Genomic DNA, 115,343 nt, shown 5'->3' with positions numbered 1-115,343 from the left:
TTATAATTGGTTAACGGAAGCTAAAAAGTTTACCCCAAAACTTAAAATATACGCCCACACGGGTAGTAACCGAAACAAGGATGTGGCCAATTTTGCCAATTACGACATCGTGATTACCACATACGGCGTAACCCGTGTAGATGTAGAAGAACTGAAAAATTTCTATTTCAACTATGTGATACTGGATGAAAGCCAGAACATTAAAAATCCGGCTTCAAAGTCTTTCAAATCGGTGAGAAGTTTAAAATCCAAATATCGGCTAATTTTAAGTGGTACCCCGGTTGAAAATTCTGTTGGCGATTTATGGTCGCAGCTTACTTTCCTGAACCCGGGTTTATTAGGTACCCAGGCATTTTTCTATGACGAATATGTTCAGGCGATAGAAAAGAAAAAGGATGAGGAGAAAGCCCGTAAACTTCAATCTATTATTAAACCATTTGTGCTTCGCAGAACAAAAGAGCAGGTAGCTGCAGAGTTACCGCCGAAAACCGAACAGGTAATTTACTGCGACATGAGTGAGAATCAGGCAGCCTATTACGAAAAAACAAAATCGGCGTATCGAAATGATTTATTGCAAAGCATGGATGATGGCACTTTTGCTCAAAAACAAGTTCAGCTTTTGCAAGGTTTAACAGCGCTCCGCCAGTTGGCTAATCACCCGGTGATGATCGATAACGAGTACGAATCTGATTCCGGAAAGTTTGAAAACGTCATCCATACCCTTGATAATGTTTTAAAAGGCGGTCATAAGGTTTTGGTATTTTCGCAATTTGTAAAACACCTGGATATTTTCAAGAAACATTTTGAAGCCGAAAATATTCCTTTCGCTTACTTGGATGGTGCAACCAGAAACCGTGGCGAAATTGTTTCAGAATTTCAGCAGAATACCGATTTAAAAGTATTTTTAATATCCATTAAAGCTGGGGGCGTTGGTTTAAACTTAACCCAGGCTGATTACGTTTTTATTCTCGATCCGTGGTGGAACCCGGCGGTAGAACAACAGGCCATTGACAGGACCCATCGCATCGGGCAGGACAAAAAAGTTTTCATTTATAAGTTCATCGCAAAAGATACGGTTGAAGAAAAAATTCTTGCGTTACAAAACCGCAAAAAATCACTGGCGAGTTCGCTCATTACCACAGAAGAAAGTTTCTTTAAATCATTGAGTAAAGATGATATTCGCGATTTGCTGAAATAAATTTACTTTATCTGATACGGAGATAAACATTTTGAGATCCTTGTTTTGCATTCGCCCAATCAGGTGATAGCTTCATCGTATCAACTTCTATATTGATTTTTTGATTGAGGGCATCATCATTATCCGGAAATGTACGGATAGAATAAGTTTTCATTAAACTATTGGTGAAACTTATCTCATAAATACGAGGCCAAAAGACGCTTGGATATTTAATAAAGTAATTTCCAAACTTCAAAATGTGAACATTTTTGTCTTTGTTGACTTGATTATCTTCATCAACAGAGAGCCATCTTTTCCCTCCAACACTCATAAAAGTTCTCCGATGCTCAAATTTCCAGTTTCCAGCAATTTTTGCTCTAATGGAATCAACTGCTTTTGAATCATTAATGGCATAATCAACAAGTTTGTAGTAGCGCTGTGAAACAATGATGTATGCGGAAAATCCTAAAATCCCAATGAGTATCCATTGAAAAAAGAATTTTTTAAAAGGGAAATGAATCTCTAAATCGATTGCATTTTGCCTTTCCCTTCGAAAATGCATAGATAGGAGAATCAGATAAAAAATGAGGTAGTACATAAAAGATGTTTGTGTAAGATAGAAATATTTGCTTTAATCAAACTCTATTCAATTCAACTTGTTATTAGGTAGCATATAAAAATCTACCATCATGACAAATGAAAATTTAAATACAGCCCTTAACAATGTTAAAGAGGCTTGGAAATATCCCGAATTATTTCAAAACACTTCAAGATCTGAAAGAATCCTATCCGGAATAGTTGGAAGTTACTTATTGTTCAAAGGTATTACCAGTATTTTTTCGCACCCAGTAATTGGTGTTACCGGAGCAGCTGTTGGTGCCGGATTATTATATCGAGGTTTAACCGGTTATTGCCCAATGCGTGATTTGGCAGAGCAACAAAAGGAATTGGATTTAGAACCAGATGAGATCGTTATCAAAGAAACGATCATTTCAGGTGATTTGTAGTAATAAATTCAATACGAAATTTCCAATTCTTAATAAACTGGTTAACTTTAAAAAAGTTAAATACCAATTATGAACAAGTACGCATTACTTTTTATTCCAACATTATTTGGCATGTCAGCACTTGCACAGGAAAAGAAAACCGATCCGGCGAAAGAGGCAGCGAAAACTGAAATCTGGGAACCCGTTCCGAAAGTGGTAACTCCAGGAAATCTTCCTCAGGATGCGCCTTCGGATGCCATTATATTATTCAATGGACGAAATCTGGATGAATGGCATTCTGTTAAAGACCCTTCAAAACCTGCTGCATGGACAATTGACGATGGTTTTTTTACCGTAAAAAAAGGAACCGGAAATATTGAAACGAATAAAAAATTTACGAATTATCAACTACACATGGAGTGGAGAATTCCAACCAACATATCTGGCGAAAGCCAGGCTAGAGGCAACAGTGGTGTGTTTTTAGCTTCTACAGGTGGTGGCGATGATGGTTACGAGATCCAGATTATGGATACTTACAATAATAAAACCTATGTTAACGGACAAACCGGAAGTGTTTATAAGCAAAGTATTCCGTTAGCAAATGCAAATAAAAAACCAGGTGAGTGGCAGTATTATGATATTATCTGGAATGCTCCCCGTTTTAAAGCCGATGGATCAGTTGAGAAACCAGCTTCGGTTACAGTATTTTTAAATGGTATTTTGCTTCAAAACAATTACGTATTAAAAGGAGAGACCAGATGGATTGGTGCTCCTGAATATAAAAAACATGGTGCGGCTTCAATCAAACTACAAGATCATGGCGACCCAAGTCCACCGATTAGTTTCAGAAACATTTGGGTAAGAGAATTATAATTTAACACCTGCAAACTACACTTTGCAGGTTTTTTTATATAGGCTGTTCTTGCTGCAAAATTTCTAAATAAGCTTCATTGCTGATCATTTCTGCCCCCAAACTCATTAAATGGTCATTCGGCAACTGGCAATCAATTAAATCGATATTCAGTTTACTTAAATAAATCAATGCGGCTTTTGAGGCATTGCTTACATGGCTAAACATGCTTTCGCCGCAAAAGACTTTGTTCATCTTCAAACCATATAAACCGCCAACCAGCATTTTATCAATCCAAACTTCTATGCTATGGGCAAAGCCTAGCTCATGGAGATTGATATATGCCGCTTGCATCTCATTGGTAATCCATGTTCCATCCTGCCCTTTTCTTGGCGTGTTGGCACAATTTGCAATCACTTCCTCAAAAGCCTGATCAACAGTAATTATAAAAGTCTCTTCCGATAAAATCTTTTTCATGCTTTTGCTGATTTTTATCCCGGAAGGATAAATGACGCAGCGCTCAAGCGGGGCATACCATAAAATAGGGTCTCCTTCACTAAACCATGGAAATATCCCGTTGGAATAAGCGTTTAGCAATCTTTCTACACTTAAATCTCCGCCAATAGCAAGCAAACCATCAGCTTCTGCAAGGCGGGGATCAGGAAAAATAGGTTCATCTTCAGAGAGTTGGAAAAACATCCTCAAAAATAAGAAACAAAACAAACATTAAACCTAAGCGTTCTAATTAAGTCATACTGTTAAATTGTCCATTATGATTATGAGCGCTAAAGATAATTTTATCCAAGTAAAGCATCTTTACAACAGAGCCGGTTTCGGTATCTCGTATACCGATTTAAACAAACTGAGCAAAAAGAACATCGATAAAGTGGTGGACGCTCTGCTCCAGCATTCGAAAAAAGATGATCCCATCACGCTAGTGAATGATTCTGAATCCAAGAGGCAGATGCTGGTACAGTCAGGACTTTATGCAAAGAAGGATTTGACAGATGAAGAGAAGAAAATGCGTAGGGAGATTGTTCAAATGCAAAATGAAGTGAGCCGAGATTTGAACATTGCCTGGATCAGCAAGATGATTAATACCGAAACACCTTTGCGGGAGAAGATGACCTTATTTTGGCATGGCCATTTTGCCTGCCGGAACAACAATCCGATGTATGCGCAGCAGCTGAACAATATCCAGCGTCAGCACGGTCTAGGAAGCTTTAGAACACTTTTGATAGAAGTTTCCAAATCTCCGGCCATGTTACAATACCTCAATAATCAGCAAAATAAGAAGGGTAAGCCAAACGAAAATTTTGCCCGCGAGTTAATGGAGCTTTTCACTTTGGGAAGAGGCCATTACACAGAAAAAGATATCAAGGAATCAGCAAGATCTTTTACAGGCTGGAGCTACGACAAGGATGGAACGTTCCTATTCAGAAAAAACCAACACGATGATGGCACCAAAACGTTCTTCGGGAAAATTGGAAATTTTGAAGGTGAAAACATTATCGATATTATTCTCGATAAACCCGAAACAGCTGCTTTCATCAGCAGGAAAGTTTATAAATTTTTTGTAAATGATCAACCAAACGAAGCCCATGTAAAAGAGTTGGCTGAACATTTTTACCAATCGAAATACGATATCAGTGAGTTGATGAAGAAAATGTTTACTTCTGAATGGTTTTACAGTCCGGAGAATGTGGGTACAAAAATTAAATCTCCTGCAGAGTTTTTAATTGGTTTAAGCCGTGAGTTTTTTGTAACCTATAACAAACCATCTGTTCTTATTCAGCTGCAGAGTAGCCTGGGGCAATATTTATTTAATCCACCCAATGTGGCAGGTTGGCCAGGTGGTCAAAACTGGATTGACAGTTCTTCGCTCATGTTAAGAATGCGTATTCCTTCACTGGTGCTGAATGACGGAGAAATAGATTTTAGTGGCAAGGCCGATCCTGAAGACGAGGCCGTTATTGCTTTGAGTAGAACCGCCACCACTAACGCGAACAATGGTAAACCAAAATCTTACGTTAATGCCAATGCAGATTGGACGAAGTTTTTAGATACGCTTCCAAAAAGTTTGACACCACTTCAGCTGACGGAATTTTTATTGCAACCTAAGCTGACCGATAAAATTGTAAAAATGGTGAGCGATAATAAAGGATTAAGAAGTACGGCTGTAGAAATTACCAGCATGCCCGAATATCAACTTTGTTAAAATAACTTGATGGTAAATGGTCATAGCCGATTTAAATCACAAACTATTGGCCATATCACAGTAAAGAACTATTAAAATGGACAGAAGAAATTTTTTAAGAAATACTGGTTTTGTAGCCGCTGGATCGTTGTTCGTTCCGGCATTTATGAAACCGCTTGAAGCAATGGCTTTGGATGAACTTAGCCTATATAAAAATTTGGTAGTGGTACAGCTTTCTGGTGGTAATGATGGTTTAAATACAGTTGTGCCCTTTGGAAATGATATTTATTATCAGAAGCGAAAAAGCATTGCTATTAAACCGGAGGAAGTAATTAAGCTGAACGATATGCAGGGCTTAAACCCGAATATGCAGGCTTTACGCGAAATTTATGATCAGGGTTGGATGACGATTATAAATGATGTTGGCTACCCTAATCCCGATCGATCGCATTTTCGATCAATGGATATTTGGCAAACAGGGAGCGATAGCAATCAGTTTCTATCAACAGGGTGGATTGGAAGATATTTAGATAGCAATTGTCAGACTTGTAAATTTCCTTACACTGCTATTGAGGTTGATGATTCACTTTCGCTGGCCATGAAAGGGCAGACTAAAAAAGGAATCGCCTTAAAAGATCCGGCTGCACTTTACCGCAATACCAACGATCCGTTTTTCAAAGCTATGCTGCAAAGCGATAAAGAACATTTAGATGAAGATAATTTGGGTTATTTGTATAAAACGATGATCGAAACGCAATCTTCGGCCAGTTACATTCAAAATACGTCCAAAATTTATAAATCGCAGGCTACTTATCCTCAAAGTGGTTTTGCCAATCAGTTAAAAACAGTTTCGAAGTTTATTTCCTCAGGTTTAAAAACCAGGGTATACTATGTTTCTTTGAGTGGATTTGATACCCATGTAAATCAGCTCAATCAGCAAGGCAATTTGCTTAAACAATATAGCGAAGGCATGGCTGCTTTCTTAAAAGATTTGAAAACCAATAATAAACTGGAAGATACATTGGTGGTTACATTTTCAGAATTTGGACGCCGTGTAGAGCAAAATGCCAGTAACGGAACCGACCATGGCACGGCAAACAATATGTTTGTATTTGGTGGAAGGTTGAAAAAACAAGGCATATTTAACTCCGCTCCGAACTTAGGTGATTTAGATACCGGAGATTTGAAATATCAACTTGATTTTAGGCAGGTTTATGGAACAATTTTAGATAAATGGCTCGATGTAAATAATGCCGATATCTTAAATAAAAAATTTAACACCCTGGATTTTATTTAAATTCAAGTAAATCTAGTTAAAGTAAATAGGCAAAACGCCGGCAATAATCTATTGCCGGCGTTTTGCTTTTATGTAGCTATCTGTTAGTATGTACTCCTAAACTTTGAAACAAGTGCTGATTTATTTTCGTTTAAACACATATACTGGTCTACTGGAATCAGCTCCTGCCTGCTCAGAAAAAACCTGAAATAATTCAAAGTTGTAGCCCTTTAGGCTATTAACAAACTGAAGAGCTGAATCAAATTCCATTCTTTTTCCATCATCATCTTTTACATAACTGTCTTCGATGTAAGGTACTTTTTGACCATATTCCAGAGAGATGAAAACCTTATCGGAGAATGTTCGTTTGACGCTTTTAACTTGAATATAATCAGATTTGATTTCACTCAATCTTACGCCATTAACAGTTTGTGCTTTTGCATTACCCAACGCAAAACAGGCAGCTAGCGCTGCAGAGATTAGTAATTTTTTCATGATGTGTTTCTTTTGTGTGTGACGTTAAGTTAAAAAGAATTGAATAATGAAAAAAGGGAAATCAACTGCCTGTTTGTAACATTTATCACTAAAGCCGATCTTAATTTAAAAACAAGATGAATTTTTTAGGCAACATTATCTGGGTAATTTTCGGGGGTATTTTTATTTTCTTTGAATATATCATTGGTGGCTTAATTCTTTGCCTAACCATCGTGGGAATTCCTTTTGGAATTCAATGTTTTAAATTTGCGATTGTAGGTCTGGCTCCTTTTGGTGTTAAAATAACCGATACCTCTTCAAACACAGGTTGCCTTTCAACAATAATGAACATGATATGGCTGGTTTGCGGCGGTTTCTGGATTGCTTTAACGCACCTGCTTTTCGGACTTTTATTCTGCATCACAATTATAGGCATTCCATTCGGTCGCCAGCATTTTAAGCTGATGAACTTAGCCTTCACTCCTTTTGGAAAATCAATTTCTTAGTGTAATACGGAATGATATCTCAGTCAAGAACTATTGAATCAGACCGATTGACCTGGAGTGCTCAATGGCTTCCGAACTATCAGTAAACAAAAGTGCGCTCACATTTTTAGCCTTCACTTTCTGAAGTAAACTTTGAGTTTCTGCTGCCTTTTCAGGGCGAATATTTCTGATATAAACAGCAGCGATATTTTCAGGATATTTTTCTACTATTGAAGTGTAAATGGTTGGATCTTGTTGTGAGTTATCGCCAAAAAACACAAATTTCTGGTTCGGGAAGGCATCTAAAATTCGCATTACCCTGAGCAGCTTACCTTCGTGGCCAGTTTTTCCTGTCTTCACCAAATCACTCCACCGTTTCAAAGTGTTCAATAAAAAGGCACCATCAGGCAGTTTATTAAACCTGAACGTTTCAAGTAAATAATCGTAAAGATTCCACTCACTGCTACTCACATAAAAAAACGGATTAGGTTGATTTTGACTTGTATGCGATAAGGCCAATTGCTGGTAATGTTTTGCTGCATCAGGAAAGGTTTTCCGCGTACGTGGATTTTTAATAAACAACTCCCTTAACCTTCTGCCAATCGTTGCCGAATGCGAAATCATTACGGTATCATCAATATCAGAAATAAAGGCATATTGTGTAATATGTGGCACATAAACCTTTCCTTCGCTCGAACTTAATACATTGTCATTTTCATCAACGGCTTCAACTTTTACAAAATGCCAGCCAGCTTCCAAGTCTTGTAATGCCTTCCATTCAAATTTGAAAAAACCATCTTGCTCGGTTTTATTATCAATGGTTTGATCAAAAAATTGCAACCTCACCCTTACAGATGGATAGGGTTTAAGCACAAATAGCTTAAAAAGATGAATAATATTAACGAAAATATTGTTGCTATAAATCTGTGATGCCTTAGCCTTACGTTTGAAAACATGACCATAAACCACCAGGTTGTTTTTGTGCCCGTAGCCGTGATAAATTTTTACACTAACAGATTTATTCATTGCCATTAAAACAGAGTGAATTAAAAGTTGTTTGTGATGTAACGCATTTATAGCTAAAACATGAAATTACTATTCATCATCAATCCAGGTTCAGGTAGTCATGATATTAATTTGAAGGAAGTAATTTCTACATATTTTTCAGGCAAAGAAACCGCAATCGATTTATTTGAACTTCCTGACGACTGTTCTTTGGACAAGATCAAGGCAAAAATTGATCAATCAAAAGCCGATAGGGTAGTAGCCGTAGGTGGCGATGGTACGCTAAAACTCGTTGCTGAATGTTTGCTCCATACCGGTACGCCAATCGGAATTATCCCGGCAGGCTCTGCTAATGGAATGGCAAAAGAACTTGGGATACCAACAGAGATTGAGGATGCATTAAATTTATTGGAGAGCGGAAAGCTTCAAAAAATTCACGTAGTTAAGCTAAACGATGAAATATGTATTCATTTATCTGATTTAGGGTTTAATGCCTATTTAGTAAAGAAATTCGATACGCTACCTGAACGTGGAATGTGGGGTTATGCCAAAGCTACCTGGCATGCCTTGTGGAACCATAAAAGAATGGAAGTGGAGTTAAATATAAACGGTGAAATCATCCGGTCAAAAGCAGCAATGGTGGCTATCGCAAACGCAACCATGTATGGTTCGGGTTTAAAAATAAATCCAGATGGTAAATTGGATGATGAACTCTTCGAAATTATTTTGGTAAAGGATTATTCTTACCTTGAAATTTTGAAAATATGGCTCACCAGGCTGCCCTTCAATCCTAAAAAAATTGAAGTTTTTCAGATCTCAGAAGTGAAAATATCTTCTAAACATCAAGCGCATTTTCAGGTTGATGGAGAGTACATTGGTAAAGTAAATACTGTTGAGGCGAAGATTTTGCCAGCGGCGATTACTGTTGTAATCAGTTGAAAGTGATTAGTTGCAGGCTTACTTTTTAAGATTCGCTTGAATCCAATTTTTTATGTCATCAAACCGAAGTTTCCCAGTACTTGCTGAAACTACCATGTCATATTTTGATTCTTGACTAGCTACAATATCTAACCCATTTTCCAGTAAAATCAATCTCATTAAAGTATATGCTGTTCTTTTATTGCCATCAATAAATGGATGATTTATGACAATACTTTCCAAAATAGCAGAAGCTTTTTCAATTGAACTTGCATATAAATCTTTATCACCAAAAGTTGCAAAAGGTCTGGCTAGTGCGGATTCAAGTAATCCAATATCGCGAATCCCCTTACCTCCGCCAAATTTTTCAATTAAAATATTGTGAATGACTTCCGCTTCTTTAAGCGAAATCATTGAGCGAGTTTATGAAGTAAATCGTTATCTTCAGATAGAATTTTCTTTAAGTTTGAAGCTAAATTTGAACCTGTAGATTTTTCTGCCTGAACTTCTTTGATCAAATCCAAAATGTCAATAAGAAGCCTTTCAGGAACATGTTCCAAAGCCCTATTAATCTCTTGTTTAATTTCTATAACTGTCATAATTCAAAGATAATAGTTTTATGTTTATGGTCATAGTAAAAGGAATAAGTATAACTATTTCAATTCATTACGATGGATTTGTATAGTGAAATACAATCTAGAAAACTCAGCAATAAAGCAGACTTTAAACAACATATCAAACCACTTTTCTCCCAAATTTAAGACCTCGGGTAAGAAAGTAATGAAACCAATGGAAAATATCCATACAATTAATCTGAATGGAAACTGGATGTAATAAGCAATAAAGCCGAACTTTTTAAATAAGAACAAGCCGATTGCAGAAATGAAAAGCGAAACGAATAGCGGCAAGGTCAAAATCACTCTCACCTGAGAAAGCACCTGATCTGGAATTTCATTCAGATGCGTAATGATACCCCAAAACTGTTTGTAAAGCAGTAAAATACTAATAACATCAAGAAGGGCAAAAAGCTTGGCAGTAATTCTCATTTATTTGCAGTATTTGGCTAGATACTGATCTGCTAAACTACTACCCATATGTTTAACAAACAAAAAATCTTCGCAGGCACCTTGTTTATCGCCCTGCTTTATTTTCTTTAAACCGTTATTAATTCTTTCCTGAAGATATTCATCATCAATGCCCAGCTGATTTTTAATGGCAATAATCTGGGCTTCCTGGCCTGGCTTTGCTTTATCAATATTCTTATAAAAGTTAATTACTGAGTTCGTTAATCCTTCTTCAGCCTGATAACTGCGGATGGCATCCTGCATCTCTTTACTTGATTTACCTTCGCAGTTATAACCTGAGAGTTTAAAGTTTACCGGAACCACAACCGCGGTCGTGGTATCGTAACCGGTAGGTACTTTCCATTTGCCACTACTCATACGAACCAGTCTCAAAGCTTCTTCATCCAATTCACTTAAAATACTTTTGGTTACCCTTGATGAATACACTCGCCCTTCTTGATCAAGCTTGAAACTAATGTTCACTGTACCCTGAACACAATTATTTTTCGAAAAGGCAGGATATATCGTATTTTCTCTTAAGAATGAGGTAAAACCATCTTTGCCCGTTTTAAACTGTAACTGCGCCATCACAGCTGAACAGCAAAAAATTAAGATTATGGTGATTAACTTTCTCATTTCACTAATTTACTAAAAAATGCTGACCGTAATTGAAAACATCTAAAACCTGTTGCTATGTTCGTTTTTTGAAAGTAGCTTTGAGTATTACATTTGGATCAGGGCAGTTGTTTAAATATTTTGCTCTTTCACTAAACTTACATACGCCTTGGTAATCGCCTTTTAAGCCATACATGTTCTGGATTATTTGGAAATGTAAGTGTGGAGGCCAGCCGCCATTTTCTTTTTGCATGCCAAATTCAGCAAATTTTGCTCCTTTTGAAATGAACTGTCCCGGCTTAAGCCCTTCCAAAGAAGCTGCGCTTAAATGGCCATATAGTGCATTAAATGTAAATCCATCAATTTCATAAGCCAGGATTATGGTAGCACCGTAATCACCAAAATGATTATTATTTGCAAAACTGTGCACCTTGGCATCATAGAAATTATAAACAGGCGTTCCGCTTGGTCCCCAGATATCAACACCTAAATGTAGACGACGGGGTTCTTCCTCCATATCAAAATGCGTGCTTCTGGAATAAATGGTTCGGTGTTCATCATATCCGCCAATTCCATAACGAGCACCATTCGCCGCTAATTTCTCATTGATAAAGCCGGAAAATAAATCCGTATCATCTAAAATTTCATTGGTTAATTCTTCGTTTGCTGATGTAAAATCAAGTGCTAAAAGTTTATCTTTTCCTTCATCAAAATCAACTACTTTTCCAATCGCCGAAGCATTTAAGCTGATTATTTGTTCGAAAGTTTTCATGAATAAATTACCTGAAAATATAAACATAGTTGTAGATATAATGAGAGAGCGCTCCGCCAATTACGAATAAGTGCCAAAGCTCATGGCTGTGCATCCATCGGTACAGTTGCTTATCTTTTGCGTAATAATAGGTTCCGCCGATGTAGGATAAGCCGCCTAAAAGCAGCCAGAAAATTGCACCAATTGGTAGTGTGCCCATCATCTTTTGTAATAGGGGTACAATCAGGCATCCCATCAAGATGTAAATGGAAAGTGAGATAGCAGTACTTTTTAATTTGTTAAAGATTTTTAGCAAACAGCCCGTAATGGCTATGATCCACACAATGGCAAACAATCCCCAACTTAACCAGCCATCAAATACCAATAACGCTGTAGGGGTATAGGAGCCGGCGATCATAAGGTAAATGCAGCAGTGATCAAATTTCTGCCAAAAGCGAATTCCATAATCTGTTGCCGGGTAGCCATGATATATTGCACTTACTGCAAATAAAATGAAAGTTGCAATGCCGTAAATCCAGGCAGCAGTAAACTCAACTGGTAATGCACATTTCTTAAGCAAAAAATAACCCGCTGGTATTGCTACCAATGCGGGTATAAAATGCGTAAAAAAGTTTACGGGTTCTCTTAATTTCCTCACGGTTATTCTTCTTCGCCCTCTTCTTTTTGTCTCGGTTCTTTTGCTATCTTATCGAAAAGATGATCCATGCGTTCTACATATTCATTGGTATCATCTACGAAAAAAGTAAGTTCTGGCACCACCCTAACCTGATGGCGAATTCTCGCACCTAATTTATACCTGATCTCGCCAGCATGAGCGTTTACCGTATTAATTGAAAGTGTTGTATTGTTTGTATTGAAAAAACTCAAATATACTTTTGCCACCGCCAAATCTGGTGATACGCGTACGCGGGTAATGGTGACTAATGTATTTGGCAAAAATGCACCACCCTCACGTTGAAAAACCTGTGCTAACTCTTCTTGTAGTACTCCTGCAAATTTTTGCTGACGTTTACTTTCCATAAATTTTATTTTTCGTCATTGCGAGGCACGAAGCAATCTTACCTAAGGAGATTGCTTCGTGCCTCGCAATGACGGTTAATTTTACTAATATAACAAATTACTATCATAAGGGTATCTGGCAATATGTGCCGCCTTTACCTTATCGTATAGCAAAGTTTTAAACTCTTCTATATTTTCTTTTCCTGTTGCTGAAATAAATAAAACGGGAACTTTTCCGTGGCTCATCCAGCTTTTCTTAAACTCGTCGATGCTGAGTTTACCGTCGTCATCTTCATCGTCAACTTCCGGCGAAACATAAGCATCAATTTTGTTAAACACCAAAATCATGTCTTTATCAATGGCGCCGATATCTTTCAGTGTTTCATTAACGGTATTAATCTGGTCTTCAAAATTCGGGTGTGATACATCAACTACATGTATCAACAAATCTGCTTCGCGAACTTCATCCAATGTAGATTTGAAACACTCTACCAAATGATGTGGTAGTTTGCGGATGAAACCAACGGTATCTGATAATAAGAAAGGCAAATTCTCAATAACTACCTTTCGTACTGTTGTATCTAAGGTGGCAAAAAGTTTATTTTCGGCGAATACTTCCGATTTTGAAAGCATGTTCATGATGGTTGATTTACCAACATTGGTGTAACCAACCAAAGCTACCCGAATTAACTGACCGCGGTTTTTACGCTGCGTTTCATTTTGCCTGTCGATGTTTCTTAAACGCTCCTTAAGCAGCGAAATTTTATTTAAAATAATACGCCTGTCGCTCTCAATCTGTGTTTCACCAGGTCCACGCATACCAATACCACCTTTTTGGCGCTCCAGGTGAGTCCACATACCGGTTAAACGCGGCAATACATATTGTAATTGCGCCAGTTCTACCTGAGTTTTCGCCTGAGCGGTTTGTGCTCTGCTGGCAAAAATATCCAGGATCAGGTTACTACGATCTAGCACTTTTACGCCCAATTCACGATCTATATTGCGCAATTGCGAAGGCGATAACTCATCGTCGAAAACAACCGTATCAATCTCTTCCGATTTAACGTAAGCTTTAATTTCTTCTAATTTACCCGTACCTACAAAGGTTGCCCTTTCGGGTTTAAGCATTTTCTGAGTGAAAACCTTTTCCACTTTTCCTCCTGCAGTATCAACCAGAAAAGCCAATTCATCTAAATATTCTTTTGTTTGCTCATCCTTTTCGCCTGGAGTAACTACTCCAACCAAAACAGCTCGTTCCTGCTTAATCGCAGTATCATAAAATTTCTGTTTTCCCATGTAATATGTACAAACTTAGATAAATTGCCAGTAATTATAGTAGCAAGAAAGCAATTTTATCGAACTGGCAGTATGCTATAATTAATTATTTCGGTTAGAAAGTTGATTGCTTATTAAAATAACATTACACTCTTGATTTTTGTTTGTGGCTTGTATTGAACTCCATTAATAAATTATAGATTAGAGCTTTGTTTATAATCGGCATTCGACTATGGATTTTTTCAACACCCACAGTATCTTTTTCACCGTGTTAGGTTACCCAATGAGTTACCTGGAGTTTTTCGCCGTAGTAACGGGTGTTCTTTCTGTAATCCTCTCGGCTAAAGCGAGCATTTGGAGCTGGCCCGTAGGAATTGTAAATGTGTTTTTATCGGCTTTTTTCTATTACCAAATTCAACTTTATCCTGATATGTTTTTAATGGCTTTCTTTTTTGTAACCAATATTTTAGGTTGGTGGCGATGGGCAAACCCGAAGCCTGAAGAAGAAGACAAGAGAAAGGAATTGAAGGTGAGTTTCATGCCCAGAAAGCAATTTTATACCTGGCTCGCTGTTGGCATTGCCGGAACAATACTGATAGGTGCCTTAGCTAGCCAGTTGCACAACTGGTTTCCACTATTATTTAATTTGCCAAGTGCATACCCTTTTGTTGATTCATTCATTTTAGTAATGAGTGTAATTACCACGTTCTTGATGATACAAAAACGAATTGAATGCTGGATCATTTGGCTGATGATTGACATAGTAGCCACCTATTTGTATTTTTTAAAAGGAGCGATGTTTTTTGGTGTGGAATATATCGTTTTTACCATTATTGCCGCTTTTGCGTTGTGGAACTGGATTAAGGAATACAAAAGTTATGATAAAGCCGCATGATAAGAGGGCTCGTAATCGGAAAGTTTATGCCTATCCATAATGGGCATATTTCGCTTATTAATTTTGCCGCTTCACAGTGTGATGAACTTATTATTTCGATGAGTTTTACACTTAACGATCCCATTGAGGCCAAATTGCGTTTTAGCTGGATTGAGGAAATTTTTAAAGATGAACCCAAAATAAAACCTGCAATTATTTGTGATGATTTTGATGATGAAACGCTCATGCTTGAACCCCGAACAAAGATTTGGGCGAAACGCATGAAAGAAGTTTATCCTAAAATTGACGTCCTTATCAGCTCGGAAGAATATGGAGCGCCCTTTGCGTTAAATATGAAGGCCAGGCATATTTTATTTGATTTAAAGAGAAACAAAACCCCTGTTTCTGCCACGATGATCCGCAATCATCCTTTCAGATTTTGGGGATATATCCCCGATGTAGTTAAACCTCATTTTGTAAAGCGTATTTGCTTTTACGGTCCGGAAAGTACAGGGAAATCGACATTGGCTGAAAAGATGGCTTCCTATTATCAAACTGAATTTGTTCCGGAAGTAGCTAGAGAACTGATCACTTCAAATGATATTTCAGTTGATGACATTATTAAAATAGGAAAAGCACAAACTCAAAGGGTAAAGGATAAAACCAAAATTGCCAACAAAATCCTTTTTTGTGATACAGATGTGATCACCACTCAAATTTATTCAAAGCTATATTTAAATGTAATACCTGAAATTTTAAGCAGGCTCGAAAATGAAATTGTATATGATGTATATTTTTTGCTCGATATTGATGTAGCGTGGATTGCTGATGATCTTCGGGATTTCGGTGATAAAAGATTAGAAATGTTTCACCTTTTTAAAGCTGAACTGGAAAGACGTAAGATAAATTACATTTTGATTAACGGAGATTATAAAAACAGAGAAGAAAAGGTAAAAGCAATAGTCGATTTAATTCTGGAGGAATAATTACAGACGTTAGAACTAAATGATTTTAACACTAATCTACATCAAACTGATGGTCGCCAGGAATTGGTAATATCGAATGAAGTTGTACTAAATTGCCTTCCGTAAACCATTGAATAATCTGAGCCAAATCCCGGGTGGAGATTTCGCTTGAATGCCTTGCATCCCAAACCTTTTTCTCTTCACGTCCGGTTAGGAATTTTGTAAGCCAGCCCGTTTTCTCTAAACTATACCAAGAAAAAGTTACAATCAGGCTTAAGTTTTCGTTTAGTAATTTTCGCTCATCGATATAATTGGAGGAAATATTTAAGTTGCGCTTGTTTCCATGATCTGAAATATCTAAAAACCAATAGTCTTCATAAGGTATATATTCACTACTTCGGTATGCGTGGTAATAATTTTTCCACTCTTGCAACCAATCAATTTCTTTACAGTATCTAATTACTTCCAAACCGTTTCGGTTTTGCAATTCAGTTTTCTTCCCTAAAGAAGATAAAAATTCAATGTTAAACATCACTGAGTTAAATAAGCGTTAAATAAAATTAGTAGAAATCTTTGAATCTGAATGGAAATCAGCTAAAATCTTCAGGCAATACATCATAACTTTCAACCTTCAACTCATAACTTTCAATTTTTTCTCTTCAACTATTTGATAATAAAAGTATTCTATCTATCTTTGCAGTCCCAAATTTAATGGGAATAATAAATTGTTTAATAAATTAAATACAAGCAAGTGAATACGTTAAGTTACAAAACTGTCTCGGCCAATGCGAAAACTGTTAACAAACAGTGGATTGTTGTTGATGCGCAAGGCGAGATTTTGGGGCGCTTGTCATCGAAGATCGCTATGATCATCCGTGGTAAAAACAAGCCTGAGTACACCCCACACGTAGATTGCGGAGATAACGTAATTGTTATCAATGCAGACAAGGTTAAATTGACAGGAAACAAATTCAGCGAAAAGCAATATGTTTCTTATACTGGTTATCCAGGTGGTCAACGTTTTATTTCTCCTAAGGAGTTAATGGCGAAACACCCTCAACGTGTAATCGAGAAAGCGGTACGTGGTATGTTACCGAAAACTAAATTGGGTAAAAAACTTTACACCAATCTTTTTGTGTATGCAGGTGAAACTCACCCTCATGCAGCTCAATCTCCAAAAACCATTAAACTTTAAGAAATGTCAGTTACTAACACTTCAGGAAGAAGAAAAACAGCTGTTGCACGTATCTACTTAAAAGATGGTGCTGGCGCAATTACCGTTAACGGTAAAGATCACAAAGAATATTTCCCAACTTTACCTTTGCAATATATCGTAAACCAAAGTTTAGAAGTTTCTGAGCTTACAGGTCGTTATGATATCACTGTAAATGTTCAAGGTGGTGGAGTAAAAGGACAAGCAGAAGCTGTTCGTTTAGCTATTGCTAAAGCGATTGTTGAACTTGATGCGGAGAAAAAACCTGCATTACGTGCTAAAGGCCTAATGACGCGTGATATGCGTATGGTTGAGCGTAAGAAACCAGGACGTGCTAAAGCTCGTAAGAAATTCCAATTCAGTAAACGTTAATCACAGGAGGCAAGAACAATGGCAAGAACAACTTATCAAGACTTATTGGATGCAGGTGTACACTTTGGTCACCTTACCCGTAAATGGAATCCAAAAATGGCTCCTTACATTTTCATGGAGCGTAATGGAATTCACATTATAGATTTAAATAAAACTTTAACTAAAACTGAAGAAGCTGCGGCTGCGATTAAACAAATCGTAAAATCGGGACGTAAAGTATTATTTGTTTCAACAAAAAAACAAGCAAAAGGAATCGTAGCTGAGCAAGCTAAAAAAGTAAACATGCCTTTCGTAACCGAGCGTTGGTTAGGTGGTATGTTAACTAACTTTGCTACAGTTCGTAAGTCAATCAAAAAGATGTCTAACATCGATAAAATGACTAAAGACGGTACTTATGCTATCTTATCTAAAAAAGAGCGTTTAATGATTCAGCGTGAGCGTATTAAATTAGAATCACTATTAGGTGGTATTGCTGATTTAAACCGTTTACCTGCAGCTTTATTCTTAATTGATGTTAAGAAAGAGCATATCGCAGTAACTGAAGCGTTAAAATTAAACATCCCAACTTTTGCGATGGTTGATACAAACTCTGATCCTTCAAACATCGATTTCCCTATCCCGGCGAATGATGATGCTACAAAATCTATCTCTTTAATTACTGATGTAATTATCAAAGCGATTGAAGAAGGTTTAGATGAGCGTAAACGCGAAAAAGATGATGAGGCAGAAAAAGAAGCAGTAGCTGCTAAAGCTGCAGCTGATGCGCCAGAGGTTAAAGAACCAAGACGTAAAAAAGCTGCTGAAGCTGAAGTTGAAGCATCTTCATCAGAAGAAACTAAAACAGAAGAATAATTAAGTTATGAGTTATAGGTTATTGGTTGTAGGTAAAGCCCGCAACCTTTAACCTGTAACTTTTAATATTTTAAGGAACTTATAAATTTTTAAAGATGTCTACAGTACAAATTACTGCCGCAGATGTAAATAAACTACGCCAACAAACTGGCGCTGGTATGATGGATTGCAAAAAAGCTTTAGTTGAAGCTAATGGCGATTTCGAAGCTGCTGTTGATTTATTGCGTAAAAAAGGTCAAAAAGTATCTGCCGCTCGTTCTGGCAATGCTACTTCTGAAGGTTTGGTATCTATCGCTGTTTCAGCAGATGGTACAAATGGCAAATTAGTTGCCTTAGCTTGCGAAACTGAGCCAGTTTCTAAAGTTGAGGATTTCCGTAATTTAGCTCAGGCTGTTTTAGCTGCTGCAGTTGCTAACAATCCTGCTACTATCGAAGAATTATCAGCAATTGCTTTAGAAGATGGACGTACAGTTGCAGAAACCATCACTGAACTTACTGGTAAAATCGGAGAGAAAATCGTTATTCAGGAATATGCAAATGTTTCTGGTGAGAAAATCGTTTCTTATATCCACTCTAACGGTAAAATGGGTGTATTGGTAGTATTTGAAGGTGCTAATGGCGCAGATATTACTGAAGCTGGTAAAGATGTTGCAATGCAAATTGCTGCAATGAACCCGGTTGCTGTTGATAAAGACGGCGTTGATCCTGCTACTATCGAACGTGAAATCGAAATTGCTAAAGACGTTATCCGTCAAGAAGGCAAACCAGAAGAAATGGTTGAAAAAATCGCTGCTGGTAAATTGAACAAATTCTACAAAGACAGCACTTTATTAAACCAAGAGTTTGTTAAAGACGGTTCTATGGATGTTCGTAAATTCTTAGATAGTACTGCTAAAGGCTTAACTGTAACAGCTTTCAAACGTGTTCAATTAGGTGCATAAGCATTTATAAAATTATAGAAAACCGTTCTGAGTAAATCAGAGCGGTTTTTTTATGTTTATTATTTTCTAGAAGGCGAAAGGGATGTAATGCTTCGGAAACTGCAGCCCTGTACCAAGGGCACTTCTTCGGAGCTGTTGTTTCAATCTTTTTGGCTTCATTTTCCTTTCCGCTATCGTCATTGCGAGAAGAAATGAAGCGTCAATCTATTATGAATGTGCAACAAAAAGTATTTCCAGGCTATCGGATTTATAATTACAGTTTCTGCATAAACACCAAAACTTCGCTACCAACTTAGTAAATTAGGCCATATAAAAAATAAACCTATGTTAAATCTATCAAACACCAAATTTTACCAGAACGATTCGTTACAAGAAGGAAAAAGTATAAATATTCAGGATGGTAAAATTGTGTCAATTGAAAATTCGGAATCTAAAAATTCACCTGATGTGTTGGTTGTTCCGGGTTTTATTGATTTACAAATTTACGGTGCCGGTGGAAGATTATTTTCGGCAGAGCCAACTCCGGAATCTTTAGCTATCATGGAAAATGATTTGCTAAAAAAGGGAACAACGGGCTTCCTGGCCTGTATGGCAACCAATACACCAGAAGTTTTCAATGCCTGTATTGCAACGGCAAAACAATATCGCCAGCAGGCAAAAAACTTTTTGGGTTTACATTTAGAAGGTCCATTTTTAAGCCCCAAACGTTTGGGTGCTCATGTGCCTGAATTTGTACGGCGGGCAACATTAGATGAAATAAAAGCATTATTGGATTTCGGTGATGGTGTGATTAAAATGATGACCATTGCGCCCGAATGCAATGATGAGGAAGTGATTCAATATTTGCTTGATCATGGCGTTTTGGTCTCACTTGGCCATAGTAACGCTACTTTTGAACAGGCTACCTCAGCATACAATAGTGGCATCCAAACCACAACACATTTATTCAATGCCATGAGTCTGGTTCACCACCGTGAGCCGGGTATTCCAACGGCGGTTTTTAATCATGATCGGGCAATGGCAAGTATTATTGCAGATGGCCAGCATGTTGATTTTGAAGTGGTAAAATTCGCGAAGAAACTATTAAAAAAACGTTTATTCTTAATTACCGATGCGGTTACGGAATGCGCATCAGGACCTTATCAACACGTAAAAAATGGCGATAAATTTGTGATGCCTGATGGAACTTTATCAGGATCTTCTTTAACAATGTTACAGGCGGTAAAAAATTCCGTGATACATTGTGAGATTGAATTAAGCGAAGCGATCAATATGGCCACGAAATATCCCGCTAAGCTTATCGGCCTTGAGCATTTAACATCTGGTATTGCAGCCGGAAGTGAAGCCAATATTCTGATTTTGGACGAAGCATTAAATTTAAAGTCGACTATTTTTAAGGGCGAAAAAATATCAATCTAAATATTTACATCATTTGTTTAAAAGCATAGCCAGGTATTAAAAAAATGTTAATATTTTTGAAGTCATGAAATACAAACGCATCCTACTAAAGCTTAGCGGCGAATCGCTAATGGGCGATAAACAATATGGTATTGATAATGAACGCGTTAAGCAGTACGCTGAAGATATCAAAGCTGTTCACGATAAAGGTTTGGAAATTGCAATCGTAATTGGTGGTGGAAATATTTTCAGAGGCTTAAGTGCCGAGAAAAGCGGAATGGATAGGGCACAAGCAGATTACATGGGGATGTTGGCAACGGTAATCAACTCAATGGCGTTGCAAGATGCCCTGGAGAAAGTGGGTATCAAAACACGATTGTTATCAGCGATTAAAATGGAGCAGATCTGTGAACCATTCGTACGTAGAAGAGCTGTTCGTCATCTTGAAAAAGGTCGTGTAGTTATTTTTGGTGCCGGAACCGGAAATCCATATTTTACAACGGATTCTGCGGCCGCTTTAAGAGCAATTGAAATTAATGCTGATGCTGTGCTTAAAGGTACTCGTGTTGATGGAATTTATACTGCAGATCCAGAGAAAGATCCAACGGCGACGAAATATGCAGAAATTACTTTTAGGGAAGTGTATGCAAAGGGTTTAAATGTAATGGACATGACTGCATTTACCTTATGTGAAGAAAACAAGGTTCCGATTATCGTTTTTGACATGAACAAACATGGCAACTTTATGAAAATTGCCAATGGTGAAGAGATTGGAACACTGGTTCAGGGCTAATGAGATTGCTACTTTTGCTTTTATTTATTTCTACATCTCTAAAAGCACAAAAGATATTTACAATTTTAAATGAAACAAATACCCCCATTTCGGGGGTATCTGTTTTTACAGTCGATAATAAACCAACACTTTTGGCTATTTCTGATGAAAAAGGTATAGTTAACTTGGCTTTGAAAGCCCAAGCTAATTACCTGATCCATTGTATGGGTTACGCAGATACTTCAATCAACAGCGATAAGCTTGATAAGCTTTCCTTCATTCGGCTAAGGGAAATAAGCCATCCGTTAGATGAAATTAGTGCAAATGCGCAGTTATCAGATTTCGTAATTAAAAAACCTGTTTTAGACAAAGTTCATAGTATAATTAGTGATTTGCCTCAGAATTCGAACATTCAAAGGGTCATTTCAATTACTATTGATTCAGGTGGCTATCTAAAGCGCCTAAAACTATTTTGCAAAGTGCAAGTTAAGGATGTGGCGCCAGATTATCGTTTTCTTTTGTTTAGCGAGAAGAATGGCAAGCCCGATACACTAATCCTACCATTAAATTTAAAAGGTATTAGAAGTAAAAGAGAAATAGTTTTCGATTTAATGAAAACGAACTATTTTTTAGAAAAGGGCAATTACTTCATCGGATATGAAACCTACAACGGAAAAGCCGTCACAAAAAGCCAGATCCATTTACATAAGGACAAAAAGTACATCACCCTCCCGGTAGTGATATATGCCAGCGAAGAGAATAAGATAAGTTTTATTAGACAAAATTTATCCAAATGGACTGTACCCAAGATTGGAGTGCGTGTAGATGGTAAACTAGAGTGGGAAGACGATTTGAAGATAAATTTTGCTTACGAATTATACCTAATGCATTAATAACAGCATTAAATAAATTTATTTTATATTTTTGTAGAAATACACACATTATGAACGAACTCATACAATTGCAATTAATGGATGCTCAATCTTCGATGGATAAAGCAATCGATCATTGCGAATCAGAATTAACGAAAATTAGAGCCGGTAAAGCATCAGCAGGTATGCTCGATGGTATTTTTGTGGATTATTACGGCGCTTCTACGGCATTAGCTCAGGTAGCAAGTATCAACACCCCTGATGCCAGGACAATCGTGATCCAGCCTTGGGAAAAATCACTTTTAACAGCTATTGAAAAAGCAATTCAGGTTGCAAATATTGGTATCAATCCACAAAATGATGGAATTGTGATCCGTTTGGTGGTACCTCCACTAACTGAAGAACGTAGAAAAGATTTGGTTAAAAAGGTAAAAGAAGAAGCCGAACGTGGCAGAATTACGGTTCGTAACATCCGTAAAGATGCCAATACCAAAATTCAAAAATTAAAAGGCGAAGGTGTTTCTGATGATGAAATTAAAACCGGTGAGGCAGAAGTTCAAAAGTTAACCGATGCTTATATTGTAAAGGTTGATAAACATGCCGAAGCTAAGGAAAAAGATGTAATGACGGTTTAACACCATTAATAGCATACCAAAGAGGAATAGTGAAATACTTATTCCTCTTTTTTTTTATCCTAACTTTTCCGCACCGTAGATTCTCTGATATTTAAACCTGTAGAAAGCACCACTTGTTTAAAATGTTTACCGCTATCGTCCGCATTAAGTTTAGATAATAATATTTTCATCAAATTTTCAGCAATTTCCTGCACGGGCTGAGCAATAGCGGTGATAGCAGGTTTATAAAATTCAAGTAGTTCGAAATCATCAAAAGATACCAAAGCAAGTTTTGGCGCTGAACCGTTAAGTTCCATTTGTTTGAAAGTTCTTAGGCCATCCAAACAAATGTAATTCGCGGCAAAAATAACCGCGTCGAGTTGTTTTTCGCTCTCAAAAAAGCTCGTCATCTGCGCTATTGATCCGAGATCTGCATTACGGTACTTAATTTTTTTAACTTTTAAGGGCAGATTGTGTTCCTTTATTGCCCGCTCATATCCAATTTCTCGATCTGCCATCTGTTGCAATTCAGTATCAAGCGTGATAAATCCGATATTTGTATAGCCATTATTGATTAAATGCTGTGTGGCCTTGTAGGTACCTTCAATATTATCAATCACTACGTAATCGGTTTCCAGGTCGGGCACATAACGATCAAATAACACCACAGGAACGTTCGTTTGAATCAGATTTTTGATTTCCTGTTCCAATCCTTCGGGCAAAGCCATAATATAAGCGTCAACATGCCTGTCTCTAAAAATCTGGAGTAGCTCAACCGCTTTATTATGGTTATTATGCGTACTGCTAAATAAAATTTTATATCCGCTTTCTGATGCTTTCTGATCCAGAAAATGTGCAATGCTGGAAAAAAAAGGTTCGGAGATGTCATCCACTAAAAAGCCAATTACATTTGTTTTACCTGTGCGCAAACTTTTAGCGAGGGTATTGGGTTGATAACCCCATTTCTCAACAAGATCGAGTACTTTTTTGGTAAGTGCTTTACTGATATTTTTCTCTTTAGCCTTACCGTTAATTACGAATGATACCGTAGTGATAGATATATTCAATTCATTCGCGATATCTTTTATCTGGATTTTTTTCTTCATTAATAGCGCTACACATTCAACAAATGGAAATATAGGAATTATTTGAATAAAATTGATAAGAACCGGGTTCAGCAGTGATCTGAATTTTTTGAATTAGCCTTTAAAAGAAAAAGAGCAACCTATCCAGGATTGCTCGATTAACTAACTTATTATTCATAAAAAATGCTGTTGGGGAAGGAGTCGAACCTTCAAGGGGTAGTTAGCTACAGTTCAAAAAATTAATTGTGGTCAACCCAATAAACTGCGTTTGTCCCATTATTCCCCACCACCGAGACAAGGAGGCGTGTCTGCCAATTTCACCACCCAACATTATTACTCAAGTTATACGTTTTAAGTAATAAGTTAAATCTCGAAACTTATAACCTAAAACTTATCACTTACAACTTCAGTGCTGTAGGGGAAGGAATCGAACCTTCAAGGAGTGGTTAGCCATTGCTGGTTTTCCCATTATTCTCCGCCACCGAGACAAGGAGGTGTGTCTGCCTGTTTCACCACCCTACATTATGTTAAACAATTTGTTAAAGAACGTTCCCTTTTTGTTAATTGCTTGATACAAATGTAAAAGAACATTCAATACCTTGCAAATATTTTAAACATTTAATTTTATTTTTATAATATTGATAAATATTTGTAAATTCGCTTATCATAATTCAAAAATATGCTTAAAAAAGACAATTCCAATTTAGAAATTGACAACCTCGACATTGATATCTTAAAACAATTGATGCAGGATGCCACAAAGCCTTATACTGAAATTGCAAAGGATTTAATCGTATCTGGTGGTACAATCCATGTCAGGATGAAGAAATTGCAGGAAATGGGTATCATAAAGGGGTCTCACCTTATTATCGATCCGCAAAAGGCAGGGTATGACATCTGTGCATTTTTAGGTATTTACCTGGAAAAAGGTATTCAATATAAGGATGCTGTGGCTCAATTGAGTAAAATCAGAGAGGTAGTTGAACTTCATTACACCACCGGATCTTACAGTATGTTCGCTAAGATTATCTGCAGAGATACCAATCATTTGCGACATGTGCTAAACGAAGAAATTCAGGCTGTAAACGGAATTCAACGTACGGAGACTTTAATTTCGCTTGAAGAAAGTATTAAAAGGCAGATTGAACTGGGGTAAGAGTGGGAAGTTAAAAGTTGAAAGTTCAAAGTTGAAAGTGCAGAGTGGAAAGACTAAAGTGGAAAGTTAACAGCAGAAGTACCGAAACTTCAAAATTTAGGCAATTGAACTTTTAATATTTGTACAATAGTTTTTGATTAGAACCGGTTGCAGTGAGCACGAAGCCACAGCTTTTTCTGCTGTGAGCGCAGTAAAACGGAAAGCGGGTGCAAACATTAATAGGTGCGGAGAAACCTGCTCTACAAAATTATTTCAGCAATTGATAAGCAATTAAGGCTGCAACGTAAGCCATTGCCGTCATGTAGCTAAGCTGAATAATTGGCCATTTCCAGCCTTTTGTTTCGCGGTAAACGATGGCTACCGTACTCATACATTGCATGGCGAAGGCATAAAAAAGCATGAGCGAAATCCCGGTTGCAAATGTATAAACGGGCAGGCCTGTTTTGCTGTTTACAGAAGCTTCCATACGCTCGCGTATGGTCGAGGTATCCTCATCGCCACCGTCTACGCTATAAATGGTAGCCATGGTGCCCACAAATGCTTCACGGGCAGCGAATGAAGTTATTAAGCCAATGCCAATTTTCCAATCGTAACCCAAGGGACGGATGGCTGGCTCAATCCAATGCCCTAAAATGCCAACATAGGAGTTTTCGAGCTTTTCTGTGGCGATAAGCGTTTCGATGTGCTCCGTATTTTTGGTCGTATCAGCTAAGGCTGAGGCGTATTTTTTCTCGATATTTTCAAAACGATCGCCAGGGCCAAAGGTAGCCATTACCCAAAGAATGATGGAAATGGCGATGATCACCTTACCGGCTTCGATGATGAAGGTTTTCGATTTCTCGTACATGGTGTAGAAAACGTTTTTCCACCTTGGCATGCGATAAATCGGTAACTCCATAATGAAGTACGAACGTTCTTTGGTTTTAATGATGAATTTCATTACCCAGGCCACGAGGACAGCAGCAACAATTCCAACCAGATACATCACCATTAATGCTAAACCCTGCATATTGAAGATGCCGAAAAGGTTTTCGGACGGTATAATCAGCGAAATAATCAGGATATAAACAGGAAGCCGTGCCGAACAACTGATTAATGGCGTGACCATGATGGTAATCATCCTATCTTTCCAATTTTCGATATTTCTCGCTGCCATAATTGAAGGTACAGCACAGGCCAAACTTCCGATCATAGGCACTACCGATTTACCATTTAACCCCACTTTGCTCATGATTTTATCCATCATGAAGGTAACCCTGGCCATGTAGCCGGTATCTTCTAAAATAGAAATGAAGGCGAATAATATGGCGATTTGAGGAATGAAGACGAAGATTCCACCGAGACCAGCGATAACGCCATCTAAAAGCAAATCGGTAAGCATTCCTGCCGGAAGATGTTCATGTCCCATTTCCGTTATAAAGCCAAACCCTCCCTCAATCCAATCCATTGGATACGATGACCAGGCGAAAATAGCATTAAAGATGATGAAAAGGATGAGCAGGAAAATTGCGAAGCCCCAAACTTTATGGGTTAATACCGCATCCAGTTTATCGCTAAAAGAGAATTTCTGTGCCTTGCCGCTATCAGTTACTACATCAGCTAGAAGTTTACTTAAGTGCTGGTAACGAACTACAGTTTCCGCTGCCTGAACTTTAGCGGATTCAAACTTGTGCGATTGCTCAATCTGCTCAATTTCTTCCTGCTCCTGATCAGAAAAGAAATTTAAGTACTCATGCTGGTGCAAAACCTGCAAAGCATAATAATCGTTATCTGAATTTAGTTTGGATTTGATGGCATTGATTGCTTCTGGTGCTAGGCTATTTACATCAACATCCTGAAACTGTGTTGCTATTTTGGTGGTATTTGCAATAGCCTGTTTTAAGCGATCAATACCAATGTTATTTCTTGCAGAAATGGAAACAACCTGAATGCCTAGTTTTTGAGCGAGCTTATCTAAATTCACTTCAATGCCTTGCTTTTCAGCCAAATCAATCATATTCAAGGCCAATATCATCGGAATACCCAAATCTGCAACCTGCGAATACAAAAGCATGTTTCTTTTCAGATTTGAAGCATCGGCAATGAGTACAATCACATCCGGATGTGCGCTGTTTTTTTGATCGGCCAATACCTGGAAAACAATACTTTCATCGCTACTTTTCGGGTACAAACTATAAGTGCCCGGAAGGTCAATGATTTCGGCCTGTTTGCCGTCAATCATTTTCATGAAACCTGTTTTCTTATCTACAGTGATACCAGGAAAGTTCCCTATCTTTTGGTTTAACCCGGTTAAACGGTTAAAAAGTGTAGATTTTCCTGTATTGGGATTACCAACTAACGCAACTTTAATATCCAAACCTGCTTATTTATTGAATGATAATAACATCAGCCTCACTTTTACGCAAGCAAAGCTGATAACCAGCAACACGAATAGCCATCGGATCACCCAGTGGTGCAAAACGTTCAACTTCCACCACTTCACCTGGTAAGCAACCCATCTCCATCAGTTTCACTGAAAGATCAAGATCTGTAAAAGATATGATTGTGCCCTTTTCTCCCACCTTGAGATTGGAAAGTTTCATATGTGTATTTTGTTTCGATGTAAGCTGGCTACCACAATGTTCAATTTCAAAAAAAGGGATGCCAATTGATGAAAATTAAAACCTTGTGGATTCCTATAATTTAGGCGCAAGTTACCCTTTCTTTAGATTTATTCCAAATAACAAGCGTTAACATTCCTGATGGAAACAAGCTTTTACTATACGATGATTTAATTTCTTTGACGGCCACCGCCAAAGCCACCACCATTGCCTCCTCTCCGTCTTTCGCCGTCTTCATTGCCTCTTATTCTGTTTTTGCCACTCATTCTGTTTAGCGAGTAGGTAAAAGAAAACATGAAGTAACGTTGGAGGACGTTATAACTTACATCCTGGATGGTATTGTTATTTGCCGTTCGGCTAATGCCTTGATTTTCATTCAGCAAATCGTTTACAGCGGCTTTAAGTGTTCCTCTGTTTTTAAAGAACTGTTTGCTGAGGTAAGAGTTGATCAGCGTAAAATGAGTATCGAAAGCTTCTCCGCGGCCGGTATTTTGGTTATAATCTGCATCTACCGACCAACGGATATCGCCAGGAAAAAGATAACTTACACTGATGTTAGGGCTGAAAGTATAAAATCGGGTATTGGAGTTGGGCTGAACAGAATAAGTTGCCCGATTAATTGAACCATTTACACCGGCCGTTAAATCTAGTTTATCGAGGTTCGAAACCAGGCGATAGCCATTGGTGACTGACCAGCTGTTGGTGATGTTTCTTAGTGAATTGGTGAAATTCACATCGCGATCATAATTTCCAGAAACATTGATATGAAAATTAAGTTTATTATCCGCCATTAATGGTAGGCTCAATGATGATGATATGCTTCCTGCATAAACGCCGTTTACATTCACCGGGGTAATGGCTAGTTTTCCTTGATCTGGCCCACTTTGGATTAAGCTGCTGCTATTGGCTATTTTATTTGAAGTTTGGGTAAGGTTTAAATTCACAAACAGTGATCTGTTTTTGCCAACCGTAAAAGTATTGTAGGCCACCCTTAGGGTATTATCAAATTCAGGTTTTAAGTCAGGATTTCCCATTGGGATACTTTGCGTATTGGTATTATTCGGAATGGGCTGCAATTGCTGAATGCTTGGCTGATTTGTTCTGCCCCGATAATTAAAAACCAATCTTTTACTGTTGCTAAAATTATACCTGAACATGGCCGATGGCGTATAATTAAATACATTTTGCTTTAAAATGAATCCCCGGCTAATATTGTTATTGGTTCTGTCGGTATTTTGAACAGCCATGCCGGCGTTCCAATTGTATTTCTTTGCTGATTTATTGATGCTGAACCCTGCAGTGTTAGTGAGAATGGTGTTTTCATACGAATTACTAAAGGTTTGATCGAGCAAATCATACTGCAATGTTGCCGGATTAAAGTTATAGGTAAAACGATCAGAAGTATTGTGGTTATACCCATTCTGGTAATTTAACTCGAAACTAAGTGTGTTACTCAAAGGCTCAGTATAAACCAATCGGGTATTGTGATTAATCGATTCACTTTCCTGGTCGTTTAACTGGTTGGTGAGTTTTTGCGTGGTGATATTACCTTCAATTCTGGTTTCAGGGTTATTGTTATAATTTTCGGCGTCGTTGTTATTGATGTTTGTATTTAAGTTCAGTGATAAGGTACGACCGCGGCGCATGAATTTTTTGCGGAGTAAAATGTTATTGCTGAGGGATGGAGAAGTGCCGTGGTTAGTTAATGATTGGGAACCGTTGATGCGGTAGGTGTTGTAATCTCTGGTATACTCACTAAAATTGTTGCCCTCATTATTGGTATAACTCAGATTAGGCTGAATGCGTAATGAAGTTAAGGAATCTATCTTGGTATCGACCATAAAACCTAAGCGATGATTTAACCGCTCTGAATTGTTGGTTTGGTTGTTATTAAAAATGGTCGTTACATCGCCTAAAAAATTTTGCGTAACACTGTTTCGGAGGATTAAGTTCTCAGATTGATTAACGAAGTAGTTTACGCTAAACTCGGTTTGATCGGCATAGGTATCGTTGAAATTAAATCCGGCAGCCTTAGTATCTGTGATTCCTCCACGGCCCCCATTGCCGCCACCGTTACCTCCGCCTAAACCGCCGCCGAAATTTTGTTTGTTTACGTTATTAAATTGTGCAATAACGCTTAATTTTCTATCCTGGTTAAAATGATTGATGTTTGCATTTACATCATAACGATCATCTGAGCCATAACCTGCGGTCGTATTACCGAAATATCCGTTTTTCTTATCTTTTCTGGTAGTGATGTTGATGATTTTTGTTCTTGTTCCATCATCAATCCCTGTAAATTGTGCCTGGTCGGAGAGTTCATCAATGATCTGAATTTTATCAATCATATCTGCCGGCAGGTTTTTTGTTGCCAGCAATGGATCATTACCAAAAAACTCTTTTCCATCAACCCGAACTTTAGTAATGGTTTCACCCTGGGCTTTCACGGTTCCGGCTTTATCAACTTCTACGCCCGGAAGCTTTTTTAATAAATCTTCCACCACTGCATTTTCCACCACTTTGAATGAACTGGCATTGAATTCCAAAGTGTCTTTTTTTACCACGATGGGTGGAATTTCTGCTTTGATCTCAACAGTTTGAAGATCAATTGAACCACCTTCCAAAATAATGTCGCCAATGTTCGCGATAGGCTGATCGGTGCTGATGATGAAATCTTTAGCTGTGTTTTTTAAACCAAGGAAGGCAGCGTAAAGCCGATAATTACCAGGCTTTAACCCTTTCAGAATAAACTTACCATCTTCTGCAGTACTTACGGCGCCAACCATACTTGAATCCGCTAAATTCTTTACCGCTATCGAGGCATAATCTATTGGCTTTTTATCTTTTGATTGAAGCACTCTTCCTGCCACCGACCCGCTATTTTGAGCGTAAGACAGACATGACCATACAATTAAAGTTAAGGTAAAGAGTTGTTTCATTTGGTTAGTTTTCTGGTTCTAAAATAAAGACTACTCCCCACTTCAAAGGTTTATTTCTGCTTAGGTAACAATTGAAATACATAACTGTCAGTTTGACGGTTATATACTTCGGAAATAAAAAAGTCCCGGTGAAAACCGGGACTTGAAATAAGATAAGGTAGATTACATTCTCATGCGTGGTTGACCGCCGCCACCTTGATTTGGCATTTGAACATCACTTCCCATATTTCTTCCGCCAATGCGGGTTAAAGAATAAGTGAATGAGAACATATAGTATCGTTTTAAAACATTATAATTTAAATCGGTAATGGTGTTATTTGTTGCCGTTCTGCTAATACCTTGATTTTGGTTGAAAGCATCATTAACTGCAATCTTGAAAGTTCCTCTGTTTTTAAAGAATTGACGACTGATGTAAGAGTTTACCAAGGTAAAATTAGTGTTATAACCTTCTCCTCGGCCAGTGTTTTTAAGATAATCCAAATCGATAGCTAAACGAATGTTTCCAGGAAACAGGTAACTGATGTCAAAACTTGGATTTAATGTGAAAAACTGCGTATTTGAATTTGGCGTAGCAGAATATGTAGCTCTTGTAACGGTTCCACCAATTCCTGCCGTTAAATCAAATTTGTCAAAGTTAGTTACAAACCTATAATTGTTGTTTATGCTCCAGTTGTTTGTTATGTTTTCTACACCACTGGTTATGTTTGCACCTCTCGAAAAGTTCGCTGCTAATGTTGCATTTAAGTTCAGTTTATTTTCAGGAAGAATTGGTTGACCTAAAACTATATTTGCATTTCCACTATAATTTCCATCAACATTAATATAGGTAGAAGCCACTTTACCATAATTTATATCCGTTGGATTTGTGATTACAGATTGGCTGGAAGCAAAAGCATTAAATGTTTGTGTTAAATTTAAAAAGACCGCAAAGAATCGCATTTTAGCAAAGGCAAAGTTATTATACCTTACGCTCAACGTATTGTTAAATGCCGGCTTTAAATTAGGGTTACCTAGAATTACAGATTGTGTATTGGTATTATCCGGAATGGGTTGAATTTGATCAATTGTTGGTTGTGAGGTTGTTCCTCTATAGTTAACCGATAATCTTTTACTGTTGCTAAAATTGTACCTGAATTGTGCAGATGGAGTTAGATTGATGAAATTTTGATTAAACACAACACCTGTAGATAAGTTTGTATTTTCTCTATGCGTTTGTTGCCCAGCTACACCAATATTAAAATTGTACTTCTTTTGGTTAACGGTATAACTCAATCCAGCAGCATTGGTTAATGTTTGATTTTCATAGTGATTAGAATATGTGTTATCCACGATATCAAAATTGCCAGTAGTTGTATTGAAGTTAAAAATGTTTCTATCAGAAGTACTATTGTTTATTCCGTTTTGGTAATTAAACTCAATGCTTGTTGTTTTAGATAAGGGTTCGGTGTAAACCACTCTCGTAGTATTGGTAATATTCCTGCTGCTTAAATCATTAAGTTGATTTGTTAGCTTTGGAGTGGTAACGCCACCTACAGTGCTGTTTTCAGAGATGTAGTTAATGTTATCTGAGTCATTATTATTGATTGAGGTGTTAACGTTTAAAGATAAGGTACGACCTCTGCGCTGAAACTTTTTACGAACCAAAATATTGTTGGTAATCGCTGGAGTGGAATTATCAGTGGTGTAATTCTGATCACCAACTGTATTAGTTGTTTCGTTACCAATCACATTATTCCTATTGTACCTTTGCAAACTTAAGCCATTATTTTCCGTGTAAGCAACATTAGGTTGTATTTTGATGCTGGTGGTAGAATCAAGCTTAGTATCAATCATAAAATTAAACCTGTGGTTGGTTTTATCACTATTGCTATTTAAATAGTTACTTACGTTTTGTGAGTTGTTGCCTAATAATGTTTGCGTGTTGCTTGTTTGCTCATTAAAAACAGATGATTTGTTGAAGAAATAACTTCCCTGAATTTGTGTTCCATCTTTATAAGTATCAGCAAAATTTAATCCGGCTGCATTCGTCGTCGTAATACCACCACCTCCAGATGAGGTACTTCCGCCGCCTATATTGAAGCCTCTGCCACCACCGCCACCGCCGCCGAATCCATTACCCTGACCTCCACCGCCGCCAAAGCTTTGTTTATTCACGTTGTTGAATTGGCCGATAAAGCTAAACTGCTGGTCGTTATCGAACTTGTTAACATTTAAGCTGGCATCATAGCGGTCATTAGTTCCGTAACCAACTGTACTGTTACCGAAATAACCTTTTTTCATGCCAGCTTTTGTGGTGATGTTTAAGATTTTGCTTCTTGTGCCGTCATCAATACCCGTAAATTGCGCCTGTTCAGATAATTCATCTATTACCTGAATTTTGTCAACCATATCTGCTGGTAAATTTTTGGTTGCTAAAAGTGGATCACTTCCAAAAAATTCTTTACCATCAACTTTAACCCTTGTTACCGTTTCACCCTGGGCTTTAATGCTGCCATCTTTGGCTACTTCTACACCTGGTAGTTTTTTCAACACATCCTCAACCACTGCATTTTCACGTACTTTGATTGATTTTGCATCAAACTCTAAAGTGTCTTTTTTTACCACCACCGGAATAGTTGCTGTTACATTTACATCGTTCAGATCTACACCATCGTCTGCCATTGGAATCTCGCCGGCATTCACCGATGCTTTTGCCACCTCAACATCCTTTGTTGCTGTTTTTAAACCTAGAAATGCTGCGTAAATGCGATATTTGCCAGGAGCAATGGCTTTGAAACTAAATGTTCCATCAGGACTGGTTTGACCAGAAGCTACAACTGCCGAATCTTTAAGATTTCTCACGGCGATAGTTGCAAAATCAACTGGTTTTTTATCTTTAGCGCTGATTACTTTTCCTGTAATCGCACCGGTATTTTGAGCTTGAGCGAGATAACCGCAAAATAGGAGAACAATGAAAATTGCCCTCTGAACGTTCTTCTTCATTTAGAAAAAATTGGATATATTAATACAAAACTAAGCTATCAGACTAAGCTAAGTTTAAAAGGTTTGGTTAAGATGTGTTAAATGATAGGTAACATTTTAAATACAGCATGTGGGAGCAGGCTGCGAATTGAGCGTTAATGGTAACTATTTTTGTTGAGCGGGATAACTTTTGTAATAAACTTTCGGGCAGTTGCAGTCTTTTTTGAAAATACTGCAGCTACTTAAACTTAACATCGCCAAAATTAAAACTGAACTAATTATTTTTCTCATCGAAATTAAGTTTGTGAAGTAAAATATAGCTAAATACAGCCATTAGGCAGCCCAACAAATCACAACCGAAATCCCACCATTCTGCTGAGCGATAGGTAAAAACTTTCCATTGCAATAACTCAATACCACCTCCAATGATAACATTGATGAGGATGATCTTGAAAATGGTTAACGTTCTGAAACCGTAATTATTTTGATATTTTATTTTTCCGTAGAATAACAATACGGACAGTACGAAGAAAAACCCAAGGTGGGTCATTTTATCGAAGCCTGTAAAGAAAAAACCTTCGCCCTCTGTTGTGGGCATTTCAATATTACAAAGCACCAAAACAACAATTGTCCAGAAGATGGCCCATTTTTGTTGTTTTAGTGCTTTATACAAAATCTTTAAAATTAGGCGCCTACTAAAGCTTGGTAAGCATCTGCGGTTAATAATTCTTCAACTTCAGCTAAATCAGATAATGAAACTTTAACCATCCAGCCTTTGCCATAAGGATCAGAATTCACTAACTCCGGGTTGTCATTTAATTCAGCGTTAATTTCCAATACTGTACCAGTTACCGGCATGTATAAATCTGAAACCGTTTTAACAGCTTCTACTGTTCCGAAAACTTCTTCTTTAGCCACTTCAGAGCCAACGCTGTTGATGTCAACATAAACAATATCACCCAATTCGCGTTGTGCGAAATCAGTAATGCCGATAAAAGCTTCGTTACCTTCAACCTTAACCCACTCGTGGTCTTTAGTGTATTTTAATTCTGATGGAAAATTCATTATAATTTAACTTATTGATTATGAGTATTTTGTGTTAGTTCAATTTTAAGTGTTGCACACATAATTGCAAACATTTTCTTATTTGCTCATAATTCTAAGTATGTCAACGGCTCAAAAATACAATTTAGTTTAGCCATTCGCAAAGGCTGGAAAATTAAGTTTTATTTATCCTTCTCTTCCAGGATGTAATGTTTTTGGTTCTCTATAAATAAGGATGGGTTTATTGAAGGGTTTATTTTTTGAAACAATTAATTGAGAAATTCTTCAATTCAATTTTTGCGACAGAATCTAATTCTCTACTGGCATAAAAATGCAACGCTTGAGCCATAAAGTAGTTTTGACCTTTTCCACACTCGCATAACTCAGGTGGCGGGATTTTTTTAAAAAAATCATGGCCAATAGAATCTATCTTTTTAAAGAGTTCAGGGGAGTAGATTCCATCATAAGGGTTTCCAACATCCTTTTTTGATATTTCTTTCAATGCATCTGTACCTTTGTAAGCCTCAGTCAATATGGATAAAAATACTCTGTCTTTGAAGGCATTTATACATGGGTTGGGTCCATTATTGAAATCAAATTTTGAATACTGGTGGGAAACTCTGCAAGAGCAAAAAAGGAATAAACAAACTAGTACTAATAGTTGTGATATTTTCATATTTAATTGTTTGAAATGCAATCTACAGGTCCTTCAAAATGACATTGTTTCACGCGTAGCGTCATATTGGCCGCTTGCCCAATTGATAATATCTGATACTAGACAATATAGGCCTTTCTTGCCTTACACTCGCAAATCAGATTCACAACTATACAAATCTCTATGGTGGCATTTTGTTATAGCGTCAAAAAAAAGTTACTTTCTCTTTCCTTGTAACGAATAGTAATCTGTATCAAAGCCAATATAATCTATTAACCAATCATTTTCAACCTTCGTCAGTGCTACTATTCTATGATCGTGCTTTAATATCCTAAATCGTACTAACGCTTTGTGAGCGATTATTACAATATTTATGAATTCAATTTTATTAATAAAATTTAAAGTTTCATCCGGTTCAAAGCCAAAAATAAGATCAGCTTCTAATTCTGGAATAGGTCCGAAGTAGTTAGTTAGTGGTTTTCTTTTTAAAGAGACACCAACCGAATCATAAACCGATTTAATTGTTCCAATAAAATTTGAGGATAAGTAATTGGATTTTTTTAAATTATTAAGATAAATACCTAAAGCACGGTCATCTACTTTAACTACACTATCAGTCTTTTTTGTGTAATCCTCATTAAATCCGGTTAAAATAGGCACAGACTCCAACTTTGCTTCATTTTTTTTATACCATTGTAAAAAGTTTATAACTACATCCTTAACTCGATTGGACTCTTCCAGAGTCGGACTTTGAGCGTATAAGTTGCTAAATAATAGAATACTGATTAATGTGAGAAATAGTTTTTTCATTGATATTTAGAGTTTGATAGTGCAATCTGTTACTAAGATTATGGCTTGACGTCGAGTCTTGAAATTAAATCATTCCTTTGCTATATCCAGACACCTTCCACTTGTAATTATGACGTATGAACTTAAAAAAGCTTAATACTCCAACCGACTTTATCAGGATGGAACCTTCAGCATCATCACCCTTTATTTTCAATAACTCGAATGATATCTGAAATTTAGTATTGTCGAATTTCCCATATTTTGGATAACCCACAGGTTTATTAACAAAGACTACTGGCTTTCTAATTAATTTGTGATTAACATTTTCGTTATTCAAGTGTTCGTTTTTAATAAGATATACAGTATCAATCTCACCATTATTAATGAACTTCACTAGATCTGGATATCCAAGCATCAAATTAATTAAACAGTTTTTGTCTGACGAAATATCAGTATTTGCTTGATTGCTATTTGAACGACCCATGATGATGGTTAGCAATAATATTCCAATAAGATTTTTCATAATGGTAAATAATGCAATTTATAATAAAACCGGCTGATTTTTTTGAAATTCACATCAAAATCAAATTCTTCGAATTTAGTCCAGTATCATGCATTGCAGCTGGCTCGAGTCGATCATTTAACCGCTCAGTATATATGGATATTTTATATATCACCTAACTCATATCATTAAGGGGCAACTGTAATGAAAACTTTAGGTGCTTTGATTTAGCTTAAATAATGCAAAAAACACTACGATTGTTGCTAAAATCATGAGTAGCAAAAAAAATGAATTGGCTTTTAGTTTGCCGGTATCATTACTTCTAATGTTTCTAACAATATCATTTATCTTTTTTGGAAAAAATATCATGATAGCAAAACCAAACAATAAATAAGTTACATTCATATTAGTGTAGTACGATATATTCTATAGCATAAAGGCAAGAGGCAAAACTAAACATAGTAAGTGCTAATCCAATTGGAATTATTACTTTTTTAGCTACTACTCCGAACGCCATCTTGCTTGATGGAATGGACCATGTAGCCAAAAACAGACTGTACCAAAATTCCCAATGGTGAATTAAAATGACAAATGACGATGTGCCAAAAAGTGGACTAGTCAATTTATCTTTAACGTTTTGAAAGAAAGTTAAAAAAACATGAGCGCTAAATTTGTGCTAACCTAAGAATAGATTTATAATTTAGCTATCAACCTAAAATTAACTTCAATGGATTATGTACAGATATCTGCCTTTTCAGATGGAGCAGTTGGCACTTGATAGTGAAAGGCATATCTGACTTTGACAGCAAAGCAAGAATTATAGGCTAAATCTACAAAAACGCTCATGGGAACGACGGTTAAAAGTCGGAGCAGCAGCTATTGTATTTCCTCTTATTACAAGTATAACGCTGTTAATATTAAAGGTGGATTGAAAATAACAATCGATGCGATCGATAATTATAAATTTGATACTTTAGATAGTGATATTGCTTTTTATACTGATTTAACGAACTCAAGGCAGCATGGCCCGAGTTGCATTAACGAATGATATAATAAAATGAAACCATGAAAAAACTATTTATTTTATCATGCTTAATGATAGCATCATTTTCTCTGAATGCACAAACAACTTTTAAGGAGTTGAATTCTGGAAAGTATTTCCAAAATACATCGATTAAAAAATTTGTCGGGAACTGGATTGCAACTGTTGATGGGAATAAAATTGCTGTAAACATTTCGAAACAAAGAAAAAGGATTAAATCAGGAGTATTAAACTTTGAAACAGATGTATTGCTTTTCAAAATAAATCAATATAATTACGGTGGTCAGGACATTTCAAAATTTATCATTGATCCGATCACCATTATTGAAAATAAAGATCGTGCAGTTTATAGCGGAACATTCAATGATATTATCAAAAGCCAAATCGATGGTGATACAACAAAAACTAATTTTGTTAATATGAAAATTACCCTTATTTCTAAAAACGTAGTTAAATGGGAAACTACTCCATATTATAAATTGCCAGGAACTTCATTTTTGCCAGCTATATTATTGAACAGAGTCAAAGAAGATTAGATAATTTGTCGCAGCTGATATGAGGATAAATTAATCAGGGCGTTAACAAATGATTGATTAAATCATTATGTTTGAAAAAATCAATCTCTCAATATGGATCACGTATTACTTCTAATATCAGGTATATTAGGCATTTTTGTTTTAGTAGCCATATTTAACATCTCCAGCAATTTGGCTGCGATAAAAACGCAACTTCTGGTATCAAGCAAAAAGGACCTTTATGGCGATTACAAAAAGGCTTATCTGATGAAAAGGTCAAACCAAGAAATATTATATGCAGCACAAGAATATGTTTGGGCTGAGATGATAAAAGACCAATCAAAAAAGAAACATGCTGAGTTACATGAAATCTGGTCCTCAAGATTTATATCACTTGGCGGGGAATTCCCTGAGTATCCATTTAATAAATAGCGCCATGAGAACTTTTATCACTTTGTCACTGTGCTTCATGGCAAGCCTATGTTTTGGTCAAGATCAAACGCTACAATACAAAAAGATTAAGGGCCCTTTCGCAAAAGTGAGAGATACAGTTATTTTTGCGAACGCTTGCATTCTGTTAGTCGAAAACGACTTTACCAAATTTGAAAACTATCGTTTGGTTAAAGAAGCGATGGTAAGATTGGGGATAGAATTTATCAAGGATAAAAGGGGGCCTAAGCAAATCGTAACTAATCTAATCCCTATAAATGAGGGCAAGCCAGATTTAGCTAAATACACGATAACAATATGGTGCATGGACAATAAATTACGCATGACGTGTCAGGATAAATCAAAAAGAAAGGACTACGATCGTAAGAATGGCATCATAATGTTTGCCAAAATGAAGGAAGTGGCTGATCAAATGGGAGGAAAGATCTACTATACTAATTAGCGTTAGCCAAAGCCAATAAATCGCTTTCAAAATGAACCAGAAAAATCGGTAATGAAAAATACAATACTTGCACCCGGCTTTTGTATCCGGAGCCTGTGATCGTGCACCGATGTGCGAACAAAGGTATCAAAATCATTTTCAGGTCAAAGGTTCGACAATCCCCCAGCCGTTGAGTCCTTAAGCGGTCTTTCAAGTTTCCAGCATTTCCGACCGCCTGAACGGTCACCAATAAACTTTCAGTTCATCACCACGGTGCCTTTGAAATGCACAGCAACAATCTCCAAAATCCCAAAGCAAATAAAAAAGCCTTACAAACTATGTCTAAAAGGCTTTCAAAGATTTTATAAATAATAGCAAATGGAGGAAAATACTCGCAATTTTCCTTCTGATGGAAAATTCACTTGTCTTAAATTAGTTTGCCAATTCCGCTATAATGTTTGAATGTAATTCTTCCATTCTCTACGCTCTGTTTTTAATTTAATGTAAACCTCAAACTAAAACCAAAATTACTAAATGCGGTATTAAATGTTTGCGAGGTATAAGGTTTGGTAATGTTCGAATCGTAAAATAACTTGATGTTAAATTTCTGGTTCAATACATAATCAACACTTGGCCTTAAAGTAATATTTTTCGCTCCTGAAGAAATTTCTGCTTCAGTCACATCGGCACGGTAAATTACCGTTTTATTATCACGGATGGCTACATCCAATTTGAAATCCATGTTGTTATCCATTTTCAGGCTTTTAAACCAGCCAAATGGAAAACGGAATTTATTTGTTCTGTAACCTAAGCCTAAAACCATATTGTTCTCGGATAACTGTGCCAACTGACTATTTGCCAAGCTTAATCCCAATAACCTTGATCTGTTCAATTCAAAAGTAGCACTCAGGTTATTTTTAAATCGGGTATCTACACCAATTAAAGGTGAGAAGTATTCAGAGATGGTTACCTGTGCAAACTGATATTCGGGCAGGAAGTTGTTGTTTACATCGCGGTTAACCGAGAAGCCATTACTTTCCTGGTACCTTAACAAAGAATTAAAACCGTTGATGTTATAGGCAGAACGATAGCCATGACGAATATCAACAGAAGAAAACTTATCGGCAATAAAAGGAATTCTTGTTAAGCCGTTATACGTTAAACTCCAGTTTGGCAAAGGAATACGAGGAAATGCATTTAGTTTAGTTTTGCTCGCATCTTTACCGGTATATGCAGCCATGAATGCTGAAATAATTACATCCTGACTTTCTTTGCTATAACCATCTGCATAGCCACTATTTTGACCGCCAGAATTTGGATTTTGTGCACCCAATCTTCTGGAAACAATAATCCTGTTGGCCATAAATTGATTGAACAAAGTAGAAATGATGCTTGAATTTTTCTCTTTGAAAGCTGTTCCAAGAGCGATGTAAGATACGCTATAATCACCGGTAGTAATTGCACTCAAATTCTCAAATGAACCTACGCTTGCCTCATACCTAAAGTTGGTAGAGAAGTTTCGGGTTTGCGCTTTATTGGCTCTTAGCGTAATCCTTAGATCTTTAAATGGTTCAATTTGTCCGGTAAACTGTAAATCTTCTCTTAAAGTATTTACATAAAGTTGGTTTTGTAAAGTATCGGTAGTGAGCCAGCCATTGTTTAAAGCCATGTCTCTAATGTCTCGCTGGCTACCAAAAGCGAAACCTAAACCCGGTGCACCGGTAGCATTATCAATACCGAAATATTTTGTTGTAGGCAAATAACCCGGCAAAAATATACCCTTGGTTTGAACATAATTCGCATTTACATTTTTAACACTGGTTAACAGGTTAATGAAGAAGTTTTTAACTTTTGAGCCGTCTTCATTGTTGCCTGCATTTCTGATAAAGCCAAATTTGTTGTATAGTGTAACCAGGTTTAAGCTAGGATTGATCTGTAAATTTCTGCTGTTCTGAATGGTATTTCCTAAATTAATATTCGGATCTAATAATGTAGATAGTGGTTCAGTTTGCCAGTTGAAATTGGTTCCGTAACGCGTTTTCACAACTACCCAGTTTAAGCCAGGGATTTTATCAATTGGCAAATTATAGGTTACATTTAAATTGTGATTGTAGTCAGTGGTACGGCCAAGACGTTTGAGATTTTGCCAAACGGTATCACGTTTTAAACCTTCAATTCTGCCATCTGGCTCATCAATAATTGAATAATTAGTTGCATTAAAATCAAGTTGTAAAGAGCGGGTAAGATTCCAGGCGATACCGTAAATTCTACTCATTCTGAAGTTCTTGTTAAATGTTGTGCCGAAGCCATTCTGATAAATTGGAATGGTATTATTAGGATCATTATTCCGCAACGTGTTTTCAGAGTACAATCGGTCTACATCAATTCTAAAATTAATGGCACTTGGAAAAATACTGAAATTGAAATCTTTTAAAAGTGCTAACGTATTTGATTTGATAATTTTTTCAAAAGGTGCATACGTTTTTGCTTCTTTAGAATAACTATACTGTAATGAACCCCTGTAAGTATTCTGAATACTGCTTTGATTGATAAAATCGCGATGATTATATTCAGTGAAAGCATAACTCACCGCAAAGTTTTCAATATCCCATAAACGAACAGGTTTGCTGTTATTGGTGCGCTCTTTACGTACGTTGGTAAAGTTAATTCCCCTACGGATCGTATAATCCTGAGCAAAGTTTAAGATGGAATCTTTCTGCTCTCTGGTAGATTGATCAAGCGCATTTTTAAGTTCAATATCTGGTGTACGCGGATTGAACTGTGGCGTAGAAACCTGTTTTGAATAATTCACGAACATCGGAATTTTAACCCCAGATTTCTGAGGCAGGAACTTACCTAATTCAACCGCAGAAGAAACATCAAGCAAAACATTATCTGCCCGGTTACGCTCACTTACTTTTGAATCAATGGTACCAAAACCAATCGTAGATTTACTACCAGAAATATTTACATCAGCAAAATCAGCTAATTTCAGGTTCAAACGTGCTGTTGCTGCCCAACCTCCACGTTCATCAAATTCTGTTAATCTTAACTCGTTAAACCAAATTAAAGCATCTTTATCCAGGCCGTCATCGCTTTCAGCATTGTTTAATCCACGAAGTGGATTTTTAACCCCCAGCATATAAACCCTAACCTTACTCATATCTGGCTGACCTTTTACCACAATGGTTCTGTCGCCATCCGTGTAGGTAAACGGAACGTTGATTGGCCACGGCTGCCCATTGCCTTGTTTGGCTACGTTACGGGCAAGTTTAGCATTCTGAAACAAAGTTAAATCGATATCCATTCTATTGGCTTCGGGCCAAATGGCATCCGGATCACTTGTTCCAGGCGGCGTAATTTTTAAAGGCATTACATACTCGTAGTAGTTATCGATATTATCCGTACCAATCCTTAAAAAAGCTGAAACATCTCTATCATTTAATAACTGGTTATTTACAGCTTCCGCATGAACAAACATTTCTAAACGTTTGTATGATCTGAAATCGCTATAAGCAGTTTTAAATGCCGAGCGACCATAACCATCGCGTAAACTTTTTACCGTTACGGAAAGCGATTGCTCATTTAACCTGGTATCGCCACGGTAATTGCTGTAATCTCTTTCGCGAAGGATTCCCGGAGGGGTAACGTAAGGAATTGGAGAACGTTTACCGTTTTCTTCTATGTTAACTGTTGAAACCTGAACCGTAGAATTATCTGGCGTTAGTGCAGGCAACGAAGGATCAACAATCACCTGATCAGCTTCGTTTTTCGCATTAAACTCTCGCCATTCGCCACGGATCAACTGTAATTTGGCAAAACGTAAGATAGTTGTGTCGGCGAAATTCGTCATGAAAAGCCTGAAGAAACGGATGGATTTAAAATCCTGTATGTTACCCACTTTCTTCTGATATTGAGAAATCGGCACCCGGAACTGATACCAGGTTGCTGCCTGCGTATTGCCATTGGCCAATTTAACTTGCGAGGTAACCTTATCCGTAACGAAGTTTTGCCCCACAACCAAATCATTTTGGCGCATCGAAACTTTGTACTGGAAATACTCGTCGCTTTGCGTCATGTTGTTATCGCGATTGATATCTTCTCCATCCGGTAATGCTGTCGAAGCTGAATTTTCAATCCCTAGTTCTTCCTGCGATTGTTGTGAAGTTTTGGAGTTTCCTTCTGGTCCGTTATATCTTTCGTAACGTTTTAAAATACCTGCATTGATGGCATCGAGCTGAGGTCCTCTGAAATATGCGTAATTGTCAGATGATGGATCGGCATCGATAGCAGCGGCAGCAGTGCCATTTAACTGTGCTTTGATTTGGTTAATGGCTGCAGCAAATTTTGTTTTTTCATTCGCATCCGATAAACCATCTAAACCAACATCCTGTGCTCTACGGGCAGCAGGATCGTTATCAAACGCTTGAATTACCGGTTGCAGTTTAGGAACTCTTCCCCAGTTGGTTTCATCATATTTAGACGGATCTTCTCCCGCAGGCAAACCATTTTCTAATGATTTTCTGCCATCTTTTAAAATATCCTCCGAAATGTTACCCAGGTTGAAATAAAGATCTCCACCAGCGGTATTTGATTTGTTGTAGATAAATGGATCCAACACCCAGAATTCGATAAAGCCAACGTTTAAGGCTTCAAAATCATTCGTTTCGATTTTACGCTGAAAGCCACCCCATTTGGTTCTTGGTGCGATGAATTTACCATCAGGCTGGAAACCGGTAGTAACATAGTTATATGGACCACGAACGGTTGGGTAATAGGCCACATCCAACGTGGTAATATTTAAAGCCTGGCCAGTAGCCGTTTCTTTAAACGGGAAAACTTCCTGTTCAATTACTTCCCTCACGTAGTGATTAGAAAGTTCATTTCTGTTATTTCTGATATTTGCAGGCGTGGTAGATGCTGCCGAATTGTAAAAAGTAGGGTCGATGTTGTAAAATGCGATCCTTGCCCGGTTATATCCGTAGGCTAAATTATCTACCAGCTGCGATTCAGGAAAATCCTGCGGAGTTCCTGAAAGTTGCCATGAAATCGCACTTTTTAAATCGATAATTGATCTTGAAGCCTCGAAATCATCCAGGTAACTTACACCACTTCTGCTTCCGGCAAAATTTAATGCCCGCGGATGCCCTGGAATAAGCTGCGCATACTCTCCATAAAAAGTAACGCTCGATGGCGCTTTAGTGGAAATGAAAGGAAGTTTATCAACCAGTTTGGTTAAAAACCGGGATGGTGAACTATAATTGATGTCTGCTCCCCATATTGTATTAGAAATTGGTTCTTCACCAAGGTTTACCTTTTGCGTAAGCGGTTTCTCGGTGAGGTTCATAATGGTTCCGCCCAAATTTAACTTATTATTTACGCGGTAATCCAACCGTGTTCCAAACAGCGATCGTTGCTGTAGGCCAAATAACTCGTTATTTTCAGTGGTAATTCTAATCGGCTGACCAGAGGTAAGTAGTGCCTGATTGATGATACTCACCCTTCCGCCCTGATAATCTACCGTAAAATCAACACCTTCGGTTAAAGGCATGGTACCGGCAAAAACCTTTACCGAACCTTCAGGTACGTTAATGGCGTTTAAGCTAAACTCTGAAGATATTTCTGACTGATAATTACCTTTAATAATGTATCGGTTTTGATTTTGAAACAGTTGCTTTGCGATGGTTTGGGTAGAATCGTAAAGTGCAGTAAAAGTATATTTATCAATTAAGGCCTGTTCGCTAGGCAAAAATTTCGCTGCCAAATCGTTTCCAAAAGGTTCAATTATGGGGAAAATAATCCGGCCATTCGCAGGATCGATGGTAATGTAGCCCGTGTTGGTATTATTGGTAAGCGATGCCAAACCAGTACTTGATAAGTTTGAGCCAAAAGGACTGTTTAGGTTTTGGCTACTCGAAGAAAAATAAGACCCAAAGGCGTTATTTGCCGCCACGAAATCAAATATTCCGTCTGGTTTTTTTTCATTTTGCTGATTTAACCTATCAAATTCTGTCAGGGCAATCCACTGCTTATTTGCGGTGTTTTGTCCTTCCGTCATGATGGGCTTCTCTACACCGGTTTCGTTATCAATTCTAAAGATATCAAGTTTGAAATTTAAAGGACTGATTTGATATCCGCCAATAGAATAGATGTTTTTCATCATCAAATCCCAGGTAGGCAAATTGATTTTCATGGTTTCGTTCTTTAATAATTTGGCATAAAGAACTTTTGGGTTAGCCGCATCGAAAGTTACATCGGTAGAAAATTCTCCAACCTGATATTCTACTCCATTATAGGTGTAACGGTAAGCTACTGCTAAAACCTCATCAGCATTTAAAGGATTGTTTAACGAGATGTAACCCAGCTGCGGCTGGAAAGTAAATTCTCTTTCCGTTAATTTTCTGGCATAGGTTAGTTTTGCGTATTGGTCGGTTCCTCCATTGGCCTGAAAAAAGGGAATAATAGCATTTGAATTGGTGAATCTCGCATCAGCAGGTAAGTTCGCCAATAAAGAGTTCGATTGCTGCGGAAAACCGGTAGCAGTTGTTCCTGCAGGTAATGCAGAGCCTCCACCAGTTATTGGACCAGGGTTAAATGGCTGATTTTCTCCAAGGTTTAGAAAACCAAGTACATCACGCGAATCGGTAGTGGTTCCGGCCTTATTGGTAATCCATACCTCAATTTTGGTAATTTGAATAGGAGAGGTAATAATTGGCGCATTTGCCAAATGTTTGTTGTAATTGTTGCGGAAATATTGCGCCAAAAAGTAGTGTTTGTTGGCTTCGTAACTGTCTGCACTTACCCTGAATTCATTTTGTTGTGCACCATTGGTAATCCTAAGCTCACGCGATTCTGATTTTTGTTGCGTATACACACTCGTTACATTCAACTTGCCAAACTGTAGCTGGGTTTTAAGACCAAATAGTGCCTGTGTACCAGTAATGAGAGAAGTATTTAATGGCAAACTTACGTTACCCGCCTCAATTTTTTTGATGATATCATCCGGCCCTCCGGTATAATCCAGCTTAATCTGATTCTCAAAATCGAACTGAGCTTCGGTATTGTAGTTGCTCTTGATTTTTAATTTCGTGCCGATGTTTCCAACCAAATCCATCTGGATCCGCTGGTTGAAATCGAAGTTGGTTTGAACACGTTGACGTTCGTTAAAAAGTGGATTTTCATTTTTATTCACTCGACCCAAAAACGTCAGTTCTGCTTCTCCACGTGGCTGAATATCAATGGTGGTGCCGCCAAAAAGTTTTTCGAAAGCCTTGCTGTTAACCTGGATTTTAGGAATAATACCTGTATTTCTATAATCACTTACCTCAGCATTTGAAATACTTCTCCAGTTATCTCTTTTAATTTCGCTGTTAACCAAACGAGAATACTCATCAATGGTTAAGTATTGTGGTTGCGTTACGTACCTATCGCCAATAAGTTCTTTAACAATATAGCGCTTGTTTTTCGCATCATACTCCACCAATCTTTTCACATTGGAGGGCAAGGGGTAAAAAGGATTGGTTGATGCGCCCAAACCCAAGGTTTGTTTTTCACGTAAGCTGAAATTATTTTTAAGCGTAGCAGTATCTGCTTTGCTCGGAACAACTTGAGAGAAGGCGTTTTTTTTAGCAAATAAGAAAGGGAGGATGAGAAATAGGAGTGTAGAAATTCTCTTCAAAGGCCGTAAGATCTATAAATTTTTTAAAGCTTGTTTAATTAGTTGCTCTACCGAAAGCGTTCCTTCTGTTCCTTTTAAAATCTGATCAATAGTTTTTTCGGCGGTTTGTTTGGCAAATCCGAGCATTACCAATGCAGATAACGCTTCATCTTTAACTGTATTGTGTTGAGGCATAGAAATTAATGAATCTGCGCCTTCTTTTTTTAATTTATCCTGTAACTCTAAAACTAAACGCTGGGCGGTTTTGGCACCCAAGCCCTTAATGCGTTGAATAAGAGGTAAATCTGCTTTAACAATTGCGGTTTGGATTTCAACAGGTGTAATAGATGATAAAATCATTCTTCCGGTGTTTGGTCCAATTCCTGATACCGATATCAAGTGTAGAAATAAACGGCGTTCGCCCTCATCGGCGAAGCCGTATAATGTGTGTGCATCTTCTTTAACATGCAGCCAGGTATATAATTTACACCTTTCTGCATCGCCTAAAGCGCTGTAAGTATTTAAAGAGATGTTTATATGATAGCCTATACCGCCGGCTTCAACCACTACATATGCAGGGTTTTTGAATGTTAGTTTACCATCGATATAGGCGTACATTACTAATAATTTTTACGTGACGAATTTAGATTGGAAATAAATCCTGATGATTTATTTCTTGTTTGTTTTTGTAAATATACCTTTTCGTTTTGATGTTCCTGCAATTTCTTCTTTGGCCTGAACATCTACAACTGCAATAGTAACCATATTTACGATTTCCCGTACCGAACTTCCTAATTGAACAATATGAACAGGTTTATTCAATCCTAATAAAATCGGGCCAACCGCTTCTGCGCCACCAAGTTCCTGTAACAATTTGTAAGCGATGTTCCCAGATTCCAGATTGGGGAAAACCAATGTATTTGCAGGTTCGTTAGCTAATCTGCTGAACGGGAAATTGTCTTTCAGTAATTCATTATTGATGGCAAAGTTTCCTTGCATTTCACCATCAACAATTACTTCCGGATGGTTTTTATGAAGTATTTTAACCGTTTCTCTCACTTTGTTTGGCGTAACGCCATCGTTTGAACCAAAGTTCGAATACGATAATAAAGCAATGCGAGGTTTAATGTTAAACTGCTTCACTGATTTATCCAACAATAAAGTGATATCAACCAGCTCCTCAGCCGTTGGGTCAACATTTACCGTGGTATCTCCAAAGAAAACCGGACCTTTTTTGGTCATCATCATGTACATTCCGGCCACACGCTTAACACTTGGGTCAACCCCGATTACACGTAAAGCAGGTTTAATGGTAGAGCCATAATCTTTGGTTAAACCAGAAATCATCGCATCGGCTTCGCCAAATTCAACCATCGATGCACCGTAGTAGTTACGGTCTCTCAATAGTTTGGTGGCATCGTTCATGGAGATTCCTTTACGCTGGCGCTTTTGGTAAAGTGCATCAGCATATTGTTTGGTTTTCGCCGGATTTTGCATCTGGTCGATAATTTCTACACCTTCCAGCTCCAATGCATGCTCATCAATAATTGCCTGGATTTTTTCACGGTTACCGAGTAAAATCGGAATGGCAATATTTTCTTCACGAACAATTTGTGCCGCTTTTAAGATTTTGTAATTATCAGCCTCTGCAAACACCACACGTTTAGGATCTGACTTCGCTTTGGTGGTAATGGAACGCATAATTGCATCATCCAGGCCTAAACGTTTTCTTAATTCTTCAGTGTAAGCATCCCAATCGGTAATGATTTTTCGGGCAACACCACTTTCAATGGCGGCTTTAGCCACCGCGGTAGATACCTCGGTAATTAACCTGAAATCTACTGGTTTCGGAATAATGTAATCTTTACCAAATTTAAGGTTGCGGGCATTGTAAGCTAAGTTCACAGCCTCTGGAACCGATTTTTTTGCCAGTTCTGCAATGGCTTTCACCGCTGCAATTTTCATTGGCTCGTTAATGCTTGTTGCACGAACATCAAGCGCACCGCGGAAAATATATGGGAAACCTAATACATTATTTACCTGGTTCGGATAATCAGAACGGCCGGTAGCCATAATAATATCCTTACGGGTTTTAATGGCTAAATCATAGGCAATTTCCGGATTCGGATTAGCCATGGCAAACACAATCGGGTTTTTCGCCATGCCTAGAAGCATTTCAGGCGTAATTACATTAGCTGCCGATAAACCGATGAAAACATCTGCATCTTTCATGGCTTCACCAATGTTGCCGATATCTTTACGGGTGGTTGCAAAACCCATCCTAATCTCATCCAAATCCGTACGATGGATGTCGATAAGCCCGTTAATGTCGAACATAACCAGGTTCTCTTTCTTCACGCCTAATGAAAGGTACATTTTAGAACAAGAAACCGCAGCGGCACCTGCACCGCTCACTACCACTTTAATTTTATCGATTTTTTTCTTCTGTATTTCGATGGCATTTAACAATGCCGCACCAGAGATAATCGCTGTACCATGCTGGTCATCATGCATTACAGGAATTTTCATCTCCTGTTTCAGCCTTCTTTCAATTTCGAAACACTCAGGTGCTTTAATATCTTCCAGGTTAATTCCCCCGAAAGTAGGCTCCAAAGCCTTTACAATTTTCACGAAATCATCTACATTTTGTGTATCCAGTTCTAAATCGAACACATCAATATCAGAGAATATTTTGAACAACAGGCCTTTACCTTCCATTACCGGTTTCCCGGCTTCCGGACCAATGTTGCCCAATCCTAAAACGGCTGTTCCGTTACTAATTACCGCTACCAGGTTGCCCTTAGCCGTATATTTGTAAACATCTTCCGTGTTGTTTGCTATTTTTAAACAGGGCTCCGCAACTCCAGGTGAGTATGCTAGAGTTAAATCCCTTTGCGATGTTGTAGGTTTTGTAGGTACTACTTGTATTTTTCCCGGACGACCCTGTGAGTGGTAATCCAACGCATCTTGCTTTCTATTCGTATTACTCATTAAGTAACTTATTAGTGACGCCGCAAAGGTACAATTCTTTTATTAGGCAGAAAAACAAATATCCAAGCAAAATATCTAATTCCCAATGCCTTTTACATCAGTATGTTTGAGCAGAAATAAGGTATAATAATGAGTCGTTCAAATAATCAGTAAAGCAAAGGCAATACAAGCAATAATTGTTCGTCCTTCTTTCCGCTTAATCTTTTTGTTCATTTTTTCAGCACACTCCAATGTGGCTGCAACAAAAAGGATATCGCTGCAATAAGGTTTATTAACAAAGGTTATTGCCATAAACTTGCAAAACGCAGGATCAAGTCCCCTATACGCCTCCCATTTGTGGGTCGGTATAAGTTTCTTTTCCTGTTTCCATTCTGCCAGCAAACCTTTGCGCAAACAAACTATTTTTGGCAGTGGTAATTTCGAAATCGTACCAGCCGAAACTCGGTTTTAAATTTAAAATAATCGCTGCTTCGCTATTAGCGGCTATATTTTTCTGGACAGCACTTGCTTTGTATGCCAAATCGTTCAATTGAATGTTTATCGTGTTGTTGCCAGTATTCTTAATCAAAACCTTGATATTTCCTGTAGGTGCTTTCGTTAAGCGATTGAACTCATGTTCTGTTGAAATGTCTAAAAGCGGATCGTTTGCTGTACCCATAAACTCCCGGTAAAAACCATTTGGTCCGTTTAAGCGAAGGTGGTATTTCCCATCCTCAAAAGATTGAAGTGGCCAACTGTAGGTAAGTTCATCGTCCGCTTTTACTGCGAACGACCAGTTTCTGCAAATTTCCTCAAGCTTTTCATCTTTAAATTTTGCCGGAGCATAGACCGTAAAAGGCGCACCTGCCGAAGATTTTCCAAACAAACCGGTTTGAGCAGACATTTTGATTTCGAAGTGCTTTTTATCGTTTTGCAACATTCCCTCGCTCGCAAGCTGATAAGGTAATGCACAAGCTTTGCGAATGCCTTTTTCCTGTTGCGACATCACTGAAGCATAGTTGGATGTTTTGGCGATTTTTTTTATTTCATCATCAGATAAAGCCCTTGATGTTACGGGCGCTTCCTTAAATTTCGCATTGAAAATGGTTTCTACAAAAGCATTACGCTGCAAAAATGGTAACTTCTCTGCTGCCGAATCAAATGGCGTAAAGGCAGAAGTTAAATTACCGCAAATGGTTCTTCTCCATTCGCTAATGTTTTCCAGGCGGATATTTTTATTGTATTTGCGGTTTATAAATTCTTCCAGAAACTGGAGGGTAGAGGTATGATCAAAAACCTGTGAATTCACTTTTCCTCCACGGCTCCATGGCGAAGCAATGAGCATAGGAACCCTGAAACCTAAACCAATTGGCGCTTCTCTTGCGCCTTTCTCTGGTACGCCCTGCTTTAACTCATTGGCCAAACGCACATGCTCCACTTCGGTTTCAATCCCTTTAGAAACCTTCCCGGTTTCGGGTTTATTGTTATCAGGAATTGAAAACGGCACAACGTGGTCATAGTAGCCATCATTTTCATCGTAAGTAACAATAAAAATGGTTTTCTTCCACACTTCAGGGTTTTTGGTTAAAATATCCATCACCTCCGAAACCAGCCATGCACCGTACCATGGCGCACTCGGATGATCAGAAAAATTTTGAGGACCAGCCAACCAGGAAACCGTAGGCAATTTTCCAGTATTTACATCGGCCCTGAACTGGTGCAATACATCACCCTTCGGAATGGTAACTTCTCTTTCTTTGCCGTTATCATTATATTTTATTGAAGAAACACTTCTGTAATCCGGGTCATTTTTATTCACTACAAAAGCACGGTAAAACAAGCTTTTTTGCTCATCAGTTAATTTGGCGAAGTTTTTTTCATTCCACTTTTCCAAATCAGCGGTTGCATCATCCAGCGCCTTCATTTTGTTCTTAAGGTCGTTCTGGATTTTTTTCGCCGCAGCATCGCTCGAAGGACTTTCTTCTTGCAGTTTATTAACCTCTCCCGGTAAAGCATCAACCAGCTTTTGAAGGTTTTCTACGTATTTATCTTTAAACTTAACATTATAGGCTTTGAAAAACTCTAACAAGTTGCAACCAAAATTGGCCAGCCATGCCCTTTCTTCGCCTTTGAAACCACCACCGCAACTCGTTTCATTTTGATAAAACTTCCAGGCAATCTTATTTTCTTCCAGTAACTCCGGGAAGGTTTTCCAAACGTGTTTTCCGTAAGCAAAATCATCATTTCTGATATTGGCTTTTAAAATTCCATTTTCCTCGTGGGTAATTTTTCCCGTCCAGAAGAAAGACCTGTTCGGTGTAGTACTGGTCATGCCCGAACAAAAGTTCTGATCGCAAACGGTAAAAGCATCGGCCAGCGCATAGTTGAAAGGCAAATCTTCGCGTACATAATGACCTAATGTTAGCGGCATGTGGGCGTAACTTTTATTACCCGATTTTTTGGCGATGAGCCATTGATTGTATTTGCCCTGGTTATAGGCATCAACCTGACTGGCCCTTGAATGTGGCAATGAGCCCATCCAGGTTACTTTTGTATCTTTTATATTTAAACGAAATGGCGCATAGGTTTTTCCAGTGGCATCAGTTTGAAACCAAACAGGCTTTTGATCGGGCAGGCTAACCGCTCTTGGATCATTAAATCCGCGAACGCCCTGTAAACTACCAAAGGTATGGTCGAAAGATCGGTTCTCTTGCATCAAAATAACTACATGCTCTGCATCAAGGAACGTGCTACCTGGAGCAGGATCGATAGCAAAAGCTTTTTGAATTGAAGAAGGCATTACAGTTACCAACCCTGTTGCGCCTGAAAGCAGTAAAGATTTACGGAGAAATTCTCTTCTGGTATCCATGTTTGTTAAAATAATTTAAAGCAAATTAAAGTTATTTTAACATTATTTAAATGAAGCGAAAGTTAATTGTATGTAAATCGATGATAATGTTACAGAAAAATGCAGCGTGCTAATCTTTAGCCCTTGCTGATTTTAAGGACCATTCCAGCCTGTAAGCCGGCTTTGCTTAGTTTGTTATCACTCTCTACAGAGATGCCATAAATCAAGTATATATTCAGTTATAATTCGTATTTATATATTTCACGAGTAATAATATTTGTGACAACGATTTTATTATCATTAGCTCTTTTCCTAATGTAATATCCAACTCTTACTTGCTTACGGAAATTTGGTAAATATGTTAAGGTATAATTTTGGCCTTTGATACAAACTGTTGCAATACTCTTGTCGCTATATTCAATTTTTTCAATTTCACCATCAAAATTTACACTGGTCAAATTTTTATTATTTTGATGAGTAAGAATTAAAAAAATAACCAAATATATTCCAAAGATAAATGGGACTATTAACAGTAATCTTTTATAAAACATACGCTAAAATTAAAACGCATATAAATCTCAATGGTTTATCAGATTCCCATTGTGAGGATCTAAGCCAATATTAAATTTATGCCAGTCGTAAAATTGCTAAATATGGCAATTAATTCAATAATAACAAATATACCATCCTAATATTATCAACCCTTGCTAATCTTCAAAACCATTCCAGCCTGTAAGCCAGCTTTGCTTAGTTTGTTATCACGTTTAATGCTCTGCACTGTTGCGCCGTTAAATTTCTCGGCAATTTCTGACAGGGTATCTCCGGTTTTAACTCTGTAACTTAAAAAAGAAGCAGGAGCCTTTAACGGAACTCGGTTTTTTGCAAAAACTTTTAATTTTTGTCCGGGAACAATGGTTTTGCTTTTTAGTCCATTCCAAACACGCAAATCCTGCACCTCTACGCCATATTTGTTGGCTACCGCAGTCAGGTTTTGACCGGAGGTGACTTTATGATAAACTACCGTATTTGATGAAAAAGGTTTCACCGCCTTTTTACGTAAATCCCTTACATCATCGGTGCTGGCCTGGATGACCTGCATGCTCACATCAAGATCAGTATTGTACAACACCTCATAAACATTAGCGTAGTCAATATCTTTGAGTTTAGGCATTACAATACGCTTAGGTTCATCTTCCGTTCCGTTTACAATTTTTTTCTTGTATGAAGGGTTGAGCGCAAAAAGTGCAGTTTCATCAACATTTAAGGCCTGAGCCAAACTGGTTAAAGAAACAAAACGGCTGGTTTGAACGGTATCGGTTTTTAGAAACATATTACAGGCCTGGGCCGTAATCTGGTGATGTTTGGAATAATTCATCACATACACCGCAGCAATAAAAGCCGGAACATAATTCCGTGTTTCTTTTGGTAAAAACTGTCTGATCTCCCAGAAATCTCTGGAATTTGCTTTGATCATGGCCCTGGTTACATTTCCTTTACCGCAATTATATGCAGCAATAGCCAAAAGCCAATCGCCAAGTTCTTCGTAAGCATCTCTGAAATATTGTGCCGCAGCGTAACTTGCCTGGATGGGATCTTTACGTTCATCAACAAAATTATCCATCTTTAAGCCGTAAGCCTTACCGGTGCCAAACATGAACTGCCAGATACCCGTAGCACCCACCCGTGAGATGGCGTGAGGATTCATCTGTGATTCTACAATAGTTAAATATTTTATTTCCTGCGGAATCTCAAAATCTTTTAATGCTTTTTCAAAAATAGGAAAATAGTAACTGGAAAGCCCCATCATTTTGCCAAACATGTCTTTTCGTTTGGCATAGATATCAATGTACTGCTGCACATATTCGTTGTATGGCAAAGGAACCGTTTTCACGATAGAATCCAACCTTAGCTTGTAAATATAATTTTGACCCATTAGCAATGGGTTTTCATAAATTAAGGGAACAGCTACCGTATCCGTATTGATAAAAATATTGTTTTGCTTTTTAGCAAGACTATCTAATTTTAAGATTTGTTGTGCATTGGAAAAGGAAACATGAACGAGAAAAGCACAAATAGAGGTAAAAAGTAGTTTTTTAATCATGGGCTATTTCAATGATGATTTCGGATCCCAGACTTTGGACTCCGGACTAGCTTAATAAAAATGCTTGAGAAAAAGCCAGAAGCTTATCTTCCTCAAAATGTTTGGCTGTAAATTGAATACTTAACGGTAAACCTTCCGAATTATTGCCTAACGGTAATGCAATCGCCGGATTGCCGCTTAATGAAGGCAATACGGTAAAAATATCGGCCATATACATCACTAAAGCATCTTGCACATGGTCGCCAATTTTGAATGCAGGAGTTGGTGAAACCGGAGATAAAACCAAATCGTAATCTATAAACAGGCTATCCATTTTTTCTCTGATCAACCTACGCACTTGCTGTGCTTTTTGATAGTAGGCATCGTAATAACCAGCACTAAGCACAAATGTTCCAAGCAAAATTCTACGTTTTACCTCTTCGCCAAAGCCTTCAGCACGTGATAATTTGTAAAGCGCTGTTAATGATTTTGCCTCGGTGTTGCGGTGCCCGTAGTGTACACCGTCATAACGCGAAAGATTTGATGAAGCTTCTGCTGTGGTTAAAATATAATAGGCAGGAACGAGGTAATCTAAAAGATCAAAAGAAACATACTCAACAGTATGGCCATTGGCTTTTAAATCTTCAATTGATTTTAATATAGCAGCTTTAATTTCCGGATCGAGCGCATCGTTTTCGATTGTTTCTTTTAAAACGGCAATTTTCTGTTTTTCCGTTTTTTCAAGAAGCGATGGATAGTCTGGAACGGCTAATGGTGAAACAGTTGAATCGTTTTCATCAGCGCCAGCTAAAACCTGTAAAAGTAGTGCGGCATCGTCAACAGATGATGTAATCGGACCGACCTGATCAAATGAAGAAGCATAAGCAATAACACCGTACCTTGAAACGCGGCCGTAAGTGGGTTTCAAACCAATCTGGCCACAAAATGCAGCTGGCTGCCTTACCGAACCACCGGTATCAGTACCCAAAGCAGCTAAACACATATCTGCCTGAACTGCTACAGCCGATCCACCTGAAGAACCGCCGGGAACCAATTCAGGATTGGCTGCATTTTTTGCAGCGCCGAAATATGAAGTCTCATTTGAGCCACCCATGGCAAATTCATCGCAGTTTAAGCGGCCGATAATGACCGCATCTTCCTGCAATAACCTTTGCACAACAGTTGAAGAATAAGGCGAAACAAAACCATCAAGCATTTTTGATGATGCTGTAACAACATGGTCTTTGTAACAGATGTTATCTTTAATACCAATAACCATCCCAGCAAGTTTCCCTGCTGTACCATTTTCTATCTTTTGCTGTACCGCTTTAGCCTGAGCTTCTGCCGAATAAAAAAACACCTCGTTGAATGCATTGAGGTGTTCATTTTCTTTAATTTGCTTAAAATAATAAGCCAATAAATCGGTTAAAGTTAGTTGCTTTTGCGAAATGAGCGTTTGTATCTCTTTGAGAGAGCTGTATTTCTTCAAAACTAAAAATTATTGAAATTAAATGGTTTTATCGCGGTTCGAAGGATCAACCTGATCGCCATCAACACCATCTTTACCATCTTTAAATTCTTTAACACCTTTTCCTAATCCTCTCATTAGTTCAGGAATTTTTTTACCACCAAACAATAACAAAACCACTACAGCGATAATGATAATTTCTGGTGTTCCAAGCATTGCTGCTATTGTTGTATTTAACATAACTTTGTTGTTTAAACTTTTTGATTGTCAGTTACTGTTTCATCAATGGGATTAACTGAGGGATGAGGTTTGCTCAAATTCGGCCCCACTTTTTCATCAACCGGTGTTTCTTCGGTTGGGTGGTGGCGTTGATTGTTATTGTTTGCAACAGTCTCTTCTGCTTCTTCTTTGTCTAAATCCATCGCATTGATGTTTCTATGGATTTCACGCTTCACACCATCAGATGCATCTTTAAATTCTCTGATTCCCTTTCCTAAGCCTCTTGCTAATTCAGGTAATTTTTTACCTCCAAATAACAAAAGAACCACCACTAAAATGAGTACGATCTCTGATCCACCCATGTTTAAAAATTCTAATAACGTGCCTTGATACATCACTAATCTATTTTATACAAATATAAACAATTTATAACTGTCTGTTTTATTTACTAATCCAGGCTTCAGGATTTAAAACTGCATTTCCTCTTCTTATTTGGAATTTCAAAATTGCATCATCACCGGTATTGGCTACAACTCCAATCACTTGCTTAGTGTCTACTGAGTTTCCAACACTTACGTTTACCGATCTTAAATTTTGATAAACTGTGAAATACTCACCGTGTTTAATAACCACAAAGGTACGACCCATAATATTTTGAACCATTGTAACGCTGCCTGAAAAAACCGCTCGTACAGCAGAACCTTCAGCCGTTGTAATGTCTATTCCATCATTGGTATAAGTGGCCTGATCTACTTTATGGAGCCCAAATCGCTCTGTTACAGTTCCTGTGGCAACAGGCCACGGCAATCTGCCTCTATTTCCCTCAAAACCGGCCGATAAACGGGCAGCTTCTGGTGTTGCATTTAATGCTTCACTCGAAGTTTTCTCTTTAACTACGGGCGCCTTAGTCGCAGTTGGAGCAGGTCTGTTCTCCGCCTTAGCTCTTTCGGCAGCTGCTTTTTCTTCAGCCGCACGCTTCGCGGCGGCTATCCTTGCTTCTTCTGCTGCTTTTCTTTTAGCCGCTTCAATTGCTCTTTGGATTGCTGCACTAATGGCGGCATCAATTTGTTTCTGTTGCCTTCTTCTCGAAGCAATATCTTGTGCAAACTGTTTTTCCTGCTTACTGAGTTTGCCCAGAACAGCAGATTGCTGATTTTTATCTTTACCTAAACGTTCTCTTTCTTTTTCCTGCTCTTTTAAAAGCTCACTTTTTTCACGAAGGGTTTTATCCAAAACCTTAATTTTTCCGTTCAGATCTTGCTGGGTGTTTTCAATGTAACCCGCCTGCTTTTTACGATATTGGCTAAATTGCTGTAAATACTTAATCCGTTTGTAGGCCTGATTAAAATCTCTCGAAGCAAAAACAAACATCATTTTATCATATGAGTTTCTGTTTCTTTGCGCAAAGCGGATCATGCCTGCGTATTCCTTTTTAAGTTCGCCTAACTGGCCTTGTAATGTATGTACGGTATTCGTGTTCTGAGAGATTTGATTATCAAGATTTTTAATTTCAGAGTTGATGGTTCCGATTTTTTCCTGACGTAGGCGAATTTGGGCATTAATGGTGTTGATTTGCTGCAAAGTTAACTTCTTACCACTTGCCGCTTTATTCAAATTCTTTTGAAGCTGCTCAATTTCACGTTGGATAGCTTCTTTTTTTCTTCTTAATTGACTTTCAGTTTGCGCTATGGCAGAAAACGCAAAAACGCTTAAAAACAGGATGAATACGAGTTTATGTAGCTTCATTGAGCCAAAAGTATAAAAATTTTACAGGAAAAAATATTAAAATTGAGATACTTATACCTTAACAGCCTAATCGTTAATGATCTTCATCCATTCTTCATCGAGCCATAGAAAGCTCAACCTCTAATAGCGAAATCACTAAGATATTATTTAATTACCGTATATCTCTTTGGAACAGTAAACGGAAAATCAACCGGAACATTGCCGTCTATTTTTACATATTGTAAATCGATGTTGATTTTTTTGGTGCCAGATAGCGTATTAATTTGTAATGCACTTGGAAAAAGTGATTCATTAAGTTTCTGATAGTCGGTATAATTCACCTTTAATGCCTGACCGTTTTTAGAATCATTAAGATTTGTTTCCGAAACCTTTAACAGTGTATTGAAAAGTAAGCGGTAATCGAGTTCCTGCTTTCTTCCCGAAACTACCCAAACCCCGTTTTCCTGTTTCACATCAGATTGGGCGGTTAAAAATTCACCCATGGCGTTACCCGTTAAAATACTCTGTAACGTATTAAAATTTACCTGTTTATTAGTGAAAGTATAAATGTAGCTGAATGGTTTTTTTACATACTCGCTTTTCAACCTGTTCATAATTTTAATGCTGTCAGGTGTAATTAAAGCTCTGGCTACCTCAGCTAAACCACCCAATGCAGTAATGCTTACCCAAATAGTTTCCTTGTCTTTCATCTTGAAATTCATGGTCACTTCATTTGCATCGCCAGAAATATTTAAGTTTGCTTTTGCCTTTAACGACAGCGTATTAAACTTTAGTTGTTTGCTGTTAAGCGTGGCTAAAGCTTCCGCTTTTGTATTATCGGCAGGTTTTTCAGTAGGTTTGGTTGGTGCTACAACAATTTCTTTTTTGGGCTTACAAGCCGTTGCAAAAACAATTGTTCCTAAAATTAAAGCGCTATTTAAAATATTTCTTTTCATTAATTTTTTTGTTTAAAACTTCAGAATGGTTGCCTGCTTCTTTTGCTTTTTGCCATTGTAACAGTGCGGCATCTTTTTCACCTTTCATGTACAGGATATCGCCATAATGCTCCAGATAAACACCATTTTTGTAGGTATTGTTTTGGAGCGCTTTTTCGATCCAGGTTTTGGCTAAATCGTACTTTTGTTGCTTGAATAATATAAACGCGTAAGTATCGGTAACAGATGAATTTGTGGGCATTGCATTGGCGGCAGTTTCGGCATATTTTGCAGCTTTTGTTAAATCGTCATTTTTTAGTGCCAGGTAATAGGCATAATTATTCATGATGAGGTAATTATCGGGTTCGATACCGATTGCTTTTTCAAAAGCAATTTTCGCCTGATTGAAATTATTTTGATTGATGAAAATATCTCCCTGAAGGGCATAAACCTGGGCCTGCAAACTTTTGTTATCAGCATCTAGCTGCAATGCTGTTTTTAAATTGTTTTGCGCCTGCTCCAACTTATTGGTTTTGTATTGCGCATAAGCCATGTAATAATATAAACTTGCTTGATTAGGATAAATGGTTAGAGCTTCATCGCCAACTTTTACAGCTTCATCATAATGGCCAATGAGTGTTTGAATATTAATAATCTGTTCCCAAACCACATAAATCTGATCATTTAGCTTTAACGCTTGCTGGTATTGTACCAGTGCCTCTTTCAATTTATTTTGCTGGTAAAGTACATCACCATAAAGGGCCAAGGCTTTTGCGTCTCCGGGATTTTGAGTTGCCACAAGTTTACTTAAATCGGTTAAATTTTTAGCCACAACAGGTTGATCTATTTTCGGAAATAACGCGGCAACAATTTTTACTTTTTCAGTCAGTGGCATATCAGCACTTTCGAAAGCCAGTTTTAGCGCTGAAAACGCGGCATCGTCATTTTTTTGCTTACGATAAATGTCTGCTAAAGCGAGGTTTACCTCAAAGTTGTTGGGCTCTAATTGCTGGGCTTTCGACAATACTTTCAAGGCCTCAGGATAATTTTGTTTTTGCAACAGCAAGCCAGCGGCATAGAGATAATTTTTAACATCGGCCTGATTGCCTTCCAGCAACTTTACAATATCACTTTCAGAGGCTGACCCGTTAGATTGTAACCGCTTCCGGGCGGTTGCAAGATCTCTTGATTCGCCAAATTTGATTTCAATCTGATCATAGATTTTTTTGGCTTCCTCGCTTTTGTTAGACAGAAAAAGTGCATTTGCCTTATCGAAATAATAACCATCATTTTCAGGATTGATGCGAATGAGCTGGGAAAGCACTTCTACCAACTCCGGCATTTTATTGTTGCGTTTATAAACCTCGCCCAGCAACCTATAGTACCATTGGTTATTGTTATTTAATTTAATGGCTTGTTTAATGTTTTCTTCGGCTTCAGGAAGTTTATCCAATCTGATATTTGCATTAGCCAGCTCATAAAATGCAGCGTGGTTATTCGCATCCATGCCCACAATCTTACTGAAATTGCTGGCCGCCATTAAATAGTTGTCAGCCATTTTTTCTCTCAAACCCGAAAAAAACAACTGCTTTACCATGTTGCTGTCTCTGCTTGCAGTTGATACCACAGGCATTTGCCCAAAAGTTTTTAGGCTAAGGGTTATTGCGATAAAAAAAATAACTGCTTTATTCATATTTTAAATAAATGAAAAAATGAGTAATTGACTGAATGAGCGCATTTACAGCTTGCGTAAACATTCACTCATTCAAAACTCATTCATTCGAAATCTAAACTTTTCCGGTGTGCCCATAACCGCCTTCACCTCTTGCCGTTTCACCGAGCACATCAACTGGTGCCCACTCAACAGTTTCGTGTTTGGCCACAACCATTTGTGCTATTCTATCTCCATTAACGATTTTGAATTCCGTATCTGATAAGTTTACCAATAAAACTTTTAATTCTCCACGATAATCCGCATCGATTGTCCCAGGAGAATTTACAATACTAATTCCATGTTTATAAGCCAAACCACTTCGCGGGCGGATTTGTGCTTCGTAACCCACTGGCAATTCCATAAACAAACCCGTTGGTACCAATAACCTTTGCAGCGGTTTTAAGGTAATATCTTCTGAAATCGACGCCCTTAAATCCATTCCTGCAGCATGAGCTGTTTCGTATTGAGGTAAAGGATGTTCTGATTTATTGATGATTTTAATGTTCATATTGGTTATCATGCTTTAATAAGTGCTATAATAAAAAAGATGATTTATAAGCCTTAAATTTTATAGTACTAGGATCCTTTTTTTAGTAGGTTTTTTATATTATCCTTCTCAAAATAAAATATCCCTGCCAAAAATACGATTAGAATGGCGTTGCCAATGTAAATATTACGATGAAATATCCAGAAAGATAAACCAACAAAAATGACAGAAATTATGATATAGGCACTCATCGATTTCAGTTTATAGGGTATTGGATAGTGTTTTTGGCCTAACCAATAAGAGATGGTCATGATAATAAAGTACGCGAACATTGATACCCATGCAGAGCCCATGTAACTGTATTTGGGAATGAGTATAATGTTCATCACAATTGTGAACACAGCACCTACCAAAGAGATGTATAAGCCATATCTGGTTTGATCTGAAAGGCGATACCAGACTGATAAGTTCATATAGATACCCAGGCAAACATAACCGAAGAGCAATACAGGAACCGCATTCAAACCTTCCCAATATCTCGAATCGATAAAATGTTTTATGATTTCAATATTGGCTGTTAACCCGAGAAATAAGATAGATAATGCCAATACGAAATAGTACAAAATGGTGGCGTAAGTTTGCTTTGCATTCTCATTTTTAGCGTGACTAAAAAAGAAAGGTTCGGCACCCAATCTGAATGCAGTATTAAAAATGCTGATGAAAACGGCCAACTTACACACGGCACCATAAATACCCACATCATGATTGGCAATGCTATTTGGCAAATATTTACCTAACAAAATTTTATCAAGATTTTCATTTATGATGAAGGATAAATTCGCAACCAAAACTGGCCAGCTATAGCCAAACATATTGTAAAACAGGCTTTTACTGAACTTTAATCGAAGCTCCAAAAACTGTGGTATAAGCATAACAAGTGTAATAACACTTGCAATTAAGTTTGCTACAAATACATATCCAACCCACCTGCCTCTGTACCAGCTAGCTAACCAGTCGGCTAAAATGTCATGTTTAATGAGTAGGGGTAAAACAAATATGAATATTAAATTGAAGCCAATAAATGTTCCAATGTTTAGAAATTTTATCAAACTGTATTTAAAGGGTTTTCCATCGGCTCTTAATTTAGCAAATGGAATAACACTTATAGCGTCTACGAATAAAATCCATGCAAAAAAATGTATATATGATTTTTGATCTGCAAGGCCAGAAATGTTCCCATTTAGGGTGTATTTTGCTAAAAAATCTGTGAATACTAATGCCGTAATTAAAAACAAGGTGGAGATGAATGCAATAACCAAAAAACTATTATTGTAAACCTCTTGTTTTTTGTCTTCGTGTTTATTTAAATATCTAAAAAAAGTGGTTTCCATCCCGAATGCCAATATGGGATTGATGATGGAAACATAACTAAACATTTTTGTGAAAACGCCATACACGCCCGGAGCAAAAACTGTGGTGTAAATGGGTGTTAAAATGAAGTTGAACAAACGTGAGAGGATGGTACTAATGCCATACACCATTGTTTGACCCAGAAACTTTTTATATACTGACAAGAGGATTTTTGGTTTTAGATTTACGATTTAGATTGGCATGGCCAATTTAAAATTTTTAATCTGTTTAATTTATTTTACACTAGCTCATTATTGATTGATCTTAGACATTGAAATCGTGAATCTTCAATCTAAAATCATAAATCTCCCTACCAAAGCAGGTTTTTTTTCACCACTTCGAAATTCTGGAAGTTTTTAAGTTCGCCCTCGGTTACTTCCACATTTTCCACTACTGACTTATCCGGCCCTTCTTTGCACCAATCTATAAAGGGTTCCAATATAAACGGCTCAGCCTCTGCTTCAATATGAACAGACCCATCTTTTTCATTTTTCACAAAGCCTTTTATACCCATTTGATCGGCCACTGCTTTCGTACTCGCCCTAAAAAACACGCCCTGTACTTTGCCTACTACTTTAATATTTAGATGTTTCATTGGTATCAGAAGTTGAAATCTTAATGTTGCAAAGTTAATAAACGATTACGCATTAAATTGTTTCATCATACAAATCCCTGAACGATTTTAATCCCGATAGGTATTCCTGCCAAATTTCTTTTAATATCTCTTTAGCAGGTTTAATTCTATCCAACATAGCTGATACCTGACCGATTTCAAGTTCGCCATTTTCCATATCACCTTCAAACATGCCAAGTTTTGCTCTGGCTCTGCCCAACAACTCTGTTAACTCAGTCCGATCGGCGCCTTCTTCCTCAGCCCGGGCGATGGCATCGGCAAATTCATTTTTTAATAACCTTACGGGTACAAGCTTTTTCATGGCCAGTTTGGTATCGCCCTCGGCTGATGAAATAATTTTATTTTTAAACGATGGGTGCGCCGATGATTCTTCTGCAACAGCAAAAGCAGAACCAACCTGAACGGCATCGGCTCCTAAGGCAAAAGCCGCCAACATCGACTTTCCACTTCCAATTCCACCGGCAGCAATTACAGGAATAGTTACAGCAGCTTTAATCATCGGAATTAAACATAACGTGGTGGTTTCTTCCCGTCCGTTATGCCCGCCAGCTTCAAAGCCTTCAGCAACAATGGCGTCTACACCCGCCTCCTCAGCTTTCAATGCGAACTTCGTATTCGCAATTACATGAACTACTCTAATTCCTTTTTCTTTCAAAATTTTGGTCCAGGTTGCAGGATTGCCAGCAGAAGAAAAGACGATTTTAATATCTTCTTCCAATACCACGTTAATAATTTCCTGGATATTTGGGTATAAAAGCGGAATGTTTACCCCAAATGGCTTATCTGTTGCCCGTTTGCATTTCTGGATGTGTTCCCTTAAAACTTCAGGATACATTGAGCCTGCACCAATGATGCCCAGGCCTCCGGCATTTGAAACTGCTGATGCCAGTTTCCAACCACTACACCAAACCATACCAGCCTGGATAATTGGATATTTTATGTTGAATAGTTTGCAGATTGGGTTCATAAGCGATTGCTTATTTATGGTAATGCCCTCGAAGTGAATAGACAAATATCGTTTAGCCCTTCACTTCATAAATTAATCGATGTTCTTTATTTATTCTTCTCGACCAATTGCCAGATTGTTCATATTTTAATGCTTCAGGTTTGCCAATTCCATCGAATGGTGTCGACTGAATGCTTTCTAAAAGATTTCGAATCTTTTTTAATACAGATTGATTTCCAGATTTTTTGAAATAGTTTAAATCCGCTAACGCAACGAGCGTAAACTCTATTTCCATATATCATCCAGGCTAACTTTTACCGTCTTACCATCTGCGGCCTGTTGTTTACTGATCTTCATTTTTTCAACAAATTCAGTTTTATAAGGTTGCTTGTTTTCCTCAAATGAAATATTAAAAGCTTTCATAAACGCTTTTAATGCTGATAATTGTTCTTTGTTTTCAGGATGTACGATTAATGTGCCCATGTATTCAAAATTACGTAAAACTTATCGTTGAACAAATAGCACATTTGATAGTTTATTACATCAATTTATTTACCTGATCATTTTCAATCAAAAAATCTTCAGATAACTGAATCAGATTCAGGCCTGGCTTTTTACCAACCTCAATACTGCCAAATAAGCTAGTTAAACCTAAAAATTCTGCTCCGTTTATGGTTGCCCATTGCAAAAGCTTTTCAAAGGATACATTTTTATATTGCTGCAGGGTTTTCATTTCCGATAAAATATTCAGCTGCTTATTACTGGCCAAGCTATCTGTTCCGAGCGTGATTTTAACTTCTTCATCAATCAGCATATCAACATCAGGCAAGGAATTTTCGATGTACAAATTGGCCTGGGGGCAAAGGCACCAATATAAATTTTGATGGTTTTGCTTCGCAAATTCAACATCTTCTTTACTTGAAACCGTGTTGTGAACCAAAAGTGTTTTTTGCTTTTTGATGTGCGGCAACCAGGTTTGTAATGAAGTTTTTTTTGATGGTTCAAAAAAAGTGATGTCTAAACCAAGAAACCTGTACAAGTCTAAAAAACCTCCGGTTTTACTTTCAAAAAATGCATTTTCATTAGTCGTTTCCTGGTTATGTATGCTGATCAAAGCATCCTCTTTTTCTGCCGCTTCATTTATTAAAGCAAAAAGCTGTGGCGAAACAGAGTAGGGTGCGTGTGGCACAACCGAAGCAGGCAAGGGGGCAAATTCGTTTTTTATTCCCACGGCGTAATCCATTATTACATTAGCCCTTTGCGGATTAAAACCCATCGCTTCTACAAAGGTGTGGTAATAAATTTTACTGCGCTGTTTAATTTCTTTGGATGCAATTTGATTGGAGATATCGCCTACTACAACAATACCATTTTCGAACATTTGCTTGTCGGCATTTCGCATGGCCATATCGATTTGCACGGCATCTGCCTGCCTGCTGCTAATAATTTGCTGTACAAAAGCCACCAAACCTGTATGCTCTGGAATTTGGGCTAACATGTGCGAAAGTTCCAAATGGCAATGGGTGTTAATGAAACCTGGAACAATGGCACCGGTATGTTTCTCAACGCTTACATCAAGTCTTTCAGCTTCATCTGCAGTAAAAATTTCTTTTATTTCACCATCCTCACCAACAGCAATTACCCCATTTTTAATAGGTGGTGCACTTACTGGGAAAATCCAATCGGCTGAAAAATATTGTAGCATGAAACAAACTTAAGATTTTTGATTTGTAACGTAGCAAAGAAGTAAAATGCTTGGGGAACTGTAGATTTTGTTTCAACCTACAATCATTATTATACAATTGTAAATTAAAAGAGCCTCCTATCGGAATCGAACCAATGACCTACTGATTACAAGTCAGTTGCTCTACCAGCTGAGCTAAGGAGGCTTTTAATCGGGCTGCAAGTATAGAAAAAAATATTCTTTTGATAAAAATTTTTTTAGATTTTTTTATTTGAGCGGAGTATTCGATTATCGGTAATCAAGGCAAATAAAATATGGTGGAAGAACATCCCGGCCTAAACATGCAAACCCTTAAACAAGAAAAAGCCGCCTTTGAAGGCAGCTTTTTATATTTTGAAATCCGGATGGATTATTTTGCTAATGCCATTGCGGTTTTATTGGCTGTCATTAAATCATCAGCAATGAAAGATTCAGATTTACGACTGGCGAACTCGACTAATTTCACATTTTTCATGTTGCTGGCAATCATGGTGCTTTCTACTGCTGTACCATTTAATTTTAATACGGCATCTTCTTTAACAACCGTGTACAAACTTGCTGCGGTGGTTTTAATTTTTGCAGTAGCACTTTGGTTTAAAAATAACTGCAGGTTTTTTACTTCAAAATTATTAGTGGTTACCACCATCGATTGGCCGTAAGCTTCCACTCTTTCAAGGTCTTTAACGGTGATATTTACTGTAACCTGTTGCGACTCCATCGACTGGATGTAAAGCGTGTGTCCGTTACTGAATACCGAAGTTTTAGTGGCATCATAATTTTCAGAACCTTTAATGCTTTCTTTGTCTCCCTGTGTTAAAACTACTTTTACATTTCCGCTTACCCAAATGCGGTTTACATTTTTAACGGATGTGGTTTTTGCCAGTGGAGCTGAATCAGCTGCATAAGTGGTGGCTACTGATGAAGCAAATAATACTGCTGTTAATGCTGTTGCGAATAATGTTTTGGCTAATGTTTTCATGACTTTATATTTTAAGTTTTTCAATGTTTTCTGATAATAAGACGAAGTCAGGTGCAAAACGTTGCAGTCAAAAACGCGGTATTATACCAGCAGCACCAGCCTTTAGACCAACGCCTGTAATTCCTCGACGAAAAAGTGTTGGTAAGGTGAGAACATTTCAATTAACGGAACCATTTGATGCGCTAGATCAGGAATAAACCATAAAACCTGTAGGCATTACCCCCAAAGTGTGGAGAAAGTCTACAGTTTATAATTTCTGGCACAGCATTAATCGTCTGTAAATAAATGAATTAAGTATCTGTGCCAGCTTTGGCACCATTATGAAACCATAGCAAGTATTGTTACAAACATTAAATTTTAAAAATCATACTATGAAAAAGTTCATTTTATCAGCTACATTTTTAGCGTTCGCAGGATTCTCAGCAGTACAGGCAAGTGAAGTAAACTCAATCAAAAACACTGCAATTGTTGCAGTTCAAGATAGCGCAGTAAAAACTCCGGTAAAATTAGAAGAGTTACCTGAGCCAGTTACCACCGCATTAAAATCTGATGCTTATAAAGGTTGGGAAGCTACCGAAGCCTGGGCAGTTAAGGAAGGTGCAAAAGAGTACTACTTAATTAATGTTAAAAAAGAAGCAGAAACTGGTTCTGTAAAAATCGATAAAGACGGTAAGCCAGTTCAATAACAATAATTGCCATTTAAGGCATAATCAACCAGATCGTAGCTTCGGCTACACTTTAAATAAAATAGAACCACGAAATTGTTTCGGCAGTTTCATCACATTAAAATAGAATACCATGAAAAAGTTAATTTTATCAGCTGCGTTCCTAGCCTTTGCAGGATTCTCAGCAGTACAAGCGAGTGAAGTAAATACAATCAAAAATGCTGCAATTGTTGCAGTTCAAGATAGCGCAGTAAAAACTCCAGTGAAACTGGAAGAATTACCTGAACCAGTTACAACAGCATTAAAATCTGATGCTTATAAAGGTTGGACTGCAACCGAAGCCTGGTCAGTTAAAGAAGGCGCAAAAGAATATTACCTTATCAATGTTAAAAAAGAAGCAGAAACAGGTTCTGTGAAAATTGATAAAGACGGTAAACCAGTTCAATAATCCCCAAATATTACATCTACCTAGTATAAGAAAAGCCAGTTTTTAACTGGCTTTTCTTATTTTTGTTGTATGGCGAAAATCCTGATTTTAGAAGACGATACAACATTTGCTCAATTACTTGAAGGTTTTTTAACGAAAAACAAGCATGAGGTTACGCTCGTTACCCATATCAAACAATCTTTTAAATTAATCGAAAATGAAGCATTTGACTTGTTTTTGATCGATTATCGCCTTCCCGACGGGATTGGTTTTGAAGTAATCACACATTCCAGAAACCTGGGGCTTTCTACGCCTATTATCATCATGACCAGTTTTAACGATGTTCGAACAGCTGTAAAATCCATGCAGATGGGGGCTTTTGATTATATCACAAAACCTGTCAACCCGGATGAACTTTTGATGGTGATTAAAAATTCGCTCAGCAAAAAAGATCCGAAAGAAATTAAAATTGAAGCCACAGATACCGATTTTATAAAAGGCAAAAGTGCCACGGCAGACAGGCTTTATGAACATATTGCGCTTGTTGCGCCGACGGACATGTCGGTTATTATTCAGGGCGAAAGCGGAACAGGAAAAGAATTTGCGGCCAGAACCCTGCATCAACAAAGTAAACGGGCCGATAAACCTTTCGTTGCCATTGACTGTGGTGCGCTATCGAAAGATTTGGCCGCAAGCGAATTGTTTGGGCATATTAAAGGTGCTTTTACGGGTGCTTTAAATGATAAAAAAGGTCAATTTGAGGCCGCAAACGGTGGAACATTGTTTTTAGATGAGGTCGGAAATTTAAGTTACGAAGTGCAGATTAAATTGCTCCGGGCTTTGCAGGAAAGGGTAATCCAGCCTTTGGGCAGTACCAAACAAGTTGCCGTTGATGTTCGAATCATTACTGCAACAAACGATGATTTGCTGAACAGCATTTCGGGTGGAGAATTTAGGGAAGACCTATATCACCGTTTAAATGAGTTTAAAATTCAATTGCCTGCGTTGCGAGATCGGGGTGGCGATTTGGAACTATTCATCAATCACTTCATCACTTTATCAAACCGCGATTTAGATCGCAACGTAAAGAGCGTTTCTACCGAAGCAAAATCATTATTGTTAAATTACGATTGGCCTGGAAACTTACGTGAGTTAAGCAATGTAATTAAAAGAATGGTTTTATTAACGCCTGGTGAAGTAGCACAGGTTTCGGCATTGCCTGATGAAATGATGATTTCGGTGAACCAGCAAACGCTACCCGGAAGTTCATCAGATTTAAAAGCAGTTAACGAGCAAAACGAAAAGGCGTTAATCACCGAAACGTTAGTTAAAGCAAAACATAATAAATCTAAAGCCGCTAAAATGCTGAACATCGACCGCAAAACGCTTTATGCGAAGATGGAACGATATGGGATTGAATAGCAAGTTTGGTTTCTCAAATTCATAAAATTTGGCACTTTATATGAACGGTCGTCACCCTGTCCCGAAAATTCGGATCAGGGTCTTTTAGGATGCTGAAATAAATTCAGCATGACGATTACCAAAAGGATAAACTACTTCTCCCCAATCGGTTCCATCTCTTCCATCACCTTAATTAAAGCATCGAGTTTTCTCAGTTGCTTTAAAACCTCAAGCTTAATTTCGTTACGGATGCCTTTTTCGGCGATTTCAATTTCGAGTGTTCTTAAATCGTGGGCTAATGTTTTCGATCCCATTTGCGCAGTTCTACCCGCAAGGCGATGTACGATCAACCGGCTTTTATCCTGATTACCTTCATTCAAATGTTTTTTAAGCTCGGCAGCATCTTCAATGCAATCATGTTTAAATCTGTTCAGGATTTTTTCAAGCATTTGCTGATCACCAAAGGTCATTTTTTCAATGGAAGAAAAATCGAATTCTGGTTGTGCAGATAAAATTTCAGTTTTTTCGAAAATAGAAAGGAGATCTGCGGCCTGGAATGGTTTCATAATTAAACCATCGAAACCCTCACTTAACACCATTTCACGTTCTTCTGGTAAAACCTGGGCTGTAATGGCGTAGAATTTCACATTTGCCGGAAGTTTTTTCTTCAATAGGTGGCAAAGTTCAATGCCGGTCATCTCGGGCAGGCGCATATCCACCAATACATATTTTAAATGGGCAACAGGTGCTTCATGTAAAATATCTGCCACCTGATTGAAGCTTTTATATGGAATTTTATTGCGCTCGAAAATCAATCCACATAAATCTAGAATTAGCTGGTCATCATCAATTACCCAAACTGTTCCGGGGTTAACGATCGCATAATGGGTAAGGTCAAGCGGGTCGATAATGCGTTCTGAAGTTTCCAGATAGGTTAAATAAATGTTGAAGGTTGTGCCTATTCCAGGTTTGCTTTTTACGTGGATTCTGCCGCCCTGAGCTTCGATAAGTGATTTTACGATGGGCAATCCTAATCCGGTACCCGTTTGATTAAGCACATACTGCTCAGGAGATTCAATTTGCTCAAATTCATTGAATATTCTGGTCATGTCTTTCTCTTCGAAACCAATTCCAGTATCTTTTATAATGAAATGAAAATGTAGATTATCCATTTGTTTTTTGCAGGAAACATGCAAACTGATTTCTCCCTTTAAGGTGAATTTAACGGCATTTCCTAAAAGGTTGAAAAGAATCTGCTTTAGCCTGAAAGCATCACCTTTTACTACTTCTACATCGCCTAAATCTAAATGGCTAACCAATCGCAATGATTTTTTTTCAGCCAGCGGGCGAACAACTGCAGTAACTTCGTCGAGAATTTTTCTCACACTGAAAGCCTGATTATTGAAACTGAATTCGCCTGAAATAATCCGGTTGTAATCGAGCACTTCGTTTACGATTTGCAATAAATGGATGGATGACTGATAAATGGCATCAATATCTTTTTTCTTAGGATGATCCTGTTGGGAAATTACCTCAGCATAGCCTAAAATAGATTGAAGCGGGGTTCTGATCTCATGGCTCATGTTCGATAAAAAACGTTGTTTAGCTTTTCCATGATATTCTGCTTCATCTTTTGCAAGTTCCAGCTCCCGGCGATAGCGATTACTTTTGGTAATGTCGGCCAGGATGAGGTAAAGCAAAATTACGGTTAACAGAAAAAACGTAATAATAATGGCAGTAATCTGTGTAATGCCATCATTCACTACCTGCTTCGCCTGGATTCCATTCAAATCTACCTGTGCCACGGCCTGGCCTTCAACCTGCCTTAAAATCTGAAGGATTTGGCTGGTTAATTTGTTGCTTGCACCAGAGAGTTCCGCTTCACGCTTAATAAATTTCTGACTTTTCTTCTTCTGTTCCAGCTCAATGTTTTTCAAAGAACCCGTCATGCTTTTCATGATGCTATCTTCTGCTTTAGCATTCAGGGTATCACGTCTTACCTTAAATTCTTCATTGATAATCTTATAAACGTCGGCTTTCTTTTTTCCGAAGAGTTTACTTAAAAAACCTTTCGATTTTTCATCTTCCTCGGGGGCAACAGTTGTGGTAGACGTTGTTGTTTCAGTCGTTAAAACGGCACTATCGGTTTGTAAACCGCGTGAGGCTACAAGTTCGTTCAGTTTTTTTACCTCATTGGAAAATGATTTTGTGTTTACCAAAGTCTCCCGAACCTGTAGGTAGGAAACGAACTGCTTATCGCGTTGGGCAAGCAGGTTAATGATCGATTTAATTCTGCCCAGCTGTGCAGAATCTCCCTTGTATAGTTTACGAAGCGAATCGAGGCTTACCCTTACTTTTCGCGATTCTCTCAGGAAATTATAATCTCCTTGTTTATTAAATGCCTCATCTCGCTGAAGCTGATCTAACCGGGCGATTTTATGCGACAGGTCATTCACAAGCCGAAGTTTATCGTTAGGTGCCGAAATAACTTCAACAGTATTCAACATCCTGGTAAACGCAAATTTGCTAATGCCCCAGGCTAAAAGTAACGCAAAGCAGGCAAAAAGAAACCCAATAATTACTTTACTTTTTATTGCCCGAAAAAAACGCTTTTGTATTGCGGCTGCCATGAATGGGGAGATTTTATATGCTTATTAAACGAAAATTTTCGACGAATAGACACGTTTAGATGATTTATACAAATAATGTACCAATGAAGTTTTAACTTTTCCAGTGATTTAAGATGTTAGATGTGAACCGGGATTGCTGAATTACAGCAATAACTGTAACGCTTAGGGCGACGGCCCAGCTATATAAAATAAAGTTTCACGTGTTTTCTGCTGGCGGATCAAATTTATTTAACTTTAAGCAACCCTAAATCATGAACCGCATTGATCGACTTTTCGGGATTTTAACCCTACTGCAATCAAAGAAATACATTTCTGCTGATAAAATTGCTGAACGTTTTAACATCAGCATCAGAACAGTTTACCGCGATGTTAAAGCTTTGCAAGAGCAGGGCATACCGGTGAGTTTCGAACAGCCAAAAGGCTATTTTTTGGTTCAGGGTTATTTTTTGCCGCCGGTATCGTTTAACATGGAGGAGGCGAATGCCTTGCTGTTGGTCGAACGTTTGGTTAATGGTTTTGCCGATCATTCCATCCGTACCCATTATTCCGCAGCACTTACCAAAGTGAAAGCGGTATTAAAATCCAGTCAGAAAGAGAAGCTGGAAACAATGAACCAACACATCAAACTGCAAATTCCCGAGCGTTTAAGGTTCAACTACGAATACCTTTCACTTATTCAAAATGCCATTTCTGATCAAAAAGTGGTGGCGATTGAGTATGTAAATGCCAAGGAGGAATCGAGCAGACGTGAGGTAGAACCTATCGGATTGATTTTTTATGCATTTAGCTGGCATTTAATTGCCTGGTGTCATGTAAGAAATCAATATCGCGACTTTAATCTGACCAGGATCGTGTTGTTGCATTTAACGGATAAATCATTCCTCAAAACCGATCATATGCCTCTAAATGATTATATGAATTTATTGCCGGTAAGTTATTGATTAAACCCTGTTCCAATTCAATAATAATTTCCTTTGCCAAGAAACACGATTGATTTAGGCTGTTTCAGCTTAATTTTTCATATCCATAAAAATTTAACTATTTTAACCGAGGATTTGGTAATGCCTTTACATGAGAGAAGCTTTATTTGTTAAAAAGAATACGGAAAAGTGGCAACAATACGATCGGATGCAGCAGGCAAATCCTGATGAAGTGGCCAATCAGTTTATAGAAATTACCAATGATTTAGCTTACGCGAAAACTTTTTATCCAAAATCAAAAACTACCGCTTATTTAAACGGCCTGGCTTCCAAATTGCACCAGTCTGTTTATAAAAACAAAAAAGAAAAATCGAATCGTTTTATTCATTTCTGGAAAAGCGAACTTCCGCTTTTATTTCTCGAACATCGCAAGCAAGTTATCTACGCATTGTTATTCTTTGTCATATCATGTGCAATCGGAGCAATATCGGCTAAATACGATGATACATTTGTGCGTCTGATTATGGGTGATCAATATGTAAACATGACCAATGAAAATATTGCTAAAGGCGATCCATTTGGTGTTTATAAACAATCGAACGAATTCGTGATGTTTATACAGATAGGCCTGAACAATATTTACGTTGCCCTGTACACATTTGTTTTAGGGATTATTTTTTCCTTTGGATCCATCGTTTCACTTTTTAGAAACGGCATCATGCTAGGCTCTTTTCAGTATTTTTTCTTCAGCAAGGGTTTAGGCATACAATCTATATTGGTGATTTGGATACATGGAACACTTGAAATTTCGGCCATTGTATTGGCAGGAGCAGCCGGACTTGTTTTAGGTAACAGTTTTTTATTTCCAAAAACCTACACCCGGATGGAATCAATTATTAAAGGAGCCAAAGATGGGCTGAAAATAGTTTTAGGATTGGTGCCTATATTTATCGTGGCAGCATTTTTCGAAAGTTTTATTACCCGCCACACAGAGATGCCGCTGTTCTTAAGCATTTCAATTTTGGCCGTATCTGCCGCATTCATCGTTTGGTACGTATTCATCTACCCCGTAAAAATTATCAAGAAGCTAAGTTAACATGATAGGAAAAATCGAATTTAAAAAACGCAGAGATTTCGGCCAGGTAATAAACGACACATTTACCTTTATGCGTCAGAATTTTAAGCCTTTAATAAAAACCTATTTTACGTTTTGCGGCCTTTTTGTATTGGCGAGTATGTCTTCTATGCTAGTTTATCAATATAAAATGGTTAACATAATTAATACCATTGGCAATGGAAGATCAACCAGAGGTTTGGGTCTTGGCAGCATTTATGGACTGGAATATTTCCTTTCTTTACTCTTCTCGCTGGCAACCTATGCCAGCATGACGGTGGCAATTTTGTCATTCATCACATTGTATGTTCAAAAAGGAAATCAGGCTCCTACTACCGAAGAAGTTTGGGGTTACTTCAAGTATTACTTCTTCAGGGTTTTCGGTAGTGCAATCGTCTTGATCCTGATGTTGATCGTTGCCTTTATTTTTTGTCTGGTTCCCGGGTTTTACCTATTTCCATTTATAGCCATGATGTTTCCGATTATGGTTATAGAGAACGGTACATTTGGTTATTCCTTTAGCAGAAGCTTTAAAATGATTCAGGATAACTTTTGGGTAACCTTTGGCACTTTAATCGTAGTTTGGATTATTGTTTACGCCTGCATGAGCATGGTGGTTTTACCAACCACATTGTTTGGTATGATTGGCATGTTCACCAGCAAAACCCCACACATGTCATTGCCTTTAAGTATGGCTACTACAGTTTTGCAATCGCTCTGCCAGGTATTCACCATCATACCAGTCATTACCATCTCACTTTCTTACTTCAGTTTGCTGGAGCAAAAAGAAAACACAGGCTTAATGGAACGCATCACCAATTTCGGCAGCACTGAAAAACCAATTGATACGCGACCAGAAGAATATTAACATGCTGAAATTCTTTTTTAGATATGCCTTCGCGATCCTGCTGTTTTTTCTGTCGGCAAGTACATATGCCCAAGTTGTAGTACAGCCAAAACAAGAAAAATCTGTTGTGCAAACAGACAGCAGCAAGCTTGTGCCTGCAAAGTTCGATAAACAAGCCATCAGCAATTACAAGAATCAAAAAGCGTTTCAATATGATGAAATTCAGGCCAGGCAACTTTCGCTTTGGGATAGGTTCTGGATGTGGTTTTGGAACACATTGATGAAGTTATTTACCAGTGCGGCATCAAACACCGTTTCAAGGTACTTCTTTATCGGTCTGGGTGTTGCGTTGGTTTTGTACTTTATCTTCAAAGCAATTGGCACAGAAAATATCTTTAGCAAAAAATCGAAAGAAGCGGCTTTACCTTATGATATCATTTCGGAGAACATTCACGAGATCGATTTTGAAACCGAACTGCAGCGTTTAATTGCAGCGCAAAAATATCGGCTGGCCGTACGGTTGCTTTATTTGCAAGCGTTGAAAAAGCTGAGTGATGCCGAAATTATCCATTGGCAGCCTGATAAAACAAACTATAACTATTTAACTGAAATTACCAGACCGGAATTAAAAGACGATTTCAGCAGGCTTACGCTTCAGTTTGATTATATCTGGTATGGCGATTTTCCAGTTGATGAACATAAATTCGAGCCCATTAACCAGTCATTTAACCAGTTTAACAACAAAATTAAATGAGAGGGTTTAAAATTTATTTCGCGTTAGGAGTAATCCTCATATTGATTTACCTTGTGGCACAATACAATAAGCCTACCCCAACCAATTGGGCGCCAACTTATTTATCAACTGATAAAATTCCGTATGGTACGTTTATTTTGCAAGATAGGATAAAGGATATTTTGCCTCAGGCAACAAAAAGCGAATCGAAAAGGGCTGTTTATAATACGTTAAAGGGCAAGAGCTTTAATCATGCAACATATTTTATTGTTGCGCAAAAGGTAGATGTTTCCAAAACGGATTTCGACGAGATGAAGAAATTTATGCAGGCCGGAAACACGATATTCATTGCCAGTTACGACTTTGGAAAACTAGAGAAAGAACTTAAAATTTCCACATCAACAACAATGTCGGCCGATCGCCCTTCGCTTAACTTTACTAATCCGAATTTAAAAACTGATGCCAATTATGGTTTCGAACGTGGGATAGGAACACAGTTTTTTAGCAAAATCGACAATAGAAAAGCAATTATTTTAGGCATCAATAATGTACAGAAACCAAATTTTGTTAAGTACAATTTTGGAAAAGGTGCCCTTTATTTAATTGCAGAACCAGGTTTTTATACCAATTTTAACTTGCTGGATAAATATGGCGCTGAATACGCGGCCAAAACGCTCAGCTACGTTCAAAATAGTAATCAAATCATTTTCGATGGTTATTTCTCTGCCCAGAAAAAAGATACCACAGATGTTTTAAGGGTATTTTTCAAGCACCCTGAACTGAGATGGGCTTATTATCTTGCCATTTTTAGTCTGATTATTTTCGTGCTGTACGAAATTAAACGCAGGCAACGCATCATTCCGATTGCCGATCCACTTAAAAATTCATCTGTAGAATTTGCAAATGTGGTGGGCAGTGTATATTACCACGAAAGAGATAATTTAGATATTGCCAAAAAGCAAATCAATTACTTTTTAGAATATCTTCGCAGCAGATACTACATCAAAACCAATGAAATTGATGCTGATTTTGCAAAGCTATTAATGGAAAAAACCGGTATTAATGAACCTTCTGCAAAAACACTGACCAGATATTTTACACAAATACCAACCATGAGTGAGTTGAGCGATCATGAACTCATCAACTTAAATCAAAGCATAGAAAATTTTTATCATAACACACAGGCGCATGGAGCAAGAACAATTTAATCAACGTACAGATTTAAGTGCTTTAACCGAGGCAGTAGATCAAATTCGAAATGTACTTGGGAATATTATCGTCGGACAAAAACAGGTTATCGATTTTTTAATTGTGGGTTTGCTTGCCGATGGCCACATTCTGATTGAAGGTGTACCTGGCGTAGCCAAAACGCTTAGTGCAAAATTGCTGGCCAAATCTATTGCTGCTCAATTCTCGAGGGTTCAGTTTACGCCAGATTTAATGCCTTCTGATGTTTTAGGAACACCAATTTTTAACACGAAAACCGGCGACTTCGAATTTAGAAAAGGACCAATTTTTGGGAACATTATTCTAGTAGATGAGATCAACCGGGCCCCGGCCAAAACCCAATCGGCATTGTTTGAAGTAATGGAGGAGCGCCAGGTAACCATTGATGGCGAAACTTACATCATGGATGAACCGTTTATGGTATTGGCTACACAGAACCCAATTGAACAGGAAGGAACTTATCGTTTGCCAGAAGCACAGCTGGATAGGTTTCTGTTTAAAATTGAAGTTAAATACCCATCACTAGAAGAAGAAACAGCAATTTTGTTGGCGCAACACGGTTTGGTAAATAAAACTTTAGCCAGCGATGTTAAACCTGTTTTATCAGTACAGCAGATTCAGTCAGCCCGGGCAATTATCCGCAGTTTGTTTGTGGAACCGAAGCTGCTGGAATATATTGCGAAAATTGTGAATGAAACACGCAACAATGCGTCGCTTTATCTGGGTGCATCACCTCGGGCATCATTGGCTATTGTGCATAGCGCAAAAGCATTGGCAGCCATCCAAAACCGGGATTTTGTAACACCAGAAGATATCATTACGGTTGCTGTGCCGGTTTTAGCACACCGCATTTTGTTATCGCCTGAAAAAGAAATGGAAGGTTTAACCACCAGTGATATTGTTCATCAGATTATTAAGAAAATAGAAGTGCCGAGGTAGATTGTTGGCGGTTTCCGGTTAGCAGTTTCCGGTTAACAGTTTTCAATTCACAATTAACCAATTGACCAATTAAACAATTGAACAATTTCAACAATTAACCAATTGACCAATTAACCAATTCTAACAATTAACCATTTGAAAAAAATCTTTCAGCAATATTACATCAATCTATTCCTAAAGGATCGGTTTTTCGCGGCCTTGGGGTTTTGTATTGTACTTTTTCTACTGAAATTTTTCTTCACCTGGTTGGGTGACATTCCCGAAATTGCTACAGTTGTGGTGTTCATCCTGTTATTTGTTGATGTTTTTATTCTTTACCGGATTCAACAGGGGATAGATGCGCAAAGATTTACTTCAAAACGTTTAAGCAATGGAGATGAAAATCCCATTCAAATCGAAATTAAAAACAGGTATGGCTTTGGCGTAAACGTAAGGGTAATTGATGAAGTTCCTTATCAGTTCCAGTTGAGGGATAAGGATTTTAGGCTGAGTTTGAAATCAGCTGAAGTAAAATCCATCCATTATAACTTGCGGCCAACCAAACGTGGTGAATATGAATTCGGATTTATCAGGGCTTATATTGCTTCGCCACTGGGTTTCATCAGCCGGCGCTACAATTTTGATGGGGCCAAAGTTCTTCCGGTTTATCCTTCATTCATCAACCTTGGTCAATACGAATTAATAGCCGTTTCCAGGCACCTGACAGAAATGGGCATTAAGCGGATCAGAAAAATCGGGAACAGCAGCGAGTTTGATCAGATAAAAAATTATGTAGGAGGAGACGATATTCGTACCATTAACTGGAAAGCAACCGCCAGAAAAGGCAGTTTGATGGTTAATAATTATACTGACGAGAAATCGCAAAACATCTATTGCATTATCGATAAATCGCGGGTAATGCGGATGCCATTTGAAGGGCTAAGTTTGTTAGATTATGCCATCAACGCAACTGTGGCGCTTACCAAAGTAGCCATGCTGAAAGAGGATAAGGCAGGTTTGATTACCATCTCTGAAACGATTGGCTCAATCGTTCCGGCCGACCGTAAATCTGCTCAGCTTGGCAATATCATGAATGTGCTTTACAAAGAAAAAACAAGGTATCTGGAAAGCAATCTGGAAGCTTTGTATAGCAGTGTTCGTGCAGTTGTTAAACAACGTGGACTATTGGTTTTCTTCACCAACTTTGAAAGTTTATCTGCCTTGGAGCGGCAGCTGCCTTACCTGCAGAGACTTTCGAAATATCATTTGTTACTGGTGGTATTTTTTGAAAACACTGAACTGAAAACCCTTAGTCATGCGCCCGCAAAAGATGTAGAAGGCATTTATCATAAAACCATCGCTGAAAAATTTATCTATGAGAAGAAGTTAATGGTGAAAGCCTTAAATAAACATGGCATTTTATCCATTTTGACATCGCCTCAAAATTTAACACTAAATGTAATCAACAGGTACCTGGCTTTGAAAGCGCAACAACGGATTTGATTGGGTGTTTGGTTGGTTAGTTGTTTGGTTGTTTGGTTGTTTGGTTTTTTTGGTGTTTGGTTTCTTGGGTGTTTGGTTTTTGGTTAAGTGTCGAATTGTTTAACTGGTTAATCGTTAATTAAAAACGGCCAATTGCCAACCGCCAATTGAAAACGGCAAATTGCAAACTACCAACTGTCAACTAAAAACTACTCCTCTTCCCTGAAATACACTTTATAAAAGTTCATCGATTTATCATCGTCGTAACCCTTTTCAATCATGTCTTTGTTGCCATGAATATAGATGTGGAAGTTTTTATCGAGTTTTAAAACACTTTTATAAGCTCTGGCCTGTTTTTTTACTGCCGATTCTGCAATTTCGAAATGATCAGCAATAGGGCTTTCAAATTCCTCTTCGTAGCTTTTCTTGTAATTTTTAAAAGATTCAATTCCCTCTGCATTACCAATTACTTCATTACCGAATTCTTCAATATCAAAGGTTTCCTTCTCTTTAAAATATTTCATTGAGCGGTTTAACAAATCAATTTTATCCGCTTTGCTAATTTCGTAATCGTCATCCAGTTTCTGCGTTACAAAGTTTTTGTAAACGCCTAAAACGTTATTGGTTTGGTTGTAGCTATCATTTCTAATCTTCAGTTTCAAAAACTCATCTTTCCAGTAAACGGCAGATTCATTGCTGCTTTTGGCCTGATCAAGCACCACTACTTTATAACCTTCTTCTTTATCGGTGTTAAAAATCAGGCAACCCTTATCCAGTTTGTTAATGCTAATGGCGTCCTGCTCGTAACTCATGTTAAACCCATCATCCTTCGGAAAAACTTTCAGGTAAGTATCTTTCGTTTCGGATTTAAAAATGCCGATCACATCTAATTGCTCTCCTTCAATTTGCACTTTTTCAAAATACGCTACATACAATTCTCCAGATTTTATCTTCGGATGATTGGCCACATCATATAAGTATTTTGCCAGTTGCTGCGAATCTTCGTGAAAAAGTTCATTGTTTTCAAAAATTTCATGCGCAAAATGATAAACCTCATTCAAATTCAGGTTATCATTCGGGTGGAAAAAACGATAGACCTCATTCACTTTTTCGAAAGGCTTAAGGAAATATTGCATCAATAAATTGCCCAAAACCTCATCATCAATATTTAATGGCGCATCAGATAATTTGTAATATTCCTCTACCAATTTATTTCCGGTATGGTGGATAGAAAGTTGCTTTAAGTTTGCCTCGAAAAATGAAATCATGGCGGCAAAAGTAATGAAATATTTAGCGATGTATAATTAAATCTGGCGATCTCAAAAAAATCAAAAATTGTAAACAATCGTTTAAAACCCTCTTGTACCAAACGACACTGTTACCGAGTTTTCTGCTTTAGTCCCGATGATAGGAGCGGGGGCTGACGTGGCAATCAGGCTTATAAATGCCAGAAGCTGCTGCTATGAAAAATGGGCCAAATTGCCTAACTTAACTAAAAATCCCTGGAAAATGAGAGTTGTGTTTATAATTATATGTTTGGTATGGAGTTTAAATGCTTACACACAAAAAGCCTTCGAATTTGAGTATTATTATGGCAAAACCAAAGATTTTGAAATCAAATTGTCGCTTGCCAATGGCTACATTTTGGGGAGTGAAATCATCAAAACCTACTTAAAAACCAACAAAAAAGTAAAGTATATCGTCAGCGCTGCTCCCGCAGGAAAATCGCAAAGTATTACGTTTTTCCCCGATCCCAGCGATAAGGCAACTGTGATAAGGAAAAGAGAATTTATTACACTCTATCACATCAGCGACGAATATGACGTACTGCCCGACAAAATTAACGCCGTTTGCGGGATTGACTTAAAAACCAATCGGCTAAAGCTTTACAAAGCCAAGGCTAAGGATTAGTTTTCAACTTATTTAGGAAATCTACAATTTTTTGATCGGCGTAGTTGGCAATTCCTTCATGCCTGAATGATAGTCGCCCTTGCTTATCAAAAATAACGGTAGTGGGTAATGAACCCGAAAAAATTTGCTCAGGAATACTGCTTGTTACCTTAAACACGGGCATTTCATATTTGCGATTGCGCATAAATTTTGTTGATTTTGGTAAATCGCCATCCGCATCGGCAAAAATGAAAACAATTTGCTGGTCATGTTGAAACTGCTTAAACAACTTATTGATGGAAGGCATTTCAGCCCGGCAAGGTGGGCACCAGGTGGCCCAAAAATTCAGGAAGATCACTTTACCTTTTAGGTCTCCTAAATCAACCTTTTTTCCGTTAATATCCTGAAACCTGATCCCGCCTAAATCCATTGCGGTTTTGATGGGTTGGTTAACAGCAGGTGAGTAAAGTCCAATTTCCATCAAACCTCTAATTAGCAAAGCTTTTGCATCAGGTACAAAAACAATAATCAAAAGAAAAGCAACGAAAAGGGCATTGAATATGTTTTTTCTGATAAATTTCATTCTGTCTTAATTTCTTCATTGCTTCGAGCCTCGCAATAACGATATGTTATCACTTCAATCCCAACCTAAATTTTCTGGCGGTATCTTGTGCAATATCATAACCTGCGTCAGCATGGCGGATTACGCCTAAAGCCGGGTCGTTATGTAAAACTCTTTTTAATCTCGCTTCGGCTTCAGCTGTTCCATCGGCAACAATTACCATACCGGCATGAATGGAATAGCCAATACCTACACCTCCTCCATGGTGCAATGATACCCAGCTTGCACCGCCGGCGGTATTCATCAATGCATTTAAAACAGGCCAGTCTGCCACTGCGTCTGAGCCATCGAGCATGGCTTCAGTTTCCCGGTTTGGTGAAGCTACCGAACCTGTATCCAAATGATCGCGTCCAATCACAATGGGCGCTTTAACCTTACCTTCAGCAACTAGTTTATTAAACGCTAGGCCTGCTTTTTCGCGTTCCCCCTGGCCAAGCCAGCAGATTCTGGCAGGCAAACCCTGAAAAGCGATTCGCTCCTGCGCCATTTTAATCCAACGGTGCAAGCTCTCGTTTTCGGGAAATAATTCCAGAATAAGCCTATCTGTTTCGAAAATATCCTGTGGGTCGCCACTTAAAGCAGCCCACCTGAATGGACCTTTGCCTTCGCAAAATAACGGACGGATGTAAGCCGGCACAAAACCAGGGAAATCAAAAGCGTTTTCTACGCCAACCTCTAAAGCTCTTCCTCGTAAATTATTACCGTAATCGAATGTAATGGAACCACGTTTTTGCAATTCAAGCATTTGTTTTACATGCTTTGCCATGGTGGCGTACGATTGCTTGATATATTCTTCGGCATTACTTTTTCTCAAATCTACTGCTTGTTGTACGGTCAATCCTTCAGGGAAATAACCAATTAACGGATCGTGGGCAGAAGTTTGATCAGTTAAGGTATCGGGAACAATATTTCGATCGATTAATCTTTTTAGTAACTCTACAGCATTGCAGACCACACCAATAGAAATTGCCTTGCCTTCATTTTTGTAAGCTACTGCTTTGTCTATTGCTTCATCAATGTCGTAACAGATTTCATCAATGTAGCGGGTTTCCAATCGTTTTTTGATGCGCCATTCTTCCACTTCTGCAGCCAGGCAAACGCCTTCATTCATGGTAATGGCTAAAGGTTGTGCACCACCCATGCCGCCTAAACCAGCAGTTACGTTTAATTTTCCTTTCAAACTTGACCCGAAATGTTTTTTTGCCAAGGCAGCATAGGTTTCATAGGTTCCCTGTACAATACCTTGTGAGCCAATATAAATCCATGAGCCAGCAGTCATCTGGCCATACATCATTAAGCCCTTGTCTTCTAATTCATCAAAATGTTTTTGTGTTGCCCATTTGGGTACCAACTGCGAATTTGAGATTAAAACCCTTGGTGCATCAGCATGAGTGGGTAAAACGGCAACCGGCTTTCCTGATTGGATTAGCAGAGTTTCATCATTTTCTAAATCTCTCAAAGCTTTTACAATCAAACTCAATGACTCTTTATTTCTAGCCGCTTTCCCTCGGCCGCCGTAAACAATTAAATCTTCCGGGCGTTCTGCCACTTCGGGATCAAGATTATTTAAAAGCATGCGTAATGCCGCTTCCTGAATCCATCCTTTGCAACTTAATTCGGCTCCGTTCGGGGTTTGTTTTTGGCTTAAGTTTAAACCATTGGTTAGATTTTGGCTCATAGATAAAAGCAATGTTACTTTCCAAAGATATAGAATTGAACAACATTTGCTACTTTTGACACATTGAAAAAGCATAGGCAAAACATCAGAAAATATTTATCGGCATTTATGCTGGTTGTGTTTGCTATTGCCTTAACTCCCTGGAGTGTGCTTCATCATCACCAGGAAATACCAATACCTAAAAAAGAAATTCATTGCCATCACGTTAGTCATGTACAATCACATGGCGATACCTGCTTAATCTGTAATGCAAGTTTTGAAAAAGACTATGTACAGGTTCATCACATTTACAGGATATTTCTTTCTGCCAAACTCATTAGTCCAAAGCAACCCATCTTAAAAAGTTCTTATGTCGAGCTTTTAAGTACTGGTTTGCGTGGCCCTCCAGTGGCTTAATTTTTTCAAACTTATTGTCCGTAAATCGGAAAACCAATTATTCATTTGTCAGATCTAAAACAAGGCTTGTTTACGCTTGTGTTTTGGCGTTCGACATCATTTCTATTTATCATAAATCATGAAAAAATTACAGCTTATTGGCTTAGTAATTCTATATACATTATTGAGCAGCACCGCTTTTGCATCTGCTTTGAAAGACATTAAAGGTAAGGTTACCGATGCCAGTACCAGCCAGACTTTGCCTGGCGCAAGCATTTACATCCCCGATTTAAAGGTATCTGCAGTAACCAATAACGACGGACAGTTTACCTTAAACAACCTCCCGGCAAAGGGAAGTTACCTGGTAGAAGTACATTACATCGGTTATAAAACGGCGACAAAAATAGTCAACTTTTCAAGTACAGTAACGCTTGAATTTGCCTTGCAGCCTACAGCCATTGAAACCAAAGAAATTGTAATTACCGGCAGTTTGATCAGCAGTACCAGCAAGCGAAACAGCGCTTCATCTGCAGTGGTTGGAAAAGATCAATTGTTGCAGCCCTCTACCAATTTGATTGATGCATTAACCAGGGTGCCTGGCGTTTCGCAAATTACAACAGGGCCATCCATTTCAAAACCAGTTATTCGCGGCCTGGGTTATAACCGTATTGTAACTTTAGATGATGGAATTAAACAACAGGGCCAACAATGGGGCGATGAACACGGGATAGAAATTGATCAGTTTAAATCAGATCGGATTGAGATTTTACGCGGTGCAGCTTCTTTAATGTATGGTTCTGATGCATTGGGTGGAGTCATTAATATTCTGGAGCCGAGCACCGCTCCCGAAGAGCAGGTAAAAGGTGAATTTATTACCAATTATGCTACCAACAACGGTTTAACCGCAAATTCATTAATGTTGAATGGAAATCAAAACGGTTTTGTATGGAGGGCTCGTGGTACCTATAAAAATGCTTACTCATTTAAAACACCTACAGGCTACTTTCCAAATTCGGGATTTAACGAAACCGATTTAAGTGGAATGGTTGGTTTGAATAAAAGCTGGGGTTATACTCATTTAAACGTTTCGAGTTTCCGTAACAATATTGGTTTTTACGAACCTGCTTTAGATGATAACGGAAATTTCCTTAAAGAAAGCGGTGAAGCATTTATTAAACAGGACTTCAAAAACCGTGAACTGGATTTTCCACGTCAGGATATTCGCCATTTCAAAATTGCCTTGAACAACAATTTTATTTTGGGCAACGGCAATTTAAAAGCTGATTTTGGTTACCAGCAGAACCAGCGCCGGGAGCTGGAAGAAAGTACAGAACCTGCTTTATTCTTCGATCTTAAAACTTACACTGCCGATTTGAAATATTATATTCATGAAACCAATGGCTGGCAACCTGTTTTTGGCTTAAGTGCCGATGCAGGTAACAGTGAAAATAAAGCAGATGATGAGTTTTTGATTCCAAATTACGATACCTACGGAATTGGTGTTTTTGCCTTTGCTAAAAAGAACTGGGAGAACAGTACGTTTAGCATAGGTGCCCGTTACGACTTTCGTAAAAACGATGGGAAACAACTTATTAAAGATGGCGAGGAGATTTTTGCTCCCTTCCAAAACAAGTTTTCAAATGTAAGTGGAGCACTCGGTTTCACCCATCAGTTTAATGAAGAATGGAACTTTAAAGCCAATGCAGGTTCTGCATTTCGTGCACCCAATCCGGCAGAATTGGCTTCAAATGGCGTACACGAAGGAACGTTCCGGTATGAAATTGGTAATTCGGGTTTGAGTCCGGAAAGGAGCTACCAGGTTGATGCTGCTTTGGAGTACGAAGGTAAAATGATAACTGCAAGTGCAAGCATCTACAACAACTATGTGCATAATTTTATTTACGCATCAAACAATGGAGAAATCATTAACGCTGAGGGCGACGACTATCCGGTTTACCGTTATGGCCAGGTAAATGCTAACCTTTACGGAGCTGAAGCTACGTTGACCATTCACCCGGTTCCATTTATTCACTTCGAAAATACTTTTGGATACGTTCATGCGCAAAATACTTCATTAAACAAACCCTTAGCATTTATTCCAGCCGGAACCTTGCGTAACGAATTGCGTTTCGAACCAAAAATTAAAGGTACGAACGATGCTTACCTATCCGTTGGAATAAATTCGGCCTTTAAGCAAACCCGTGTTGATGATGTTTTTGAAACACCAACCAGCGGATATACTTTGCTAAATGCTGGCATTGGCGCAACTTTTAACTTAGGTAAACAGCCGGTGAAGTTATCTGTTTCGGCAAACAATGTATTAAACCAGAAATATTATGATGCTTTAAGCAGATACAAACCTGGTCGTTTGGATTACGAAAATCCAAATTTTGGAATTTATAATGTTGGAAGAAACATCACCTTCGGTTTATATGTTCCCTTTACTCTTGTGAAATAACGAGGAAAATCCCCTATCTACAAAAAGCGTCCTGGAAATTATTTTCAGGACGCTTTTTGTTTAAATGGTAAATCTATTTCTTAAATGTTTCCCTCTTTGCCCTTACATACTGATTTGGCCATTCAGTTTCATCACCCAGTATTTGAGCAGCATGGGTAGGGAAATAGGCATCGCGTAACGATTCACGGGCAATGAAGATCAAATCTGCTTTATCTTCCTGCAAAATATCTTCGGCCTGTTGCGCATCAACGATTACGCCAACTGCTCCTGTGTAAATACCAATTTCATTTCTGATTTTATCGGCGAAAGGAACCTGATAATTCGGTCCGGCGGGAATAAATGCATCAGGCACATTTCCACCAGAAGAGGTATCAATCAAATCAACGCCTCGATCTTTTAAAACTGCCGCCAACTGAAGGGAGTCGTTCTCATTCCAGCCATCTGCAGTCCAGTCTGTTGCAGAAATACGAACAAAAATCGGTAAGTTTTCCGGCCAAACCGATTGAACGGCTTCCACAACATCGATTACCAAACGAATGCGGTTTTCGAAACTGCCACCATAAACATCGCTGCGGGTGTTGCTCAGCGGACTAAAAAACTCATGTAATAAATAACCATGAGCAGCATGTACTTCAATCACTTTGTAGCCCGCATCCAAAGCTCTTTTTGCCGCAGCTCTAAAGGCAAAAACAATATCTTGAATTTCTGATATACTTAATTCATGAGGTGCAACCTGTCCGTTTTTGAAGGGTATTGGCGATGGACCAACGGTTTGCCAGCTATTTTCGCCTTCGGTAAGCTGTTCTCCGCCATTCCATGGCAGGTCGCAACTTGCTTTTCGGCCAGCATGTGCCAACTGAATACCGGCAATGGCACCATTTTCATGAATAAAAGAAACGATCTGCTTCAGTTTTTCTACATGCTCATCTTTCCAGATGCCTAAATCGGCATGTGTAATTCTTCCTTCGGGAACTACTGCTGTAGCTTCCTGAATAATTAAAGCAGCACCACCAACAGCTCTGCTGCCTAAATGAACCAAATGCCAATCGTTGGCAAAGCCATCAACTGCTGAGTATTGGCACATTGGAGAAATAACAATTCTATTTTTTAAGGTTACATCCTTTATGGTAAAAGGAGAGAATAATTTTGACATGATTGAGTTATGTTTAACCGCAAAGGGCGCAAAGTTTTTCACAAAGGTAGCAAAGCATTAAGCCTTATTAACATTTGTTACTGTACATGCTCTTTGTGTTTATTATTAATTTAAAAACCTGCGTTTTGTAATTCCGTATTGATGAACTGAATTTCATCAGCAGTTAATTTCACATTGATCGCTTCGGCATTTTGGATGGCTTGTTTTTCATTTCTCGCCCCAACCAATGCAATCGTAATTCCTGGCCGTTCGATGGTCCAGCGTAAAACCAATTGAGATAAAGTTGCGTTTTTGTCTTCAGCCAAAGGCTTAAGTTTGGCTAAAAATGCATTGGTTTTCTGAATACTTTCTGGGGTGAAAAATTTATTTCCCTGGCGATGATCGCCTTCTTCAAATTTATAATCAGCAGTCATTTTACCAGTTAACAAACCTCTTTCCATCGGGCTATACGCCAATACCGCTTTGTGATGCTCAAGGCAAAATGGAACGGTTTCCTCTTCAACAGCCCGGTTAACCATGCTAAAGGGAATCTGATTGGAAATAATTTCTAAAGTTTGATCAGCTTCTTTCAATTGTGTTACATCATAATTGCAAACACCAGCATACCGCACTTTGCCTTGTTCAATCAATCGGCTAACTGCTTCGAAAGTTTCACTAATTGGCGTCGTCACATCCGGCCAGTGTATTTGATATAAATCGATATAATCGGTTCCTAACCGCTTCAAAGATTGTTCACACTCGTAAATTACACTTTCTTTCCCTGCATACTTATAAACGTCGATGTCTTTACCATCATTATTTTTGGTTTGCATGGCCAATTTACCTTTTTCTAAATCCCAGCGCATCCCAAATTTGGTTACCAGTTGAATTTTGTCTCTGGAAATTCCTTTTACGGCTTCACCAACAATTTCTTCGCTGTCTCCTTGTCCGTAAATAGGAGCAGTATCAATTGAAGTTACACCTAAATCGTAACCCGCCTGGATAGCTTTAATGGCATCGTTTCGATCTGTGCTGCCCCACATCCATCCACCTGCTGCCCAGGCGCCGAAAGTAATTGCCGAAAGTTCTAAATCAGCGTTTCCTATTTTTCTGTATTCCATATTATTTTCTAATGATTTTATCAACCGCATAGGTATTATGCGGTAAGTAAGCTAACAACACTGATAAAAATGCCACGTGAATTAATTGTGAAGGTAAAGCTTCCCAGTTTTCAATCATTGTTGTTCCAAAAATTAGGGCTAAAGAAACCAGGCCTGCAAGCAATAATCCTTGTCTGGTAAACAAGCCGATGATAATTAACAGTCCTGCAATAAATTCAGCAAATGGTAAAATATAGCTAAACGGAACAACTAAAAATTCTGGTAATAATGATTTGGAGAACTGGCCAACCATCCAATTACTAAAGCCCGCAAGTTTTGGCAACCGCACCAGGCCATGCCCGAAAAAACTTAAGCCAATTGCCAACCGACTAATTAAGTAAGCCCAGTTTTTGTCCATTATCTATCGTGTTTACACAAACATACAATCCAAATGTTAAGGATGTTTTAATGCAACGGATATTAAACTCAGATTTTACAAAGGCGTTATAAAAAATATTTTATGCCAAAAATTTGGAAGTAAATAAATAAAACATACTTTAGTGTATTATTTAACTAATACAGTAAACATGATTCAAATTAACAACCTTAATTTTGGTTACAGTAAGCATAAACCATTATTTAAAAATATGAGTCTGCAATTAAATGCCGGACACATATATGGTTTGCTTGGGAAAAACGGAGCGGGTAAATCCAGTTTGCTTAAAAACCTTGCAGGTTTGGTATATGCGCAAAGCGGAACACTAAATGTTTTGGGTTTCGATCCTAAAAAGCGTCAGCCGGCGTTGTTAGCACAAATTTGCTTTATCCCTGAAGAGTTTTATCTGCCTGCGGTTAAAATTGATGCATACATCAAAGCCAATGCGCCTTTTTATAGAAACTTTAATCACAACTATTTTGCTGAGTTATTAAAGGAATTTGATATCCCGGTTTCGCAAAAATTGGTTGATATGAGTTATGGCCAGAAGAAAAAGATCATTATTGCTTTTGGTTTGGCTACGCAGGCGAAGCTGATCATTATGGATGAACCGACAAATGGATTGGATATTCCTTCAAAGGCACAATTTAGGAAAATAATGGCTTCTGCCTTAACTGATGATTGTTGCATCATCATCTCCACGCACCAGGTTAGGGATTTAGATAATTTAATTGATACTGTGATAATGCTGGATGAAAATGATATCGCTTTAAAAGCATCCGTTGAGGAAATTACCGAAAAACTAACTTTTAAAAAAGTTAAGGAAATAGATGCAAGTATTATTTATGCAGAGCAATCACTTTCCGGCTATAATGCGGTAATGCCAAACTACCATCAGGAAGAGAGTAAACTGGATATAGAATTACTCTTCAATGCCATTTTAACTGAGAAAACAAAATTTAAACCTTTATTTGATTAAGCCATGAACAACACATTTAATATTAATCGATTTGGCTTATTGCTTAGAAGACAATGGCTGGATTTTGGGAAAGTTTATTTAGGAACGCTGGTTATATTGATTGGAATTTTGGTTGTGGCTTACTGGATGTTGATGCCTGATATCAAAAATATTTCACTTAACATTTGGAAGAGCCCGAATTTAGGTTTTCGATATTTATTATTTATTTTTTTTGGCTTTTTCTTTACCAGTATAATTGCCAGCAGTTACTTTAACAATCTTGGAAAAAAGGCAGATACGATAATAGAACTGATGATACCCGCATCTACCTTCGAAAAATTTGTTACTGGGGTTTTTTATGCTTCCATTGTAAGTGCTTGTAGTTTTCTGTTGATATTTTATTTAGTTGACGCTGCTTTTGTAGCTTATTTTAATGGCCAGATCAACCACATGATTACCCTTAATGCTGAACTAAAACCAGCACAGACTATGGTAGAAGAAGTTTTTCAAGATCCTAAAACGCTTAATTACTTTAAATATAACATGGTTTCGCCTTTTACTGTTACGGGCATTTTTTTGCTGGGATCTATTTATTTTAAACGCTATAACTATATAAAAACCGCTACTACCTTAATCCTATTTTTGGTTCTATGGGTAACCTCTACTATTTATACTATGAAATTGGTAACTGATGGAACGGTTTGGGTGGGTAATTCATATTGGCAGAATGAGCGTAATATCATGCAGATTTTTGGTATAGCTAGCCTGTTGATTACCATTGCTTTTTACATTACCGTATACATTCGATTAAAAGAGAAGGAGGTTTAAATGGATTTCAATAATAACAAAGCTATTTACTTACAAATAGCCGAATATGTGTGTGAGCACATTCTTTTGGGTAAATGGAAATTGAATGATAAAATTCCATCGGTGAGAGAACTTGCAGTGGAGATGGAGGTAAATCCAAATACGGTGATGCGTACTTACGAACTTTTGCAGAAGCAGGATATCATCAACAATAAGAGGGGCATTGGTTTTTTCCTGGCTGAGGATGCGATTACAAATGTAAATCTATATCGTAAATCTACTTTTATTGAAGATGAACTCCCTCAGTTGTTCAGAAATATCTATTTATTGGATATAAATTTCGATGAGCTAAAAGATCGCTATCAAACTTTTATTAAACAAAATTTTAACGCTTAGAACATGAAAACAAGTAATAAAATATTAATCTGCTTAGCTGTAGCGTTGCTTACCATTCCATTAACGATAATGGTTTTGGTTGCCAAAACAAGCAGAATAAGTGATCAACAATATAATCAAATCATTTTAGGCGAGGAAGATTTGGATAAAGAAGGAAGTCGTTTCGTTAAAAAATATGACACCAAAGCTTTTAATAAAATCTTTATCCAGGGAGCTGATTTTAAAGATGTAAAAATAAAAGTGTTTAAGAGTAACAAATTCGCAGTAAAAATCACAAAAGATTTAGCAGACCAATTGATTAGCCTGGAAAATGTGGATGGTCAAATTCAGATAAAATTACCATCATCTGAAGTTTATGCCCGGGGAACAATCATTGTCTTTTCTCCAGCTTTAACGCATATTAAAATCGATGACGTTAATCTCAGTCAGTTATTTGTGAAAGAAAGTGATAGCTTAACATTGGAGTTGGGTAAAAACGCAAGTTTTAGCATTACTGAAGGTACAAAAATTAAACACTTATCCATCACCAACAAAAATTTGCAGACCCTGAGTGAATATTGGGTCGATAATAATATTTACAGTTCAGGCATCACACAACTTGATGTTAAATTGAACCGGTCGACGTTAAATATTTATGATTCGGCGATCAGCACATTAGACTTAGATGTTAATACTACAAAGGTTAAAGTGAGCAATGAGCAAGGTAAAACGTTTGAACCCATAGAAAATTTGGTGCTTAAAACGACTGGAGAATGTGCCGTTAATTTCGAGAACATTAAAATTAACAACGCAAAAGGAGAGATCTCTAATTCAACTTCCATTCAGGTTCCAATCATTAACCTGAAACAGATGTTGCAGAAGTAAAATTTAAACAATATGAAAACATTAATAATCAGTAGCTTTCTCATCCTGGCTGTCTTTTTAACTAAAGCTCAAAATATATCTTCCAACCTAAAACAAGCGTTTAAAACTGATGATGTAAGCTTATTTAAACGAGCACTTCAGGAAGATAAAATCGTTGTAGATTCGTGTTTATTGCTCGAACAGAAGCCGTATTCTTTATTTGCAATCAGCATCAGAAGCAAGTCGATTAAGATTTTACAAGATTTAATTTCGATTAAAGCAGATGTAAATAAAATCTGTGATGATAAAAGTCCCTTGATGTATGCCGCTAAATATGGCGAATTAGAAGCTGCCAAGGCTTTAGTAAAAGCCGGTGCAAATATTGGATTGAAAAATCGGGAAGGAAAAACCGCTCTTGATTACGCCCGAAAATACGAGAAGAAAGAGTTGATCGACTATCTTTCGAAATAATGTTGCGTAGCTTCCATTTTGGAAGCTACGCTTTTAGTGCTGTTGAATATAAACAACAGATTTTTTAATGTCTTCTGCCAAAATACGGTCGGCGTTGTTGAAGCTTACGCTTTTCCGGTAGGCCGAAATAATTTGCTCAATTTTCGGAGACGATTTTAAAGGCTTTCGAAAGTCTAAGGCCTGGGCAGCAGTAAGCAGTTCGATCGCCAGAATATTTTCGAGGTTATTTACCACCCGCAAACATTTTGTTGCACCGTTTGCGCCCATGCTTACATGATCTTCCTGGCCATTGCTGCTTACAATGCTATCAACAGATGAAGGTGTGCACAATTGTTTATTTTCACTTACAATTGATGCTGCGGTATATTGTGCAATCATTAAACCTGAATTTAATCCTGCATCTTTAATTAAAAATGGCCGCAAATTTCTTTGACCTGAAATAAGTTGAAATACCCGCCTTTCGGAAATGGAACCTAATTCTGCCAAAGCGATGCACAAAAAATCCAGACTTAAAGCCAATGGTTGTCCATGGAAGTTGCCGGCAGAAATAATTCGGTCTTCATCAGGGAAAACATTAGGATTATCTGTTACGGAATTGATTTCGGTTTCAAATACCGTTCTTACATATGTTATGGCATCCTTGCTTGCGCCATGCACCTGTGGCACGCAACGAAACGAATATGGATCCTGAGTCTGTTTTCCGCTGCGGTCGATTATTTCACTACCATGCAAAAGATCTTTAATGTTTTTTGCGGTTTCCAGCTGCCCCTTATGCGGCCTGATTTGATGACTTAAATGATCAAATGGATCAACCCTGCAATCAAAAGCATCAATGGACATGGCAGCAAGCTGATCGGCCCAACGACTTAAATTTTCAGCCTTTAGCAGAATATGAATGCCATAAGCGCTCATAAACTGAGTGCCATTAATTAAAGCCAATCCTTCTTTAGATTGAAGGGATAAAGGTTGCCAGTTCAACTGTTCATAAAGTTTAGCAGTGTTAAGCCTTTGCCCTTTATAATTTATCTCGCCTTCGCCAATTAACGGAAGTGCCAGGTGTGCCAATGGAGCTAAATCGCCCGATGCACCTAGCGACCCTTGTGTGTAAACAACAGGCAAAATATCGTGGTTGTAAAAATCAACCAAGCGTTGTGCCGTAGCAAGTGCAATGGCAGAATAACCATAACTCAAAGACTGAATTTTTAAAAGCAACATTAACTTTACAATCTCTTGAGGCACTTCCGTTCCGGTACCGCAGGCATGAGAAAGCAATAAATTATGCTGTAATTTGGTTAAGTTTTCTTCCTCAATTTTTATATTTTGTAAATAGCCAAAACCGGTGTTTATTCCATAGATCGGCTCTTCATGGCGTTTTAGTTTGTCGTTTAGGTAATTTCTGCATTTTTGAATGCGCTCAACAGATTCTTGGCTTAAGGCAATTGGCTTGTTTTTCAGAATAATTTCTTTTAAAACATTTAATGTTAGCGGCTGTTCGCTAATATAAAAAACAGGCATATTTAAACTATTTGGTTGCCCAAAAGTATAAATAAGTATTAAATTAGGCCGATTCGCTTTTCATCATCGCACAAAATATTTTACTCATGAAGAAAATTTTTATTGTACTTGCACTTACCTTATTTATTTTAACATCATCAAGAGCGCAAAAAACAGATACACTTTCTATCACTTTAGAAAACGTGAAATATCCATACCCTGTGAAATTTTTACCACTGAGCACAGAAGGTCAAGATATAAAAATGGCTTATATGGATGTGGCGCCGACAATAGCAGCCAATGGTAAAACAGCGATTTTATTTCATGGAAAAAATTTTGGCGGTTACTATTGGGGCAATGTAATCAAGGCTTTAACAGCGATCGGTTATCGGGTAATTGTTCCCGATCAAATTGGTTTTGGAAAATCATCAAAACCTTTTATTCATTACAGTTTCCATCAGCTGGCGGCCTGGAACAAAAAGTTACTTGATACCCTGGGCATACAGAAAACTGTGGTGCTTGGCCACAGCATGGGCGGCATGTTGGCCACACGTTTTGCTTTACTTTACCCTAATACAACTGAGAAATTATTACTTGAAAACCCGATTGGATTAGAGGATTATAAAACGTTTGTGCCTTATGTAAATACGCAACAGCAGTATCAAACCGAATTAAAAACAACTGCAGAAAGCGTTCGAAAATATTATCAAAGCTCATACTTTACGTATTGGAAACCAGAATATGAGTATCTGGTCAATATTGCCGGAGGTGTTACATTTAGTGCAGATTATCCACGTTGGGCAAAGGTTGCCGCCATGACCTTTACCATGATTTACGAGCAGCCTGTGGTTTATGAATTCCAAAACCTGAAAGTGCCAACGGTTTTATTTATTGGAAAGGAAGATAAAACAATTGTTGGAAAAAGGCTCCTGACACCTGATCAGCAGGTTTTACATGGGCAATATCGGTTTTTAGGCAAGCAAACTGCAGCAAAAATTCCGGGCGCAAAAATTATAGAATTCGAAGCTTGCGGACATATTCCGCACATCGAAATACCTACAGAATTTTTGGTGGCACTTACGGGAAGTTTATAACGAGAGTTCTTTACCTACAATTTTGTTAATGCCTTGCAGCTCAAAATTAATTTTTTGTCCCATTGCCGTCATGGTACCATTCATTTCCATACGTAAATGACTTTTAAGGATTAAGCCACTTTTTAAATCGAGTTCGGCGTCGCCGTTGTTGGTTCCAGTTAAATCGGTTTGCATCTTGTTACCCATGGTTTCAAAATCGCCTTTAGAAGTTAGTGTTCCTGAAATATTCAGGTAAGCAATGCCATTTTTCACATCTTTAAGGGTGTATTTTGTAATCGTTTCGATGGGCATCGTCATTTGCATCTTGGTATCAACGGTCCAGCTGTCGCCAATTTTAACTGGTTTTTCCGGATAGACTTTTAGCGATGACTCCATGGTTTGTTTCATGCTTTCAGCATTAAACTGCTTGGCCAATGATGCCTTTATACTAATCATCACCGCAGAATCTTTCGACATTTTCGAAGCCATGCGGGTTAACATGGCATCAATTCCGGTTAATGATTTTATGGAGCCATCAGGTGCCATCACCATTCTGAAAGATGCGCCTTTTATCCCACGGAAAGGATTTTTTTTGGTTGTATCGGCATCATCCGAATCCATGGCCATCGTATTTCCCATGGCCGACGATTTCATAAAAATTCGATTGTACACTACATCAATATCCTTATCCAAATCGCTGCCATTTCTAATATCGAAGGTATAATCAGTTCCGATGGTTTGGGTGAGGTTTATTTTCTGGCCGGAAATTTCCTGATTGATAATTTGATCAGAAGCCATAGCAAAATTATATTTTTTCCCAATAGGTAAGTTTTGCTTTAATACATAGGGCTTTTGTGCAAATGCGCCAAATGAAAGGGATAAAAGAAAGAGAAGAAATATTTTGAATGTTTTCATTTGGGCAGATGGTTTTAAATTTTGGAGATTAAATATGACGATTATTTTTTTAGCCAGCAGGTTGCTGAGAAAATATCCTTGTTAACTGATGATACAAATCTGGATGTTTATCTTTTAATAAATCTGGTTTTTCAAAGAAATATTCAGAAACCACTGCAAAAAACTCAGCCTGGTTGGTAATGGCGTACGGATTAATATCCGATTTATTATCTTCAATTTTCTGCATTTCCTCATGCATCATTTTTATCCATGGCAAAGTATATTCGTGAGCCATCAAGTTTTCCGGAACACCATCGGTAGCGCCATCAGATTTATCTAAAAGATGCACAAATTCGTGTATTGCTGTATTTTCTTTTCCAGCACTTTTAGAAAACCCGTGTCGCAGGGCCGAACGAGATAAAATCATTTGTCCGTTCATGTAACCACTTCCCACCATGCCCATAATTTGCCTTTCCCCACCCTCAAACTGAAAATCCTGGTCAAAGGTATCAGGATATAATAACACTGTACTTAGGTTTTTATATTGCCAGTCTGTGAAACCGAAAATTGGAATCACTGCACTCGAAGCAATCAGAAGCTCATCTAAGGTGGTCATCTCCAATCCCACAGGTTCGATTTTAACGGTAGCAAAAAATGTGGCTACTTTCTCTTCAAACCTTAATTTATCTGTCGAATCTAAATTGTGGTAATACGCTACGTAATCATCCAGAATCTTTTTATCGGTATCAGTTAAAGGATCAATTTTTGGCTTCTTTTTTTTGAGGATTAGATAAAGCGCAATTAAAAATATAGGGATAAGATACGCAAAGGGCAGTGAATTCATATTTGGTTTATTGATGTGGTATTGAGTTGGGTTTTTGCGGAAAAGAGGAGACCGGGAAGGATGAATTGGCTTTGAGTGGAAGCGATAGTCACAATCAAAGCCAGTTCAAGCCGATTTAACTTTCCAGAATTTCCAACTGGGTAATGATATCTTCTCTGGTAACTGGGTAAGGTTTTACATGGGTTAACGCCAGGTATGCTGCATCAAATAATGGCAAATAACTCCCCAGTTCCGAGGGAATGACTTCTTTTGTTTTATTTCCTTCAGCATCGATTGTAGTTAGTATGCCTTCATTTCCCTTCAACTCAACGCCGTAGCCTTCATCGTTAAGTTTCATGCCGGCAAGCAATTGTTCTTCCTGAATATCGGCTCTTTGTTTAATGAAACTTCCATTAACGCCATGTAGAACAAAGGCTGCCTGCGGATTAACAACCAACATACTGGAAGTAACAAACACAAAAACACTATCAGGATAAGTGAGCTGGATGCTGAAGTAATCATCAACAGCTGTACCTGCTCTGTTTTTACCCAAAATTTTATGATAATTTAACGGTTTGCCGAAAAGGCTGATCACCTGGTCTAAGAGGTGAGGACCTAAATCGTAAATCAAGCCGCTTGCCTCAATGGCTTGTTCTTTAAATGCTTTCGGGCCAATAACATTCCTGTAGCGATCGTAACGCAAATGCATTTCATTCAGCTTTCCAAGCTTGCCACTTGCCAGAACTTTTTTAACTGATGTAAAGTCGCTGTCCCAACGGCGGTTTTGATAAAATATGATCTGTTTATTCACCTCATCGGCCAGGTTAAATAACTCTTTAGCCTGAGCAGACGTAGCTGTAAAGGGTTTTTCAACTAGAATATTTTTTCCTTTTAACAGTGCTGCTTTCGAGTGCTCGTAATGAAGGTTGTTGGGTGTATTTACTACCACTAACTCAATTTCTTCATCGTTTAAAAGTTCATCTACACTATTATAACTTATAATTTGAGGATAATCGTTTACAGCATTTTTTTTGCTACGCTCAACAACCGCTTTTAGCGAAAATCCTTCGTGGGTATCTAAAAACGGGGCATGAAATACCTTTCCCGACATGCCGTATGCCAATAAGCCCGCTGTAATAGTTTTTTTTGAATCTGTACTCATAAAGATAAATGTAGCCAAAAATACTTTTTGGCGGGCTATCGAAAACGTTGAATGATAAAAGTTTTACTTTTTAAAGTCAAAGTTTCGGCTTTCTGGTTTCATCTTTTAGCTTCGTTCTTTTTAACCTTATCTTTGCAGCATGAAACCATCAGAGATTAATGCCAAGTGGAAAGTTTTACAAGAGCGAATTGCTCAGGAGTTTGATTCTGATTTTCCAGACTTGAAAGTGATGCTGTTTTTAATTGGTGTGCAGGAGCTAGGGAAAGGTCCGAAGAAATATAGCAAAAGACAAAAGGAAGAGCTGATGCATATTGCAACTTGTCGTTTGCTCAGTGAGATGGATTTTTATGAGTTGGAAGGCGTAGATCAGGATGGCTGGCCGCATTGGAAACTCGTTAAAGCAATTCCACCTTATACCATGCTTGAGCAAGAAATGCTAATGAAATCTTTAGTGGTAAGTTATTTTGAAGATATCTATTCCTGATAATCGATTGTTGATGTAAAAGATACAATCAGTTTAAAAAAAGCATAAAAAAACCTCCAAATTCATTTGGAGGTTTTTTTATGCTTTAGTCATCCTTTACTTCTCCGATATTACCAGAGGGCTCAAGGCAGACCGTTAATATTATTTTGTAGCGTACATTACTTCTTTAACCGCTTTAACTACTTTTTCAGCATTTGGTAAGCTGGCAGCAATTAAAGTTGGTGAATATGGAAGCGGAACATCAGCACAAGTGATACGTAAAACCGGCGCATCTAAATAATCGAAAGCTCTTTTTTGAACCATGAAAGCAATTTCACCAGAAAGTGATGCCAGTGGCCAGGCTTCTTCTACAACCACTAAACGGTTCGTTTTCTTAACAGATTCGATAATGGTATCGTAATCAATAGGACGAACAGTACGTAAGTCGATCACCTCAACATTGATTCCTTCTTTAGTTAATTCTTCAACAGCTGGATTTACCACACGGGTTAACATTTTACCGAAAGTTACAATGGTTACATCAGTACCTTGTTTGGTTACGTTTGCTTTACCAAATTCGATGTAATACTCTTCAGCAGGAACATCACCTTTATCACCATACATTACTTCAGATTCCATGAAAATAACCGGATCTGGATCAATGATAGCTTGTTTTAATAAACCTTTAGCATCGTAAGGGGTTGATGGAACCACCACTTTTAAACCTGGAGTGTTTGCAAACCAGTTTTCGAAGTTTTGAGAGTGCTGTGCACCTAATTGACCAGCGTTACCTGTTGGGCCGCGGAAAACCATAGGGCATGAAAACTGACCACCACTCATTGATAAAATTTTAGCGGCACCGTTAATAATTTGATCGATGGCTACTAATGAGAAGTTAAACGTCATGAACTCCACAATTGGAATAAGGCCTGCAGTTGCAGCACCAGTTGCAATACCAGCGAAACCTAGTTCGGCAATCGGGGTATCGATAATACGTTTCGCACCAAATTCATCAAGCATGCCCTGACTTACTTTGTACGCTCCATTATATTCTGCTACTTCTTCACCTAATAAAAAAACGCGGTCATCTTTACGCATTTCTTCGCTCATGGCTTCGCGTAGTGCTTCTCTAAATTGGATTTCTCTCATTGTAAATTTTAATAACGGTGGCAAATATAATTATTAAAAGCATTGAAACCAAAGGCAATAATGCGTGTATTTTGTAATAATTATGGTTGATTGAGGGCAGGTTTTTAGTGCATGACCAACAATAACTTCCGACTTTATTTAATATTCGAAAATTATATTGCGGATATCATGTAATCACCTCGTAATTGTATTAAAGTTTATAGTTTTTCCGAAATATCTTCGCCAAAATGGATAATATTTCCATTGTTATCCAATATTGAAAACTGCCTCATTTCCCAGGGCATATCTTTTATTGCGCCTTCGGGATGGATGACCTGATGAACTTTGTATTCTGCATAAAGCTGATCAACTTCGGTGACATTAATGTAGCAGCCTGTATTTTTAGGATAGTCTGGATTATCGGTCGACCAGAAATGTAAATTGATGCCGTCTCTACTAAAAATTAAATAACCATCCCATTCAGAATGAAAAGTGAAACCTAATTTTTCGGTATAAAATTTAATGGTTTCCTCGGTATTAAGTGATGCTAGAATTGGTACTGCGGCTTTGAACATATTTTTTAATGATTAGGATTAATCAACCCATAAATTTCGCTATCCAGAAATTGCCCCCTGAAATAATAATCTTGTTTAAAGTGTGCCTCTTTAATAAAACCATGTTTGATAAGCATCTGCCTTGATGCATTATTTTCTATGTTAATATTCGCTTTGATGGTGTGTAAATTCATGTCTTCAAACCCAAAATTTATTGTCCGTTTGACTGCTTCGGAAATGATTCCTTTTCGCCAGTAATCGGGATGGAGCATGTAACCAATTTCTGCCCGATGATTTGCATAATCTGTTCGCCAGTAACCGATGGAGCCAATCATTTCATTTGGATTTTCTTTTAGGGCAATTACCCAGGCTAAATTATCGCCATTTTCAAAGCCTTCGTTAAAAGTGGTGATAAAGGTTTTAATTTCCATTAAATCTCTCGGTCTTTCGCGGTCAATATATTTCATCACCGTTTCGTTGGTGCGCATGGCAAACAGCGTTTCGGCATCAGCAAGCACATGCTCACGAAGGATTAATCTTTCGGTTTCTAAAATTGGAAATTTGGTAAAGTTGAGGATAAGCATTTTTTATTCATTTCTTATTTCAAATTTATACTTATCTGCGAATTCTTCTAGTTCCATTACAAATGATTTTTTTTCGTGATGTGCCTCTTGATTTTTGATATAGTTTGTCACGGTTTCTAATTGAGATTCACCTACGGAAACCGCAAAATAATCATCTTGCCAAATAAATGGTTCATCGGTTAATCTGTTTTTATTAATCCAATGTGCAGATTCGCCTTTAATGAGTTGTGCAATTTTAGCAATGTTTTGTTCTTTTCCTAATGATATTAAACAATGCAAGTGTTCTGTATAACCATTTATAGCTTTTAGAAAAATAGATTTTTCTCGACAATTTTGGATAATGTGATTTTGAAGTTTATAACGGATGTTCTTTGTTAAATAGGGATGTCGGTTTTTTGTTGAGAACACCAGGTGCACCCAAATTTTCACATACGACATAATTAATATTTTGGCTAAAGCCAATATAAGAATAATTTTTGTCCGTTGGTTGAAACCAACGGCAAAGAAATGGATTGTGCCTACAGCGATGTGCTCAATTCAATTAGCTAATTTTGATTGAAGAGGAATCATCATGCAAAGGGCGTATTGATATTCCTTCATTGCCGTTGGTTTCAACCAACGGATGCAAGTAAGAAAACTAGGCTTCAGCCGAGTCTATTTCCTTTAGCTTTTTTCAAATAGGTTTATAAATTCGCTTAAAGATTGCTTCCCCGAAATATCGGGGCAGGCTATACCTCGCAATAATGATAAGCTAATAATTCGCTTTAGGCTTGCCTTTGGTTGAAACCAACGGCAAAGAAATGGATTGTGCCTATAGCGATGTGCTCAATTCAATTAGCTAATTTTGATTGAAGAGGAATCATCATGCAAAGGGCGTATTGATATTCCTTCATTGCCGTTGGTTTCAACCAACGGATGCAAGTAAGAAAACTAGGCTTCAGCCGAATCTATTTGTACTCACTTCATTCTTAATATTCTTTGCGATTTTCTGCTCGCAATTGCTGTTAGAGAATGTTTTTTACCACTTTTAGGCTATTAGCTTTGTGCGCTCGGTGTATTTCTTTGTGTGCTCTGTGGTTAACCTTTCGTAAAGCTTAGCGTTCTTTGCGTATTTCCTTACCTTCCTTTGCGGTTAAATAACCCTACTTCCCAAACAGCGTTTTATAAATAGAATATTTGTAGTTATCAGGAATCTCGCTGGCTTTAAAATAAGGCGCACCAAATAATTCAGCTAGCTTTTCTCTTAATCGAGCTAAAAACAAAGGTTTAATTTCTTCTAAAAAGTCGCCACGTAAAACCTGACGGTTAGATTTAAACCAAACACCTCCATATATCGGGTCGTTCATGGTTTTTACAATATACAAATTTGGTTCAACACAGGTTTTATTAGCCGATTGCTCATAAGCATAAGTATAAAGCAAGGTTTGAATCAGCGCTTTATTAATATGTTTTCCATCCGAGTTGAAAAGTTCATCAACATCCTTAAAAGCCAGTTTATCACTTCCGGTTTTATAATCTACAATTTTTGTAACGCCGTCTTTTACATCCACTCGATCAATATATCCGAAAATTTTAACACTTTCTTCCCTCCCATTCAAAGGGAAACTGATTTCAGCTTCTACTTTATGTTCTAAACTTATAATTGTAAATGGCGTTTGCGTAATGTCTTGATTTAGAATGATATTTACATAAGCATCAACAATGGCAAGAATCACTTTCTGCATACCTTTATATTCCATCACCAGATCAGGATGATTAAACATTACCGCATTGAAAGCTTTTTGAATTAATTGAGGTACTAATTTCTTCCTTTCTTTAATTCTCTCTGCAGTAATTTCTGCGCTTTGTAAATCCTGATAGAAGTATTCCATCACCTTGTGTAAAATCGAACCAATTTCGTTCGCTTCTACAACGGCACTAATTTCTTTAGGTTCTTTAATACCGGCGATGTAGTTAAAGAAAAAATCAATAGGGTTGGAGATGTACTGTGTTAAAGCCGAAGGCGAAAGGATTTTCTTCTTGTCGAGATATTTTTGCAGGGTTTCCTGAATAAATGCATTACCCGTTTTCTCAATATGCACTTCTTTAAATTCCTCTGTTTTTACTTCGAGATTTAATTCATTATAAGTGAAATTGAAACCACTTTCATACTCCAGTTGCTTTAAAATTCTGCTGGCTTCGCCTGATGTTGATTCATCCGTTAGGCTATTGTAAACAAAGTTGATGTTTTTTGCCCTTTGCATCAGCCGGTAAACCATGTAAGATGAAATGGCATCTAAGTTTTCCAAAACCGGCAAGCCATAAACCCGGCGGATAGAATCGGGAATGAAACTGTTCCCGATGGATGATTTCGGGATAATACCTTCATTGAAGCCCAAAATAACCACTTTATCAAAGTTTAAATTCCGGGTTTCGAGTAAACCCATTACCTGAATGCCATTTAGCGGGTCGCCCGATAATGGTACCGCGATGGCTTGTAGCGACTTCTGAACCAAATAAATAACAAATGGAATTTCTTCTTTGCTGATGTGATTGCTGAAGGTATCATGTAATCGATTCAACTCCTGAATGGTTTTTACGAATAGTTCTGCATCGATTTTTTTAAGCGTTTTTGCATTCGATAACCGGGTTAAAACGAAGTCCAAAACCTCCAATAAATTGGTCACCACAAACTGTGGGTTTTCAATTTTCTTATAGAAAACCTCAAATAAACCGCTTTGTCTGAGCAAACGTTTATGTTCAATTTCAACCTGATTTTCGGCTAACAAAGCAGTCAGAATCTTATCACGCATTTTTTGCGTTAAGCCTGTTAATGGATGGGTTAAAAATGCCTCAACGTTTTTGTAAGTCACGCTGTCGCCTTGCAGAATTTCCAGCTGACTGGTCAACCACAAATCTACCAAACCAAAAATACTGGAGGTTGACAAGGCAAAACCCATAGTAACATTTAGGTCGATTGCTGAACCCTTATAACTTGTAGGAATGGTTTGTAAAGTAGGAATGAGCAGACTTTCATCAGCCAAAACTACTACTGTTTTGCCAACAGCTTCTGCATTGGTATAATCTTCTTCCAAGATATTATTGAGGATTTTCGCCTGAGCCGATTGGCCCTGAACTTTGAAGACATTTACATCATGTTGCTGCGTTTTCATCGAACTTGCTTGTGCTGCAAATTCATTTTTCAAGCCGAGCAGATTTAAGTTTTTTCTCAAGAACAAACCTGCCTCCTGTGAAACATCATCTAAATAATAGCTGTCTGCATCAAAATAAAACAATGCTTTTTCAGATTCCTGTAACTGTGTGAAAATTTTGGCTTCGGCACTGCTCAAGGCATTGAAACCAACGAAGATGATTTTGCCTTTATCAAAATTTGAAATAAATTCCTGGTGACTGGTAATGTCATCGGCCAAATGGCGATAAACTGAACCATTGGTTAAATAACCTTGTTCTTTCAGTGTAGCATGAAATTTATGGTAAAGTTTAGGCATCCTTCGCCACATTTTGATAAAAAGCTCCTGTTGCTTTTTGTGCTTTCCTTCTGAGTAGGATGTCCAGAATTGAGAGAGAAACTGGTATTGCTCCGGACTTAAATAATCGAAATCCTGGTTGATGACAGAAATATCTTCAAGATCGCGGTATAGTTTTTCCGCATCAACTAAATCTGCATCAATCTGGTTAAAATCGCTTAAAATAATTTTTGCTAGCGGAAAAAACTTATGACTGGAAATGGTTTCCAGTTTTTCTTCGGCCAATAGCTGATTATATATTCGATGTAAGGTGAAAAACTGCAAATAAAAATCGGCAATTTTATAACTGGTTGAGCAGGCAAAAAACTCCTGTATGGTAAAAAATGAAGGGCTAAAAAACGGCTTTCCAATAATATCGGCAAAGTGTTTTTGCAAATACGCGGCTGGTCTTTTATTATTAAAAACAATTGCACAGTTTTCCAGCTGGTTTCCAAATCTGGTCACTAAATCTTCTGCAACTTCTTGTAAAAATGGTTTCATTCAATAAAATTTTATTTGCGCTTAATCGGTTCTCAACCTATAATTTTTACCTCCAAAATTTGAAAGGTTATAGTTTAAGCCTAAAGATACTACACGTTTTACCTGGTTATTTCTACTTTCTATAATTGAGTTTCCAACAACGCTTTGCGATATATTATTTCCTTCATTGAGTAAATCGCTAACATTTAAACTACAATTTAGCGACTTGCTTTTAAGAAACGATTTGCCAATCCCCAAATTAATTAGCAAAGGATTTACGTTAGTTAAATTATAGCCTTTATTAATTCGCTTATTGGCACTAAAGTCAAGATTGTAACTTTTTAAAAAAGTTAAGTTACCTGATGAACCAAAGTTAAGCGATTGTGTTCGTGTATTTAAATTTGGTGATGCATTACTGCTATTATTGTTGTTTTTGGCATTATTATAACTGCTGTTGAAGTTTAACCGAAAAGTTTTCAACCTTAGAGAAGCTGATATACGACCATTGAAACTTTTCGTGGTAAAAAATGATTGACCAGTATTAAAAAATAAATTGGTTGGCGTTTGGATACCTGGGAATTGTCCGAAACCATTGTCGTTATTTGTAGTGAAATTATAACCTATGCCAACATTGGTATTAAATTTTTTAGTATTAAAAGAGGCAGATATATTTTGTGAAAAATTAATCCCGGTATTGAAACTTTTTTCGTTATCTACAATTGCAGTTTTTCTCGAATTTCCTCCAGATCCGCTAATGGAAAGCGAATATTTCCTTTCTGAAAATGGAATATTTAAATTATAATTTAGGCTTGTATTATAATTTCCATTTACGTTTTCAAACCGAGTTTCTTGTTTAAAGGCACCGAGCGTATCTGGAATAATGATAATATTATTTACAATTTCATTGCTGGTGCTGCTAAATGCAAAACCCGTTTGTATGGAAATATTGCTCTTTTTTCCAAAATAATTGTAGCTGGCTGAAATAGAATGGCTGAATGAAGATTTTAGATTTGGATTACCAACCACAATATTTTGCAAATTTTGTGTGTTTTTAACCGGTTGTAGTTGAAAAATTGATGGATTGTTATTTTGTCCGCTGTAATTTATGCCTAATGATTTTGATGAATTTATGGTTCTACTGTAGTTTAAGGACGGCGATAAATTAATGTAATTATTCTGAAAAGTGCTATTTAGTTCTGGATAGAAATTCTTGATTTGGTTAGGTTGAATGTTTACTCCGGCGTTTAGTCTGTCTTTTTTACTCGATTGATAATAACCCAAATTTAAGGTTTGGTTAACTGATGTATTTTGAGTGAAAACACTTAACGAATCTACTTTTGCACTTACGAGTGTAAGCGGATTGAGCACAAAGGTTTGCAAATCGCTTTCCGTTATATTTACAGATCCACGATAAGCAAGGGTTAAGCTTTTCATGCTTATGGTATCTCGTTTCAAGAAAAAACTATAATTTAAACCCAGGTTTAATTGTTTATTATTTCCATCTGTATTTACTGTTCTGTTTAAAAGTGAGTCTTTTTCTAAAACACCGCTTGCACTATAGTATAATGTATTTGTTAATATATTTCTGTCAGAACTATTGGTAGCGTTGTAAAATGAAAAATTTCCTGATAAGCTATTTTTCTTAAGCTTTTTAGAGAAATCAAGATGAGCCCTGACAGATGGAGACCTGTTGCTATTATCAGAATTGTTTTTGAAATCTTGTCTGCTAAAACCAGTTTGTGAATTAAAAGAGTTCGATTGCGATTTGGAATGGTTATAATTAACATTTAACCCGCCTGTTAAATATATTTTCTTACTTGTTTGGTTGATATATAAATTGATGGATTGTCCGCCATTGGCCGAACTACTTGCATTTTCAAGTCGACTGTTTAATTTACCCAGTGTATTTACGGTCTCTACAAGCTGGATGCTTTCAGAATCATTATTGCTTCCATTATAGTTATAATTCACTTGTAAATTGGTGTTTTTGCCAACTTTGTTGTTGTATGATAAGCCAGCACTTCTATTTTCTGATGTACCGGCCCCGTTGTTTGCAATGCCATAATCCAAACTTCCGCTAGATTGCTTTGTGCCGTTCCATAAACTCACATTTCCACTGCCGCCAATTTGTTTGTTTGTTCCAGCCCTTGTAGATAAACCACCAAATTTCCCCTTATCCATACCCGGCTTGGTTACGATGTTGAGCATTTTATTCGACTCACCTGCTTTTATTCCAGTAAAATTTGCCTGGTCTCCATAATCGTCAATCACTTGTATTTTAGCAACAATTTCTGCCGGAAGTTTATTGATAAAGTCTTTAACATCGCTGGTAAAAAAATCACGACCATTAACCCTCAGTTTAGTCATGCTTTTACCCATTGCAGTAACATTTTCATTTTCATCTATCTCTACTCCCGGAAGCTGCCTGAGTAAATCCGTAACCCGATCTTCTTCCTGAACATGAAATGCAGCGGCATCATATTCCACCGTATCCTGTTTATATTTGATCGCTATCGGTTTGCCCCGAATTACAACATCTGGTAAGTTTATTTCGCCGGTTTTTAATGTAATTGTGCCCAGGTCAATCTCTTGCATATCAGGCTTTATCGTGTAATTAGCCACGTATGTTCTAAAGCCCATGCTGCCAATTCTAACTGTAATTTGTTTGCCGCTAACCTTTGCAAAAGAAAAATATCCCTTTGCATCAGAAGTAGTTAAAATCGAATCTTTATCGCTAATTAATTTAATGGTAATGTTTTCCAATGCTTTTTGAGTAGAATCTACCACATGACCATTCACCTTACACGCATTTTGTGCGTAAAGACTTTTGCCAAAGAGCAGGAAAAATATAGAGAGCGTTAGGTATAAGATTTTCACGGAGCGTTTAATATTGGGTATGATTTAGGTTTATGATGGAATAAATTTCCATTTTCCATAAGCAGTGACCACTTAATGTCCCGAAGCTAAAAAACAATTTGCAACTCTTTGTTAACTGCATAAAATAAATAAGCATGAATATTTTCATAACCCATTTCTGTTAACAAATCTTTGTATTTCAATACTTGAGCAGCGTGTTTTTCACTTTTTTCCAGGGTGAATTTATAATCCAGAATAATGACTTCATTGGCATTAATCAACACCCTGTCTGGACGATGAAGTTTGCCATTAGCATCAATAATATTCTTCTCTACAATACTTTCTGTTGCTTTATTCAAAATTTCTTTTAGTCCCTCATGATTTAAAACTTCCAGCGCCGAATCAATGAGTTTTTGCTTTTCTTCATCCTTAATCACTCCCTGTAAAACGAGGTTGTTGGTGTAGTCTTCTACTCCTTTTTCGGTAGTTGCACTGGCCAGAATATCATGAAGCAAAGAACCTTTTCTTCCAGATTTCTCGATGTTAACCAAATGTTTTAAATGCTTCTCTTCGGATGGAATATAAAGTTCAGATAATCGGGAGGTTGTTGGATAACTTTTTAAATCAATGAAATTTAAGCCCACAGGTTTGGTCTCAATAGATACATAATCTACAATTTCATAAACACCATTTTCATCAAACTCGTTTTCAAAAGTGAGATTAATCACATCACCCATATTAGATAAACTCATCTCTTTATTTCCCTTTGGTTCTGCTTTGCCCATGGTAGCGATGTAAAGAAAATCTTTAGAACGCGTTGTGGCTACATAAAGCATATTTAATGCATCCATGTTGTTGTAAAGCAATTCTTCATAATACGCTTTCGCGATGGATGAATCGGCTAAATCCTTATTGTATTTTAATGGAATGCCGCGAAGTTCTTTGTAAACGGTATCTTCTGATGAAACCCAGAAAGTTGAGTTTGTTTTGCCTTTCACTTCCCAATTGCAGAAAGGAACAAAAACAGCCCTAAAAGCCAAACCTTTTGATTTATGGATGGTGATAATCTGTATCGCATCTGCACCTTCCGGAGACGGAAGCGACTTTTTAACGCCATCTTCATCCCACCAGGTTAGAAATGAAATAATGCCTTTTTCGCCCAGTTTCCCAGCATTTGCTGTTAAATCTCTAAAAGCCAATAAGTAGGGAAGGTGTTGGGTAAAATTTTTTAAATCGTAAGCCTCGAGCAAAATTTCTACTAATTCTGGTAGTGGTAGTTGTAACCACGATTGCCAGTTTTCGCAAAGCGATTTTGGTAAAACATTCGTTAACGTGCTTAATGAAACGTTGTTTAAGTTTAGGTAATGGTTTGCGTTGGCCTCCTTTTCCTGTAGCGAATGGTAGAGCGCAATGCAATTGGCCTTGTATAATGCGGTTTGCGAATCCAAACCAATCAATGCTTTTAATGTATTGATGATGAGCTGAACCGCCGAGTTATTCGAAATTAACAACGCATCTCCAGACAATACAGGCAGTTTTTGCTCCATCAGTTTCTGAACTGTGAGCATGGCTTCACTATTCGAACGCACCAAAATGGCGATGTCTTTCAAGGCATAGTTCTGCTCGTTTTTTAAATGAAAAATTTCCTCAATTACATCGTTTAAAGCAATGTCGCGATAAACGGTTTCCGAAAAACGAGCTTCATCTGGCGCATGGTCTTTACCGAATTTTTTAATTTTTATCGTTCCGCCTTTACCGGTATTGGTGGCGAAATTTTGTTTAGAGCCTGCGTAAATATCAGTGATGATCGAATGGTAGTGATTAGCCTTCCACCAGTCTGAAATACTTTCAGGCTTAGTTTCTAAATTCTGATTTAACTCATTTTGCAGGGTAATGGGAATAGAGCGATAGAGGAAATTATTAAAAGAGATGATGTTCTCCGTGCTGCGATAATTTTCTTCCAGGCTATCTTCAATTACATTGTGCGCACCAACATCGGTTCTGGCATGTTTGTGTAAGATGTTCCAGTCGCCATTTCGCCAGCGATAAATGGATTGTTTGGTATCGCCAACAATTAAATGGTCGGTCAAATCTAAACTTGGGGTTGCAATGGCATTGGTTAAAAGCGATTTAAAACTTCCCCACTGACTGGTCGACGTATCCTGAAATTCATCGAATAGGAAGTTGCGGTATCGGTTACCAACTTTCTCCCAAATGAAGGAAGGATTATCGCCTGCATCTTCAGTAATTCCAGAGATTAATTTTTGCGCATCGCTGATTAAAAGATTATCATTCTCTGCCCGATATTCTTTTAACAAAACCGCAATTTCCTGCATTAACCGCAAATAATAAAGGTTTTTGTTAAAAGCGATGGCAAGCTGATAATTGGGTAAATGCGATTGATAATGCGTTTTAATCTTCCGTAGAATCGGATTAATCGTATCATAGGCTTCAGCTACGCCAGCATTTTTCTGAAACCATTCTTCAGGTTCATCAATGATATTGAAAATCGAATCTATTTTCGAAAAATCGCCGCGGGCAATAACAATTAATTTAGTAAGCGGACTTCTGGATTTTCCTTTCAGATGGTCGGTTTCTACACCTAAAACTTCAAGTGCCTCATGCGCATCTTTAGCCAGCTGGATAATTTCACTTTCGAAATTTTTGATTTCATCCTTGGTAACGCTGATGTATTTTTTGAAAAGTTCATCAATGTTTTCGAGCCCTAACTCTTCCACAGCCGATTCGAAAATCTGAAAACGTTCAGAGAAAATTTCTCCAATCAGATTGTACAATTCAATTTTATAATTCCAGCTTTTATTATCACTGATGCGTTCAATCGCTAAATCGATAATCCACTGTAAAAGCTGTTTATTATCGTTTAAGGCTTCATCGAGTTTATTTACCAAATCATCTTTCACCTTATCATAATTCATTTCTAAATTATAATCGGCGTTTAAACCTAATTCAAATGCAAAACCACGAATTACTTTTTGCACAAAACCGTCAATGGTACTCACCGAAAAGCGACTATAGTCGTGGAGGATTTTTCGATAAATTTTATCTGCTTTTTGTTTTAAGCTTTCAGCTTCGAGTGCCGGGTAAGCCTTTAAAATCAGTTTACGGTAATCTTCAATTTTACTCGAAGGATTTCCCTGAGCTAAACCAACCAAAACCTCTAAAATTCTGGATTTCATTTCTTCAGTAGCCTTGTTGGTAAAGGTTACGGCTAAAATTTCTCGGTATTTATTTTCACCAGAAAAAAGCAAGGTTAGGTAATGGGCAGTTAAACTGAACGTTTTACCGGAACCGGCAGAAGCTTGAAGGATTTTAAGGGGTTGAGGCATATTTTATCTTTTTAAGGTAACCACCCCGTCCTGCGGACACCCCTCCAGGGGAGGGGAATGCTGGGTGCCTAAACTTGCAGATGTGTTATTAGGTCTGTGCATTTTTTTTAGCTGGTTTTTCTGGTATTTGTAATTCCCCTTCTTTGGAGGGGTGACTATAAGGCGGGGTGGTTATTTTCTATCTTAAATCACCAATTATGTATATTCATCAATAATATAATTTTCCAACCCTATAAGTGCAAAATCCATATTTTTCATCACATCATCAACAGAAATTCTATAAATCTTTAGGCCAAGAGATATAAAATATGCTTCTCTGGCTTGATCATAAAATTCTTTATCATCATGGCTCGAGCCATCAATTTCGATAATTAAGCCTAACTTTTTAATGTAAAAATCTACAATGTAATTTCCAATAATTCTTTGTCTATCGAAATCTATTTTATGAAATCTCCTTTTTGTGATTTGCATCCAGAATAGAACTTCGGTTAAGTTTTCGGCGTAGCGTAATGATTTGGCTCTATCTTTTAATTTTATATTACAAGGCAGGTTTAATTTTGGTTGATGATGGACAATTACATCGTTAATTACGTAATAGTTTTTAGATTCCTGATTACTAACCAACCCGTCCTGCGGACACCCCTCCAAAGGAGGGGAATGCTGAGGCCCTAGATTGGCGGGGTTGTTAATAAACTGACTCATTTGCTATGGGTTTTATTCCCCTCCTTTGGAGGGGTGCCTGTAAGGCGGGGTGGTTCTTTTTCCAAACCTAACTTACAACAATTTAAAATTTTCCCGAAATCAGGATATCCACAATGTGCTGATAAGCTACTATGATTTCTTTTACCGTCATGGTTCGTGTCTCCACGAACCGAAATTTAATTGCTTTTCTTTTTTCTCTTTATCAAAGTTTTACGGCTAATCCTTGCAGGCCGTTCAGCCATTTCGATTTTCAACCCTAATAAATCGCGGATTACAACAGATGCGCAAGTACCACCGAAAGCTGCAGGTAAATAAGAAACCGTTCCATAAGCAGAGCGTTTAAAATTACTGCCATCCGTCATAATCATAGAATTTTTATCCATTTCCTCCGTAGAGAAAACTGCTTTGATTTTATCTGCTCCAACAAGTTTATTTAATCGCTTACGCACATAACTTGCAAATACACATTGGTAAGTATCAGGTAGCATAGTAACTCGTAATTTTGTCGGGTCCATTTTACCGCCCGCACCCATCGAGCTTACAATTGGAATGTTTTTTTCCAAAGCAGTAGAAAGCAAGGTTATTTTCGGCATCACACTATCAATACAATCCATAATGTAATCAAATTTCGATTCCAGAATTTCTCGGCATTTCTCGGGAGTTAAAAAGGTATTTACTACATGGAGTTTTAATTCCGGATTGATCGCTAATAAACGCTCCTGCATAATGGCCGCTTTACTAACCCCGTGATTGGTAGCCAAAGCAGGTAACTGTCTGTTTCTGTTGGTTGGGTCTACCACATCACCATCAACAATAGTCATTTCGCCAACGCCAGCACGACAAATAAATTCTGCCGCGAAAGAGCCTACGCCACCTAAACCAATCACTAAAACGTGTTTGGCTTGAAGTTTATCAATTCCATCGTTACCTACTAAAAGGGCGGAGCGTGAAAGCCAGCTTGTATCAGACATTTTTTTAAGTAAAAAGTGTAAAGTAAAAAGTAAAAATTGAAGGTAAAAACGGTTATAGCAAACTCAGTTTGTTCCAGTTTGCAAAAAATAAGTGCTTTCAAGTTTTTATTTTTCTTTGCTACGGAAACAAGGATTTACGCGGAATAAGTTTCTAAAAGCTTCCGTGATTTCTGTGTTTCCGTGGCAATTATTTTAAATTAAATTCAAATTTTTCCAGTTCGCAAAAATAAGTGCTTTCAGTTCATCAACCGAACATTTTTTCAAATTAGCTGCCATTTCATAGATTTCTTCAATAGGGGTTCCCGCATCATCAGTTTCTAGAAAAAAATCATCACAACTTTCAAGAAGTTTTGAAGCGCCTGAGTTTTCTTTCAAAATTGATGTTCCGAAGGATAGTAAAAAGCCTTTTGCTATTAATTGTTTCCCTAACGCCTCATTCTTATTAAAACCATGAATAATCATTGGTACTTTAACCTGTAATCTTTCCTTTAATTCAATCAATTCAGCGAATGCTTTAACGCAATGTAAAATCAAAGGTTTATTCAATTGCTCAGCCAATGCAACCTGAGTTTCGAGAATAATGGTTTGATTTTCCAGATTTTCGCCTTTTAGCTTATCCAAACCACATTCGCCGATCAACCTCACATTTGGCTGTTTGGCCAGCACACTCAAATATTTTAGCTGAATGTCCAGTTTTTCTAGTGACGCATACCAGGGATGTAAGCCAATAGAGATTGGTTTCGTTTTCGGCATCGCCAAAAATATATCGCTTGTTAGCGATAAACTTTGGATACTTGCCACACCTTTTCGCTGAGCACTTTTATGCGTATGTATATCTAAAAAGTCCATCAAGACACAAAGATAACTTTTGTAAAATGTATTTCTTCTGTAAAGAATTTGATGGTAATCTATTAAGTTAGTCGACTTTATTATTTTTGTCTCATCATTCTTAAAATCATGAAGAAATTATTCACCATACTGGCTGCGATATTGATATCAACAGCTGCATTTAGCCAGACTAAAACCGGGGGCGTTCACATTTACAATCCTGAGGCAAATGCCATGGCCGACCTAAAAGCTGCTACTGAGAAAGCCGCAAAAGCAAATAAACATGTTCTCGTTCAGGTAGGAGGAAACTGGTGTACCTGGTGTATTGCTTTTCATAATCTGATTGATACCACTGCCGTTTTGAAACAAACCATTAACGATAATTATGAATTTGTTTTGGTTAACTGGGATAAAGAACATCACAACGATGAAGCCATGAAATTTTTAGGTTTTCCTAATCGTTTTGGTTATCCGGTTTTTGTAGTTTTAGATGGGAAGGGTAAAGTACTACATATCGAAAATTCGGCCTATTTAGAAACAGACGAAATCGGTGCCAATGGGAAAAAGAAAGTTGGGCATGATGTGAACAAAACCATTTCATTTTTGAAAGGTTGGACAGTCGCCGCTGTTAATCCGGAAACTTATAAAGCAAAGGCGAAATAAGCTGAAACTATTGCTTAATTGAAAAGCCGAAAATTCTCAGAAACAAATCTGGAAATTTTCGGCTTTCTTTTTTAATCATCTGAATCGTCTTCATCATCTTTGAGGTCATCTACATTTAATTCGTATGATGATCTCGAAGCTTCATCAGCTTGCTCCAACATATCCTTATCATGTTCAATGTTGGTGTCGTCGCCATCCAGTTCATTGATGTTTTCGGTATCATCTTCTCTGCGTAATGCATCGTTCGGGTCGTTCGAATAATCTTCGTCTTTTGGGTCTATCATAACTTTAAATTTTATAGATAGATAATGGCTCAAAGTGTAGAATTGTTTTAACTTTTCCAGATCATATTAAAATCGTCAGTTTGATCGAAGCCGAGAAATCTTTAAAACTAAATCAGCCAATCAATTACATCTTCTATTGATAAATTTCCACTTGAAAAGACGAAAGGGTACTGAATGAATTATACAAAAAATGCCAGACGAATAAATCTGGCATTTAATTTTTTATTTTGCTAAGCCCTCGCTTTTAGAAGAGGGTTGTGACGGCTCTTACATTCCATCGCCAAACTTGTAATTTGGCAAAATGCTTACCGGTAATTTTCCTTTTGGTACCAGGCGATTATTAATCACGGCAGCTGCCGAAACCTGCATGTAATCTTCCTTTTGATAGGCCACTACCAAACCTTTGCTACTTTCTAAACCTGGCAATGCAGATAAGTTATATGGGTTTGCAAACAGTGAAAACACAGTGTTTTTTGTAGATAGTTCTTTGATGAAATTTTTAACCCCAGCATTCAAAGGGATGTTATTACCAGGTCTGGAGCGGCTATCATGAATGCCTACAATAATTTGATCGAATGCTCCGATTTCACGGGCAACATTTGAAATTTGCGTGGCAGTAGCATCTTTATCCAATACATAATAAACAGAATTGTAAAATCCTTTCGAAATCTCTTTCTGAAATCTGGTTACCGTCGGCACGCCAATGCTGATAATTGCAGTTCTTCTAATCGGAACCATATTTTTGATAAAATCTTTTCCTCTTAGCATCGTAACCGAAGCATTTGCCAGCTCCTGCACCAATGCATTGCTGCTGTTGCGGTTAACTCCGGCAATAATACCTTGCGTTACCACGGTATCACGATTTGCTAAACCCGCCCAATATTTTGCGGTTAAAATTTTTCGAACGCTGGCATCAATCGCATTCATATCAATTTTGCCATGCCTAATCTCTTTTCTGATTAATTTAATTGCCCGATCGCTATTTTCCGAAAGCTCTAAAATATCATTGCCGGCAATAATTCCCATCACATCGGCTTCGCCGTTTTTAAAATATTTAACTACACCTTTCATATCCATTGCA

The 115,343-nt window shown here is 37.7% G+C and carries 108 protein-coding genes and 3 tRNA genes (2 of these 111 running past the window's edge); 42 read left to right on the top strand and 69 right to left on the bottom strand.

All coding sequences use genetic code 11. From position 1 onward, the window contains the following. On the top strand, positions 1–1,198 hold the 3' portion of the coding sequence (locus tag R2Q70_RS02625) for a DEAD/DEAH box helicase (protein ID WP_316806112.1). 1,694 nt of this gene lie to the left of the window's left edge; 1,198 of the gene's 2,892 nt are visible here — the last part of the coding sequence; its start codon lies off the left edge, out of view; its stop codon occupies positions 1,196–1,198. A 7-nt stretch (positions 1,199–1,205) separates the two neighbouring features. Here the strand turns inward: R2Q70_RS02625 and R2Q70_RS02620 are convergent, their stop codons facing one another. Further along, positions 1,206–1,775: a hypothetical protein gene (locus R2Q70_RS02620; RefSeq protein WP_316806111.1), complete on the bottom strand. Its 570-nt coding sequence runs from the start codon at positions 1,773–1,775 to the stop codon at positions 1,206–1,208. A 91-nt stretch (positions 1,776–1,866) separates the two neighbouring features. Here R2Q70_RS02620 and R2Q70_RS02615 point away from each other — a divergent pair, with 91 nt between their 5' ends. Beyond that, entirely contained in the window at positions 1,867–2,184 is a 318-nt protein-coding gene (locus R2Q70_RS02615; RefSeq protein ID WP_316806110.1) for a DUF2892 domain-containing protein, read from the top strand. 69 nt (positions 2,185–2,253) lie between these two features. Next, complete coding sequence (locus R2Q70_RS02610) at positions 2,254–3,036, top strand: DUF1080 domain-containing protein (RefSeq protein WP_316806109.1); 783 nt, start codon at positions 2,254–2,256, stop codon at positions 3,034–3,036. Between the two features lie 34 nt (positions 3,037–3,070). Here the strand turns inward: R2Q70_RS02610 and aat are convergent, their stop codons facing one another. Then, the gene (aat, locus tag R2Q70_RS02605) at positions 3,071–3,712 is read right to left on the bottom strand and encodes a leucyl/phenylalanyl-tRNA--protein transferase (RefSeq protein ID WP_316806108.1); all 642 of its coding nucleotides are present in this window, start codon (positions 3,710–3,712) and stop codon (positions 3,071–3,073) included. A gap of 79 nt (positions 3,713–3,791) precedes the next feature. Between aat and R2Q70_RS02600 the strand changes: the two genes are divergently transcribed. Together R2Q70_RS02600 and R2Q70_RS02595 are read left to right on the top strand one after the other, a co-directional pair. After that, entirely contained in the window at positions 3,792–5,231 is a 1,440-nt protein-coding gene (locus R2Q70_RS02600; protein ID WP_316806107.1) for a DUF1800 domain-containing protein, read from the top strand. Positions 5,232–5,307: 76 nt separating this feature from the next. Then, positions 5,308–6,507: a DUF1501 domain-containing protein gene (locus R2Q70_RS02595; protein WP_316806106.1), complete on the top strand. Its 1,200-nt coding sequence runs from the start codon at positions 5,308–5,310 to the stop codon at positions 6,505–6,507. Positions 6,508–6,627: 120 nt separating this feature from the next. On the opposite strand, the gene R2Q70_RS02590 is transcribed toward R2Q70_RS02595, so the two are convergent. Beyond that, positions 6,628–6,981: a hypothetical protein gene (locus R2Q70_RS02590; RefSeq protein ID WP_316806105.1), complete on the bottom strand. Its 354-nt coding sequence runs from the start codon at positions 6,979–6,981 to the stop codon at positions 6,628–6,630. Positions 6,982–7,097: 116 nt separating this feature from the next. Here R2Q70_RS02590 and R2Q70_RS02585 point away from each other — a divergent pair, with 116 nt between their 5' ends. Beyond that, positions 7,098–7,466: a YccF domain-containing protein gene (locus tag R2Q70_RS02585; protein ID WP_316806104.1), complete on the top strand. Its 369-nt coding sequence runs from the start codon at positions 7,098–7,100 to the stop codon at positions 7,464–7,466. 30 nt (positions 7,467–7,496) lie between these two features. Here the strand turns inward: R2Q70_RS02585 and R2Q70_RS02580 are convergent, their stop codons facing one another. Then, on the bottom strand, positions 7,497–8,471 hold the full coding sequence (locus tag R2Q70_RS02580) for an App1 family protein (RefSeq protein WP_316806103.1): 975 nt from the start codon (positions 8,469–8,471) through the stop codon (positions 7,497–7,499). A 60-nt stretch (positions 8,472–8,531) separates the two neighbouring features. On the opposite strand from R2Q70_RS02580, the gene R2Q70_RS02575 reads away from it, so the two are divergent. Next, positions 8,532–9,389, top strand: coding sequence for a diacylglycerol/lipid kinase family protein (locus R2Q70_RS02575; RefSeq protein ID WP_316806102.1), 858 nt, complete (start codon positions 8,532–8,534; stop codon positions 9,387–9,389). Positions 9,390–9,407: 18 nt separating this feature from the next. On the opposite strand, the gene R2Q70_RS02570 is transcribed toward R2Q70_RS02575, so the two are convergent. The 8 genes from R2Q70_RS02570 to hflX all read right to left on the bottom strand — a co-directional run bounded on the left by R2Q70_RS02570 (position 9,408) and on the right by hflX (position 14,114). Then, the gene (locus tag R2Q70_RS02570) at positions 9,408–9,782 is read right to left on the bottom strand and encodes a type II toxin-antitoxin system death-on-curing family toxin (protein ID WP_316806101.1); all 375 of its coding nucleotides are present in this window, start codon (positions 9,780–9,782) and stop codon (positions 9,408–9,410) included. Next, positions 9,779–9,967: a hypothetical protein gene (locus R2Q70_RS02565; protein WP_316806100.1), complete on the bottom strand. Its 189-nt coding sequence runs from the start codon at positions 9,965–9,967 to the stop codon at positions 9,779–9,781. Before R2Q70_RS02565 ends, R2Q70_RS02570 begins: the two co-directional genes overlap by 4 nt. Positions 9,968–10,021: 54 nt before the next feature. After that, complete coding sequence (locus R2Q70_RS02560) at positions 10,022–10,414, bottom strand: hypothetical protein (RefSeq protein ID WP_316806099.1); 393 nt, start codon at positions 10,412–10,414, stop codon at positions 10,022–10,024. Beyond that, positions 10,415–11,068, bottom strand: a complete 654-nt coding sequence (locus R2Q70_RS02555) for a TonB family protein (RefSeq protein ID WP_316806098.1) — start codon at positions 11,066–11,068, stop codon at positions 10,415–10,417. A gap of 55 nt (positions 11,069–11,123) precedes the next feature. Continuing rightward, positions 11,124–11,819 (bottom strand): peptidoglycan DD-metalloendopeptidase family protein, encoded by a 696-nt coding sequence (locus R2Q70_RS02550; RefSeq protein ID WP_316806097.1) that lies wholly within the window; start codon positions 11,817–11,819, stop codon positions 11,124–11,126. A 7-nt stretch (positions 11,820–11,826) separates the two neighbouring features. Further along, complete coding sequence (trhA, locus tag R2Q70_RS02545) at positions 11,827–12,456, bottom strand: PAQR family membrane homeostasis protein TrhA (protein ID WP_316806096.1); 630 nt, start codon at positions 12,454–12,456, stop codon at positions 11,827–11,829. A gap of 2 nt (positions 12,457–12,458) precedes the next feature. After that, complete coding sequence (gene rbfA, locus R2Q70_RS02540) at positions 12,459–12,839, bottom strand: 30S ribosome-binding factor RbfA (RefSeq protein WP_316806095.1); 381 nt, start codon at positions 12,837–12,839, stop codon at positions 12,459–12,461. Between the two features lie 84 nt (positions 12,840–12,923). Continuing rightward, on the bottom strand, positions 12,924–14,114 hold the full coding sequence (hflX, locus tag R2Q70_RS02535) for a GTPase HflX (RefSeq protein ID WP_316806094.1): 1,191 nt from the start codon (positions 14,112–14,114) through the stop codon (positions 12,924–12,926). A gap of 211 nt (positions 14,115–14,325) precedes the next feature. On the opposite strand from hflX, the gene pnuC reads away from it, so the two are divergent. Further along, entirely contained in the window at positions 14,326–14,988 is a 663-nt protein-coding gene (pnuC, locus tag R2Q70_RS02530) for a nicotinamide riboside transporter PnuC (RefSeq protein ID WP_316806093.1), read from the top strand. Beyond that, positions 14,985–15,953, top strand: a complete 969-nt coding sequence (locus R2Q70_RS02525; protein ID WP_316806092.1) for an AAA family ATPase — start codon at positions 14,985–14,987, stop codon at positions 15,951–15,953. The genes pnuC and R2Q70_RS02525 overlap by 4 nt, the downstream gene beginning before the upstream one ends. Positions 15,954–15,984: 31 nt before the next feature. Here the strand turns inward: R2Q70_RS02525 and R2Q70_RS02520 are convergent, their stop codons facing one another. Beyond that, positions 15,985–16,464 (bottom strand): hypothetical protein, encoded by a 480-nt coding sequence (locus tag R2Q70_RS02520; protein WP_316806091.1) that lies wholly within the window; start codon positions 16,462–16,464, stop codon positions 15,985–15,987. Positions 16,465–16,683: 219 nt separating this feature from the next. On the opposite strand from R2Q70_RS02520, the gene rplM reads away from it, so the two are divergent. From rplM to frr, 8 genes are all read left to right on the top strand, one after another. Continuing rightward, a complete protein-coding gene (gene rplM / locus R2Q70_RS02515) occupies positions 16,684–17,127 on the top strand; it encodes a 50S ribosomal protein L13 (protein WP_010602007.1) in 444 nt (147 codons plus the stop codon). 3 nt (positions 17,128–17,130) lie between these two features. Continuing rightward, a complete protein-coding gene (gene rpsI / locus R2Q70_RS02510; protein ID WP_010602006.1) occupies positions 17,131–17,517 on the top strand; it encodes a 30S ribosomal protein S9 in 387 nt (128 codons plus the stop codon). 18 nt (positions 17,518–17,535) lie between these two features. Then, positions 17,536–18,369 (top strand): 30S ribosomal protein S2, encoded by an 834-nt coding sequence (rpsB, locus tag R2Q70_RS02505; protein WP_010602005.1) that lies wholly within the window; start codon positions 17,536–17,538, stop codon positions 18,367–18,369. A 95-nt stretch (positions 18,370–18,464) separates the two neighbouring features. Next, the gene (tsf, locus tag R2Q70_RS02500) at positions 18,465–19,310 is read left to right on the top strand and encodes a translation elongation factor Ts (protein WP_010602004.1); all 846 of its coding nucleotides are present in this window, start codon (positions 18,465–18,467) and stop codon (positions 19,308–19,310) included. Positions 19,311–19,634: 324 nt separating this feature from the next. Further along, on the top strand, positions 19,635–20,729 hold the full coding sequence (nagA, locus tag R2Q70_RS02495) for an N-acetylglucosamine-6-phosphate deacetylase (RefSeq protein WP_316806090.1): 1,095 nt from the start codon (positions 19,635–19,637) through the stop codon (positions 20,727–20,729). Between the two features lie 64 nt (positions 20,730–20,793). Then, positions 20,794–21,501 (top strand): UMP kinase, encoded by a 708-nt coding sequence (pyrH, locus tag R2Q70_RS02490; RefSeq protein WP_316806089.1) that lies wholly within the window; start codon positions 20,794–20,796, stop codon positions 21,499–21,501. 14 nt (positions 21,502–21,515) lie between these two features. After that, entirely contained in the window at positions 21,516–22,373 is an 858-nt protein-coding gene (locus R2Q70_RS02485; RefSeq protein ID WP_316806088.1) for a hypothetical protein, read from the top strand. Positions 22,374–22,423: 50 nt separating this feature from the next. Next, positions 22,424–22,987: a ribosome recycling factor gene (gene frr / locus R2Q70_RS02480; protein ID WP_316806087.1), complete on the top strand. Its 564-nt coding sequence runs from the start codon at positions 22,424–22,426 to the stop codon at positions 22,985–22,987. Positions 22,988–23,046: 59 nt separating this feature from the next. Here frr and R2Q70_RS02475 read toward each other — a convergent pair whose 3' ends face one another. The 3 genes from R2Q70_RS02475 to R2Q70_RS02465 all read right to left on the bottom strand — a co-directional run bounded on the left by R2Q70_RS02475 (position 23,047) and on the right by R2Q70_RS02465 (position 24,573). Next, on the bottom strand, positions 23,047–24,072 hold the full coding sequence (locus tag R2Q70_RS02475; protein ID WP_316806086.1) for a LacI family DNA-binding transcriptional regulator: 1,026 nt from the start codon (positions 24,070–24,072) through the stop codon (positions 23,047–23,049). A 165-nt stretch (positions 24,073–24,237) separates the two neighbouring features. Beyond that, a tRNA-Asp gene (locus tag R2Q70_RS02470) sits at positions 24,238–24,381 on the bottom strand. A gap of 82 nt (positions 24,382–24,463) precedes the next feature. Continuing rightward, positions 24,464–24,573 (bottom strand) — tRNA-Asp (locus tag R2Q70_RS02465). 157 nt (positions 24,574–24,730) lie between these two features. Here R2Q70_RS02465 and R2Q70_RS02460 point away from each other — a divergent pair. Next, the gene (locus R2Q70_RS02460) at positions 24,731–25,207 is read left to right on the top strand and encodes an Lrp/AsnC ligand binding domain-containing protein (RefSeq protein ID WP_010601999.1); all 477 of its coding nucleotides are present in this window, start codon (positions 24,731–24,733) and stop codon (positions 25,205–25,207) included. A 247-nt stretch (positions 25,208–25,454) separates the two neighbouring features. On the opposite strand, the gene feoB is transcribed toward R2Q70_RS02460, so the two are convergent. From feoB to R2Q70_RS02415, 9 genes are all read right to left on the bottom strand, one after another. After that, on the bottom strand, positions 25,455–27,563 hold the full coding sequence (feoB, locus tag R2Q70_RS02455; RefSeq protein WP_316806085.1) for a ferrous iron transport protein B: 2,109 nt from the start codon (positions 27,561–27,563) through the stop codon (positions 25,455–25,457). A gap of 10 nt (positions 27,564–27,573) precedes the next feature. Beyond that, positions 27,574–27,789, bottom strand: a complete 216-nt coding sequence (locus R2Q70_RS02450) for a ferrous iron transport protein A (protein ID WP_010600239.1) — start codon at positions 27,787–27,789, stop codon at positions 27,574–27,576. Between the two features lie 188 nt (positions 27,790–27,977). After that, a complete protein-coding gene (locus tag R2Q70_RS02445; protein ID WP_316806084.1) occupies positions 27,978–30,746 on the bottom strand; it encodes an outer membrane beta-barrel family protein in 2,769 nt (922 codons plus the stop codon). Between the two features lie 162 nt (positions 30,747–30,908). Next, positions 30,909–33,728: an outer membrane beta-barrel family protein gene (locus tag R2Q70_RS02440; RefSeq protein WP_316806083.1), complete on the bottom strand. Its 2,820-nt coding sequence runs from the start codon at positions 33,726–33,728 to the stop codon at positions 30,909–30,911. A 253-nt stretch (positions 33,729–33,981) separates the two neighbouring features. Continuing rightward, positions 33,982–34,380, bottom strand: a complete 399-nt coding sequence (locus R2Q70_RS02435) for a VanZ family protein (protein ID WP_316806082.1) — start codon at positions 34,378–34,380, stop codon at positions 33,982–33,984. An 11-nt stretch (positions 34,381–34,391) separates the two neighbouring features. Further along, complete coding sequence (gene gcvH, locus R2Q70_RS02430) at positions 34,392–34,772, bottom strand: glycine cleavage system protein GcvH (RefSeq protein WP_010600235.1); 381 nt, start codon at positions 34,770–34,772, stop codon at positions 34,392–34,394. A gap of 232 nt (positions 34,773–35,004) precedes the next feature. Next, positions 35,005–35,427 carry a hypothetical protein gene (locus tag R2Q70_RS02425; RefSeq protein WP_316806081.1) on the bottom strand — a complete coding sequence of 141 codons (423 nt, stop codon included), beginning with the start codon at positions 35,425–35,427 and terminating at the stop codon, positions 35,005–35,007. Positions 35,428–35,622: 195 nt separating this feature from the next. After that, positions 35,623–36,216 (bottom strand): hypothetical protein, encoded by a 594-nt coding sequence (locus R2Q70_RS02420; protein ID WP_316806080.1) that lies wholly within the window; start codon positions 36,214–36,216, stop codon positions 35,623–35,625. Positions 36,217–36,280: 64 nt separating this feature from the next. Further along, positions 36,281–36,718, bottom strand: coding sequence for a hypothetical protein (locus tag R2Q70_RS02415; protein WP_316806079.1), 438 nt, complete (start codon positions 36,716–36,718; stop codon positions 36,281–36,283). Positions 36,719–37,762: 1,044 nt separating this feature from the next. On the opposite strand from R2Q70_RS02415, the gene R2Q70_RS02410 reads away from it, so the two are divergent. The 3 genes from R2Q70_RS02410 (at position 37,763) to R2Q70_RS02400 (ending at position 39,146) form a co-directional block, all read left to right on the top strand. Continuing rightward, a complete protein-coding gene (locus tag R2Q70_RS02410) occupies positions 37,763–38,275 on the top strand; it encodes a hypothetical protein (protein ID WP_316806078.1) in 513 nt (170 codons plus the stop codon). 93 nt (positions 38,276–38,368) lie between these two features. Next, positions 38,369–38,686 (top strand): hypothetical protein, encoded by a 318-nt coding sequence (locus R2Q70_RS02405; RefSeq protein ID WP_316806077.1) that lies wholly within the window; start codon positions 38,369–38,371, stop codon positions 38,684–38,686. Between the two features lie 4 nt (positions 38,687–38,690). Then, positions 38,691–39,146 carry a hypothetical protein gene (locus R2Q70_RS02400; RefSeq protein ID WP_316806076.1) on the top strand — a complete coding sequence of 152 codons (456 nt, stop codon included), beginning with the start codon at positions 38,691–38,693 and terminating at the stop codon, positions 39,144–39,146. Positions 39,147–39,618: 472 nt separating this feature from the next. Here R2Q70_RS02400 and sprA read toward each other — a convergent pair whose 3' ends face one another. The 21 genes from sprA to R2Q70_RS02295 all read right to left on the bottom strand — a co-directional run bounded on the left by sprA (position 39,619) and on the right by R2Q70_RS02295 (position 66,920). Continuing rightward, complete coding sequence (sprA, locus tag R2Q70_RS02395) at positions 39,619–46,803, bottom strand: cell surface protein SprA (protein WP_316806075.1); 7,185 nt, start codon at positions 46,801–46,803, stop codon at positions 39,619–39,621. A gap of 12 nt (positions 46,804–46,815) precedes the next feature. Next, the gene (gene ruvA, locus R2Q70_RS02390; RefSeq protein WP_010600233.1) at positions 46,816–47,400 is read right to left on the bottom strand and encodes a Holliday junction branch migration protein RuvA; all 585 of its coding nucleotides are present in this window, start codon (positions 47,398–47,400) and stop codon (positions 46,816–46,818) included. A 51-nt stretch (positions 47,401–47,451) separates the two neighbouring features. Then, complete coding sequence (locus R2Q70_RS02385; protein WP_316806074.1) at positions 47,452–49,773, bottom strand: NADP-dependent malic enzyme; 2,322 nt, start codon at positions 49,771–49,773, stop codon at positions 47,452–47,454. 319 nt (positions 49,774–50,092) lie between these two features. Further along, complete coding sequence (locus R2Q70_RS02380; RefSeq protein ID WP_316806073.1) at positions 50,093–52,621, bottom strand: phosphocholine-specific phospholipase C; 2,529 nt, start codon at positions 52,619–52,621, stop codon at positions 50,093–50,095. Between the two features lie 218 nt (positions 52,622–52,839). Then, positions 52,840–53,151 carry a hypothetical protein gene (locus tag R2Q70_RS02375; RefSeq protein ID WP_316806072.1) on the bottom strand — a complete coding sequence of 104 codons (312 nt, stop codon included), beginning with the start codon at positions 53,149–53,151 and terminating at the stop codon, positions 52,840–52,842. Positions 53,152–53,297: 146 nt separating this feature from the next. Next, a complete protein-coding gene (locus tag R2Q70_RS02370; RefSeq protein ID WP_316806071.1) occupies positions 53,298–54,701 on the bottom strand; it encodes a lytic transglycosylase domain-containing protein in 1,404 nt (467 codons plus the stop codon). Between the two features lie 46 nt (positions 54,702–54,747). Beyond that, positions 54,748–56,169 (bottom strand): Asp-tRNA(Asn)/Glu-tRNA(Gln) amidotransferase subunit GatA, encoded by a 1,422-nt coding sequence (gene gatA / locus R2Q70_RS02365; RefSeq protein ID WP_316806070.1) that lies wholly within the window; start codon positions 56,167–56,169, stop codon positions 54,748–54,750. 18 nt (positions 56,170–56,187) lie between these two features. Beyond that, a complete protein-coding gene (locus R2Q70_RS02360; protein ID WP_010600228.1) occupies positions 56,188–56,388 on the bottom strand; it encodes a twin-arginine translocase TatA/TatE family subunit in 201 nt (66 codons plus the stop codon). Between the two features lie 11 nt (positions 56,389–56,399). Next, complete coding sequence (locus R2Q70_RS02355; RefSeq protein WP_316806069.1) at positions 56,400–56,729, bottom strand: twin-arginine translocase TatA/TatE family subunit; 330 nt, start codon at positions 56,727–56,729, stop codon at positions 56,400–56,402. 79 nt (positions 56,730–56,808) lie between these two features. After that, on the bottom strand, positions 56,809–58,113 hold the full coding sequence (locus R2Q70_RS02350; RefSeq protein ID WP_316806068.1) for a murein hydrolase activator EnvC family protein: 1,305 nt from the start codon (positions 58,111–58,113) through the stop codon (positions 56,809–56,811). Between the two features lie 143 nt (positions 58,114–58,256). Beyond that, complete coding sequence (locus tag R2Q70_RS02345; protein WP_316806067.1) at positions 58,257–59,048, bottom strand: DUF4292 domain-containing protein; 792 nt, start codon at positions 59,046–59,048, stop codon at positions 58,257–58,259. Continuing rightward, a complete protein-coding gene (locus R2Q70_RS02340; protein WP_316806066.1) occupies positions 59,026–60,720 on the bottom strand; it encodes a tetratricopeptide repeat protein in 1,695 nt (564 codons plus the stop codon). The genes R2Q70_RS02345 and R2Q70_RS02340 overlap by 23 nt, the downstream gene beginning before the upstream one ends. 94 nt (positions 60,721–60,814) lie before the next feature. After that, positions 60,815–61,249 (bottom strand): dUTP diphosphatase, encoded by a 435-nt coding sequence (gene dut / locus R2Q70_RS02335; protein WP_316806065.1) that lies wholly within the window; start codon positions 61,247–61,249, stop codon positions 60,815–60,817. Between the two features lie 68 nt (positions 61,250–61,317). Then, complete coding sequence (locus tag R2Q70_RS02330; RefSeq protein ID WP_316806064.1) at positions 61,318–62,802, bottom strand: lipopolysaccharide biosynthesis protein; 1,485 nt, start codon at positions 62,800–62,802, stop codon at positions 61,318–61,320. 146 nt (positions 62,803–62,948) lie between these two features. Then, positions 62,949–63,233, bottom strand: a complete 285-nt coding sequence (locus R2Q70_RS02325) for an acylphosphatase (protein ID WP_316806063.1) — start codon at positions 63,231–63,233, stop codon at positions 62,949–62,951. Between the two features lie 52 nt (positions 63,234–63,285). Then, positions 63,286–64,239 carry an NAD(P)H-dependent flavin oxidoreductase gene (locus R2Q70_RS02320; RefSeq protein ID WP_316806062.1) on the bottom strand — a complete coding sequence of 318 codons (954 nt, stop codon included), beginning with the start codon at positions 64,237–64,239 and terminating at the stop codon, positions 63,286–63,288. Between the two features lie 52 nt (positions 64,240–64,291). Next, positions 64,292–64,513, bottom strand: coding sequence for a Txe/YoeB family addiction module toxin (locus R2Q70_RS02315; RefSeq protein WP_316806061.1), 222 nt, complete (start codon positions 64,511–64,513; stop codon positions 64,292–64,294). Further along, on the bottom strand, positions 64,504–64,701 hold the full coding sequence (locus R2Q70_RS02310; protein ID WP_316806060.1) for a DUF2683 family protein: 198 nt from the start codon (positions 64,699–64,701) through the stop codon (positions 64,504–64,506). Before R2Q70_RS02310 ends, R2Q70_RS02315 begins: the two co-directional genes overlap by 10 nt. Before the next feature lie 55 nt (positions 64,702–64,756). After that, complete coding sequence (locus R2Q70_RS02305) at positions 64,757–65,923, bottom strand: amidohydrolase family protein (RefSeq protein WP_316806059.1); 1,167 nt, start codon at positions 65,921–65,923, stop codon at positions 64,757–64,759. Between the two features lie 111 nt (positions 65,924–66,034). Beyond that, positions 66,035–66,107: transfer RNA gene (locus tag R2Q70_RS02300), tRNA-Thr, on the bottom strand. A 204-nt stretch (positions 66,108–66,311) separates the two neighbouring features. Continuing rightward, positions 66,312–66,920, bottom strand: a complete 609-nt coding sequence (locus tag R2Q70_RS02295; RefSeq protein WP_316806058.1) for a GIN domain-containing protein — start codon at positions 66,918–66,920, stop codon at positions 66,312–66,314. 371 nt (positions 66,921–67,291) lie between these two features. Here R2Q70_RS02295 and R2Q70_RS02290 point away from each other — a divergent pair, with 371 nt between their 5' ends. From R2Q70_RS02290 to R2Q70_RS02280, 3 genes are all read left to right on the top strand, one after another. Continuing rightward, positions 67,292–67,606, top strand: a complete 315-nt coding sequence (locus R2Q70_RS02290; RefSeq protein ID WP_316806057.1) for a hypothetical protein — start codon at positions 67,292–67,294, stop codon at positions 67,604–67,606. A 112-nt stretch (positions 67,607–67,718) separates the two neighbouring features. After that, positions 67,719–68,033: a hypothetical protein gene (locus R2Q70_RS02285; RefSeq protein ID WP_265799702.1), complete on the top strand. Its 315-nt coding sequence runs from the start codon at positions 67,719–67,721 to the stop codon at positions 68,031–68,033. A 69-nt stretch (positions 68,034–68,102) separates the two neighbouring features. Beyond that, positions 68,103–69,434 carry a sigma-54 dependent transcriptional regulator gene (locus tag R2Q70_RS02280; protein ID WP_316806056.1) on the top strand — a complete coding sequence of 444 codons (1,332 nt, stop codon included), beginning with the start codon at positions 68,103–68,105 and terminating at the stop codon, positions 69,432–69,434. 131 nt (positions 69,435–69,565) lie between these two features. Here the strand turns inward: R2Q70_RS02280 and R2Q70_RS02275 are convergent, their stop codons facing one another. Continuing rightward, complete coding sequence (locus R2Q70_RS02275) at positions 69,566–72,043, bottom strand: hybrid sensor histidine kinase/response regulator (RefSeq protein WP_316806055.1); 2,478 nt, start codon at positions 72,041–72,043, stop codon at positions 69,566–69,568. A 251-nt stretch (positions 72,044–72,294) separates the two neighbouring features. On the opposite strand from R2Q70_RS02275, the gene R2Q70_RS02270 reads away from it, so the two are divergent. From R2Q70_RS02270 to R2Q70_RS02240, 7 genes are all read left to right on the top strand, one after another. After that, the gene (locus tag R2Q70_RS02270) at positions 72,295–72,984 is read left to right on the top strand and encodes a YafY family protein (protein WP_316806054.1); all 690 of its coding nucleotides are present in this window, start codon (positions 72,295–72,297) and stop codon (positions 72,982–72,984) included. Positions 72,985–73,114: 130 nt separating this feature from the next. After that, on the top strand, positions 73,115–74,059 hold the full coding sequence (locus tag R2Q70_RS02265; RefSeq protein ID WP_316806053.1) for a stage II sporulation protein M: 945 nt from the start codon (positions 73,115–73,117) through the stop codon (positions 74,057–74,059). A 1-nt stretch (position 74,060) separates the two neighbouring features. Next, complete coding sequence (locus tag R2Q70_RS02260; protein WP_316806052.1) at positions 74,061–74,945, top strand: hypothetical protein; 885 nt, start codon at positions 74,061–74,063, stop codon at positions 74,943–74,945. A 1-nt stretch (position 74,946) separates the two neighbouring features. Beyond that, positions 74,947–75,678: a DUF4129 domain-containing protein gene (locus tag R2Q70_RS02255; RefSeq protein ID WP_316806051.1), complete on the top strand. Its 732-nt coding sequence runs from the start codon at positions 74,947–74,949 to the stop codon at positions 75,676–75,678. Further along, a complete protein-coding gene (locus R2Q70_RS02250) occupies positions 75,675–76,865 on the top strand; it encodes a DUF4350 domain-containing protein (protein ID WP_316806050.1) in 1,191 nt (396 codons plus the stop codon). The genes R2Q70_RS02255 and R2Q70_RS02250 overlap by 4 nt, the downstream gene beginning before the upstream one ends. Then, positions 76,846–77,823 carry a MoxR family ATPase gene (locus R2Q70_RS02245; RefSeq protein WP_316806049.1) on the top strand — a complete coding sequence of 326 codons (978 nt, stop codon included), beginning with the start codon at positions 76,846–76,848 and terminating at the stop codon, positions 77,821–77,823. Before R2Q70_RS02250 ends, R2Q70_RS02245 begins: the two co-directional genes overlap by 20 nt. Before the next feature lie 135 nt (positions 77,824–77,958). Next, entirely contained in the window at positions 77,959–79,305 is a 1,347-nt protein-coding gene (locus R2Q70_RS02240; RefSeq protein WP_316806048.1) for a DUF58 domain-containing protein, read from the top strand. Between the two features lie 188 nt (positions 79,306–79,493). Here the strand turns inward: R2Q70_RS02240 and R2Q70_RS02235 are convergent, their stop codons facing one another. Beyond that, positions 79,494–80,552, bottom strand: coding sequence for a nucleoid-associated protein (locus R2Q70_RS02235; protein WP_124911339.1), 1,059 nt, complete (start codon positions 80,550–80,552; stop codon positions 79,494–79,496). A 241-nt stretch (positions 80,553–80,793) separates the two neighbouring features. Here R2Q70_RS02235 and R2Q70_RS02230 point away from each other — a divergent pair, with 241 nt between their 5' ends. Next, positions 80,794–81,195 (top strand): hypothetical protein, encoded by a 402-nt coding sequence (locus R2Q70_RS02230; protein WP_316806047.1) that lies wholly within the window; start codon positions 80,794–80,796, stop codon positions 81,193–81,195. Here the strand turns inward: R2Q70_RS02230 and R2Q70_RS02225 are convergent. Both R2Q70_RS02225 and hutU read right to left on the bottom strand, forming a co-directional pair. After that, on the bottom strand, positions 81,185–81,757 hold the full coding sequence (locus R2Q70_RS02225; RefSeq protein ID WP_316806046.1) for a TlpA disulfide reductase family protein: 573 nt from the start codon (positions 81,755–81,757) through the stop codon (positions 81,185–81,187). The two genes, R2Q70_RS02230 and R2Q70_RS02225, sit on opposite strands and share 11 nt — an antisense overlap. Before the next feature lie 49 nt (positions 81,758–81,806). After that, positions 81,807–83,474, bottom strand: coding sequence for a urocanate hydratase (gene hutU, locus R2Q70_RS02220; protein ID WP_316806045.1), 1,668 nt, complete (start codon positions 83,472–83,474; stop codon positions 81,807–81,809). A gap of 63 nt (positions 83,475–83,537) precedes the next feature. On the opposite strand from hutU, the gene R2Q70_RS02215 reads away from it, so the two are divergent. After that, complete coding sequence (locus R2Q70_RS02215; RefSeq protein WP_316806044.1) at positions 83,538–83,870, top strand: hypothetical protein; 333 nt, start codon at positions 83,538–83,540, stop codon at positions 83,868–83,870. 118 nt (positions 83,871–83,988) lie between these two features. Continuing rightward, positions 83,989–86,307 (top strand): TonB-dependent receptor, encoded by a 2,319-nt coding sequence (locus R2Q70_RS02210; protein WP_316806043.1) that lies wholly within the window; start codon positions 83,989–83,991, stop codon positions 86,305–86,307. A gap of 73 nt (positions 86,308–86,380) precedes the next feature. Here R2Q70_RS02210 and namA read toward each other — a convergent pair whose 3' ends face one another. The 3 genes from namA to R2Q70_RS02195 all read right to left on the bottom strand — a co-directional run bounded on the left by namA (position 86,381) and on the right by R2Q70_RS02195 (position 88,957). Then, positions 86,381–87,460 (bottom strand): NADPH dehydrogenase NamA, encoded by a 1,080-nt coding sequence (gene namA, locus R2Q70_RS02205; protein ID WP_316806042.1) that lies wholly within the window; start codon positions 87,458–87,460, stop codon positions 86,381–86,383. Positions 87,461–87,570: 110 nt separating this feature from the next. Further along, complete coding sequence (locus R2Q70_RS02200) at positions 87,571–88,560, bottom strand: aldo/keto reductase (protein WP_316806041.1); 990 nt, start codon at positions 88,558–88,560, stop codon at positions 87,571–87,573. A gap of 1 nt (position 88,561) precedes the next feature. After that, positions 88,562–88,957, bottom strand: coding sequence for a DoxX family protein (locus R2Q70_RS02195; protein WP_316806040.1), 396 nt, complete (start codon positions 88,955–88,957; stop codon positions 88,562–88,564). A 169-nt stretch (positions 88,958–89,126) separates the two neighbouring features. Here R2Q70_RS02195 and R2Q70_RS02190 point away from each other — a divergent pair, with 169 nt between their 5' ends. The 5 genes from R2Q70_RS02190 to R2Q70_RS02170 are packed head-to-tail and all read left to right on the top strand — an operon-like array spanning position 89,127 to position 92,450. Then, entirely contained in the window at positions 89,127–89,954 is an 828-nt protein-coding gene (locus R2Q70_RS02190; protein WP_316806039.1) for an ABC transporter ATP-binding protein, read from the top strand. A 3-nt stretch (positions 89,955–89,957) separates the two neighbouring features. After that, the gene (locus tag R2Q70_RS02185) at positions 89,958–90,761 is read left to right on the top strand and encodes a hypothetical protein (protein ID WP_316806038.1); all 804 of its coding nucleotides are present in this window, start codon (positions 89,958–89,960) and stop codon (positions 90,759–90,761) included. Then, a complete protein-coding gene (locus R2Q70_RS02180; protein WP_316806037.1) occupies positions 90,762–91,136 on the top strand; it encodes a GntR family transcriptional regulator in 375 nt (124 codons plus the stop codon). It begins immediately after the preceding gene. Between the two features lie 3 nt (positions 91,137–91,139). Further along, entirely contained in the window at positions 91,140–92,000 is an 861-nt protein-coding gene (locus R2Q70_RS02175; RefSeq protein ID WP_316806036.1) for a hypothetical protein, read from the top strand. Positions 92,001–92,012: 12 nt separating this feature from the next. Then, positions 92,013–92,450, top strand: coding sequence for an ankyrin repeat domain-containing protein (locus R2Q70_RS02170; RefSeq protein ID WP_316806035.1), 438 nt, complete (start codon positions 92,013–92,015; stop codon positions 92,448–92,450). A 33-nt stretch (positions 92,451–92,483) separates the two neighbouring features. Here the strand turns inward: R2Q70_RS02170 and hutH are convergent, their stop codons facing one another. After that, positions 92,484–93,965: a histidine ammonia-lyase gene (gene hutH / locus R2Q70_RS02165; RefSeq protein WP_316806034.1), complete on the bottom strand. Its 1,482-nt coding sequence runs from the start codon at positions 93,963–93,965 to the stop codon at positions 92,484–92,486. Between the two features lie 86 nt (positions 93,966–94,051). On the opposite strand from hutH, the gene R2Q70_RS02160 reads away from it, so the two are divergent. Then, positions 94,052–95,038: an alpha/beta hydrolase gene (locus tag R2Q70_RS02160; RefSeq protein WP_316806033.1), complete on the top strand. Its 987-nt coding sequence runs from the start codon at positions 94,052–94,054 to the stop codon at positions 95,036–95,038. On the opposite strand, the gene R2Q70_RS02155 is transcribed toward R2Q70_RS02160, so the two are convergent. The 3 genes from R2Q70_RS02155 to R2Q70_RS02145 form a co-directional block, all read right to left on the bottom strand. Beyond that, complete coding sequence (locus tag R2Q70_RS02155) at positions 95,033–95,932, bottom strand: DUF6263 family protein (protein ID WP_316806032.1); 900 nt, start codon at positions 95,930–95,932, stop codon at positions 95,033–95,035. The two genes, R2Q70_RS02160 and R2Q70_RS02155, sit on opposite strands and share 6 nt — an antisense overlap. Positions 95,933–95,981: 49 nt before the next feature. Further along, complete coding sequence (locus R2Q70_RS02150; RefSeq protein ID WP_316806031.1) at positions 95,982–96,755, bottom strand: zinc-dependent peptidase; 774 nt, start codon at positions 96,753–96,755, stop codon at positions 95,982–95,984. Between the two features lie 115 nt (positions 96,756–96,870). Continuing rightward, positions 96,871–97,896: a Gfo/Idh/MocA family oxidoreductase gene (locus R2Q70_RS02145; RefSeq protein ID WP_316806030.1), complete on the bottom strand. Its 1,026-nt coding sequence runs from the start codon at positions 97,894–97,896 to the stop codon at positions 96,871–96,873. A gap of 139 nt (positions 97,897–98,035) precedes the next feature. Between R2Q70_RS02145 and R2Q70_RS02140 the strand changes: the two genes are divergently transcribed. Further along, positions 98,036–98,380, top strand: a complete 345-nt coding sequence (locus R2Q70_RS02140) for a hypothetical protein (RefSeq protein ID WP_010602651.1) — start codon at positions 98,036–98,038, stop codon at positions 98,378–98,380. Between the two features lie 141 nt (positions 98,381–98,521). Here the strand turns inward: R2Q70_RS02140 and R2Q70_RS02135 are convergent, their stop codons facing one another. The 10 genes from R2Q70_RS02135 to R2Q70_RS02090 form a co-directional block, all read right to left on the bottom strand. Continuing rightward, complete coding sequence (locus tag R2Q70_RS02135; protein WP_316806029.1) at positions 98,522–99,508, bottom strand: pyruvate dehydrogenase complex E1 component subunit beta; 987 nt, start codon at positions 99,506–99,508, stop codon at positions 98,522–98,524. 197 nt (positions 99,509–99,705) lie between these two features. Beyond that, entirely contained in the window at positions 99,706–100,062 is a 357-nt protein-coding gene (locus R2Q70_RS02130; protein ID WP_316806028.1) for a VOC family protein, read from the bottom strand. Between the two features lie 5 nt (positions 100,063–100,067). After that, entirely contained in the window at positions 100,068–100,625 is a 558-nt protein-coding gene (locus R2Q70_RS02125) for a GNAT family N-acetyltransferase (protein ID WP_316806027.1), read from the bottom strand. A gap of 3 nt (positions 100,626–100,628) precedes the next feature. Beyond that, the gene (gene tnpA, locus R2Q70_RS02120; RefSeq protein WP_316806026.1) at positions 100,629–101,087 is read right to left on the bottom strand and encodes an IS200/IS605 family transposase; all 459 of its coding nucleotides are present in this window, start codon (positions 101,085–101,087) and stop codon (positions 100,629–100,631) included. A gap of 680 nt (positions 101,088–101,767) precedes the next feature. After that, the gene (locus R2Q70_RS02115; RefSeq protein WP_316806025.1) at positions 101,768–104,632 is read right to left on the bottom strand and encodes a PD-(D/E)XK nuclease family protein; all 2,865 of its coding nucleotides are present in this window, start codon (positions 104,630–104,632) and stop codon (positions 101,768–101,770) included. Between the two features lie 21 nt (positions 104,633–104,653). Continuing rightward, complete coding sequence (locus R2Q70_RS02110; RefSeq protein ID WP_316806024.1) at positions 104,654–107,488, bottom strand: outer membrane beta-barrel protein; 2,835 nt, start codon at positions 107,486–107,488, stop codon at positions 104,654–104,656. An 86-nt stretch (positions 107,489–107,574) separates the two neighbouring features. Further along, positions 107,575–110,814, bottom strand: coding sequence for a UvrD-helicase domain-containing protein (locus R2Q70_RS02105; RefSeq protein ID WP_316806023.1), 3,240 nt, complete (start codon positions 110,812–110,814; stop codon positions 107,575–107,577). 195 nt (positions 110,815–111,009) lie between these two features. Continuing rightward, positions 111,010–111,516, bottom strand: coding sequence for an endonuclease domain-containing protein (locus R2Q70_RS02100; protein WP_316806022.1), 507 nt, complete (start codon positions 111,514–111,516; stop codon positions 111,010–111,012). Positions 111,517–111,692: 176 nt separating this feature from the next. Then, the gene (locus R2Q70_RS02095; protein ID WP_316806021.1) at positions 111,693–112,487 is read right to left on the bottom strand and encodes a tRNA threonylcarbamoyladenosine dehydratase; all 795 of its coding nucleotides are present in this window, start codon (positions 112,485–112,487) and stop codon (positions 111,693–111,695) included. A 192-nt stretch (positions 112,488–112,679) separates the two neighbouring features. Next, positions 112,680–113,336, bottom strand: coding sequence for a TatD family hydrolase (locus R2Q70_RS02090; protein ID WP_316806020.1), 657 nt, complete (start codon positions 113,334–113,336; stop codon positions 112,680–112,682). 108 nt (positions 113,337–113,444) lie between these two features. Here R2Q70_RS02090 and R2Q70_RS02085 point away from each other — a divergent pair, with 108 nt between their 5' ends. Further along, positions 113,445–113,978 (top strand): thioredoxin family protein, encoded by a 534-nt coding sequence (locus R2Q70_RS02085; RefSeq protein ID WP_316806019.1) that lies wholly within the window; start codon positions 113,445–113,447, stop codon positions 113,976–113,978. A 71-nt stretch (positions 113,979–114,049) separates the two neighbouring features. Here R2Q70_RS02085 and R2Q70_RS02080 read toward each other — a convergent pair whose 3' ends face one another. Both R2Q70_RS02080 and R2Q70_RS02075 read right to left on the bottom strand, forming a co-directional pair. Continuing rightward, entirely contained in the window at positions 114,050–114,262 is a 213-nt protein-coding gene (locus R2Q70_RS02080) for a hypothetical protein (protein WP_010601400.1), read from the bottom strand. Between the two features lie 267 nt (positions 114,263–114,529). Beyond that, on the bottom strand, positions 114,530–115,343 hold the end of the coding sequence (locus R2Q70_RS02075; RefSeq protein WP_316806018.1) for a glycoside hydrolase family 3 protein. It continues 887 nt past the right edge of the window; the window shows 814 of its 1,701 coding nt (coding positions 888–1,701); the start codon falls outside the window, past its right edge; it ends in the stop codon at positions 114,530–114,532.

Source organism: Pedobacter agri, from assembly GCF_032678665.1.
In the GTDB taxonomy this organism is placed as follows: domain Bacteria; phylum Bacteroidota; class Bacteroidia; order Sphingobacteriales; family Sphingobacteriaceae; genus Pedobacter; species Pedobacter agri_A.
This window is presented reverse-complemented; position numbering and strand designations above follow the sequence as displayed.

Excerpts from the sequence above, each read along its gene's own strand:
- R2Q70_RS02620 (WP_316806111.1), bottom strand. The coding sequence starts at position 1,775 with ATGTACTACCTCATTTTTTATCTGATTCTCCTATCTATGCATTTTCGA.
- R2Q70_RS02615 (WP_316806110.1), top strand. The coding sequence starts at position 1,867 with ATGACAAATGAAAATTTAAATACAGCCCTTAACAATGTTAAAGAGGCT.
- R2Q70_RS02610 (WP_316806109.1), top strand. The coding sequence starts at position 2,254 with ATGAACAAGTACGCATTACTTTTTATTCCAACATTATTTGGCATGTCA.
- aat (WP_316806108.1), bottom strand. The coding sequence starts at position 3,712 with ATGTTTTTCCAACTCTCTGAAGATGAACCTATTTTTCCTGATCCCCGC.
- R2Q70_RS02600 (WP_316806107.1), top strand. The coding sequence starts at position 3,792 with ATGAGCGCTAAAGATAATTTTATCCAAGTAAAGCATCTTTACAACAGA.
- R2Q70_RS02595 (WP_316806106.1), top strand. The coding sequence starts at position 5,308 with ATGGACAGAAGAAATTTTTTAAGAAATACTGGTTTTGTAGCCGCTGGA.
- R2Q70_RS02590 (WP_316806105.1), bottom strand. The coding sequence starts at position 6,981 with ATGAAAAAATTACTAATCTCTGCAGCGCTAGCTGCCTGTTTTGCGTTG.
- R2Q70_RS02585 (WP_316806104.1), top strand. The coding sequence starts at position 7,098 with ATGAATTTTTTAGGCAACATTATCTGGGTAATTTTCGGGGGTATTTTT.
- R2Q70_RS02580 (WP_316806103.1), bottom strand. The coding sequence starts at position 8,471 with ATGAATAAATCTGTTAGTGTAAAAATTTATCACGGCTACGGGCACAAA.
- R2Q70_RS02575 (WP_316806102.1), top strand. The coding sequence starts at position 8,532 with ATGAAATTACTATTCATCATCAATCCAGGTTCAGGTAGTCATGATATT.
- R2Q70_RS02570 (WP_316806101.1), bottom strand. The coding sequence starts at position 9,782 with ATGATTTCGCTTAAAGAAGCGGAAGTCATTCACAATATTTTAATTGAA.
- R2Q70_RS02565 (WP_316806100.1), bottom strand. The coding sequence starts at position 9,967 with ATGACAGTTATAGAAATTAAACAAGAGATTAATAGGGCTTTGGAACAT.
- R2Q70_RS02560 (WP_316806099.1), bottom strand. The coding sequence starts at position 10,414 with ATGAGAATTACTGCCAAGCTTTTTGCCCTTCTTGATGTTATTAGTATT.
- R2Q70_RS02555 (WP_316806098.1), bottom strand. The coding sequence starts at position 11,068 with ATGAGAAAGTTAATCACCATAATCTTAATTTTTTGCTGTTCAGCTGTG.
- R2Q70_RS02550 (WP_316806097.1), bottom strand. The coding sequence starts at position 11,819 with ATGAAAACTTTCGAACAAATAATCAGCTTAAATGCTTCGGCGATTGGA.
- rbfA (WP_316806095.1), bottom strand. The coding sequence starts at position 12,839 with ATGGAAAGTAAACGTCAGCAAAAATTTGCAGGAGTACTACAAGAAGAG.
- hflX (WP_316806094.1), bottom strand. The coding sequence starts at position 14,114 with ATGGGAAAACAGAAATTTTATGATACTGCGATTAAGCAGGAACGAGCT.
- pnuC (WP_316806093.1), top strand. The coding sequence starts at position 14,326 with ATGGATTTTTTCAACACCCACAGTATCTTTTTCACCGTGTTAGGTTAC.
- R2Q70_RS02525 (WP_316806092.1), top strand. The coding sequence starts at position 14,985 with ATGATAAGAGGGCTCGTAATCGGAAAGTTTATGCCTATCCATAATGGG.
- R2Q70_RS02520 (WP_316806091.1), bottom strand. The coding sequence starts at position 16,464 with ATGTTTAACATTGAATTTTTATCTTCTTTAGGGAAGAAAACTGAATTG.
- rpsI (WP_010602006.1), top strand. The coding sequence starts at position 17,131 with ATGTCAGTTACTAACACTTCAGGAAGAAGAAAAACAGCTGTTGCACGT.
- rpsB (WP_010602005.1), top strand. The coding sequence starts at position 17,536 with ATGGCAAGAACAACTTATCAAGACTTATTGGATGCAGGTGTACACTTT.
- tsf (WP_010602004.1), top strand. The coding sequence starts at position 18,465 with ATGTCTACAGTACAAATTACTGCCGCAGATGTAAATAAACTACGCCAA.
- nagA (WP_316806090.1), top strand. The coding sequence starts at position 19,635 with ATGTTAAATCTATCAAACACCAAATTTTACCAGAACGATTCGTTACAA.
- pyrH (WP_316806089.1), top strand. The coding sequence starts at position 20,794 with ATGAAATACAAACGCATCCTACTAAAGCTTAGCGGCGAATCGCTAATG.
- frr (WP_316806087.1), top strand. The coding sequence starts at position 22,424 with ATGAACGAACTCATACAATTGCAATTAATGGATGCTCAATCTTCGATG.
- R2Q70_RS02475 (WP_316806086.1), bottom strand. The coding sequence starts at position 24,072 with ATGAAGAAAAAAATCCAGATAAAAGATATCGCGAATGAATTGAATATA.
- R2Q70_RS02460 (WP_010601999.1), top strand. The coding sequence starts at position 24,731 with ATGCTTAAAAAAGACAATTCCAATTTAGAAATTGACAACCTCGACATT.
- R2Q70_RS02450 (WP_010600239.1), bottom strand. The coding sequence starts at position 27,789 with ATGAAACTTTCCAATCTCAAGGTGGGAGAAAAGGGCACAATCATATCT.
- R2Q70_RS02445 (WP_316806084.1), bottom strand. The coding sequence starts at position 30,746 with ATGAAACAACTCTTTACCTTAACTTTAATTGTATGGTCATGTCTGTCT.
- R2Q70_RS02440 (WP_316806083.1), bottom strand. The coding sequence starts at position 33,728 with ATGAAGAAGAACGTTCAGAGGGCAATTTTCATTGTTCTCCTATTTTGC.
- gcvH (WP_010600235.1), bottom strand. The coding sequence starts at position 34,772 with ATGAATTTTCCATCAGAATTAAAATACACTAAAGACCACGAGTGGGTT.
- R2Q70_RS02425 (WP_316806081.1), bottom strand. The coding sequence starts at position 35,427 with ATGAAAATATCACAACTATTAGTACTAGTTTGTTTATTCCTTTTTTGC.
- R2Q70_RS02420 (WP_316806080.1), bottom strand. The coding sequence starts at position 36,216 with ATGAAAAAACTATTTCTCACATTAATCAGTATTCTATTATTTAGCAAC.
- R2Q70_RS02415 (WP_316806079.1), bottom strand. The coding sequence starts at position 36,718 with ATGAAAAATCTTATTGGAATATTATTGCTAACCATCATCATGGGTCGT.
- R2Q70_RS02410 (WP_316806078.1), top strand. The coding sequence starts at position 37,763 with ATGAAAAAACTATTTATTTTATCATGCTTAATGATAGCATCATTTTCT.
- R2Q70_RS02405 (WP_316806077.1), top strand. The coding sequence starts at position 38,369 with ATGGATCACGTATTACTTCTAATATCAGGTATATTAGGCATTTTTGTT.
- R2Q70_RS02400 (WP_316806076.1), top strand. The coding sequence starts at position 38,691 with ATGAGAACTTTTATCACTTTGTCACTGTGCTTCATGGCAAGCCTATGT.
- ruvA (WP_010600233.1), bottom strand. The coding sequence starts at position 47,400 with ATGTACGCCTATATCGATGGTAAACTAACATTCAAAAACCCTGCATAT.
- R2Q70_RS02385 (WP_316806074.1), bottom strand. The coding sequence starts at position 49,773 with ATGAGTAATACGAATAGAAAGCAAGATGCGTTGGATTACCACTCACAG.
- R2Q70_RS02380 (WP_316806073.1), bottom strand. The coding sequence starts at position 52,621 with ATGGATACCAGAAGAGAATTTCTCCGTAAATCTTTACTGCTTTCAGGC.
- R2Q70_RS02375 (WP_316806072.1), bottom strand. The coding sequence starts at position 53,151 with ATGTTTTATAAAAGATTACTGTTAATAGTCCCATTTATCTTTGGAATA.
- R2Q70_RS02370 (WP_316806071.1), bottom strand. The coding sequence starts at position 54,701 with ATGATTAAAAAACTACTTTTTACCTCTATTTGTGCTTTTCTCGTTCAT.
- R2Q70_RS02360 (WP_010600228.1), bottom strand. The coding sequence starts at position 56,388 with ATGTTAAATACAACAATAGCAGCAATGCTTGGAACACCAGAAATTATC.
- R2Q70_RS02355 (WP_316806069.1), bottom strand. The coding sequence starts at position 56,729 with ATGGGTGGATCAGAGATCGTACTCATTTTAGTGGTGGTTCTTTTGTTA.
- R2Q70_RS02350 (WP_316806068.1), bottom strand. The coding sequence starts at position 58,113 with ATGAAGCTACATAAACTCGTATTCATCCTGTTTTTAAGCGTTTTTGCG.
- R2Q70_RS02345 (WP_316806067.1), bottom strand. The coding sequence starts at position 59,048 with ATGAAAAGAAATATTTTAAATAGCGCTTTAATTTTAGGAACAATTGTT.
- R2Q70_RS02340 (WP_316806066.1), bottom strand. The coding sequence starts at position 60,720 with ATGAATAAAGCAGTTATTTTTTTTATCGCAATAACCCTTAGCCTAAAA.
- dut (WP_316806065.1), bottom strand. The coding sequence starts at position 61,249 with ATGAACATTAAAATCATCAATAAATCAGAACATCCTTTACCTCAATAC.
- R2Q70_RS02325 (WP_316806063.1), bottom strand. The coding sequence starts at position 63,233 with ATGAAACATCTAAATATTAAAGTAGTAGGCAAAGTACAGGGCGTGTTT.
- R2Q70_RS02320 (WP_316806062.1), bottom strand. The coding sequence starts at position 64,239 with ATGAACCCAATCTGCAAACTATTCAACATAAAATATCCAATTATCCAG.
- R2Q70_RS02315 (WP_316806061.1), bottom strand. The coding sequence starts at position 64,513 with ATGGAAATAGAGTTTACGCTCGTTGCGTTAGCGGATTTAAACTATTTC.
- R2Q70_RS02310 (WP_316806060.1), bottom strand. The coding sequence starts at position 64,701 with ATGGGCACATTAATCGTACATCCTGAAAACAAAGAACAATTATCAGCA.
- R2Q70_RS02305 (WP_316806059.1), bottom strand. The coding sequence starts at position 65,923 with ATGCTACAATATTTTTCAGCCGATTGGATTTTCCCAGTAAGTGCACCA.
- R2Q70_RS02295 (WP_316806058.1), bottom strand. The coding sequence starts at position 66,920 with ATGAAAACATTAGCCAAAACATTATTCGCAACAGCATTAACAGCAGTA.
- R2Q70_RS02290 (WP_316806057.1), top strand. The coding sequence starts at position 67,292 with ATGAAAAAGTTCATTTTATCAGCTACATTTTTAGCGTTCGCAGGATTC.
- R2Q70_RS02285 (WP_265799702.1), top strand. The coding sequence starts at position 67,719 with ATGAAAAAGTTAATTTTATCAGCTGCGTTCCTAGCCTTTGCAGGATTC.
- R2Q70_RS02280 (WP_316806056.1), top strand. The coding sequence starts at position 68,103 with ATGGCGAAAATCCTGATTTTAGAAGACGATACAACATTTGCTCAATTA.
- R2Q70_RS02275 (WP_316806055.1), bottom strand. The coding sequence starts at position 72,043 with ATGGCAGCCGCAATACAAAAGCGTTTTTTTCGGGCAATAAAAAGTAAA.
- R2Q70_RS02270 (WP_316806054.1), top strand. The coding sequence starts at position 72,295 with ATGAACCGCATTGATCGACTTTTCGGGATTTTAACCCTACTGCAATCA.
- R2Q70_RS02265 (WP_316806053.1), top strand. The coding sequence starts at position 73,115 with ATGAGAGAAGCTTTATTTGTTAAAAAGAATACGGAAAAGTGGCAACAA.
- R2Q70_RS02260 (WP_316806052.1), top strand. The coding sequence starts at position 74,061 with ATGATAGGAAAAATCGAATTTAAAAAACGCAGAGATTTCGGCCAGGTA.
- R2Q70_RS02255 (WP_316806051.1), top strand. The coding sequence starts at position 74,947 with ATGCTGAAATTCTTTTTTAGATATGCCTTCGCGATCCTGCTGTTTTTT.
- R2Q70_RS02250 (WP_316806050.1), top strand. The coding sequence starts at position 75,675 with ATGAGAGGGTTTAAAATTTATTTCGCGTTAGGAGTAATCCTCATATTG.
- R2Q70_RS02245 (WP_316806049.1), top strand. The coding sequence starts at position 76,846 with ATGGAGCAAGAACAATTTAATCAACGTACAGATTTAAGTGCTTTAACC.
- R2Q70_RS02235 (WP_124911339.1), bottom strand. The coding sequence starts at position 80,552 with ATGATTTCATTTTTCGAGGCAAACTTAAAGCAACTTTCTATCCACCAT.
- R2Q70_RS02230 (WP_316806047.1), top strand. The coding sequence starts at position 80,794 with ATGAGAGTTGTGTTTATAATTATATGTTTGGTATGGAGTTTAAATGCT.
- R2Q70_RS02225 (WP_316806046.1), bottom strand. The coding sequence starts at position 81,757 with ATGAAATTTATCAGAAAAAACATATTCAATGCCCTTTTCGTTGCTTTT.
- hutU (WP_316806045.1), bottom strand. The coding sequence starts at position 83,474 with ATGAGCCAAAATCTAACCAATGGTTTAAACTTAAGCCAAAAACAAACC.
- R2Q70_RS02210 (WP_316806043.1), top strand. The coding sequence starts at position 83,989 with ATGAAAAAATTACAGCTTATTGGCTTAGTAATTCTATATACATTATTG.
- namA (WP_316806042.1), bottom strand. The coding sequence starts at position 87,460 with ATGTCAAAATTATTCTCTCCTTTTACCATAAAGGATGTAACCTTAAAA.
- R2Q70_RS02200 (WP_316806041.1), bottom strand. The coding sequence starts at position 88,560 with ATGGAATACAGAAAAATAGGAAACGCTGATTTAGAACTTTCGGCAATT.
- R2Q70_RS02195 (WP_316806040.1), bottom strand. The coding sequence starts at position 88,957 with ATGGACAAAAACTGGGCTTACTTAATTAGTCGGTTGGCAATTGGCTTA.
- R2Q70_RS02190 (WP_316806039.1), top strand. The coding sequence starts at position 89,127 with ATGATTCAAATTAACAACCTTAATTTTGGTTACAGTAAGCATAAACCA.
- R2Q70_RS02185 (WP_316806038.1), top strand. The coding sequence starts at position 89,958 with ATGAACAACACATTTAATATTAATCGATTTGGCTTATTGCTTAGAAGA.
- R2Q70_RS02180 (WP_316806037.1), top strand. The coding sequence starts at position 90,762 with ATGGATTTCAATAATAACAAAGCTATTTACTTACAAATAGCCGAATAT.
- R2Q70_RS02175 (WP_316806036.1), top strand. The coding sequence starts at position 91,140 with ATGAAAACAAGTAATAAAATATTAATCTGCTTAGCTGTAGCGTTGCTT.
- R2Q70_RS02170 (WP_316806035.1), top strand. The coding sequence starts at position 92,013 with ATGAAAACATTAATAATCAGTAGCTTTCTCATCCTGGCTGTCTTTTTA.
- hutH (WP_316806034.1), bottom strand. The coding sequence starts at position 93,965 with ATGCCTGTTTTTTATATTAGCGAACAGCCGCTAACATTAAATGTTTTA.
- R2Q70_RS02160 (WP_316806033.1), top strand. The coding sequence starts at position 94,052 with ATGAAGAAAATTTTTATTGTACTTGCACTTACCTTATTTATTTTAACA.
- R2Q70_RS02155 (WP_316806032.1), bottom strand. The coding sequence starts at position 95,932 with ATGAAAACATTCAAAATATTTCTTCTCTTTCTTTTATCCCTTTCATTT.
- R2Q70_RS02150 (WP_316806031.1), bottom strand. The coding sequence starts at position 96,755 with ATGAATTCACTGCCCTTTGCGTATCTTATCCCTATATTTTTAATTGCG.
- R2Q70_RS02145 (WP_316806030.1), bottom strand. The coding sequence starts at position 97,896 with ATGAGTACAGATTCAAAAAAAACTATTACAGCGGGCTTATTGGCATAC.
- R2Q70_RS02140 (WP_010602651.1), top strand. The coding sequence starts at position 98,036 with ATGAAACCATCAGAGATTAATGCCAAGTGGAAAGTTTTACAAGAGCGA.
- R2Q70_RS02135 (WP_316806029.1), bottom strand. The coding sequence starts at position 99,508 with ATGAGAGAAATCCAATTTAGAGAAGCACTACGCGAAGCCATGAGCGAA.
- R2Q70_RS02130 (WP_316806028.1), bottom strand. The coding sequence starts at position 100,062 with ATGTTCAAAGCCGCAGTACCAATTCTAGCATCACTTAATACCGAGGAA.
- R2Q70_RS02125 (WP_316806027.1), bottom strand. The coding sequence starts at position 100,625 with ATGCTTATCCTCAACTTTACCAAATTTCCAATTTTAGAAACCGAAAGA.
- R2Q70_RS02115 (WP_316806025.1), bottom strand. The coding sequence starts at position 104,632 with ATGAAACCATTTTTACAAGAAGTTGCAGAAGATTTAGTGACCAGATTT.
- R2Q70_RS02105 (WP_316806023.1), bottom strand. The coding sequence starts at position 110,814 with ATGCCTCAACCCCTTAAAATCCTTCAAGCTTCTGCCGGTTCCGGTAAA.
- R2Q70_RS02100 (WP_316806022.1), bottom strand. The coding sequence starts at position 111,516 with ATGAGTCAGTTTATTAACAACCCCGCCAATCTAGGGCCTCAGCATTCC.
- R2Q70_RS02095 (WP_316806021.1), bottom strand. The coding sequence starts at position 112,487 with ATGTCTGATACAAGCTGGCTTTCACGCTCCGCCCTTTTAGTAGGTAAC.
- R2Q70_RS02090 (WP_316806020.1), bottom strand. The coding sequence starts at position 113,336 with ATGGACTTTTTAGATATACATACGCATAAAAGTGCTCAGCGAAAAGGT.
- R2Q70_RS02085 (WP_316806019.1), top strand. The coding sequence starts at position 113,445 with ATGAAGAAATTATTCACCATACTGGCTGCGATATTGATATCAACAGCT.
- R2Q70_RS02080 (WP_010601400.1), bottom strand. The coding sequence starts at position 114,262 with ATGATAGACCCAAAAGACGAAGATTATTCGAACGACCCGAACGATGCA.